This window comes from Paenirhizobium cremeum (genome assembly GCF_047553425.1).
Classification (GTDB): Bacteria; Pseudomonadota; Alphaproteobacteria; order Rhizobiales; family Rhizobiaceae; genus Allorhizobium; species Allorhizobium cremeum.
In genome coordinates, this window is sequence record NZ_CP180217.1 from 3,870,001 (window position 1) to 3,982,311 (window position 112,311).

The window sequence follows — 112,311 nt, forward strand, 5'->3', positions numbered from 1 at the left end:
TTTCTGGCGGACGATCTGGTGGATGGTTTGCTAACCGCACATCCCTGGATTTGATCTCGAGAAGCTGGTCTTAAGGTATGGCCCGGATGTCGCTCGGCGTGACATCTTATTGAGGGACCATACCGAACACGTCGATGGCATCATGAATGATGCGGTTGTAAAAGGTAACCGCATCTCTGGTCCGGCAAACTCAGGTTTGCCCGGATAGTCAGATTTGGAACCCCTTCGAGCGCAAGCGAGAAGGAAAGGTCTTCCAGATCCAGTAAGTGATGAGCATTGGCAATGAGAACGATTAAGTGTCGTAAGGGCATTTGGTGGATGCCTTGGCATGCACAGGCGAAGAAGGACGTGATACGCTGCGATAAGCCGTGGGGAGCTGCGAATGAGCTTTGATCCATGGATCTCCGAATGGGGCAACCCACCTTAGATACTTGGAAAATCCAAACTGAGTTGAGGCTCGGCTTGGGTTTCCAAGTATTGAGATAAGGTATCTGCACCTGAATAAAATAGGGTGTAAGAAGCGAACGCAGGGAACTGAAACATCTAAGTACCTGCAGGAAAGGACATCAACCGAGACTCCGCAAGTAGTGGCGAGCGAACGCGGACCAGGCCAGTGGCAATGCTGAATAAAGTCGAACCTTCTGGAAAGTTGGGCCATAGCGGGTGACAGCCCCGTAGACGTAGAACAGGCATTGTCCTTGAGTAAGGCGGGACACGTGAAATCCTGTCTGAACATGGGGAGACCACTCTCCAAGCCTAAGTACTCGTGCATGACCGATAGCGAACAAGTACCGTGAGGGAAAGGTGAAAAGCACCCCGACAAGGGGAGTGAAATAGAACCTGAAACCGGATGCCTACAAGCAGTTGGAGGCCGCAAGGCTGACAGCGTACCTTTTGTATAATGGGTCAACGACTTAGTGTAGCGAGCAAGCTTAAGCCGGTAGGTGTAGGCGTAGCGAAAGCGAGTCTGAACAGGGCGTTCAGTTCGTTGCATTAGACCCGAAACCGAGTGATCTAGCCATGAGCAGGTTGAAGGTTGGGTAACACCAACTGGAGGACCGAACCCGCATCTGTTGCAATAGATTGGGATGACTTGTGGCTAGGGGTGAAAGGCCAATCAAACTCGGAGATAGCTGGTTCTCCGCGAAATCTATTTAGGTAGAGCGTCGACCGAATACCCTCGGGGGTAGAGCACTGGATGGGCTATGGGGACTCACCGTCTTACTGATCCTAACCAAACTCCGAATACCGAGGAGTACTAGTCGGCAGACACACGGCGGGTGCTAACGTCCGTCGTGAAAAGGGCAACAACCCTGACCTCCAGCTAAGGTCCCCAAGTCATGGCTAAGTGGGAAAGGATGTGAGGATCCCAAAACAACCAGGATGTTGGCTTAGAAGCAGCCATCATTTAAAGAAAGCGTAACAGCTCACTGGTCTAAATAAGGGTCTTTGCGCCGAAAATGTAACGGGGCTAAAGCCATGCACCGAAGCTGAGGATTCCCGCAAGGGAGTGGTAGCGGAGCGTTCCGTAAGCCTGTGAAGGGATACCTGTGAGGGGTCCTGGAGGTATCGGAAGTGCGAATGTTGACATGAGTAACGATAAAGGGAGTGAGAGACTCCCTCGCCGAAAGACCAAGGGTTCCTGCTTAAAGTTAATCTGAGCAGGGTTAGCCGGCCCCTAAGACGAGGCGGACACGCGTAGTCGATGGGAACCACGTTAATATTCGTGGGCCTGGTGGTAGTGACGGATCGCTTAACTTGTTCTGGTTTATTGGATTACCAGGGCGGGGACGCGGTTCCAGGAAATAGCTCCACCTTATAGACCGTACCCGAAACCGACACAGGTGGTCAGGTAGAGTATACCAAGGCGCTTGAGAGAACTATGCTGAAGGAACTCGGCAAATTGCACGCGTAACTTCGGAAGAAGCGTGACCCCTTTTGACGCAAGTCAGATGGGGTGGCACAGACCAGGGGGTAGCGACTGTTTATCAAAAACACAGGGCTCTGCGAAGTCGCAAGACGACGTATAGGGTCTGACGCCTGCCCGGTGCTGGAAGGTTAAGAGGAGAGGTGCAAGCTTTGAATCGAAGCCCCAGTAAACGGCGGCCGTAACTATAACGGTCCTAAGGTAGCGAAATTCCTTGTCGGGTAAGTTCCGACCTGCACGAATGGCGTAACGACTTCCCCGCTGTCTCCAGCATAGACTCAGTGAAATTGAATTCCCCGTGAAGATGCGGGGTTCCTGCGGTTAGACGGAAAGACCCCGTGCACCTTTACTATAGCTTTACACTGGCATTCGTGTCGGCATGTGTAGGATAGGTGGTAGGCTTTGAAGCTCGGACGCCAGTTTGAGTGGAGCCATCCTTGAAATACCACCCTTATCGTCATGGATGTCTAACCGCGGTCCGTTATCCGGATCCGGGACAGTGTATGGTGGGTAGTTTGACTGGGGCGGTCGCCTCCGAAAGAGTAACGGAGGCGCGCGATGGTGGGCTCAGAGCGGTCGGAAATCGCTCGTCGAGTGCAATGGCATAAGCCCGCCTGACTGCGAGACTGACAAGTCGAGCAGAGACGAAAGTCGGTCATAGTGATCCGGTGGTCCCGCGTGGAAGGGCCATCGCTCAACGGATAAAAGGTACGCCGGGGATAACAGGCTGATGACCCCCAAGAGTCCATATCGACGGGGTTGTTTGGCACCTCGATGTCGGCTCATCGCATCCTGGGGCTGGAGCAGGTCCCAAGGGTTTGGCTGTTCGCCAATTAAAGCGGTACGTGAGCTGGGTTCAGAACGTCGTGAGACAGTTCGGTCCCTATCTGCCGTGGGTGTAGGAATATTGACAGGATCTGTCCCTAGTACGAGAGGACCGGGATGGACATATCTCTGGTGGACCTGTTGTCGTGCCAACGGCATAGCAGGGTAGCTATATATGGAAGGGATAACCGCTGAAGGCATCTAAGCGGGAAACCCACCTGAAAACGAGTATTCCCTATCAGAGCCGTGGAAGACGACCACGTTGATAGGCCGGGTGTGGAAGCGCAGCAATGTGTGAAGCTTACCGGTACTAATAGCTCGATTGGCTTGATCGTTCTCATTGGTAATGCTCATCGAACTTTGTTCGATGATGCCATCTTCTTGTCCTGGTGCGCAAAAGCGCTCCGGACGGGCCGGCCAACAATGCCGACGCGCTTCAGCGCTGTATGGCTGCCTTGCTTGACATCGAGTTTGGCAGCGCTACAGAATGCCAGTTCGTCGCCAAGAGTTTGGTGCGCCGTCTGCAGCGTAGCGATCGAAGATCGCGGCAGCGCAAAGACAGAAGATCAAGACGTGTTTAAAAAGAAAACAGGCGAAGGCCTGCCAGCTTCTCAAATGTTGCGCTTCGCTGACCTGGTGGTTATTGCGGGGCGGCTGCACCCGTTCCCATTCCGAACACGGCCGTGAAACGCCCCTGCGCCAATGGTACTTCGTCTCAAGACGCGGGAGAGTAGGTCGCTGCCAGGTCTGCAAAACGCAACATGCCCATGCACTGGACATGACATGTCCAAAAAGCCGCAAGGGAAAAGGATCAAGACCGTCTTCTCGACACAAAAAAGGGCCTCAAGCCCATAACGAGGCCGCATCCAACGCGGCCTTTTTGCTTTCTCGTCATCATGACGAAAAAAACCGTCAAACCAATCCGTTTGACAAACTCCGCAAGCCAAGCAGGCTTGCACATACGAACAGGCCAAAATCGGCCAGTTCTCTCGGTGACGCGGGGTGGAGCAGCCCGGTAGCTCGTCAGGCTCATAACCTGAAGGCCGCAGGTTCAAATCCTGCCCCCGCAACCACCGATCCCTGTGATCCCAAGAGCCCCCACCGCGGGGCCTTTTGCGTTTCTGAACGCCATACACACTCTGAGTGACGGGGATCATCTACATCCGGGCCTTCGATGGCTTCGGCGGTCTCCCTAAACGACAAATGCTTCGCTTTTACGCGCATGTCATCGGAGACCGATGCATGGCGTTCTCTTATTCACTCCGGTAGAGCATCGTCCGCGTCGCCGAGCTTCCCGTCTGCTTTCTCCTTCAGGGTATCGGCCTGTTCTTCCAGCCGCCTGATCAGTCTTCTGAGTTCCCTGTCGTCGAGATTCTCTATTCCGACAAAGGAATTCTTCGCATGGCTGCTCAGGATGAGTTCGTCGAGTTTGGCCTGCAATGCTCGTCCATCTCGGTTCTGCGAATTTTGAAGAACGAAGACCATCAGGAAGGTTATGATGGTGGTCGCGGTGTTGACGATGAGCTGCCAGGTTTCCGAATAGTCGAAGATTGGCCCGCTGATTGCCCACACGACGATAAGAGCCGCAGCGGTGGTAAACACGATCGGCTTGCCGGTCCATTCGGCGATGACGCCGGCAAAACTCTCGAAGATCCCTTGCTTGTTCCTTCTTTTTGACATCGCCCAATCTCCGGCTTGAACCATTGTTGAACGCAGGAGCGGTCGGAAAGGTCCCGCGTGCGCGGATGCCCGATCAGGGAGGAGGCTCAGTATCGCTTTCTCATTCCTCGAAAACGGGGACTTCCTCCCGTATCTCCTCTGAAGTACCCAATCCTTTCGTTCTTGAAACGGCTTAGCCATCCGCCGGGCGTTTTCATGAGCCCGAGCTTACTTCAAAAATGGATTATTTGAATGCTGCGCGGTCAACGGCAAATGCTTGCTATCTTCACGGCTCGATCGTTCCGATCCGCTTGTGACACGAGAAATGAAGAGGTGCTGCTTTGTGACTTTCTGGAGGCTTCGATGGCCGCGCTGGCAGGCGCCAACCTCGTGTCGAGCCGGTTCCTCCAGGGAAAGGAATGCCTATGGGCAATAGGAATTCCTTCCCCGAAGAGTAGCGGCAGCCGCCTCGTGGCAACAGACCAGCGATTTCAGCCAGCCTGCAAGCCCGCAGCGACGTCTTCGTCCTACCGTCCACCAGAAAGAGCGTTTACCGATTCGACCCGGCAGCCGAGCAAAACGGTCAGCTAATCGATGTGTGGAGGGGACGCCGCCGAGATCGAATGGCCGTTCCATAGGGATCGACGGCGCAGCGAGGAAGGTAAGGGGAAGCTATCCGGCCGTGGTGATCAGCAGGTTGTAACGTCGGCTATCCATCATTTCCTGCTTCAGGATGACCCTGTCCAATCCGTACATGATGTATTTTTCCCGCCCGGCTCCCATGACATTCTCGATCTCCGCCAGATCGGCGGTATCGACCTCCGGCCGGACATGCCGGACGAGCTGCATGGATTGATTGAACATTTCACCGAGATGGGAAGGGTCCAAGAGGTTGTACTTGATCCTTATGAAGCTGACCCGCCGCCCCGCCCCCCTGATCTGCAGGAAGATCGAGTTCGACGTGTCCGCAAAGGCGGTGGTTGCCGTGCATTCCCAGGCACCCCCGCTCGCCGGTGTAAAGACGGGATCGGCAGAGGGGCTGATCGATTTCAGGCCGAGGCAGGTTTCTTCGGGAGTGCGGTCAGGTGCCATCGGTAAAATGCGCACCGCATCAGAGGCCGCAAACGAGCGGGCGAGGATGGCCGGTCGGGCGGAAGAGCTCTTCGCCCGGCCTGTTTTCACAACGGTCGTCTCCTGCCTTGGGGCAAGATCGATGTTCAGCATGGCGGCGATCCTCATGAGGTTGCGTCCGCCATTGGCGAGCAGGACGGTTGCCGTAACTGGAATCGTGAAGACAAGGAAGAAAACCAGGAACGGTGTCCAGGCCGGTTTCCGTGGTTTGCTCGGGCTATGCGCCAATGGTTCAGGCGTCATTCTGGGAACCGCTCGATTGTCTGCCGGCCAAACTCCGGTCGGGCGATGCATGACCTTGCCCAAGGCGCATGCCGTGAGCCTTGTTTCATGACGGATGGAGCAGGGAGGGCACGCCCTCCGCAATCTTAAGCACCGAAAGCTTACCAGAAAGATACGCCCCTGTGTCGATGCCAATGCGCGAAGGTCCGAAATCCGGTTCCGAAACGGGAGAGTGACCGTGGATGACGGTGAGCGGCAACTGCGGTCCGGTGGCGAGGAAAGGCTCGCGGATCCAGAGCATGTCCTCGTCGGTCTGCTCTTGCAGGGGAACGCCCGGGCGAACCCCTGCATGTACGAAGAGATAAGGGCCGACACGCAGGCTGATGGGCAAAATCTCGATCAGGGACAAATGCCGTGCGGGAATAGCCTGCGAGAGGACACGGGCCACCTCTTCCGGCCGGCCCCGGCCCCGCGTCAGCAACTCGTCGATATCGATGCCGTAGGAAAGCATTGTCTGGCGGCCGCCGAAGTCTAGCCAGTCCAGATGGTTCATCGGATCCCTGGCGAAGGCGGCGAAGATCGAATCGTGATTGCCGCACAGCGGCAGCCTGCGCATCCGCTTGTCTTGATTGGGGCCGCTCAGATGATTGAGAACGCCGGCGGATTGTGGCCCCCGGTCGACGTAATCGCCGAGATAGATGACGAGACCCGGCGTTTCACTTGCGAGTATGTCCTCGCGAATGCGCTCTTCCGCGGAAAGAAGTTCGTCGAGGCAGCCATGCACGTCCCCTATCGCATAAAGCGTGTAGGGCGGTAGGGCCTCGCCGAGGTCGATGCGCCGACGGCGGATGGCTGGCGCTTCCTCCTTCGGCGGAGTTCCGAAGAGTGATCTCCAGATACTAAGCATTCACTCAGAAATCCCTGTTTGACCGAACCCTGCGACGCGTCCCGTTAAATCCGGCATATCGCAGTGGAACCTCCTGCACCGCGGAGATGGCAATTCCGCGGACATGGAAACGAAGCGAGCCGATTCCGCCGTCGTAAGGTCGAAGACGCGAAAGGAAAGCTCTGACAGAGGATGCAGGCTTCGGCAACCCGGCACGGCGCAGGAAGATGCGTGCATCGGCCGTCGTGTGGAAAGGCCATCCGGTAAATGCGCAATGAATCGAACCGGAAACAGACCGACCTCGGCTTTTCGCGAGGATCGGTCCGGTCGCGTCAGCCTCGAGATCTTGGCGTCATCATGCCGTATGCTCTGTGTAGGAAGGGTCAGGCGAGCATCTCGAGAATCGAGTTGCGCACGTAACCGCGCAGTCTCTCCGCGCTTGCGGCAACGTCATCGGATGGCTTGGCCGGATCGAGCTTCCGGTTGAGGAGGCTTTCGAGTTCCTGCTTGTTTTCGGCCACGTAGATGCCCTCGCGCCGGCGAAGCTGGGAAACGGTCGCAAGTTGATGATCGTTGCGATGTTCGCCCAGGGACGATAGCCGCGGCATCAGCACGATCGGCTTGGCATATTTGTAGGCTTTCAGCACCGTGCCGATCCCGGCATGGGAAACGATGACCGAGCAAGCCTTCAGCCTGCTGTCGAAATCCGACGCCTCGACCGTCGAACTCCACTCCATGTTTTTCGGAACATAGGTGCCGACTCCGGTCTGGGCGAAGACATCGTGCTCGAGTGAAGGCGCGAGCTCATCGATCATGCGGATCAGCCGGTCGAAGGGAAGTTGGGTGCCGACGGTGACGACGATCATAGCAGCGCTCCATGATAGCTCGGACCTGTCGTATCGCTCAGATGCTCCCATTGCGTCAGCCATTTGTCGGAAAGATAGCGGGCTATTTTCCCGGACATGGATAGCTTTTCAACATTCGCGAAACTGTCGATCCAAATCGTCTTGGCACCGATGAGCTTGCCGAAGGCAATGCAGATGATTCCCGGGGCCGCGCCGGTGGAAATGATTACCTTGGGACGACGGGAAAAGACGATGCGCGCGCATTGGCTGATACAGGTGAGGGTAAGGAGTGGACGATTGCGGTTGCAATCGGCAACCACATGACCGTCAATTTTTCCCGCCTGCTTGAGCAGTTCTGCCTTTGTGGTCACGAAGACCGGCGACATGTCTTCGAAGGCTTCCGATACGAGCAGCAATTGCTGCCAGTGACCTCCGCTGGATGCGACCGCAAGAATGGTGTTCTTCATGCTCGTAACCCATGATTGGTTGATGTTGAAATCCCGGAAGGACACACTTGGCATCCTGCAAGGAGCCGGCGTGCAAAAACCCGCATGACAGGATGACGACCGGGGTGCACAGATAGGCGAGCGACGCTCTGGATGGAGATACGCGATAAGCCCTCCGAAACTGTTGCTCGAATCAATCGCAAAAGATCGGCCTTTTTGGGGTTATTGAAATCGGTGCGATCATTCATCGGGAAACCCACCGCGTCGCGGAAAACCGCAGCCGACCAGCCTTTCGCGCTGAACGGCTTGGGCCCCGCGGCGTTTTGCGGTTGCGGCATGTCGATGGTAACCCTCATCGTCCACTCTTTACAAAGCGAGTTACTCTCACGGCGCGTGAAGCGACCGTTTACCGTCAGGCTTTCCGAATTTTATACTAACTTTTGTTTCTCATGGATTGGGGCTTGTCAATATGTTGCGTTGCAATATCATCTTTCATGTGAGTGCCGAAATCAGGATGTCGATAAGGTAATTTATTGATTTTACTGATTTTTATTGGATGTGATGCCGAATTGGCCGTTGCGTGAATGCTCACGATAATAGTGTTGCAATCCCAAAAAAGGACGTTGGCGCAGGTTGTGTCCGGACTATATTTGCTGCGTCGCAGTTGATCGGGGGCTGTGCGAAAAAGAGGCAGGCGCGGCATGGAAACGGTGCGGAGTTTCCTCAGGGGTGCCATGCGAAAGGCGGTCACAATGCACCGCTTCGAGATGGAAGAAGATGTCGGGTTTTTGTTTGGCAGAACCGGCTGAATAATGGAATGCGGCGGATATATTCGGGGCGAGTGAATGCGAACAAGTGAAAGACGTCTTGCTGCGGAACCGGATAGGAAAACGGTATCGAGATCGCGGTTCACGTTTTTCCTGACAGGCGTTTTCTGGTTCAGCATCGCTGTCTGCCTCTTGAACTATGGCGCCAACGATCCGATTACCGTCGCCATGGCGACGGGGTTCGTCTATATCCTTCTTCTCTTGACGGCGATCTCGACCGGTATTTCCGAAAATGTCCGTTTGCCGTTGTCGATCTGCTTTTTCGTGCTCCTGGCAATTCTAGCGTGGGTGTTGTTTCAGATCGCGCCATTGCCGGAAGGTTGGCCGATCCATCCCGCCTGGCTCGAAGTCCGCAAGTTGAACCCGGAGATATCAGGAAGTATCTCGGTGACGCCTGGCGACGATCTCGGCGCCTATCTCAAAATTGCTCTGCCGTTCGGGGCCTTCATGCTGTCGCTGCTCCTCTTTGGAACGGATCGGCTCGCCGAACGTGCATTGAGGCTCTATGGCATCGTTGGAGGTGTCGTCGCAATCTTTTCGATCATCCAGTTCGTCTTCTGGCCGAAGACACTGCTCTTTGTCGAAAAGGCCGCTTATCTGGACAGCCTTACCGGCTTCTTCGTCAATCGTAATACCGCCGCCACGTTCTTCGGGATCGTCTCCCTTCTGTTGTTTGCTCTGTTGTGGCGCTCGACCAAGGACGTGCAATTCCGGCGTCTCTTCGCTGCCCTTCTTCAACCCGGGCAACAGTGGCACAAAGGCAGCGTATCAGGATGGTCGAACCTGATCTATGCCCTGCTGTTTGTGATGACCCTCCTCGCATTGGTCATGACCAAGTCGCGTGCGGGCGTTGGCGCGACCTTTGTCAGCCTATCCTTGCTGGGTATTCTGTTGGGGGCGACCCGCTACAGCCGCATGGGTACAGCAGGATTTACCCGTCGACCGGAAGGACGGTTGCTGAGGCGTCTGTGGCTCTTTGCTGGCCTGCCTTTGGTGTTTCTGGCCATTCTTGGGGTGATCGGCGGAAATGTTGTGTTGCGCGCCGATGTTCGCGGCGCGGAGGATCCGCGATTCTGCGCTCTGCCAGGGATCGCCGCGAGCGTGAGGGATCATTTCCCATGGGGGGGCGGTCTTGCCTCCTTCCAGGAGATATTTCCCGCCTATCGCAATCCTTCATGCGGTGTGTTCGGTGTCTGGGACAAGGCACACAATGTCTATCTTGAAGGCACGCTTGGCCTCGGAATCATGTTTCCGATCGCTTTGGTCATTGTCGTTGCAAGTCTGGTTTATATATTCGTTCGAGGAATCCGCGAGCGTCGCGAATACAGGTTTGCGGGATGTCTTGGACTGGCGACGCTACTGCTCGTCGCCCTGCATTCTGCGGTGGATTTTTCGCTGCAGATTCCGGGCTTTGCCCTGGCGTTTTCTCTGATGCTCGCGCCGCTTGTGACCATATCTCTCGGCAAATCCCAGAGCACAGTTCCGCATTCCGCGTCCTCGCGTCGCGGGATGCGACGAAAGCGGAGTGCGTCCGGCGCTGCAAATCCGCCCGTTGCGGAACCTAGCCTTTTGCGAGGGGGCTGATGTGGCGCGTGTAATACCAGCCGGGTGAGTCGGCGTTGATCAGATTCTCGTACATGGAACGCGGAGCGACCAGAGACTTTGTTTCGCCGGTGCGAAGTTGAATATAAAGCAGGTGAGACCGGTCGTCATAAGACGCCGAAGCAATGAGGCGTGACTTGACTTCTGTCTTTTCCATCGACACTCCCATTTCGCCAAAAAAAGGGGTTCGTTTTCGCTAGGGTGCAAAGCACCCCCGGCTTTCCTCCAGAAGCAGCATCAGTCTCCATGGTTTACGATAGGTTGTCAATTGTCGGCGGCACCCTGCTCGTGCCTTACCTTCATGAAACTATTGAAGATACGATTCCACCCGAAAAGCGGGCGATTGGCTTTTCGGTAGGCTGCGTTATTTCGCTCCCGCAAGCCCTATCATATAGTTGTTCTTGCTCCAGTCGAAAGCAGACGCTGTGGTGCGCAATTGCGTCGTCAAGCCAGGGTCGCTAACGGAAAAATGTTGGCTGAGGGGCAGCATCCATTCCGACATCGCCCTTTCCTTCATCTGCTCCATTCCTGTCCGTTTCGCGATCAGTTCCGGCTGCTCGAAAGCGGCGACCGAAAATCGCGCGGCGGCCGCAAGACGTTGTTCAGACACATCGGAGAGCGCCCGGTTGTTCTTATCGGCCAGCACCACCAGGATTGTCAGCGCCTTCATGGCGAAGCTCTGGTAGCTGAGAGCCCTGCCGCCGCGCGCGAGTTCCATTGGAAAGCTGCCGTCGGTGTCGCTTTCCGCAAGGCCTGTCTGCAGGGCATTCATGGCCCAGTCGAATTTGCGTTCATCCTGCGTAAGCGCTGCCGCAAGCCCGACAGCCGAAGCTCCCCAATACCGGGTATTGGCATTTCGATCGAGCCATTGGTCTTTCTTGGGGCGAGGCGGGGAAGGGGGCGTAAATTCGGAGACGATCGCGTCGCCGAGTTGATCGAGCCAGCCTTCTACCAGCTTCCGCTGGTCTGTTGTCGGTGCACCCAGCTGGAAAGCGACCGCATAGGCATCGGTGAAGGTCTTCATATTGAATACTGTAATCAGGATTGCCTGTCTGCGCCCCTTTGGATCGTTGTCGTCGAGATTGCCGAGCAGCGCATGCGCTTTGGCCCAAACCGCAAGTTGGCGCATAATGCAGGGACCGATTCGCCCACGGTCGCCAGGGGAATTTATGGCACGCCGGATCATGAGTTTTAGAGACGCCGCGGCATCGTCGATCGGTTTGTTGCGTTTGACATAGGCCGCCATCGCTTCCTTATCCACGACGGACTGGGTCGGTCCGGGCTTGTAGAAGGTACCGATATTCGACATGTCCACCATCGGCGGAACAGGTTTGCTGCAGACGAAGGGTTCGTCGTACCGTTCGGACGTGGGAGGGATTTCAGAGAGCACGAGCGGATAGCGTAAGTCGCCGGCATGGGAAGGGATAGCCGTCGACCAGAGGGACAGCCCGATCGCGCATGCCGCAAACCTCCGCAGGAACCTGCCAAACTTCGAAGAGGCTGTTTTCACTCGATTCGCCCTTTTGCTTGACGTGGAAAGACCTTGGACTTCCGGATCGTTTCGTCGGCAGCATAGTGTCGAAACGAGACATTATCTTGTCAAGCAATGAAGAGAGCGCCTCTTTGCTGCATATCAGGAAGGACGCTGATGACCCGCGTTTTCCGCGTCCTCTTGTTCGTTGGCCCGCTCATGAGGGCTCCAACCCGATCCTGCCCAGAATTGGACGAGGCTCCGAAAGCGGTCACTTACGACCGATATCATACCACTGGCGCGGGTTTTCACCCGACTGGATTTTGAGCAGACGCAAGTCGGTTTTGCGCCATTCCTTGATGGTGTTGGTCCGATTGTCGAGGATGAGATCGCCATCCGACGTCGCAACCGCAAGCACGGCATGGCCTTCGCCGTCGAAGGTTCGTGCAACCACGAGGCGCAATGCCTGGGCCGGCCAACCGGCGTCAATGAGGTGGCGACGCTTGGTCAGGGCGAAATCTTCGCAGTCCCCGGCCGCTCCCCCGATTTTCCATTCGTCGTTGCCGGCCTCGTCGCTTTGCGGTCGCATCGACCGGTTTGTCACCCGATTGATGCGCTGCAACTCCAGTTTCTTCGCGGGGGTGAGGTCAACGATATCGTTTCCCCGATTTCCGGCCTGACAATCGTCAGGATTCTGCACGCAGAAACGGACATGGGCGTAGGGCGCCAGCGTCGGTCGGCTGACAGCTATAAGCTGTATTGCCCGGTTTCGACCCAAGTCTTTCGTCAGGCCGCCGAGTGGAACTGCGTAAGAGTAAGATGCAAAACCGGCAGAAATTATCACTGCGAGTCCGACGGACAGCGCTTTGCTATAAAACATGTTCTTCCCCGTCTCTTTTACACTTGTTCAGTGCCCTTCATTGGGGAGACATTACAGAAATTGAATTTAATCCGGCTTAAGTCGATTGATGGCATTTTACGTTTTTTGCAGTTCCTAAGTGGACTCAATGCTGCACTGCGTATAAAGTCCCACCCAAATGGGGTACTGTGAGCATCCGCACCGTTCGGCGCTGCGGTGCAACGGTAATGTCTTCGCATTGCAGACGCGAAAAATGCATGTTTCTTGAGTGAGGGGATTGAACTTGAAGCTTTTCGCCGCCGGCCTGCTTTTGTCTACGTCAGTTGTTGCTCTTACAGGATGTACGGCCACGTCAAGCTCTGGTCCAACTGGCCGGGCAGTGGAAGAAAAGGCAACGGTCAAGGTGACCGATGCATCGTCCAAGCGGTCTGTCGGTATCGACTACGCCTTGGTGGATATAAATAAGGCTCTGCTTGCCTATGCTTCCGATACGACGACGGAAGCGGGTTTGGGTAGCCTTGGCAATTCGCGAGGTGGTCCGCCGAGCCTTCCGCTCGGAGCGGGCGACATCGTTCAGGTCGCAGTCTTCGAATCCCAGGCGGGCGGCCTCTTCATTCCTGCGGATGCGGGCAGCCGTCCCGGTAACTATGTAACCTTGCCCGAACAGACCATCGGGCGCGATGGCACGATCAGCGTACCTTATGCCGGCCGTGTCCGCGCTGCCGGTCGTCAGGTCGAGGATGTTCAGGCGGAAGTCGAGGACTTGCTGTCCAGCAAGGCGATCGAGCCGCAGGTCGTGATTACCAAGGTCAGCAGCAAGTCGGCTCAGGTGGCCGTTTTGGGTGATGTCAACGACCCGATGAAGGTTCAGCTTACTGATGCGGGCGAGCGTGTTCTCGATGCGATCTCCGAGGCCGGCGGTCTGAGTACGCCGAATGCGGAAACCTACGTCACCGTGCAGCGCCGCGGTCGTACCGCCCGCATACGTTTCGACAAACTTCTCGCGAACCCGGCCGAAAACATCTACGTCGCGCCCGGCGACACCATTATTGCCGAGCGCGAGCGCCGGACCTTCCTGGCCTTCGGTGCGACCGGCACGAACGGCAGGTTCGATTTCGAGGAAGAGAACCTGACGCTCGGCGAAGGCCTGGGCAAGGCGGGCGGCCTATTGGATTCCCGCGCGAATCCGGCACAGGTCCTGCTTTATCGTCAGGCGCCTCGCAAGCTGCTCGTCAATCTTGGTGTTGACGTTTCAAGATTCAAGGGTGACGAGATCCCGGTTGTCTTCAGGGCGGATCTGCGTGATCCGGCGGCGCTCTTCGCCGTCCAGAAGTTCCCGATGCAGGACAAGGACGTTCTCTACATCTCGAACTCCGACTCGGTTGAAATCATCAAGTTCCTCAACCTTGTCAATTCGATCTCCTCGACAGCTTCCGGCGTAAGTTCGGACGTAGTTTCGACAAGAGACGCGATTGAAGACCTCTAAGATGACAAAATTGCAGGATTAACTGAAAAAGAGTTTTGCTGTTGCTCGATGATGTTCCTGAAATATAAGAACAGCGCGAGCAAAAATAAGGAGCAAAGACGTGATGGACATGAAGACTGGCAAGTTTCTACTTTTCGCATTGGCGGGTGCCTGTGCAGTTCCCGTCACTGCTGGTGTCTCCTTCGCACAAGAGGCGTCGCAGCCGGCACCCCTTGGGGTCAGGCAGGGAGGTCCCTTGTCTCAGGCCGAAGTTCAGGCCTTCCTGAACGCGCCGCAATCCCTGCTGGTCGACACGATTTCGCCGGCCTCGCTGTCGCTGCAGGTTCGCGGTCTCGCGATTTCCAGTGAGGAAACGCTCGCGCCGCTGCTGGCACTGGTGTCCTCGGCCAACAACGAACAGATCGGCAGCATTGCCGCCGGTCTTGCGCGGGCTGTCCGCGTTTTGAGCGCGAGTACCGATCCGACTGACCTCGCCTATGCGGCGCGCATCCAGGAGGAGGCCGCAAAGGTCACGAATACGATTTTCCAGGCGGCGTTCGCCGGTGCGACCGGTGAAGTCGAGACTGCGGCGCTTGGAGTGGGGGCTGCGGGTGGTGACGACGGTGGCGCGGGAGCTCTGGGAGGCACTGGCGGTGGCGCAGGTGGCACCGGCGGTGGCACGGGTGCAGCCGCAACGCCGACATCGCAGGCGGGCGGGACATCGTTCTCGGGCGCATCCGGTGGCTTTTTTGCAAGTTCGGGAGGGGGCGGAACCACGACGACCGTCGTGAGCCCGAGCGGACTTTAAGTAATTCCGTCCAACAACTGGTCGAGGCGAGATCGTGCAGCTTTTGAACCGTGAACTATACGGTGAGTCAGTCGTCAACGGATCTCCGCGAGAGCATGATTCGGAAGTTATCGATGTCGAGGCCGTGTTTTCCATCGTGCGGCGACAATGGATTGTCGTCGCAGCCTGCATGGCGGCCGGGCTTCTTTTGGGCATCGTTTATCTGCTTTCGGCAGTGCCGCTCTATACCTCCCAGGTCAGCGTACTGATCGACCGCAACAACAAGCAGTTTGCCGATCAGCTCACCCTGGGCGGCGGCGTTATGGACGATGAGGGTTCCGTTCTCAGCCAGGTCGAGCTTCTGAAGTCACAGACCATTGCCCTTTCGGTGGTCGACAAGCTGAAGCTGGTCGACGACCCGCAGTTCAACGCGTCGTTCAAGTCTTTGTATAAGACGCTGTACCGGACGGTGGTCGGTATCGTGAACGTGTCCGAGTGGTTCTCTTCCGATGAGAAAGGCGCGGATGTCGATCTGGAACAGCGCAAGCTCGATGCCGCAGCCGGCGTCCGAAGCAATATAGCCGTGACACGCGTCGGCAGATCCTATGTGCTGACCGTCGAATATGTTTCGCCTTTCCCGGATCTTTCCGCCAGGGTCGCCAATGCAATCGGCGAGGCCTATCTCGAAGACAGCCTGAACTCAAAGTACGACGCAACGCGGCGGGCAAGCAACTGGCTTCTCGAGCGTATCGCGGAGCTTCGCCAGCAGGCCCTTGATACAGACCTTGCGGTCCAGAAATTCAAGAGTGCCAACGGCCTCGTGACGGCAGGCAATCAGCTGGTTTCCGATCAACAGCTCGCCGAGCTGAACAGCGCTCTGATTGTTGCACAGTCGGATGTCGCCAAGTCCCAGGCAAAGCTTCAGCGTATTGAGGAGATCATCGCCTCGGGCCAGACCGACGCCATCGTGACCGATGTGCTGGACAGCAGCATTTCCAACGAATTGCGGACGAAATACCTCAATGCCTCCAAGCTCGAGGCGCAGATTTCCGCCAAGCTCGGACCTCGCCACGTCCAGGCCGTCAGGCTGCGGGCGGAAATGGAGGAATATAAGCGGCTGATGTTTGATGAGCTCAATCGTATCGCGCAGAGTTATCGAAGCGAGGTTGAAGTTGCTCAGGCCCGCGAGAAGACCCTGGCGGCGAGTGTGGCTGACGCCACGGGGGTCAGTGCGAGCGCGAACGAAACCATGGTTCAGTTGCGCGAACTCGAGCGCGAAGCCGAGACCTATCGCAATCTCTATCAGACATTCCTGCAGCGCTACCAGGAAGCCGTACAGCAGCAGTCGTTCCCGCTGACGGATGCCCGAATCATCACGCGTGCTGCGGTTGCCACCCGACCGAGCCATCCGAAAAAGATCGTGGTGCTGGCAGGTTTTCTGGCTCTGGGCCTTTTTGCAGGCGCCAGTATCGGTGCCGTCAGGGAGTTCAGGGATCGCTTCTTCCGGGTTGGCGATCAGATTCGCTCGACGCTTGGTCTGGAATTCCTGGGTACCGCGCCGCTGATGGCGAACGACGACAACTCCCGCTACCTGTCCGAGCCGGGCAACGATCCGCGGGCGGTGGCGAAGTTCGGTCCGATTTACGACTATGTCGTGGATCATCCGCTGTCTTCCTTTGCGGAGACCCTTCGCAACAGCAAGATCGCCGTCGATCTGGCCTGCGCTGCAAAGAAGACGAAAGTCATCGGCATCGTTTCGACGCTGCCGGGCGAAGGCAAGTCCACGATTGCCGTCAATTTCGCCGAGCTTCTCGCGGCTCAGGGAGCGAGAACCACACTGATCGATGCCGACTTGCGTAACCCGGGCGCAACCCGGGCTCTCGCGCAGCATGCACAGAGCGGCATTCTCGAGGCTATCCTCGGCAGTCAGGATCTCGACCGTCTTTGCCTGGTGAATCCGCGAACCGGATTGCGGTTCCTGCCTGCCGTCATCAAGCAGCGTGTGCCGCATTCATCGGAGCTTCTGAATTCTCCCGGCATGAAGGCCATTCTTTCGCGGCTTTCGGAGAGCAACGATTACATCATCGTGGATCTGCCGCCGCTCGCGCCGGTCGTCGATGCACGCGCCTTCGCAGGCATGGTCGATGCATTCCTTCTGGTGGTGGAATGGGGCAAGGTCAGCAGGCGCCTTGTCCGCCAGTCCGTGGAAGCCGATAGCTACCTGTTCAACAAGTGCGTGGGCGTCATCCTCAACAAGGTCGACCAGGGCAAGCAGAAGCTCTATCAGAAATACGGTTCCTCGGAGTATTACTACCGCTCGTACTCTAAGTATTACAATGAGAATATATAGGCGTCTCCGGATAAACGACGCCATAGGCCTTCTTCTGATTTGTGTAGCCCTGGCGGTGATGCTTATCGCATTCATGAACTTGCGCCAGCGGCTTTACTTCACGGAAATCGGCCGCGTTGCGGGTCGCGTCGAAAGCGGAATTCCGGTCGGCGAAGACCGTATTTCACGCGCCGGGAGCATAGCGGATGCCGTGGGCGGGCAGGGCGTGTGCCTGTCTGATGTCGTAAAGTCGGGTTTGACCGTTGAACTGAGACGGCTCGATGGGATCGACCAGATAAGGGACTTTCCGCAATGGGTGGAAATCGCAAACCGCACGGATGCATATCTGCTGCACGCTGTGTCATGTCTTCCGACCAATGGCAATTTCTGGCTGCGTATGGCCATGGTGCGGCAGGCCATCGCCGAAGTTCCGACCTCGCTTGAACATTTCATGCGGTTGTCACAGCTTTATGCGCCCGCGGAAGCGGATGTCCTGCGTGCCCGTCTTCTGTTGCTCGGCCGTCTTTCCCCCATCGGTCTTTCGGCGCTTGCCCCAATCTGGAAGGCCGACGTGAAGGTGGCTTGCAGCCAACGCTTTTCCTGGAGTGTCAAAGGTCTCCCGCCCGCGCGACCGGAAGTCCGCTCCTACCTCGCCGAAATCGCTGGCGATGCAGATGGTTCCAGGCTTCCCTGGTGCCGGCCATAAAGCGGCACGCTGGCCGGTTCGAGTATCCAGCAAGAACGTAAATCGGGTTTGCCTTAGGAATAGCGCAAAATCAAACAGATAGAATATCGAAGTGGTCCCGCTTTCCTGGGGTGGCGCTTCCAGAAGGCCGCCGCGCTGAGCGCGTGATTAGCCGGCCGCTTCGAGCTGGGGAAGAAGGTTTCGAAGGTCACTTCCGTCAACCACGCATTCCACCTCACGGGTGGCCGCCTCCGGCATGACGACGCGACATTCCACATGCGGGCTGCGCAGGGCATTGTCGAGGGCCTTGAATGCTTTGAGGCCACAGGCTTGCCGCAAGCCTTCGCCGGTTACGCAGATCCTGCCGCGCTCGACCGGCGTCACACCCGCGAGCCGGAAATCCGATCCGTCATAACGGAATGTGCTGTTATCGATTACATGGAGCCGTCGTGTCGCCTGGAGTTTCAGCGGATAGGGGTCGGTCGCCGGTGCGATGCGCTCATATGTTTGGGCCGACCGATCGATACGGACCGGAACTTGCGTCCAGACCACTTCGGAACGTATGTCGAGCCGACGGTTCGACGATGTCTCTTGCGCCCATCCGGAAGAGAGGGCAATTCCCGCAGTCACCAGCAGGATCGCTGCTGCGAGTCTGGCAAGGAGATCAAGCAAGGCAAGCATTGTAATATCCCGACGACGATAATGGCATCGATACAATGCGGCCGGTTCATACGCGGTTCCGAAGATCGCTCTAATTTAAGTGATCCGGCACATTACACGACGGCGTTGGCTGCGCGCGAATACAGCCATTCTTGGCCCAATCGAACTGAAGCATTTCCCGTATTGTCGGTTACTTACGATGACAGCCCGCGGTAACGCAAGGATAAGGGACCCTCAAGCGAGCCGGCGGCCTTAGATGGACCCTGACGGCAAAGGAAGCGCTCAGTCGCTTTCCCGGCGGTGAGATGACTCCGTCTTACTCGCAATCCTCGGACCAGGTTCGCTGCTCGCCCCGGAACGTACAGGGGCTGTTGCCCTGTCTTGTATTCTGGCGATAGTAATCCCGTCTTGCCCGCTGAGAATCCTTGCCTGCGCAACGGTCGGGCATGCGCTGGCAATCGATATAGTTCTTGTCGCTGACGCGCGGATTACGCGGTTCGGCAGCTTGGGTCGGAACCGCCGCAGAAACGACGAGAGCGGTTGAAAGAACAAGCGGTAAAAGCTTCATCGGCCCCCCCTGACATCCCTGTTCTTCTTTATATGGGAGGTCAACGCGGCATTTCCATGATGTTTCTTGTTCCCCGCCGGTCGGTTCTTCATGGAAGATATCCCCTTCGAAACGGCTGGGAGGGGGTGCCTGAGCGATCGTGTCGCTTACGGAGCGGAGGAAGATCTAAAAAAGCGTGCGCTGAAGAGCTGCGCGGATATCGCCGGTCATCAAATTTCCCACGAAATTAATGGAATTTGAACGATATGAAACGTTTAAGAAAACTGCGCGATGACGGAAATTTGGCCAAGATGGAGCAAAACTGCGGCAGAATCTCTCTTTACATCGTTTTTTTTACCGATAAGAAAAAGGCCAGAGCGCCTGCCGGGCGCGACTGGTCTGCGAAGAACAGTTGTCAAATCGCGACCAGGTCCGGCCCGGCGAGGCTTCCGCCTTCGTGGGCGTTGCCACGAACAGAACGGCGCTGCGCAGATATTGGGGTGCGTTGCGTCAGACAGAAACCGGTGGAACCGGCGCGGCCGGATTTCGCCAATGGGAGAACATCAATGAAATTGAAGATTGGCTTTGCTGCGGCTCTGCTCGCGGCCACATTCCTTTCTACCGCCGCCAGCGGCAAGACCTTCGTGTACTGCTCCGAAGGCTCGCCGGAAGGCTTCGACCCGGGTCTCTACACCGCCGGCACGACCTTTGATGCCTCGGCTCATCCGGTCTACAGCCGTCTGCTCGAATTCGAGCCGGGCACGACCAATCCGGTTGCCGGCCTCGCAGAAAGCTGGACCGTTTCCGAGGACGGCAAGGAATACGTCTTCAAGCTGCGTCCTGGCGTGAAGTTCCAGACCACCGATTTTTTCACTCCGACCCGCGAACTGAACGCCGACGACGTCGTTTTCTCGATCGAGCGCCAGATCAAGGCTGACCATCCTTGGCACCAGTACGTCCCGGGCACGTCCTGGGAATATGCTGCCGGCATGGGCTTCCCGGAACTCATCAAGTCCGTCGAGAAGGTCGATGACCTCACGGTCAAGTTCGTCCTCAACCGTGCTGAAGCTCCGTTCCTCGCCAACGTCGCCATGCCGTTCGCTTCGATCATGTCGAAGGAATATGCCGACAAGCTCGACGCCGAAGGCAAGAAGGAACAGTTGAACCAGATGCCGGTCGGCACTGGCCCGTTCATCTTCGTCGGCTACCAGCAGGATGCCGTCATCCGCTACAAGAAGAACGCCGACTACTGGGGCGGCGCTCCGAAGATCGACGATCTCGTCTTCGCAATCACCACCGACGCTGCCGTTCGCTATCAGAAGCTGAAGGCCGGTGAATGCCACCTGATGCCGTTCCCGAACGCAGCCGACGTTGAATCCATGAAGGCCGATCCGAACCTAAAGGTTATGGAACAGGAAGGCCTGAACGTTGCCTACCTCGCCTACAACACCACGCAGCCGCCCTTCGACAAGGTCGAAGTCCGCAAGGCGCTGAACAAGGCGATCAACAAGAAGGCAATCGTCGACGCCGTGTTCCAGGGCATGGCCACCCCGGCGAAGAACCCGATCCCGCCGACCATGTGGTCCTATAACGACAAGATCGAAGACGACACCTACGACCTCGATGCAGCCAAGAAGATGCTTGAGGAAGCCGGCGTCAAGGATCTGTCGATGAAGATCTGGGCCATGCCGGTGTCGCGTCCCTACATGCTGAACGCCCGCCGCGCGGCCGAAATCATGCAGGACGACTTCGCCAAGATCGGCGTCAAGGTCGAGATCGTCTCTTATGAATGGGCTGAATATCTCGACCGTTCCAAGGCCAAGGATCGCGATGGCGCGGCCATGCTCGGCTGGACCGGCGACAATGGTGACCCGGACAACTTCCTCGACACCCTGCTCGGCTGCGAAGCCGTCGGCGGCAATAACCGCGCCCAGTGGTGCAACCCGGAGTTCGACGCCCTCGTGAAGAAGGCCAAGGTCACCTCGGACAAGGCTGAGCGCACCAAGCTCTACGAAGAGGCTCAGGTCATCTTCAAGCGCGAAGCGCCGTGGGCAACGCTTGACCACTCCCTGTCCGTCGTTCCGATGCGCAAGGATGTCTCCGGCTTCGTCCAGAGCCCGCTCGGCGACTTCACCTTCGAAAACGTCGACATCGCCGAGTAATCGTCAGGATTGAACGGATCACCGCGGAAGCCACGCGCTTCCGCGGTGATTGCATGACAGCCCGGCGGTTGTTACCGTCGAGCCGGAGCTTCCGGAACGCAGTTGCTGCTTCCCGAGCAAGATCGGCCAGAGATCGGCCGACGATTACAGACCTCCAAGAAAAACATAAGCGGGTCCCTCATGTTTGGCTTTCTCCTGCGGCGGCTTGCCGTCCTCATCCCGACATTCATCGGGGTATCGATCATAGCCTTCGCCTTCATCCGGCTGCTTCCGGGCGATCCGGTCGCTCTGCTGTCCGGCGAACGTGTCATGTCGCCCGAGCGGCATGCTCAGATCAGCGCCCAGCTCGGCCTCGACCGGCCCCTGGTCACCCAGTATCTCGACTATCTGGACGGTGTGCTGACCGGTGATTTCGGCTCCTCCATCGTCTCCAAGTCTCCGATCCTCGACCAGTTCATGTCGCTGTTTCCGGCAACGGTCGAGCTCTCCTTCTGCGCTATCATCATCGCGATCGTCCTCGGCATACCGGCTGGCGTCATCGCAGCGATCAAGCGGGGTTCGGTTTTCGACCAGTCGATGATGGGTGTGGCCCTCGTCGGCTATTCCATGCCGATTTTCTGGTGGGGCCTGCTGCTCATCATCCTGTTCTCCGGAATATTGCAATGGACCCCGGTGTCGGGCCGCATCTCGCTGATGTATTTCTTCCCCCCGGTAACGGGTTTCATGCTGATCGACTCGCTGTTGTCGGGCCAGAAGGGTGCTTTTTCGTCCGCGCTCAGCCATCTGGTCCTGCCGTCGATCGTGCTAGCCACCATCCCGCTCGCCGTCATCGCCCGCCAAACGCGCTCGGCCATGCTCGAAGTGCTCTCGGAAGACTATATCCGCACGGCTCGCGCCAAGGGTCTTTCGCCCTTCCGGGTCATCGGCCTGCACGCCCTGCGGAACGCAATGATCCCGGTCATCACCACGATCGGCCTGCAGATCGGCGTCATGCTCGCCGGCGCCATCCTGACCGAGACGATCTTCTCCTGGCCGGGCATCGGCAAGTGGATGGTCGATAGCGTCTTCCGTCGCGATTATCCGGTGATCCAGGGCGGCCTTCTTCTGATCGCCGGCATCATCATGGTCGTCAATCTCATTGTTGATCTGCTTTACGGCCTGATCAACCCGCGTATCCGCCACTAAGAGGTGAAAAACTCCATGGCTGAGACAACTCAAGGCCAGACGGTCTCAAGCGCGGCGATGCGCCGCCAGATGCTGGCCGAATTCTGGTTCTATTTCTCCGAAAATCGCGGGGCGGTGATCGGGCTCGTCGTCTTCATCGCGCTCGTGCTGGTCGCGATCCTTGCGCCGCTGGTCGCGCCCCATTCCCCGTTCGAACAGTATCGCGACGCGATTCTCCTTCCGCCGTCGTGGGTCGAAGGCGGCAACACCGCCTATTTGCTCGGTACGGATCCTGTCGGTCGCGATATTCTTTCCCGCCTGATCTACGGTGCCCAATATTCGCTCTTCATCGGTGTCTTCGTCACCACGCTGTCGCTGACCGGGGGCATTCTCGTCGGCCTGATCGCCGGCTACTACCGCGGCTGGATCGATACCGTCATCATGCGCCTGATGGACATCATCCTGGCCTTCCCGTCGCTGCTTCTCGCGCTGGTGCTGGTCGCGATCCTCGGACCGAGCCTGACCAACGGCATGATCGCCATCGCGCTCACCCTTCAGCCGCATTTCGTGCGCCTCACCCGTGCGGCAGTCATGGCGGAGAAGACCCGCGACTACGTGACCGCCGCCCGCCTTGCGGGCGCCGGCCCTTTCCGGCTGATGTTCCGCACCATCCTGCCGAACTGTACCGCGCCGCTGATCGTTCAGGCGACGCTGTCCTTCTCCAACGCGATCCTCGATGCCGCTGCCCTCGGCTTTCTCGGCATGGGCGCTCAGCCGCCGGCTCCGGAATGGGGAACCATGCTCGCTGAAGCCCGCGAATTCATCCTGCGTGCCTGGTGGGTGGTCACCTTCCCCGGTCTTGCCATCCTCATCACCGTTCTCGCCATCAACCTGATGGGCGACGGTCTGCGCGATGCGCTCGATCCGAAACTGAAGAGGTCCTGACATGGCGCTTCTCGATATTCAGAACCTGACCGTCGAATTCGAAACGGCCTCTGGCTGGTTCAAGGCGGTCGATGGCGTATCGCTTTCGGTGAAAGCCGGCGAGGTGCTGGCGATTGTCGGAGAATCAGGCTCCGGCAAGTCGGTCTCGATGCTCGCCGTCATGGGCCTTCTACCCTGGACGGCGAAGATTACCGCCGACAGCATGCTCTTTCAGGGCAAGGACATCATGCGCATTTCGCCCGCCGAACGGCGCAAGCTGATCGGCAAAGACATCGCCATGATCTTCCAGGAACCGGTGGCAAGCCTCAATCCCTGCTTCACCGTGGGTTTCCAGATCGAGGAAGTTCTGCGCATTCATATGGGCCTCGGCAAGACCGCCCGTCGCGAGCGCGCCATCGAGCTTTTCCGGCTGGTCGGCTTGCCCGATCCGGCCGAGCGGCTCAATCACTTCCCGCACCAGATGTCCGGTGGCCAGTGCCAGCGCGTAATGATCGCCATGGCGATCGCCTGCGATCCGAAGCTTCTGATCGCCGACGAGCCGACCACCGCGCTCGACGTGACCATCCAGAAACAGATCCTCGACCTCCTGATGGACCTGCAGGCAAAGAACGGCATGGGCCTCATCATGATTACCCATGACATGGGTGTCGTGGCCGAAACCGCCGACCGTGTGATCGTGCAGTACAAGGGCCGCAAGATGGAAGAGGCCGACGTGCTCTCGCTCTTCGAAGCGCCGAAGAACGCCTATACGCGCGCTCTTCTTTCCGCCTTGCCGGAAAACGCGACCGGGGATCGTCTGACGACCGTTTCCGACTTCCTCGCAGGTTCGGCAGCAGGAGAAAACGCATGAGCGATACGACCGCGACACAACCGCCGATGCTCGAGATCCGCAATATCAAGCGCGATTACCACGTGCCGACCGGCCTCTTCAAACCGGAGAAGGTCGTGCATGCCGTCAAGGGCGTGTCCTTCAAGCTGGAAACCGGCAAGACGCTTGCCATCGTCGGCGAAAGCGGCTGCGGCAAGTCCACGCTCGCCCGCATCCTGACCTTCATCGACGAGCCAACATCGGGCGAACTCCTGATCGAGGGAAAGCCGGTCGACACCCGTCCGGGTCATCTTACGGCGGAAATGCGCCAGAAGGTGCAGATCGTCTTCCAGAACCCCTATGGATCGCTCAACCCACGCCAGAAGATCGGCGACGTTCTCGGCGAGCCGCTGGCGATCAACACGAACATGGCCGCTGCCGAACGTCGCGAGCGGGCGACGGAAATGCTGGTGAAAGTCGGCCTTGGACCGGAACACTACAATCGCTATCCGCACATGTTCTCCGGCGGCCAGCGTCAGCGTATCGCCATTGCCCGCGCGCTGATGCTGAATCCGAAGCTGCTTGTGCTGGACGAGCCGGTTTCCGCCCTCGACCTTTCGGTACAGGCACAGGTGCTGAACCTCCTCGCGGATCTCCAGGACGAGTTCGGCCTGACCTATGTCTTCATCAGCCACGATCTCTCGGTTGTGCGCTACATCGCGGACGAGGTGATGGTGATGTATTACGGCGAGGCAGTCGAATATGGCAGCCGCGACGAAGTCTTCTCAGATCCGAAGCACGACTATACCCGAACATTGTTTGCCGCGACGCCGCGCGCCGACGTCGAATCGATTCGCGCCCGCATTGCTGCAAAGAAGGCGGGAGCAAAGGTGGTCTGATCGGGTCTCCGCACGATAGCGGCGTAGACTACAGGCCGGCGCGAAAGCGCCGGCCTTTTTCTTGGCCAGCGCTTATGCCGTAGAGCCCGTAATCACTGATGAGCCTATTGCTGGATTTTCGTTTTCCCGTAGGATGAAGAAAAACGAAAAAGAAAAGCGAAAGGGAGGGATCGTCATGTTGCTTACCCCGCGTCAGGCGGAAATCGTAGCGCTCGCCAAGGAACAGGGCCGCGTTCTGGTCGATGAACTCGCCACCCGTTTTTCCGTCACGCCCCAGACGATCCGCAAGGATTTGAATGACCTCTGCGACGGTCGGGCGCTGACGCGCATTCATGGCGGCGCGATCTTCCCGAGTGGCAACGAAAACGTCAAATACGAGGCGCGGCGGTCGATTGCCGCTTCCGAAAAACAGGCGATCGGCAGGGCCGCAGCCGCCCTCATTCCCGACAACTCCTCGCTTTTCATCAATATCGGTACGACGACGGAAGCCGTGGGCGAAGCGCTCACCGACCACCGAGAACTCATGGTCATCACCAATAACATCAACGTTGCCAATCGCTTGAGGGTGTTCCCCTCGATCGAGGTGGTGATTGCCGGTGGTGTTGTCCGTGGCTCCGACGGCGGCATCGTCGGTGAGGCGGCGGTCGATTTCATTCGGCAGTTCAAGGTGGATTTCGCCGTCATCGGCGTGTCGGCAATCGATGGAGACGGCGCGCTTCTTGATTTCGACTTTCGCGAGGTAAAGGTGGCCCAGGCCATCATGGCCAATGCCCGTCATGTCATATTGGTGAGCGATTCCAGCAAGTTCGAGCGTACTGCTCCGGTGCGCATCGGCCATCTTTCACAGGTCCATACCTTCATCACCGATCGCTGTCCACTGGATGCCATACGGACGATCTGCGTCGAAAACGGCGTTAATCTCATCGAGACCGCACCATGAAGTACGCCCCCGCAAGGGATCGATAAATCTTCGTTTGACATTCGATTTGATTTCGAATTAGATAAACACACTTTCGCATTTGCAAAAATTTGTGCAATGCGAAATAGGGTGGGGAAAAGAATGTCAGGCGATACGGTTTTCGATCTTTTTGTGATCGGTGGCGGCATCAACGGTTGCGGCATTGCCCGCGATGCTGTTGGTCGTGGCTACTCCGTGGCACTCGCCGAAATGAACGATTTCGCCTCCGGCACCTCGTCAGGCGCGACCAAGCTCATCCATGGCGGCCTTCGTTATCTCGAATACTACGAATTTCGGCTGGTGCGCGAGGCGCTTATGGAGCGTGAGGTGCTTTGGGCAATGGCGCCGCATATCATCTGGCCCATGCGCTTCGTCCTGCCTTTCCAGAAGGGCGGCATTCGCCCCGCATGGCTCATCCGGCTCGGACTTTTCCTTTACGATCATCTGGGTGGACGCAAGCTTCTGCCGCCCACGAAGACGCTCGATCTTCGGCGCGATGTCGCCGGCAAGCCGCTGAAGCCGCTGTTTTCGCGTGCTTTCGAATATTCCGACGGCTGGGTCGATGACGCGCGCATGGTCGTGTTGAATGCCCGCGACGCTGCTGATCGCGGTGCCACTATCCTCAGCCGTTCAAAGGTCGTGTCGGCGCGCCGGGACGGCGACGTCTGGGTGGTCGATGTCCGCAACGAACAGACCGGAGCCGTGACGACCTTTCGGTCCCGCATGCTGGTCAATGCCGCGGGTCCCTGGGTGGATCAGGTGCTGGCCGGCGCTTTCGGGCGCAACAACGTGCACAATGTCCGTCTCGTGCAGGGCAGCCATATCGTGGTGCGCAAGAAGTTCTCCGACTCGCGCGCCTATTTTTTTCAGAATCCGGATAACCGCATCATCTTCGCGATCCCTTATGAAAAGGAATTCACGCTGATCGGCACGACGGATCGCGACTATTCGGGCGATCCTAAAAGTGTGAAGATCAGCGATGAAGAGGTCACCTATCTGTGCAATGCGGCAAGCGAGTATTTTGCCGAACCGGTGCGCCCCGAGGATATCGTCTGGACTTATTCGGCGGTGCGCCCGCTTTATGACGACGGCGCCTCCAAGGCCCAGGAGGCGACCCGCGATTATGTGTTGAAGCTGGATGGAGACCGGGCCGGCCCGCCCCTGCTCAATGTCTTCGGCGGCAAGCTGACGACCTATCGGCGACTGGCCGAGCATGCGCTGGAAAAGATCGGCGAGGCCATCGGCGTGAAGGGTTCTTCCTGGACAGCCGGAAGCCGGCTTCCGGGTGGTGATTTCGGGCCGACTGGCTACGAGGCGGAAGTTGCCAAGCTTGCGAAGCACGCCCCTTTCCTGTCACGACCGCACGCCGAGCGGCTCGTCCGCTGTTACGGGACGCTGGCGAATTCAATTATCGGCCACGCATCGCGGCCCGAGGATCTGGGTAGGTTTTTTGGCGGCACGCTCTACGAAGCGGAAGTTCGCTGGCTGATCGATAGGGAATGGGCGCGCACGGCAGACGATGTGTTGTGGCGGCGTACAAAGCAGGGATTGTTCCTGACGGCCGTGGAGGCCGCGGAACTTGAGGAATATATGGCAGGCGTTGTCGTTCACTGACGCGCCCGGCCGGACTTGTTCATATCTATCGCCGACGGTTGGAGGAGGCCCGAGGAAAAAATGCTCGAATTGCGCAATGTGTCGAAGATGGCGGGCGGCGAATTTCATATTCGCCCGACCGATCTGACGTTACGGCGGGGTACGCTGAACGTCCTGCTCGGGCCGACGCTCTCCGGCAAGACCTCGCTGATGCGCCTCATGGCCGGCCTCGACAAGCCGACCGAGGGCGCGATCCATTTCGACGGCGAGGACGTGACCGGCGTCCCGGTGCAGAAGCGCAACGTTGCCATGGTCTATCAGCAGTTCATCAACTATCCGGCGCTGACCGTCTATGAAAACGTTGCCTCGCCGATGCGGATTGCCGGAAAGGACCACGCGACCATTGATCGCGAAGTGCGCAAGGCGGCCGACCTCCTCAAGCTCACGCCCTATCTTGATCGTACGCCGCTCAATCTTTCCGGCGGCCAGCAGCAGCGTACGGCGCTGGCGCGGGCGATCGTCAAGAAGGCCAATCTGGTCCTGCTCGACGAGCCGCTGGCAAACCTTGATTACAAACTGCGCGAGGAACTGCGCGAAGAACTGCCCAAGATTTTCGCCGAATCCGGCGCGATCTTCGTCTACGCCACCACGGAACCCTCCGAGGCGCTGCTGCTTGGCGGCAATACGGCCACGCTCAGCGAAGGCCGCATAACCCAGTTCGGTCCGACGATCGAGGTCTATCGCCATCCAGTCGATCTCCTTACGGCAAAAACCTTCGCCGATCCGCCGCTGAACACCATTCAGGCCATCAAGGCCGACGGCGTCTTTCGCGTCGGCGAACAGGCCGCGCTTCCGGTGTCGCCGCATTTGCTCGGCGTTGCGAACGGTCCGGTTACGATTGCATTCCAGCCGCACCATCTGGCGCTGCGCCGCCAGCATGACGCTGTCGCCAGAGTGAGCGCCCGTACCCTGATCTCCGAGATAGCCGGCTCGGAAAGCTTCATTCACCTCGAATTCGCTGGCGCCCGCTGGGTCATGCTCGCTCATGGCATCCATGACATCGAGCCGGATCGGGAAATCGAGGTCTATGTCGATGCGCGCCATCTGATGGCGTTCGATGGCGAGGGTCGCGCGCTTGGCGCGCCGGCCTCCGAGGCGGTGTGAGGAGGTACGGGATCATGGCACGCATCAATCTCCAGCACATCCGTCACGCTTACAGCGCCAAGGCGCAGGCTGCCGGCGACTACGCTCTCAAGGAAGTGCATCACGAATGGGCCGATGGCGGCGCCTATGCGCTGCTTGGTCCCTCCGGCTGCGGCAAGACCACTTTGCTCAACATCATTTCCGGGCTGCTTTATCCTTCTGAAGGACATATCGAATTCGATGGGGTCGATGTTACAAGGCTCTCGACCGAGCAGCGCAACATTGCGCAGGTTTTCCAGTTCCCGGTCGTCTACGACACGATGACGGTGTTCGACAATCTCGCCTTTCCCTTGCGCAACCGGCATGTGCCGGAAGCCGAGGTTCAGCATCGTGTTGCGGAGATCCTCGAAATGATCGACCTCGGCGGCATGGCGAAGCGCCGGGCGCAAGGCCTGACCGCCGACCAGAAGCAGAAGATTTCCCTGGGCCGCGGCCTCGTGCGGGCAGACGTCAATGCGATCCTCTTCGACGAACCGCTGACGGTGATCGACCCGCATATGAAATGGGTACTGCGGTCGCAACTGAAGCGGCTGCACCGCCAGTCCGGTTTCACCATGGTCTATGTCACGCATGACCAGACCGAGGCGCTCACCTTCGCCGACAAGGTGGTGGTGATGTATGACGGGCAGATCGTGCAGATCGGCACGCCGGCCGAACTCTTCGAAAAGCCGAGCCACACATTCGTCGGCTATTTCATCGGCTCTCCGGGCATGAACGTCATGCCGGTCGCCGTAGAGGGCTCTTCTGCCCGTATTGGCGATCAATCCATTCCGCTAGCCGGCTCGCCCAAGGTCGGCGCCGCCGGCAAGGTAGAGCTCGGTATCCGGCCTGAATTCGTCCGTCTCGGACGCGAAGGCATGCCGGTTCAGGTCAGCAAGGTCGAGGACATCGGCCGCCAGAAGATCGTTCGCGCCACATTCTGCGGCCAGCCGTTGTCGATCGTCCTTGCCGAGGATGACGAAGTGCCCGCGGAGGCGCGCATTACTTTCGATCCGAAGGCGATTGGCATTTACGCCGATTCCTGGCGCGTGGGCATGGAGGGCTGATCTGTGGAAAAGACCTGGAATAACAAGGCCTGGTTCATGGTGCTGCCGGTTCTGGTTCTGGTGGCCTTCTCGGCGGTGATCCCGCTGATGACGGTGGTGAACTATTCGGTGCAGGATACGTTCGGAAACAACGAATTCTTCTGGGCCGGCACGGACTGGTTCAAGGAAATCCTCGAATCCGACCGTTTCTGGGATGCGCTGGTGCGCAACCTGATCTTTTCCATGGTGATCCTGGCGATCGAGGTTCCGCTCGGCATCCTGATTGCGCTCAACATGCCGAAGAAGGGGCTTGGCGTTCCCGTCTGCCTCGTACTGATGGCGCTGCCGCTGCTCATTCCGTGGAACGTCGTCGGCACCATCTGGCAGGTATTCGGCCGCGTCGATATCGGCCTTCTCGGCCACACGCTGACAGCTCTCGGCGTCAGCTATAACTATACGCAGGATCCGGTCGCCGCGTGGATCACTGTCATCGTCATGGATGTGTGGCACTGGACAAGCCTCGTCGTGCTGCTCTGCTATGCCGGTCTCGTGTCGATCCCGGATGCCTATTATCAGGCGGCCAAGATCGATGGTGCATCCCGCTGGTCGGTATTCCGTTACATCCAGTTGCCGAAGATGAAGCGTGTGCTTCTGATCGCGGTGCTGCTGCGCTTCATGGACAGCTTCATGATCTATACCGAACCATTCGTCGTCACCGGCGGCGGCCCCGGCAACTCCACGACCTTCCTGTCGATCGACCTGGTCAAGATGGCGGTCGGCCAGTTCGACCTCGGCCCGGCGGCTGCCATGTCGATCATCTACTTCCTGATTATCCTGGCCCTGTCCTGGATTTTCTACACCGTCATGACCAACAGCGATGCAGCGGAAAAGTGAGGGAGGCAGGACCATGAACCACGATACGCGCGGCAGGCTCTCCTTTCTCGTTCCGACGATCTACATCGTCTTCCTGATCCTGCCGATCTACTGGCTGGTCAACATGAGCTTCAAGGAAAATACCGAGATCCTCGGCGCCTTGTCGCTATGGCCCAGCAATCCGACACTCAGGAACTATGCGGTGATCTTCACCGATCCCTCCTGGTACAAGGGCTACATCAACTCGATCATCTACGTGGTGATGAACACCGTGATCTCGGTCACCGCGGCGCTGCCGGCGGCCTATGCCTTCTCGCGCTACCGGTTCCTTGGCGACAAGCACCTGTTCTTCTGGCTGCTGACCAACCGCATGGCGCCGCCTGCCGTCTTCGCGCTACCCTTCTTCCAGCTCTATTCGGCCTTCGGCCTGATCGACACCCACATTGCGGTGGCCATCGCTCACTGCCTGTTCAACGTGCCGCTCGCCGTCTGGATCCTCGAGGGCTTCATGTCCGGTGTACCGAAGGAAATCGACGAGACCGCCTATATCGACGGTTATTCCTTCCCGAAATTCTTCGTGAAGATCTTCATGCCGCTGATTGCCTCCGGCATCGGTGTCGCCGCCTTCTTCTGCTTCATGTTCTCGTGGGTCGAATTGCTGATCGCCCGCACGCTGACGACGACGGATGCCAAGCCGATTGCCGCGATCATGACCCGCACGGTTTCGGCCTCGGGCATGGACTGGGGCGTGCTGGCCGCCGCGGGTGTTCTCACGATCATTCCCGGCGCGCTCGTCATCTATTTTGTCCGTAACTACATCGCCAAGGGCTTCGCCCTGGGCCGCGTCTGAGTAAGTAAGGGAGGCTCTGATGAACTTTTCCTGGATGGCCTGGACGTTGCCGACAGCGCTGTTCTTCGGCGGCATCTTTGCCCTGATTGCGCTGATGGCGGTGTGGGAATATTTCGCGCCGGGCGGCAATCCGCGCATCGGCATCCTGCGCTTCGAAACGACCCGCGGCGACCGGCTTTTCGTTTCGCTGCTCGGTTCGGCATTCATTCATCTTGCCTGGCTGGGACTTGGCGGTCCCAACCTCTGGTGGGCTCTCGCCTTGTCAGTGGTCTACGCCGTTGGCGTATTCCGCTTCGTGTGAGGCAGAAAGGACGGATGGCGGGAGGACCGGCATCCACGACGAAAGAAACTGCAATCGCAAACCCTTGGGAGGACAATCATGCGACGGCATCTTTTGACGACGACGGCAGCCATGCTGCTGGCACTTACCGGCACGGCTTTCGCCGGCATGGAGGAGGCAAAACAGTTCCTGGACAAGGAAGTGGGGGACCTTTCGGCCCTCTCCCGCGCCGATCAGGAAAAGGAAATGCAGTGGTTCATCGACGCTGCCAAACCTTTTGCCGGTATGGAAATCAAGGTGGTTTCGGAAACCATCACCACCCATGAATATGAATCGAAGGTTCTGGCACCCGCCTTCACCGCGATCACCGGTATCAAGATCACCCACGATCTCATCGGCGAAGGCGATGTGATCGAGAAACTGCAGACACAGATGCAGTCGGGTGAAAACATTTATGACGCCTATGTCAACGATAGCGATCTCATCGGCACTCATTGGCGCTACCAGCAGGCCCGCTCGCTGACCGACTGGATGGCCAACGAAGGCAAGGACGTCACCAATCCCGGCCTCGACATCGATGACTTCATCGGCAAGTCCTTCACCACCGCTCCGGATGGCAAGCTTTACCAGCTTCCCGACCAGCAGTTCGCCAACCTTTACTGGTTCCGTTACGACTGGTTCAACGATCCGAAGAACAAGGAGGACTTCAAGGCGAAGTATGGCTACGACCTCGGCGTTCCCGTCAACTGGTCGGCTTACGAGGATATCGCCGAATTCTTCACCGGCCGCGAGATCGACGGCAAGAAGGTCTATGGCCACATGGACTACGGCAAGAAGGACCCGTCGCTCGGCTGGCGCTTCACCGACGCCTGGCTCTCCATGGCCGGCAACGGCGACAAGGGTATTCCGAACGGAAAGCCGGTGGATGAATGGGGCATCAAGGTCGACGAGAATTCTCGGCCGGTCGGCTCCTGCGTCGCCCGTGGCGGCGATACCAACGGCCCGGCAGCCGTCTATTCAATCCAGAAGTATCTTGATTGGCTGAAGGCCTATGCTCCGGCTTCCGCCGCCGGCATGACCTTCTCGGAATCCGGTCCGGTGCCGTCGCAGGGTGAGATTGCCCAGCAGATGTTCACCTACACGGCATTTACGGCTGACTTCGTCAAGGATGGCCTGCCGGTCGTCAATTCGGACGGCACGCCGAAGTGGCGTTTCGCTCCGTCTCCGCATGGCGTCTACTGGAAGGACGGCATGAAGCTCGGCTATCAGGACGCCGGTTCCTGGACGCTGATGAAGTCGACGCCCGACGACCGCGCCAAGGCCGCATGGCTCTACGCCCAGTTCGTCACCTCGAAGACGGTCGACGTCAAGAAGAGCCATGTCGGCCTGACCTTCATCCGTCAGTCGACGCTGGATCACCAGTCCTTCACCGATCGCGCGCCGAAGCTCGGCGGTCTGATCGAGTTCTACCGTTCGCCGGCTCGCCTGCAGTGGTCGCCGACGGGCACGAACATTCCTGACTATCCGAAGCTCGCTCAGCTCTGGTGGCAAGCAATCGGCGATGCCTCTTCAGGTGCGAAGACCGCTCAGGAAGCCATGGACTCGCTGTGCGCCGAGCAGGAAAAGGTCCTTTCCCGCCTCGAACGTTCCGGCGTTCAGGGCGATATGGGTCCGAAGCTCGCCGAAGAGCATGATATCGAGTACTGGAACAAGGATGCCGTCGCGAAGGGCAATCTTGCGCCGCAGCTGAAGATCGAGAACGAGAAGGAAAAGCCCGTCACCGTCAACTATGACGAACTCGTCGCCAGCTGGAAGAAGTAAATCCTAGTAGAAATCGGGAGAAGGACCGGGGCGCGGACCAAGTGCCCCGGTCACCTGTGTTTCGGGAATGACGACGGTTTCCCGAAAATATGGAGGGATCTTGCGTCCTTGACGGCGCGGGACAAAGAGTAGAGGCAGGGCAGGCATCCTGTTTTCACCTGCCATGCGAAAGGGAGCGAGACAGTCCATGGGTGGTTACATCCTCGCCATCGATCAGGGAACCACATCCAGCCGCGCCGTTGTCTTCGATGGAGACATGACGATTGCGGGCGTTGGCCAGCAGGAATTCACGCAGCATTTCCCGTCTTCCGGCTGGGTGGAACACGATGCCGAGGAAATCTGGAGAAGCGTTCTCGCAACCGTTCGAACCGCACTTACCAAGGCAAGCGTATCCGCCGCCGACATCACAGCGATCGGCATCACCAACCAGCGCGAGACCACGGTCGTGTGGGACCGCAAGACCGGCGAGCCGCTGCACCGCGCGATCGTCTGGCAGGATCGCCGCACGGCCCGTTTCTGCGAGGAGTTGAAGGAAAAAGGCCTCGAACCGAAGTTCACCGCAAAGACCGGCCTGCTGCTTGATCCCTATTTTTCCGGCACAAAGCTTTCCTGGCTCTTGACCAATGTCGAGGGATTGCGCGCCCGCGCCGAGGCCGGCGAGGTTTGCTTCGGCACAGTGGATAGCTGGCTCATCTACAAGCTGACGGGCGGCAAGGTGCATGTTACCGACGCCACGAACGCGTCCCGCACGCTTCTTTACAATATCGGCGAGAACCGCTGGGACGACGAACTTCTGTCGATTCTCGATGTTCCCGCCGCCATGCTCCCGGAAGTCAAGGATTGCGCCGCCGATTTCGGCGTGACCGATCCGGCGGTCTTCGGCGTTGCCATCCCCATTCTGGGTGTCGCGGGCGACCAGCAGGCCGCCGTGATCGGCAATGCCTGCTTCGAGCCCGGCATGATGAAGTCCACCTATGGCACCGGCTGCTTCGCGCTGCTCAACACCGGCACCGACCGGGTCGCCTCGTCGAACCGCCTGCTGACTACCATCGCCTACCGGCTGGACGGGGTCACGACCTATGCGTTGGAAGGCTCGATCTTTATCGCCGGTGCGGCGGTGCAGTGGTTGCGCGATGAACTCGGTTTCATCGGCGTTTCATCCGAAGTGGGCGCGCTGGCCATGAAGGCGGACCCTAACCAGCGCGTCTACCTCGTGCCTGCCTTCACCGGCCTTGGCGCCCCCTACTGGGATGCTGAAGCGCGCGGCGCGATCTTTGGCCTGACGCGCAGCACCGGGCCGGAGGAATTCGCCCGCGCAGCCCTGGAAAGCGTCGCTTACCAGACCCACGACCTGCTGGAGGCGATGAAGAAGGACTGGAACGGTGCAGCCGACAAGACCGTGCTGCGCGTCGATGGCGGCATGGTTGCCTCCGACTGGACCATGCAGCGGCTCGCTGACATTCTGGCAAGCCCGGTCGACCGGCCGGTGATCCTTGAAACGACGGTCCTCGGCGCCGCATGGCTCGCGGGCTCCCGCGCTGGCATCTGGCCGGATCGCAAGGGCTTTGCCGAACGCTGGCGTCGCGATCATCGTTTCGAGCCTGCCATGCCGCAGGCCGAGCGTATTGCGGCTATTGCCGGTTGGCACGACAGCGTGTCGCGCTGCCTGACCAAGCGGCGTTGACGCTCAGCTTGCCCTGTCGATCATGCCGACCAGCGTTTCCAGCCGGTCGGCCTCGCGCGGCAGCTTGTCCTGCCGCAGCCGTGCGATGCGGGGGAACCGCATCGCGACACCCGACTTATGCCGGCCGGATCGAGAAATGCCTTCGAAGGCCACTTCCACGACGAAGCCGTGATCCGGTTCAGCGCGAAGCGCCCGCACCGGGCCGAACCGATCGACGGTGTTGTTACGCACATAGCGGTCGAGGACTTCGAGTTCCGCATCGGTAAAGCCGAAATAGGCCTTTCCGACGGGAACGAGCACGTCGCCCTGCTCCGGATCGGCGGTCCAGACCCCGAAAGTGAAATCGGAATAATAGCTCGAACGTTTGCCGTGGCCGCGCTGCGCATACATCAGCACGGCGTCGACATTCATCGGGTCGCGCTTCCATTTGAACCACGGCCCCTTTATGCGCCCGGCCTGATAGCTGCTGTCCAACCGCTTTATCATCACGCCCTCGATCACAGGATCGGGTGGATCGCCACGCAAACGGTCGAGCTCTTCCCATGAGGAAAACGGCACCAGCGGTGAGAGATCGAAACGCGTTGGTGCGGCATTCTCGATTGTGCGGGCGAGCCGTTCCCGCCGGATGAGAAATGTCTCGGCGCGAATGTCGGTATCGCGATCGAAGAGCATATCATAGGCCCGGATGAAGGCCGGGTAGTCGCGGATCATCTTGCTGGAAACGGTCTTGCGGTTCAGCCGCTGCTGCAGGTCGGAAAATGTCCGGGTCGTCTCGTTCGAGCGGAGCGTTCCACCGATCAACAGTTCGCCGTCGATCACGCCCTCGAACTCGGCGGCGTCCAGCACATCCGGAAAGGCGGCGGAGATGTCGTCGCCCGAGCGGGAGTAGAGCTTTCGCCTTCCGCCGAAATGAGAAAGCTGCACACGGATGCCATCCCATTTCCACTCGGCGGCAAAGTCCTTGGGGTCCAGTCCTTCCAGATCGCGGTCGCCAACGGGATTGGAGAGCATCACCGAGTGAAAGATCGCCGGCGTTGCAAGAACCGGCTTGTCGCCGCGATCTTCCAGCCAGGCGAACAGGTTCTCGTAGGGCGGCTCGAGCCCGTGCCAGAGCGTTTCTATCTCGCTCACGTCCTTCCGGCCGAATTGCGCAAGCGCCTGCTTGGCAAGGCGGGCCGATACCCCGATCCTTAAGCCACCGGTCACCAGCTTCAGAAAGGCGAAACGGCCGGATGTGTCGAGTGCGTCGAGCAGCCCCCGGACGACACTGCGCGTGTCGCTGCGGCTGGCGGTCTGCAGGGCATGGATCACCTCGGAAAGCCGTGGCTGGCTTGTGAGCGAACGCTGGGTGACCCGGTCGCCGTCCCATACCAGCGAGATGGTTTCGGCGAGGTCCCCGACGTAATCGTAGGAATAGCGGAATAGCTCCTCATCCATCCGCTCCAGTACCAGCTCGCGCAGGAGAGCCGGCTTCACATTAGCAAGGTCGAGCGTACCGGCGAGAACGGCGAGCCCGTAACCCCTGTCGGGATCGGGGGTATCGCGGAAATAGTCGGTGAGCAGCGTCAGCTTGCCGTTGCGCGCGGGCGTCAGCACGAGGCGGTCGAGCAGGTCGGAGAAGGCTTTCATGACGCCGTCAGTCTCCCTCGTCCTCATAGCCGACAAGATGCAGCGGCCGGGCCGCGATGCCGTTCAGCTCGCACCAGCGCACCAGCGCCTCCTCGCGCCCGTGCGTTACCCAGACTTGCTGAGGCGCAATTTCCCGGATGGTGGTAGTGAGTTCCGGCCAGTCGCAGTGATCCGATATGACGAGCGGAAGCTCGACGCCAAGCTGCTTGGCGCGCTGGCGGATCATCATCCAGCCGGATGCGAAGATCGACAACGGATCGTTGAAGCGTCGCGCCCACCGGTCGTTGAAGGCGGATGGCGGACCGATGACGACCTTGCCGCGAAACCTGTCCGCGGCCACCGTATCGTCGGTCGCCGGCCTGAGTTCGCCAAGCGGAATGTCTTCGTCTGCATAATATTCGCAAAGGCGGGAGCGCGCGCCATGGATATAGATCGGTTCGTCATATCCCGCGCGACGAATGAGCGAGATTACTCGCTGCGCCTTGCCCAGCGCATAGGCGCCAACCAGATGGCTGCGATCCGGAAATTGGGACAGGGAAGTGATGAGCTTGCCGATCTCCCTGTCAGGATCGGGATGATGAAAGACCGGAAGTGCGAAGGTCGCCTCCGTGATGAAGACGTCGCAGGCGACAGGCTCGAACGGCGCGCAGGTGGGATCGATGCCGCGCTTGTAATCGCCCGAGACGACGATCCGCGTTCCTTGCCTCTCGATTGCGATCTGGGCTGATCCCAGCACATGGCCTGCGGGATGAAAGCTGACGGCGACCCCGTTCAGGTCGAGGGGGCATCCCAATGCAATCGCCTGTTCGCTGTCACAGAAATCCGGCCCGAGGCGAATGCGCATGATGTCGAGCGTCTGGCGGGTAGCGAGCACTTTTCCGTGGCCGGGCCTGGCATGGTCGGAGTGAGCATGCGTAATCAATGCCCGCGAGACCGGGCGGACCGGATCGACGTGAAAATCGCCTAGCGGGCAATAGAGGCCTTCCGGCGTCGGATGGAGCAGGGCTTCCGGCTTTATCATCCAGCTTCAAATAGGGTGGCGACATCCATCCCGCCAGTGCGGTTCTTCGGCAGAGCACATCTTGGCGCGAGGCATTCGGACGGGACATCTCGCTTTATCCGAGTTGCCTCTGAGCAGGCCTCACCAGGTCATAAAACGAAGGCGGGGCCTGCATCCTGCAATACAGGCCCCATCGATGAGTTCATCTCTTTATGGTTGCCTCAGAACAGAGCTGACTCGAAGAGATCTTCGTCATCATCCGCTGCCGAGGCGGCGGCAACCGGCGCGGCGGTGGCTGCCGGCAGCGGAAGAACGGCCGCGTGAATCTCGCGTTCGGCCGCCATGGTATAGCTGCGATAGATCTGGCTGCCGATTGCCTCGATTGCATGGCTGAGATCCGAGAGATCCGGCGGGACACCCCGGGCAGCCTCGGCCACTTCGTCGGAGCAACGTGCGAGAATGTCGCCGAGTTCCGCCTTGTAATCGAGCTGGACCATCGCCTTTTCCATGCGCTCGGCGGCGTCGCGGCCATCCTCGCCAAGACGGGCAAGATCCTTTTCCATGCTGTCGCCCGCGTCATGGATGCGGCAGGCCGCAGACTGCAGGCGTTGTCCGAGGTTGACGTCGCCGTCCAGGCCGTCCGTTCCCTCCGCCATGTCTGCAGCAGCCTCCTGAAGCGCATGCAGCGCCGTCAGGATGGTTTCCGCCGTCTCGTCCATCTGGCCGGCGAAATTGCGCAACTCGGCCGTCACGACATTGATCGCGCGGCCTTCCTCGCCGATGCGGCTGCAGCGCAGATTGGTGTTCAGCGCCATATACTGGATGTCGGTGCGGACCACGCGGACGATCTCGATTCCGGAAACCAGTTCGCCGACCAGTTCGGCGGTGCTGCGGCTGAGATCGGTGGCTTCGAGCGAGGCCGCCTCCACGGTCGTCACGATCTTTCGGGCTGCCGCAACATTCTGTTCCAGCTGCCGGATTGCTCGGCTGTTGCCGCTTTCGCCATTGCCGGCCATCAGGTCGCGCAGCGAGAGCATCTCGCCGATATCACCGCGGAAGCTTCCCATCGTGTTGACGATCTTTGTCGTGTCGCGGTCGAAATCTGCACTCGTCTGTTCGAGCTGACGGGCGACCAGACAGGTGATGGCGATCGAAAGCCGGTTCTTTTGATCTTGCGAAAGCGAGCGCCCTTCGCCCGTTTCGAGATAGTCGTCAAGGATAGCGAAGGCCGATTGGCAATGCTCGATGCGCTGGCGGGAAATGTCGCCGATCTGCATAGCGGAAAGCACCGTCGCAAGCTTCGTCTGAACGCCGCCGGCAAGCTTGCGCACCCGCTGGGCGGTGGCGCCAAGCGTGCGATGCTGCTCGGTCAGGAGCTCGCTGCTTTCGGCAAGATCCTTGACGATGCCGGGAACCACGGTCTCGAACTGATGCAGGATTTCCCGACCGCGGGCCGCCGCCGGGTCGAGACGCTTGCCGAGCTGGTCGAGCGTTTCGGCAAACTTGTCGACCTGGCTTGCGCCATACTGGATGCGCTCGATGATTTCCTCTGCAAAGCCGGCAAAATCCGCGATACCGGCGCCGGTGATCTTGGCGGTAATCGCGAAGGTACGCAGGTAGCGCAACGTTTCGCGCATCGTTACGACCTTGTCGCGCAACCCTTTTTCGATCGAGGAAATGGTGGCGAGCGCCGACTGCCGCCGGCTTTCCCGCTCTGGCAGCGCCGAAAGCTCCGTCATGGTCGCCTTGAGTTCGCGGCCCGTCGCTTCGGCGTTGTCGCCGTCAAGCGCGCCTGTCACGGCATCCAGCGTCGCCGCCAGCTTGTCGATGGATTCCAGGACCGAGAGCAGGATTGTGCCGCCTTCGAGAAAACGTTTCTCGATGGCCGTGCGCGCCTGTTCGAGATCGGCGGAAATCACGCCGTTTCCGGATGTCGTGAGATCATGGCTAAGTCTGGCGTGCTGCATGCTGTCTAATCCCCGCCCGTTTCAGGTCTTCTTGGCGCATTTGGAAATCTTGCGCTTTTTTGAAAGTCGAATTTGGCTATTCGCTAGAGTAGTCGCTTTTTGACATTTGCGGCCATGCTGCATGAAGAAGCTTAAGCCATCCACAACGCGCGGATAGAATTCCAGCCATTGGTAAAGTTGGACTTTTCGATTTTGGTAAAATTCTAGCGAATATCGGGGAGTTAAAAGTCGTCGTAACCTGTTTACGACACATTAACCGTCCGATGAGAGCTTTTTTTCGACGCAGTAGAACTGCTGACAGGTTCGGGGGAACAATGTCGACCGGTGTGGCAATACTAAAGTTGGATGGTCCTTGTACCATCCGAAACGCGACGGTTCTTCACAAGGAATTGCTCGATTTTATCGGAGAGAACGAAAGCATCTCTCTGGATATAGCCGGGGACACCGATTTCGACGCCAGTTTCGTTCAGTTGATTGAATCGGCTCGGCGCTATGCCACCGGCCGCGGCAAGTCCCTGACACTCAATCACCCCGCGAGCGGCAGACTTCTCGACGTGCTTCAACGTGTCGGCCTGGTCGACGCTTCCAAATCCGCAACATCCGATTTCTGGCTCAATGGAGGAGACCTTCGATGAGCGCCAAGATTCTTACGGTGGATGATTCCGCCAGCGTTCGCCTTACCACCCGTATCGCACTGACCAATGCCGGCTATCAGGTGACTGAAGCCGTCGACGGCACCGATGGCCTTGCCAAGGTGAATGGCGGTCAGTTCGACCTCATCATCACCGATCTCAATATGCCGAACATGGACGGGCTGACCATGATCCGGGAACTGCGCAAGGTTCCCGCGAACACCGGCATTCCGATCATCTTCCTGACGACCGAATCGGACGGAGACATCAAGCAGCAGGCAAAGGCGGCGGGCGCGACCGGCTGGCTGACCAAGCCTTTCGATCCTGAAAATCTTGTGAAAGTCGCTAAGAAGGTTCTCGGCAGATGACGGACGTCGATCCAATCGCAGTCTTCCTGACGGAAGCGACTGAATTGCTTGAACAGGTCGAGGCGGGTTTGCTCGACCTCACCAGCCGATTGGACGACAAGGACCAGATTGACGCCGTCTTTCGTGGTCTCCACACCCTCAAGGGCTCCGGCGCGATGTTCGGCTTCGATGCGCTGGCCGCCTTCACCCATCATTGCGAAACCGCATTCGACCGCGTGCGCAAGGGCGATGTGCCCGCCACCCAGGAACTGGTCGCCGCCGTTCTCGCGGCTCAGGATCATATGCGGGCGCTGCTTGAATCGCCGAACGGTGATCACGAGGAAAAGAGCGCCGAACTTCTCGCCGTGCTGCAGGCCGCGGTCGCCGGTTCGGGCGGCGCGGTTTCCGCTCAGCCCGCAGCCGTCGCGGCTCAGCCGGTTCAGCAAGAACCAAAGGGCGGTTCCTGGCGCATCCGTTTCAGCCTGCCGCGCGACTCCATGGCGAACGGCACCAATCCGCTCGGCCTGCTCGATGAATTGCGCGATCTCGGCGATTGCCGCATCGTCGCCGATGTCAGCAAGGTTCCTTCCCTGGACGCGCTTGTTCCGACGGAAATTCACCTTGCCTGGGATATCCATCTTGTCACCGACGCCGGACGCGACGCGATCGAGGATGTTTTCATCTTCGTCATGGACGAGATGGAACTGTCGATCGAGCGACTGCAGGACGAGGCTGCAAAGCCCGAGGCGGTAAAGACGGCGGCGCCAGCCGCGCCGGTGCCGGCGGTTACGGAAGTTCCGCAGACCCAGGCGAAGACGAACGAGACTGTAGCGCCCGCTGCCGACAGCAGGCCACAGCAACAGCAGGCCAAGGCGGCGGAGAACGTGCGTGTTCCAGCCGAACGGCTCGATGAACTGATGGACAGGGTCGGCGAACTGGTGATCGCCCAGTCGCGCCTGTCGCAGCTGGCTGACGCGACGATGGAAATCCAGCTGCGCGCGGTCTCCGAAGATATCGAGCGCCTTTCGGGCGAATTGCGCGATACGATGATGGTTCTGCGCATGATGCCGGTCGCAAGCCTCTTCGGCCGCTTCCGCCGCCTCGTGCACGACCTTTCCCGCGAGACGGGCAAGAAGATCGAGCTCATCACCGAAGGCGAAACGACCGAGGTCGACAAGACCGTCATCGATCGCCTCGCCGATCCTCTGGTGCATCTGGTGCGCAACTCCATCGACCATGGTCTGGAACTGCCGCAGGACCGCCGTGGCGCCGGCAAGGATGAGACAGGCCGCATCATACTCTCGGCCCATCAATCGGGCGGGGAGGTCATCATCACCATCAAGGACGATGGTCGCGGCATCGATCGGGCCCGCGTCCGGGCCAAGGCGGAATCTTCCGGTCTGGTTCAGCCCGGCGCCACGCTGACGGATCAGGAATTGTTGCAGATGATCTTCCAGCCCGGTTTCTCCACGGCTGCGACGATCACCAATCTGTCCGGCCGCGGCGTTGGTATGGACGTCGTCAAGAAGACGGTGGAGGCTCTTCGCGGCACCATCGATGTCACCAGCACGCCGGGTGAAGGCTCCGAAATATCGCTGCGCATTCCACTAACGCTGGCGATCATTGACGGCCTGCTGGTGCGGGTCGGCAATGCACCTTATGTCATTCCGCTTTCGGCGGTCGAGGAATGCCTCGAGCTCTCCGTTGAGGACGACATGCGCTCGCGCGGCCGCAGCTTCATTTCTCTTCGGGAAAGCCTCGTGCCCTTCATCCGGTTACGCGAACTCTTCCATACCGGCACGACGCCGGATCCCTTCCAGAAGATCGTCGTCATCTCCACCGGCACCGAACGGGTCGGGCTGGTTGTCGACCAAATCATCGGTGACCACCAGACGGTCATCAAGTCGCTGTCGAAGCTGCATCACGACGTCGCGACCTTCTCCGGCGCCACGATCCTTGGCGATGGCAGCGTCGCCCTTATCCTGGACGTCACCCACCTGGTGGCGTCGGGTCAACATCAGGAGGCGCAGTTGCGCGCGGCAGGATGAGCGAAGCACTGAAGATGGTAAGGACCGATTATTGGGGCGAGGCCAACGAGGCGGAGGTCCTGACCTTCGAACTGGCCGGCGAGACCTTTGCCTTCGACGCCGTCATCGTTCAGGAAATTCTCGATCTCCTGCCGGAAACGGCGGTGCCGGGCAGTCGGCCATTCGTCGGCAGCGTCATCAATTTCCGTGGTAAGGTCATACCGCTCGCGGACATAAGGCTGGCCTTTGGCATGGAAGCCACCCAGCCGACGATCGATAGCCGGATCATCGTGATCGAGCTGGATATCGAGGGCGAACTGACCCTGGTCGGCGTCCGGACCGATAAGGTGAATGAAGTCACCACACTCAATCGTGCCGCAAGCGAGCCGCCGCCGAGCGTCGGCATGCGCTGGCGTCCTGACTTCATCCACTGCCTGGTGAAGAGGGACAGCGATTTTATCATTTTGCCTAATCTCGAAGCGATCTTTTCCCAGAAGGTCGACCGCTCCCATTTTCATATCGCTAATTTGTCCTCGTGACCCAAGGAATTCCGCGTCATGCGCTTCACCATTAAACTGAAACTCGCACTGGCTTTTTCCGCAGTCGTGCTCCTTCTTGTCGGTGTAACTCTCTACGCCGTAAATAGTCTTGCAAGCATGGACCATGCGCTCGCAGCGGTTATCAATGGTCCAGCCACGCAGCTCCAATATGCTATGCAGGTCAACATCGAACAGGCCGAGCAAGTGCGTGCGCAGCGCAATGCTCTTCTGCGTACGACGATGGAACAATCGGAAGCCGATTACCGCAGTGCCGAGCAGCGGACGCAGAACCTCGCGAACGCCATCGAGAAAGGCCTTCCAAACGCCAGCGAGGAAGGGCGCCCGATGTGGCTTGAGCTGCAGACCGCGACCAAGGCTCTCGGCGAAGTGACGAAGGAGATCGAGCAGATCCACAAAGCCCAGGGACGTGATTCGGCTCTTTCCTACGCGAGCGTGGAACTGAACAAGGTTTCGCTGCCGCTGCGCGAAGTTGCCATCAAGCTGCAGGCTCTGTCCATTGCCAAGATGGAGGAGGCGAAAGTCGAAGCTGAGCAAAGCTATCAGGAGACGCGCACCCTCCTGCTGACCGTTGCCGGCGTTGCTTTCGCGATCGCTGTCGCTGCCGCGGTCTGGCTGTCGCTGACGATTAGCCGTGGCCTTTCGCGGGCCGTGACCGCCGTCCGCAGCGTTGCCGAGGGCGATCTGACGAGAACAGCGCAGGTAACCACTCGCGACGAGGTGGGTGAGCTTCTCTCCTATGTCAACGAAATGGTCGAGCGGCTTCGTGGTGTTGTTGCGGACGCGCTTTCTGCGTCTGACAACGTGTCGTCGGGCAGCCAGGAACTGTCGGCGAGCTCGGAACAGCTCTCGCAGGGTGCGACGGAACAGGCGGCTTCGGCGGAAGAAGCCTCTGCTTCGATGGAGCAGATGGCGGCCAACATCAAGCAGAACGCCGACAATGCGGCCCAGACGGAAAAGATCGCCCGCCAGTCTGCCAAGGATGCCGAAGCGAGCGGCGATGCGGTGAACCGGGCGGTGGCCGCAATGCGCACGATCGCCGAGAAGATCTCGATCGTGCAGGAAATCGCCCGTCAGACCGATCTTCTGGCGCTCAACGCTGCGGTCGAGGCAGCGCGCGCCGGCGAACACGGCAAGGGCTTTGCGGTCGTTGCTTCGGAAGTGCGCAAGCTTGCCGAACGCTCCCAGTCTGCGGCAGCCGAAATCAGCGCGATGTCTGGCGAGACGGTGCAGTCTGCCCAGGATGCGGGCGAGATGTTGAACCGTCTGGTTCCGGATATCCGCAAGACGGCGGAACTGGTTGCCGAGATTTCGGCCGCCTGCCGCGAGCAGGATATCGGCGCCTCGCAGATCAACGAGGCGATCCAGCAGCTCGACAAGGTGACGCAGCAGAATGCCGGCGCCTCGGAGGAAATGTCGGCGACATCTGAAGAACTCGCCGCACAGGCGGAGGAACTCCAGACATCCATCGCTTTCTTCAAGGTGGATAACATGGCCTCCCGCATGGATCAGCGTTCGGTTGTCCAGCGGGCCGTGCCGGCTTCCGCTTCGGCGGCGCGCGCGCCGCAGCGCAAGCCGCAAAAGGCGGCCGGAATGAACGTCGCGGCCCAACAGGCCCGCGCCAAGGGCTTTGCCCTCGATATGACCATGGGCGGGCCGGATGCCGGCGACGCGGATTTCAGGGAAAGCGCATAGGTTTTCCCGGCGGAAGTATTTAGCGGGCGTCCCCTGTCGGGGCGTCCCCTTTCAGGGCCCTGCGTGTGAATGCGCTGGTGTCAATGATTGCCGGTAATCGGCGAATGCAGGCGTGAATGTTTCGCCTCCCTGCTTTCGTTGCCGGTGGTCAAAGCAACATCACGAAACTGGGCATGTGTTTGCATGCCCATTCACCAATGTGGGGTAGGGAAATGCGATTTACGATCAAACTGAAACTGGCTCTGGCCTTTGGCTTCATGGTGCTGATGCTGCTGGTGGCATCGTCCTACGGGATCATGAGCCTCGCCGATTCCAAGTCGAATATGGACGAGGTGATCGAGGGAACCGTGGTGCGTCTGGACAAGATCCAGCAGCTCAATGCGATTTCGCTGACCATCGTTCGTGCCCAGAAGAACATGATTCTGGCGGCGACGCCGGAAGAGGTGAAGAAATACATTGATCTCAGCCTGGAGGAACAAGCGACCTTCAACCAGATGTTCGAGGAAATGGCGTCGACTGCAAGTGCAGCGACCCGCGATTACTGGCAGCAGTTGCGTGTTGCCATCGATAAATTCGAGGCGAGCGACAGGCGAATTCACCAGCTGGTGAGCGTCGGCAACACCGCGGAAGCTTCGCGCATGTCCGCCAATGAGGGCCGCGATGCCGCGAACGAGCTGACGAAGAAGCTCGAAGAAGGCGTGCAGATGAACCGCGATCGCCTGCAGGAGGCCAAGGCCAGCGCAGATGCGGAATATCAGTCGACACGCATGCTGCTTGTGTCCCTTTCCGTGATCGCCGTCATCATCGCCTCCGTCACGGCCTTCTGGATCGCACTTGGAATCAGCGCTGGCCTGCGCAAGATCACCCACGTCGCCGAAGCCGTCGCAATCGGCGATCTCAACCAGAGTGTCGAGATCAAGACTAATGACGAGATCAAGGATCTGGTCGATACCATCAACCGCATGACCGGCAACCTGAAGGAAATGGCGGGTGTCGCCGATCAGATCTCCAACGGCGACCTGACCGTTACGCCGAAGCCGCAATCCGAAAAGGACATGCTGGGCTTTGCGCTTCTGCGCATGGTCGAGCGGCTTCGTGGTGTTGTTGCGGACGCGCTTTCTGCGTCTGACAACGTGTCGTCGGGCAGCCAGGAACTGTCGGCGAGCTCGGAACAGCTCTCGCAGGGTGCGACGGAACAGGCGGCTTCGGCGGAAGAAGCCTCTGCTTCGATGGAGCAGATGGCGGCCAACATCAAGCAGAACGCCGACAATGCGGCCCAGACGGAAAAGATCGCCCGCCAGTCTGCCAAGGATGCCGAAGCGAGCGGCGATGCGGTGAACCGGGCGGTGGCCGCAATGCGCACGATCGCCGAGAAGATCTCGATCGTGCAGGAAATCGCCCGTCAGACCGATCTTCTGGCGCTCAACGCTGCGGTCGAGGCAGCGCGCGCCGGCGAACACGGCAAGGGCTTTGCGGTCGTTGCTTCGGAAGTGCGCAAGCTTGCCGAACGCTCCCAGTCTGCGGCAGCCGAAATCAGCGCGATGTCTGGCGAGACGGTGCAGTCTGCCCAGGATGCGGGCGAGATGTTGAACCGTCTGGTTCCGGATATCCGCAAGACGGCGGAACTGGTTGCCGAGATTTCGGCCGCCTGCCGCGAGCAGGATATCGGCGCCTCGCAGATCAACGAGGCGATCCAGCAGCTCGACAAGGTGACGCAGCAGAATGCCGGCGCCTCGGAGGAAATGTCGGCGACATCTGAAGAACTCGCCGCACAGGCGGAGGAACTCCAGACATCCATCGCTTTCTTCAAGGTGGATGGTGCTTCGACCCGCACCACGCAGAAATCCGCAGCTCCGCGTACGCCGGCCTCCGCCGCATCGAAGCCTGCAGCTCAGCGTGCCCCGCAGAAGCAGGCTTTCCAGGGGGGGATGAACGTCGCGGCCCAGCAGGCTCGCGCCAAGGGCTTTGCCCTCGATCTGACCATGGGCGGGCCGGACGCCGATGATGCGGACTTCAGGGAAAGTGCTTGAGCATGGCACCGATCCAGTCCGAATCCCAGTTCGTCACTTTTGCGCTCGGCGAGGAAATCTTCGCCGTGCCGGTCGAAGTGGTGCGCGAGATCCTCGACCATGAGGAAGTCTTCAAGATACCGAACGGTCCCGAATACTTGATGGGCCTCCGCGATGTGCGGGGGCAGGGCGTTCCCACCATCGATCTTCGGCTGAAGCTTGGCCTGCCGAAGACGGTGCCGACGCCGAACACCCGGGTTCTCGTGCTCGACATTCCGTTCGAGGATCGTTCGCTGACGCTTGGCATGGTCGCCGATCGCGTCTTCGAGGTCACGCCCTTCCGGCGTGACCAGATCGAGAAGGCTCCCGAGATCGGGGTCGCCTGGAAGTCGGATTACATCGCGGGCGTTGTTCGTCGTCCCGAGGGCTTCGTCGTCATCATCGACCTCACCCATCTCCTGTCGAGCAGCGATACGGCTCTGCTGTCATCCAGGCAGGCGGCGTAACCCGGCGGAGACGCGGCATTGGCACTGGTGAACTACACGGACGCGCCGAGCGACGATCATATCAGCAAGCGTAATTTCGATCGCTTGGCGCGCTTCATTTATGACTATAGCGGCATCAAGATGCCCATGACGAAACGAACCATGCTCGAGGGCCGCCTGCGCAGACGCCTCAGGGCCACGGGCATATCGAGCTTCGATGGGTACTGTGACTACATCTTCAATCACGACGGCCTCCAGCATGAAGCTGTCTATCTGATCGATGCGGTCACCACCAACAAGACGGACTTCTTCCGGGAGCCGAACCACTTCCAGTTCCTCAGGGATCGCCTGCTTCCGGCGTTGCAGGCTGCGGGAACCACCCGGCTCCGGGTCTGGAGCGCGGCGTGTTCGACGGGAGCGGAACCCTACACTCTTGCCATGGTTCTCGAAGACTTCCTGACCCGGGCGGGGTCTCCCGACTATAGCATTCTTGCCACCGATCTCAGCACAGATGTCTTGGCCACGGCGCTTTCGGGCGTTTACCATGCTGATATGGTCGCTCCCGTTCCCATGGCCCTTCGGCAGCGCTTCGTCATGGAGCATGTCGAGAAGGGGCGCCAAGAGGTGCGCATTCATCCCCGGCTGCGTTCGAAGATCGGCTTCGGGCGGTTGAACCTGATGGACCCGCAATACAGCGTAGGCGACCCGATGCACGTCATCTTCTGCCGGAATGTCCTGATCTATTTCGACAAGCCGACGCAGCAGAAGGTTTTGTCGCGTCTGTGCGACAGCCTTGTGCTCGGCGGACACCTCTTCATCGGCCATTCCGAGACCGTTTCCGGTTTCGAACTGCCGTTGAAACAGGTCGCCAACACTGTATTCCAACGCATTTGAGGCAGCATGGGAAAAAAAGTCCGCGTCCTCATCATCGATGACTCCGCCAGCGTCCGGCAGACCCTGACGCGAATATTCGAGTCCGATCCGGACATCGAGGTGATCGGCGCTGCCTCCGACCCGTTCATGGCGGCCCGAAAGCTTCAGGAGGACGTGCCCGACGTCATCACGCTCGATGTCGAAATGCCGCGTATGGACGGCATCACCTTCCTGCGCAAGCTGATGGCGCAGCACCCCATTCCCGTCGTCATGTGCTCGTCGCTGACGGAGAAAGGCTCGGAAACCCTCCTCCAGGCCCTCGAGGCCGGCGCGGTGGACGTCATTCTCAAGCCGAAGATCGGGGCTGCGGATCACCTGGCCGAAACCGGCATGCGCATCTGCGAGGTGGTGAAGAGCGCGGCCCATGCGCGCCTGCCGGCAACACGTCGCCGTTTCAGCGGCTCGGCCTCCGCAAGCGGCCCGGCCCAGAAGCTGACGGCCGATGCCGTGTTGCCGCCGCCGACCGGCAAGGCGATGGCAAAAACCACGGAAATGGTGGTCTGCATCGGCGCGTCAACCGGGGGGACGGAAGCGCTTCGGGATCTTCTGGAGCGCCTGCCAGCCAACGCGCCGGGCATTGTCGTCGTCCAGCACATGCCCGAAAAGTTCACCGCCGCCTTCGCCCGCCGTCTCGACAGCCTTTGCGAGGTCGCCGTGAAGGAGGCCGTTGACGGCGATCCGGTGCTCCGGGGCCATGTGCTGATTGCGCCCGGCGACAAGCACATGCTTCTCGAACGGCAGGGCGCGCGTTACCACGTGTCGGTACGGACCGGGCCGCTTGTCTCCCGCCACCGGCCCTCCGTTGACGTTCTCTTCCGCTCCGCGGCACGCTCTGCCGGATCGAACGCCATGGGCGTCATCATGACCGGGATGGGCGATGACGGCGCCCGTGGAATGGAGGAGATGCATCAGGTCGGCGCCTTCAACATCGCCCAGGACGAGGCAAGCTCCATCGTTTTCGGCATGCCAAAGGAAGCGATTGCCAGAGGCGGTGTCGACCGCGTGGTGCCGCTGGACCAGATCGCCCGCGAGATCCTTGCTGCAGACGCAAGGCGTTAAGGGGCTGGATCTCGTCTGTCCCGTTGAGATTTTGTTAACCATGTTTGGCAAGGATAGGCGAGGGACACCATGCGCCGGTGTCTCTTCCGAGCGATGAGCGGCTCATCAGCACTCCAGGGTTTCGAGCATGGCTGTGATCACTTTCGCCAATACCAAGGGTGGCGCCGGCAAGACCACGGCCGTTCTCCTGCTGGCGACGGAGTTGGAGCGCAAGGGCTATCGGGTGACCATCCTCGACGCCGATCCGCAGTACTGGATCCATCGCTGGTTCGAGGCCTCCCGCGGCCGTACGGGCATCAACGTCGTGTCCTATGTCACGATGGCTTCGCTGCAGCGTCACATTGAGGAAAGCCGTTCCCGCTCCGATTTCGTACTGATCGACCTGCCGGGTGCGCGCAGCCCGCTTCTTGCCAAGACGGTCGGTTTTTCCGACCATGTCATGATCCCGATCCAGGGATGCGCCATGGATGCCCAGGGCGGCGCCCATGTGATCGAACTCCTGCAATACCTTGAGGAGAAGGGTAATATCTTCATTCCCTTCTCTGTGGTTCTCACCCGCGTGAATTCCATGGTCACCACCCGCGCCATGCAGGTGGTGAAGGCGCTTTTGGCCGAACGCCGAGTCCATGTCCTTGACACGCCGATCATCGAGCGTTCGGCCTTCCGCGATATATTCGATTGTGGCGGCACGCTCTATTCAGCCGATCCGGGTCGGGTCAGCAATCTGGCGAAGGCGCGTGAAAACGCCGCCGCCTTCGCCAATGAGGTCATCGAATCGCTTGAGACGCGCGTCCGCTTCCAGATTCCTGAACCGGGAGCCGCGGCTTCCATCCGCACCGCCGCCTGAGCGACCGTTAGCCGGATAATGAATTTCGATCAAGCAATCCGCTGCCAACCGCCAAGCAGTCCGAGACCCTTTTCGAGAAGGGCCTGGGCCGCATCCTCATCGGCGGCCTCCACATAGCAACGCATTTCCGGCGCATTTCCCGACGGGCGGAAATGGATGATGCTGTCGTCGCCGAGCGTTACCCGCAAACCGTCGATATCGCTTGTCGATTTCACCGTGCCGAGGGAGGTGAGGAAGTCGGAAAGACAGTCCGGCGAGCTGCGCAGATATGCCATTAGCGCCGCGCTGCGCTCGGTCGCGTAGTTTTCCAGCCGGTCGGCAAGTGCAATAGGCAGGCTGAAGGTTCTGGCGACGGCCGAAAGCGTCTGTGGATTCTCTGCGGCAATCCCGAGAATCGCCAGCGCCGGCAGGAAGCTGTCGCGCGTGGGCAGCGCCTTTAATGTCGTCGATCCGATCGAGAAGTCTGAACCCAGCATCAGGCCGCCATTGGCTTCGAAACCGATGACCTTGCTTTCACCGGAGGCAAGCGCTTCGTCCATTGCCGCGATCACGAATGGCGAACCGACACGCGTGCGCACAACCTTGAAGTCGCCGGCGGTCTCTATGCCCGAATTGGAGGTCACCGGCGTTGCAACGACGTTTGCGCCAAGGAAGCGTGCGGCGACGAGACCCAGCAGATCGCCGCGTAGCGGCAGGCCGTGTTCGTCGGTAACGAGCGGGCGGTCCCCGTCGCCGTCGGTGGAGATGATGGCATCGAGCGAGAGCTCGTCGCTCCAACCCGCCAGCAGCCGGATCGTCTCGTCCGAGACGGCCTCGGTATCGACAGGAATGAACTGTTCCGAACGACCCAGCGGAAAGACCGTTGCGCCATAATGTTCGAATACCTTGACCATCATGTCGCGGGCGACGGTGCTGTGCTGGTACACCCCGATGCGTTTGCCCTTGAGTGACCCGGCAGGAAGAATAGCCATGTTGCGGTCGAGAAAGAGCCGGCTGGCTTTTTCCTCGTGATCTTCCGCCACTCCGGCCTCGACGCGATTGGCAACCTCGTCCCCGGCGAGCAGTGCGGCCGCTTCGGTAATGGCGGCCTCGTCCGTCTTGGCGATTTCACCGTCCGGCCGATAGAACTTGATGCCGTTGCGATCGGCCGGAATGTGCGAACCGGTAATCATGATGCCGGCCGCGCCGATCGACTGGCCGTAAAGTGCCAGCGCAGGCGTCGGGATCGTTCCGCAGTCGATCGGTTTCAGGCCGGCGCGGATCAGCGCGCCCATGACCGTCGAGGCGATTTCCGGACTGGACTGGCGAAAATCGCGCGCCACCACCACGGGGCTGCCGGGAGATGCAAGCCCCCCCGAAAGCAGGAAGCGGGCAAAGGCCGTGGAATAGAGAGCGGATACACTGCCGACGAGTTCCGAGGAAAGACCACGCAACCCGCTCGTCCCAAATTTTGCTGCCATGCCGCCTGCTCCCTTGCCGCTGATCCCGAGCTATATAGAGCGCTCATCCAACACGCTCAAGCGAAGATGGAGAGACCGCCCGGCAACGGGATCGGAGAGCTTCCGCTGCCGATTGTCGCGATAGGCAAGCCATTCGGGGAGCGCCGCGAGAAACGCACCGAGCTGATTATCCAGTCGGCCTGTCGGCGAGATCCGACGGGATGGCAAAAGGGGCCGGCAGCAACGCGGAAGGCCTCAATGTCTATGAGCCAGACAGTCCCTCGCGGGAAAAGGCTGCAAAGTCATCGCCTTTCATCATGTGGATCTGGGTGATGCCCAGGCGTTCGTAGAAGGCCTGGGCCTGTAGGTTGTCGAAATCGACAGAAAGGCGCAGATATCGGGCTCCCCGTTCGAAGCCGCGTGCCGCAGCTGCCTGCAGCAGCCTTTCGCCGATCCGCATGCCGCGAAAATCTTCCTCGACATAGAGATCCTGGACGTAAATCCCGGCTTCGCCGCGAAAGGTGGAAAAGCTACCAAAGGTGAGGCACATGCCGGCGAAGCAGCCGTCGACCTCGGCGATCAGTCCGTCAAAGGCCGGCCGCTCGCCGAAACCATGGGCAAGCAGGTCCGCAGGCGTGCTCTCGACCTTATTTTCTCTCCCGGTATGGCGAGCCAGGGCCAGAATGCCCGCATGCAGCAGCTCGGCGTCTGCCGAGAGCGCGTTGCGGATCTTCACGGACTTCGAATCAGGCATGGTCGGCTCCTCAGGGCGATGATGCCGCAGAACATCTTCCACCCGTGACCGTTTTTCAAACGGAGTGACCATGGGACTGAAGGAATATAGCGGTGAGTCGCAAGGGCAGAAACGAAAAGAGCCTGGCGCGGGAGGAGGTGCGCCAGGCTCTTGAACTTGATCGGCAATTGGGAGGAGGAGGAGTATTGCCGATCCTATCTAACGGCGCTGGGAGGAGGAGTGCGCCGTTCGATGATTTGAATATAGCTTGATTGCGCGGAATGAATAGTACCGTTGCTGCAATGCACCAATGCGATTTATGCATAGCTTTGCGGTTCAAAATTGACCGTGAGCGCTTTGGAGTGGGAATTAAAGCGCTGCGACAGGCGGACGCAGGCCCAAATTGCCGCATCTGCAGGCAATTCCAGGTCGTTCCACCGCCATCGGACGCTGGAAATGCATGAATCCGGGACGGACGGAGTGGTTCGTCGCGGGCGGAAGCCTACCGTCATTTTTCCCGGTGCACCTGAAAACCGGCCCAGGACTGGCTGACGGGCATGATTTCGAGGCTGTTGATGTTGATGTGCGGCGGTTGAGAGGCCACCCAGTGGATCGTATTGGCGATGTCCTCCGGCTGGATTGCGTGCGCGCCGCCATAAAGTGCTTCATAGGCTGCCTGGTTGCCGCCGGTGCGAACCAGCGTGAACTCGCTTTCGCAAAGACCGGGCTCGATCGAGGTGATACGAACGCCCTTGCCGTGCAGGTCGGAGCGAAGACCGAGCGAGAACTGGCGCAGGAATGCCTTGGTGCCGGCATAGACATTGCCGCCGGAATAGGGCCAGTGGGCGGCGACCGAGGAAAGGTTGACGATCATGCCGCGCCGCTCGATCAGCGTCGGCAGCAGATGATGGGTGATCGCCAGAAGCCCGGTGATGTTGGTGTTGACCATCGTTTTCCAGTCAGCGAACGGAACCTCGGGTGCAGGCGCCGTGCCAAGCGCCAGGCCGGCATTGTTGACGAGCACGTCTATGCCGGAAAACGCGGCGGGAAGCCCGGCCAGCGCCTCGCGCATGGCGGTTTCGTCGGTAATGTCGAAGACAAGGCCGTGAAAGGCGTCGCCGAGTTTCGCTCCGAGATCGTCCAGTCGCTGCGCGCGGCGACCGGTGCCGATGACTTTCCAGCCCTCGGCGACGAAGCGGCGTGCCGTGGCTGCGCCAAATCCGGCCGTTGCGCCGGTAATGAGGATTGTGCCGCTCATCTCAACATCCTTTCTTGCGATGGTCGTTGCTTGGTTTTAGGGCGCTGGCGGCGGCAGGCAAGCGACCGGTGCTCATTGAGCATGGCAGGGGCATGTTTTTTCATTTGCGTGTTGCCGGATGACGGGGAAACTCTGCACTGCCGGCGGGCGAATCGAGGAACATTGCAAAGACCTCTGGAGAACGGTTGATGAAGCCGAATATTCTTTTGATTACGGCCGACCAGTGGCGCGGCGACTGTCTGTCGGCGACGGGGCATCCCGTAGTCAGAACACCGAATGTGGACGCCCTTGCCGGTGAAGGCGTGCTGTTTCGCCGCCACTATGCCGGCGCGGCCCCCTGTTCGCCGGCTCGCGCATCGCTCTATACGGGCCTCTATCAGATGAATCACCGGGTTTGTCGCAACGGCTCGCCGCTTGATGCCCGCTTCGACAACATCGCGCTGGCTGCGCGGCGGGCGGGCTATGACCCGACCGTGTTCGGATACACCGATGTTTCGCCGGATCCACGACCGCTCGATCCGAATGACCCTGTGCTGACCTCCTATGAAGGGGTCCTTCCGGGCTTCACCGTCGGGCAGATCCTGTTGGAGCATGAGCGCCACTGGCTAAGTTGGCTGCGGGCGAGAGGACGCCGGGATGCCTTCGATCGCAATGTCCACCGGACCGCGTCGCCGGGCGACTGTCGCGTCGGAAATGATCCCCCCGCCTATTCGAAAGAGGAAACCCAGACGGCTTTCCTGGCGGAAGCTTTTCTGAACTGGCGTGAAACGCAGGATCGCCCCTGGTTTGCCCATATTTCGTTCCTTCGTCCGCACCCCCCTTTCTGTGTCCCGGAACCCTATAACAGCATGTTTGCGGCGGGCGATGGACCCGCCTATGCCCGCGCCGACCGCCGTGCCGACGAAGCGATGATCCATCCATTCATGCGCTATGCCATGGACGGCCTGCAGAAATCGAGCTTCGTCCATGGCGCGACGGGGCCTCTGAGCGAGTGGCGGGACGAGGATTTCGACAGGATCCGCGCCATTTATTTCGGCATGATCGCCGAAGTCGATGCCCAACTCGGACGTATTTTCGATGCACTGCGCGACCAAGGCGACTGGGAGAGGACCATAATCGTCTTCACCTCCGATCACGGCGAGATGATAGGCGACCATTGGGCGCTGGGAAAAGGCGGCTATCACGACGGCAGCTATCATATCCCACTGGTGATCCGCGATCCCGCTGCCGCCGCGTCGGCTGGCCGGCAGGTCGAAGCCTTCACCTCTGCCGCCGATATTCTGCCGACGCTTTGCGACAGGCTTGGGCTCACGCCGCGCAACCATCAGGACGGCGCCTCGCTGATGCCCTTCCTGGGCGGTGGCGTGCCGGAGCTCTGGCGGGATGCCGCCTTCTTCGAATTCGATTTCCGCGAGATCGTGACCGCAGGGGCGGAAAGGCATTTCAGCCTGCCGTCGAACCTCTGCAATCTCGCCGTCGTCCGCGACAGGGCGTTCAAATATGTCCACTTCGCCGGTCTGCCGTCGCTTCTGTTCGATCTCCAGCGGGATCCGATGGAACTGCACAATGTTGCGGAAGAGCCGGACTACGCCGGAACGCGGTTGCACTATGCGGAAAAATTGCTGGCGCTGCGCGCCGGGCATTTGGACCAGACGCTCGCCTATACCGCATTGACGGAAAACGGCCCCGTCAGCCGACCGCAATTGTGATGCACGGAGCGGGTCTCGAAAACGGTAGTGCTCGGGCCTGCTTTGGGCTATAGCCGGGCGCGAAGACATGGCCGCGATCTGGAGAATATTGGATGGCATCGACGATTCGCTATCACGAGGGTGACATTTCCGCAGAAGATGCTGCGCGTTACACTGGCGCAATCGCCATCGATACCGAGACGCTCGGCCTGGTGCCGCGCCGCGACCGGCTCTGCGTCGTTCAGCTTTCCTCGGGTGACGGCACTGCGGATGTCATCCGGATTGCTGCCGGCCAGAAAGAAGCGCCAAACCTTGTGGCCATGCTCGCCGACCCCTCTCGGCAGAAGATCTTCCATTACGGCCGTTTCGATATCGCCGTCCTGTTCCATACCTTCGGTGTCACCACCGCGCCGGTTTTCTGCACCAAGATTGCCTCCCGTCTGAGCCGGACCTACACGGACCGGCACGGACTTAAGGATAATCTGAAGGAGATGCTGGAGATCGATATCTCCAAGGCCCAGCAGTCATCGGACTGGGCGGCTGAAATGCTCTCTCCGGCGCAGCTCGAATACGCCGCTTCTGATGTTCTTTACCTGCATGCCCTGCGCGACAAGCTGACGGAACGTCTGAAGCGCGATGGCCGTATGGCCCATGCCGAAGCCTGTTTCGAATTTCTGCCGACCCGCGCCAAGCTTGACCTGCTCGGCTGGGAAGAAACGGACATTTTCGCCCACAGCTGACGGTTCTCTCTGTCCTTCGCCAGCTACCGTTTCAGCCGAAGGGACGGAGGGCGATCAGGTGTCGCCGTCCCCCCGCGTTTTGGCCGTTCCTGTCTCAGGCTTCCTGCGCACGCCCACCCGGATGAGAACCTCCCGCGGAATCCGGTAGCGGCGCACGGCATCCGCCTGGCTGCGGAAGCCCGATATCTCTCTCTGGATGAAGAAGGCCCAGACCAGTTCGGCAGCCTGGTCGATGAGTTCCTCGCAGCGTTGCTCCGACGCGCCCTCGGCCCGCGCCGTCGCCAGCGCTTCGAGCGCCGCTTCCAGCTTCCTGCCGATCCGGCCGAGCGCATCCGCCTTTTCGGCCGCAAGTTCCAGATCCAGCGCCGATAATATGCCGGCGCCAGTGGACGAGAAGAATGAGGGCGGACGAAAGCTCACGCAAGCCTCGATGATATGGCAGCTGACTGAAGATGGCGTTTGTCGCGCTCTCAGGCAAGAGAACTCCATGTTCGCCAATCAGTGTTTTTTAATCCCTCGGGTGCATTATGGTGGTCAATCAGGACATCCTCCTGCCGGACTTTCCGATCGTCGGAAGGACGGTCGACCAAGCGGTATGAATGCGACCATGATGGAAGCACCGAAGGCTTCTTTGCCAGGTGTCATGCGGGCCTCTGACAGTCTCGAACATGAACGATCCGCGCCGGCAACGGTCCCTGTTGCGGCAGACATGCTCAGAAAATGGCTGGAACAGCCCGCTGAGATCGCCGTCTTCACGGAAGAGCTTGGCGCATGGGGCGAGACACCGGCTCTGCCCACGGACGACCGATCCCGCCGGTCGAGGGGAAGCTGGCTTGATGCCGTTGCCGGGCTGGTGGCTGAATCGGAGAATGCGGCGGGAGAAGCGATCCTCTCGCTCAAAGCCGACGACAACGGCCTTTACGGTCTCTTCAGGGATGTTCGCGTCAGAGAAGACTAAGGCCGTTCCGTTTTCGCCGGAAAGGAACCACGGTCCTCTGCTAGCGCCACTGAGCGCCGGCGGCGGCGGCAAGCTCGCGGATTTCGCCGAAAGCCAGGTCGCGTAGCAGCTTTCCGTCTTCCCAAACCGGTTGCAGCAGGTTCGGTCTTTGTCCGAGTTCGCCGAGAGGGACGGCAAAGATATCGCCTTCCTCCTGCACGACGGCCTGCCGGCCGAGTGTAGGCGGCTTTTCCTGCGGATTGCCGGGCCTGCGTCCGATATCACGCCAGACGCCGCCCTCATCCAGCAGCGCGCTTGCGCGCATGGTGAAGGAGAGCGTGTCGCGGCTCACCTTCTGCAGGAGCGAGGAACCCATGCCGAAGGAGATGTTCTCCGAGGAAAAGCCCATGCCCTCCAGCCGCCCGAGGATCATCTGAATGTCCTGCAGAGAGACGCCATCCGACTGGATAACCCGAACATTGTTGTCCAGAACCTTGAAACCCTTACCGTTCAGATGCGTGCCGAAGGCATAGGCGAGCTGTGCGACGACCTGCACAGGCGTATCGATCGGATCGCCGCTGTCTGAGCGGACGATCAGGGTCGCGTTGGCGGCGCGAATCCTCGTCTGCAGTTTCTTGCCGAGTATATCGGCCACTGCATTGTTGAGATCGAAGCTGTCCGCCACGATCGAATAGGCACCGAACCGGGCGAAGCGCTCGATCATGTTCGAATAGGCTTCTGCCTCGCGGGTCTGTCCCCAGGCGGTGACCGTCGTGTGCTCGGATGCGGGAACGGATCTGCCGGCCATCAGCGCGCCATAGTAACGACGGGCATGCAGAACGCCGGGTAGCGAATCGGTGCTGCTGAAATGCACCAGATGGGCGGCTCCGCCGAGGCCTGTCTGCTCGAGGCTGGCCGTTCCTCTTGCGCCGAAATCGCTGATGCTGGCGGAGATCAGTTCCTCGGCCCGGTCCGACGTCCGTTCCAGGAAAGGCCGGATCGCCTGCTTGATCCGCCACGCCATGGTCGCCACGGTCGAGGGATACCAGACGGCCCTCAGCAGCGCGGTCTCCATGTAGGAGGTCAGCCAGGGCAACTCCGGATCGGTATTGGCGATCTGGACCACAGGCACGTCGCGACGCACGACAAGCCCTTCCTGCAGGGCCTCGATCCTCAGCGGCAGGTAGCCGCCATGGGCGCTGACGATATGGGTCCAGCCGGCCCTGTCGAAGGGTTGTCCGTGCAGCGTGGCGACTTCCTCGGCCTCATCGATATCGGCACGGGTAATCGGCCGGGAAAGATATTCCTTGAGGAACATCTGCAGCCCGAAGAACACCACTTCAGGCCGGAAGGAGTTGCCGCGGGTGGTGACATAGGCGCTGATGGCGCGGGTGCCGGCGGGATATTGGAGGAAGTGCCCCAGCTTGTAGCTGTCGGTATCGAGGATGGGATTTCGGTTATTCGGCATTCAGCACCCATCGGTTGGCCTCGACATTGCGCATGCGGCGGCCCGGCAGTTCGTATTGGCAAAGATGTACGCGAGCCTTTTCGAAGCGGCAAGACGCGAAGGTGGCATTTATGGTTAGCGAATTGTTTACACCTCACGGGCATCATGGCGGCAAATAGACTGGCGATCGCCCTTGCTCGAAATCCGCCGGCAGGATGGCTTGGCGGAAAAGGGTTGCCGCATGCGCGGTTCCGAATTGCCGATGTTCCCTGCAATCTTTGCATGAAGAGGAGTTCCCATGCTGCCTCCGGCTCAGGCAATTTCGAATTCCGGAACATCCTATCCTGATTCCAGGAAGCAGCAGGAGGCGGTGATCGACGTCGCGCCGCGCCAGACCGCAAGCACGCCGCCCGCTGTGCAGGTTCTCGAACAGAACGCCGCGATCGCCGGCCGGCTCAACATGCTGCTGCTGTCCGGCCAGGAGCGCATGTCGCAGAATCTTGCGTCTCTGATCGATCTTCTCGGGCGTGCCCTGAAAGTCGAGCGCAACGACGGCGAAAGCTTGAGCGGCTATGCCGCGCGCCTGGTTCAGACCCTGACCAACCTGCCGCAGGAGGAACGCCAGTCTGTCCAGCGCCAACTCACTCAGCTGTTCGTTGGTTTGCAGCTTCGCACCCTGATGGAGGCTTTCCGCAACCCGGTTGGACCCGAGGCGGCCATGCTGTCCATTTATCTGGAGCTCTATCGCAACAAGGACCGCGATCTTGCCGCCCGATCGGCCGTGACCTCCTATCGGCAGAATGCCGGCGAGCAGAAGCCGGTCGCCGGCATGGCGTCCCCTTCGAACCGTACGCTATCTCAAATACAGAAACCTTCCGCATCCGCAACGACCAGCCAGCCTGCCGAATGGTCGGAGGAAGCCCCGGAAGACGATATCGTTCGGCCGGTCACCAGGGATGCTGGTACGAGATCAGGGCCGGATTTCGGTAGCGGCGACGACTTGTTGCGGACCGGGGCAAGGTCGGCCGTTTCCGCAGAAAACCCTGTTCTCTCCCGAAGCGCTGCAGCAGGCTCGCCAGAGGCGAGGGTGGAGAATCCGGATAGCAGCGTGGATGACATCCGGACCCTGCAGGAGCGGCTTCGCCAGAACTTCGAGTTCGGCGATGAACCGGAGCCTTCGCCCGGCCTCTCGCGCACGGTCTCCGTTCCGACACCCGAGGTCCGGACGGCCGCCCATGCCACGCGCATGATGTTGTCCAACGGGAACGCCGTTCAAGCCGGCGCCGACATTCAGGCACCGATCGCGGAGCCGGAAACGACGGCCGCGCCGGAAGGATTGCAGGAAACCATCGAGGATGCCGCCGATCAGGCGCTCAATACGCTCAAGAGCTGGAAGGACGCAGTGGTCCGGGCGCTCGCGGGTCCGGCGGATCTGTTGCCGCAGGCGGCGGAAACCGACGGCGAAGCATCGGCGCCGACCGCAGCCTATGCGTCGTCCACGGAAATGCCGGCAGAGCAGCCGCCCATCGATAAGGCCCGCTTGTCAGGCATGACGAAGAGCGAGGCCATGCAGCCGGCTGCCTCGGCATTCGAGGACGAAGCGCCGGGCGCCCCCACCACCGCAGACATTCGGCACCCCGCATGGGCGGAAGGCGAGGTTTCCCCGCGCGCGACGGCGGATATCGACCAGCCGGTCTTGCGCCAGGCTATGCTGCTTCGCGAGGGTGTACCCTTGCCGATGGTCAGCTACCTGATGGCGCAGGACGAATATGTCGAGGACGAGAAGGAACTCAGACGCCGCTATGAAGACGAAGACGGCGGGGATGACTTCGCCGGCGGCGATGACGGGGGCGGAAAGGATCAGGCCGGCGAAGAGCAGGCGAATGCCGCGGAAGAAGCCCCGGCGGAACAGCATCCGCTTGCTGCCGAAGGGGAGGTAGATGGCCGTACGCCACTGCTCACCGCCGACGTGTCCGATGGCCTGCCCGCAGCGGATCTCTATCAGCGAATGGCCGATTGGGCCTGAGTTTCCCGGGAAATCCGATCAAAAGAAAAGCCCGCCGGTCATGCGACCAGCGGGCTTTTTGATGCGATTGAAACCTGGCCTTATTCGGCGTTGCGGTTCTTGAGCGCGGCACCGAGGATGTCGCCGAGAGAAGCGCCGCTATCGGAGGAACCGAACTGAGCGACGGCTTCCTTCTCTTCAGCGATTTCCAGAGCCTTGATCGACAGCATGACCTTACGATCCTTCTTGGAGAAGTTGGTCACGCGGGCATCGACGATCTGGCCGACCGAGAAACGTTCCGGACGCTGTTCGTCGCGGTCGCGGGAAAGATCGGCACGACGGATGAAGGAAGTGATGTCCTCGTGGTTGACGAGCTTCACTTCGATACCGCCGTCGTTGATTCCGATGACTTCGCAGGAAACGACTGCGTTCTTGCGCAGGTCGCCGGAAGCGGCAGCTTCGCCGACCGAATCGCGGCCAAGCTGCTTGATGCCGAGCGAGATGCGTTCCTTCTCGACGTCGACATCGAGAACGACAGCCTTGACCACGTCACCCTTGTTGTACTCCTCGATGACCTGTTCGCCCGGACGGTTCCAGTCGAGGTCGGAGAGGTGAACCATGCCGTCGACATCGCCTTCGAGGCCGATGAACAGGCCGAATTCGGTCTTGTTCTTGACTTCGCCTTCGACTTCGGTGCCGGCCGGGTGGCTATAGGCGAATGCCTGCCACGGGTTTTCCAGCGTCTGCTTGAGGCCGAGCGAGATACGGCGCTTGGACGGATCGACTTCCAGAACGACGACGTCGACTTCCTGGCTCGTGGACAGGATCTTGCCGGGGTGTACGTTCTTCTTGGTCCAGGACATTTCCGAGATGTGGATCAGGCCTTCGATGCCCGGCTCCAGCTCGACGAATGCACCGTAGTCGGTGATGTTCGTGACGGTGCCGGAAATCTTCTTGCCGACCGGATACTTGGCGGCAATGCCATCCCACGGATCCGACTCGAGCTGCTTCATGCCGAGCGAGATGCGGTGAGTTTCCTGGTTGATTCGGATGATCTGAACCTTGACCTGCTGGCCGATGGACAGGATTTCCGACGGATGGTTGACGCGGCGCCATGCCATGTCGGTTACGTGCAGCAGGCCGTCGATACCGCCGAGGTCGACGAACGCACCGTAATCGGTGATGTTCTTGACGACACCGTCAACAACCTGGCCTTCTTCGAGGTTCTGAACGATTTCAGAACGCTGCTCGGCACGGGACTCTTCGAGAACCGTACGGCGCGAAACGACGATGTTGCCGCGGCGCTTGTCCATCTTGAGGATTTCGAAGGGCTGCGGGTTGTGCATGAGAGGGGTGACGTCGCGGATCGGACGGATGTCGACCTGCGAACGCGGCAGGAAGGCAACGGCGCCGTCGAGATCGACGGTGAAGCCACCCTTGACCTGGTTGAAGATGACGCCTTCGACGCGCTCGCCAGCTTCGAACTTGGCTTCGAGCTTGATCCAGCTTTCTTCGCGGCGAGCCTTCTCGCGCGACAGAACGGCTTCGCCGAGAGCGTTTTCGATGCGCTCGACATAGACCTCGACTTCGTCGCCGACCTTCAGCGAACCGTCCTTGGCCCGAGCGCCGAATTCCTTGAGCGCGATGCGGCCTTCGACCTTGAGACCGACGTCAACGATGGCGACGTCCTTCTCGATGGCCGTGATGATGCCCTTGGTGACATAGCCTTCTGCCAGATCGGTCTTGGCAAACGACTCTTCGAGCATTGCTGCGAAATCATCGCGCGTAGGGGTAGAAACAGACATGAAATCTCCTAATCGCATCCAGTCGGGACGCGGTATGCGCCGGGGGTTCGAGTTGCACATGGCCAGAAAGATCGTCCGCCCTTCATTTAAGGGCTGTCCGGCGCGAGGACGTTCGTTTCGGCTGGTCTTTGCGAAAACCGGCTGGCCGGGTTCCGTATCGATTATGTCTTCAAGGCAGCATCGATAAAGGTTCGGGCAGCCTGAAACGCCGCCTCTATACTCATTTCCGACGTATCAAGCAAGTGCGCATCGTCGGCTGGCTTCAGCGGGCTGTCCGCGCGGCCCATGTCACGCTCGTCGCGCTTGCGCACATCGGCAAAGACCGCGTCGAAACTGGCGCTGCCGCCGCCAGCCAGGATCTCGTCGTAACGGCGTCTGGCGCGAACTTCCGGCGAAGCAGTGACATAGAGTTTTACCGGTGCTGCCGGGCAGACAACGGTGCCGATGTCGCGGCCGTCGAGCACGGTGCCGGGCGTCTTTGCCGCAAATTTGCGCTGCGCCTCGACGAGCGCCCGCCTGACCTTCGGCATGACGGCGATCTTCGAGGCGGCCTCGCCGATCTCGTGTTGCGAAAGCACCGAGCGGTCGAGACCGGCAAGATCGATCGCAAGCGCCGTCTGCTCGGCCACGGTCTCGTCATCGAGCGGCTGACCGGCGTCGAGAAGCGCCTTGGCGACGGCGCGGTAGGTAAGACCCGTGTCCAGATGATGGAAGCCGTAATGCGCGGCGATCAGCCGGGACAACGTTCCCTTGCCGGCTGCCGCCGGCCCATCGATGGCGATCGTGAAGGAGGTGCTCACGCAGCTTTGCCTTCGCGGGTTTCGATCTTTGCGCCGAGCCCCGTCATCAGGTCCATGAATTCCGGAAAGCTTGTGGCAATCATGGTCGCGTCGTCGACGGTTACCGGATGCTCGGCAACGAGACCCATGATAAGGAAACTCATGGCGATGCGGTGGTCGAGATGGGTCTCCACCGCTGCACCGGATGCATTGCCGATACCCCTGCCGTCCGGACGGCCGCGAACGACGAGCGTGGCTTCGCCCTCGTCACAATCGACGCCGTTGAGCTTCAGGCCGGCGGCGACGGCGGAAAGACGATCGGATTCCTTGACCCTCAGTTCTTCCAGGCCGAGCATGGTCGTCGTCCCCTCGGCAAAGGCGGCGGCCACAGCGAGCACCGGATATTCGTCGATCATCGATGGCGCGCGGTCCTCCGGCACGGTGACACCCTTCAGGCTGGACGAACGCACGCGAAGATCCGCGACATCCTCGCCGCCGGCAAGCCGTGGATTGAGGATTTCGATATCCGCGCCCATTTCCTGCAGCGTCAGGATGAGGCCGGTGCGCGTCGGGTTCATCAACACATTCAGGATGGTGATGTCGGAACCCGGAACCAGCAGCGCCGCAACGAGCGGGAATGCCGTGGAGGACGGATCGCCCGGTACGTCGATTACTTGGCCGGTGAGCTTGCCCCGGCCTTCGATGCGGATGGTGCGCACGCCGTCGGAAGCCGTCTCGACCGTCAGGTTGGCGCCAAAACCCTGCAGCATCTTTTCCGTATGGTCGCGGGTCATGATCGGTTCGATCACGGTGGTGATACCGGGTGTGTTGAGGCCGGCGAGCAGCACGGCGGATTTCACCTGCGCCGAAGCCATCGGTACGCGGTAGGTGATCGGGGCTGGTGTTTTCGGCCCGTGCAACGTCACCGGCAGGCGGTCGCCTTCGGCGGCTTTGACCTGCACGCCCATTTCGCGCAGCGGATTGAGGACGCGGCCCATCGGGCGCTTGGTAAGGGAGGCGTCGCCGATAAAGGTGCTGTCGAAATCATAGACGCCGACCAGCCCCATGGTGAGGCGGCAGCCGGTGCCGGCATTGCCGAAGTCGAGCGGCGCTTCCGGTGCAAGCAGGCAGCCATTGCCGACGCCGTCGATGATCCAGGTGTCGCCGTCCTTGACGATCCTGGCGCCCATCGCCTGCATGGCCTTGCCTGTGTTGATGACGTCCTCGCCCTCGAGCAGCCCGGTGATGCGCGTCTGGCCGGAGGCAAGGCCGCCGAACATGAAGGAACGATGGGAAATGGACTTGTCGCCGGGAATGCGGATGGTGCCGGAGAGGGCGGGTGATTTCCGCGAGGTGGCCGGTTTGGGCAGGGCTCCATGCGCCATGAACGTGTTTCCTCCGATCGGATATTCCTTGCCGCGCGAACCATGTCCGGGGATGCTGCCGGTTGCCATGGGCGCCGATTTCCGCGCTCGTTAGCATAAAGCGATTTGATGGTCATCCCTCGGCCCGCAAAAAGCCCTGACAATGCGGCGTGAAGTTTGCCTTTGACAGAACGGGTTGCAACGATTAAGGGAGCCCGCTAGCAATTTGACCGGTCAGGGACCGGATGAACGGCGCGTGCCGGCATATTCCTCAAGACATCACGAGGCTTCGACAGTGGCGAAAGCAGAACTTGGCACCAAGCGGACCGACCCGGATACGGGCAAGAAATTCTACGATCTGAACAAGGATCCGATCGTATCGCCCTATACGGGCAAGAGCTGGCCGCTCTCTTATTTCGAAGAAACGTCCGTCGCTTCCATCATGGAAAAGGCTGAAGAGGAGGATGTCGCGGAGGTCGATACCGAAAACACGGAAATCGAACTCGTGGCTCTCGAAGACGCCGACGAAAACGGCGGTGGCGACGATCTGCCGGATATCGGCGACGATGACGTCGAACTCGGCGACGATGATGACGACACCTTCCTCGAAGCCGACGAAGACGATGACGACGACGACATGAGCGGCATCATCGGCGTCACCGGCGACGACGACGAAGTCTGATTTTTCAGGGACTTGGACCCGGAAATGCAAAAACTTTCCGGGTCCGCGATTTTTCGGCTTGCTATCTCCGAAAACCGGAAGTAATAAGCCGCCACCCGCCGGACAGCGCGCCCGGCAGGTTCCCGGAACCGGCGTTGCCGGACCCATGGTTTGGGGCTATAGCTCAGCTGGGAGAGCGCTTGCATGGCATGCAAGAGGTCAGCGGTTCGATCCCGCTTAGCTCCACCAAATTTCTCCTCCGACAATCTGCTGTTGTCTTCCAGGCGAACGACTTGATCGCCTGTACCGAGCGATTTGCCTCATTCCATTGTTTGTCCCTGTCGGGTCTTAATGGTTCCCATACCCAAATGCGCTAATGAATCCGTTCAAGGCGCGTTGTAGCGGACGGGGCGGGGACAGGGGCATGAGTTTTACGGAAACGACACGGACGTCATGGTTCGCGCGCCTGAAGAATGCGCTGATCGGCTTTCTGGTCGGCATCGTTGTCGTGGTTGCATCGATCTGGACGCTTTTCTGGAATGAAGGCAGGTCGATCAAGACCTACCGCGCGCTCGGCGAGGGCGCGAGCATTGTCGTTCCGGTGAGCGCAGATGAGATCGCGCCTTCGAACGAAGGCAAACTGGTTCATATCTCCGGCGAGGTGAAGGCTGGCGGCATCGCTTCGGACCCCGAGTTTGCAATCGCGGCCGATGGTGCGCTGGCGGTTCGCCGCGAGGTCGAGATGTATCAGTGGATCCAATCGAGCGAATCGACCACGGAGAAGAAGCTGGGTGGCAGTGAAGAGACTGTCACCACCTACAAATATCAGAAGGAATGGCGCGAGGGGCGCCAGAACTCCGCCGACTTCCGTCAGCCGGAAGGGCATGAGAACCCCCGATTGCCGGTGGAAAGCGCAGGCTTCAGCGTTGAAACCGCGACGGTCGGGGTTTTTACCGTGTCCGGTGAGGACATCGCATATCTCGGCAGCCAGAGCGACCTGAAGGTCACGGAAAACGATGCCGTCAATGTCGGCAAGGCGCTGTCGCGGCCCGTCCATCTCGATCGGGGCGGTTTCTACGTTGGGGCGGATGCCTCTGCTCCGGTGATCGGCGATGTCCGGATACGTTACACGCGTGCCGATCTCGACGAAGCGAGCCTTGTCGCCCAGCAGATGGGTGGCGCGCTGATACCATACCGGACGACCAATGGTCGCGAACTCTTCCTGAGCGCTGCCGGCAGGATTGACGCGGTTCGGATGTTTGCCGACGCTCAAGCGGAAAATACCCTGGTCACCTGGCTTGTGCGTCTGGGCGGAATGATCGGGCTTTTTGTCGGCTTTTCCTTGATTCTGTCTATCCTCGGCGTGATTGCAGACGTCATCCCGTTCTTCGGCACGCTGGTTGGTTTCGGCACCGGATTGGTCGCGCTCGTTCTAACCGTTCTGATTGGCCCGCTCGTGATTGCGATCGGCTGGTTCGCCTATCGCCCTCTTCTGTCCTGCGGGCTTCTGTCGGCGGGTGCTTTGGTCGCCTTCGCGGTCATCTGGATTCGCCGCCGCAGACCCGCGACGCTGGCCGTCGGCCGTGGGCGCGCGGTATAGCGTGCGGCCCCGTCAGCAGAACAATTCTCCGCGACCCCTGCTTTCGGTCTGGTCGATCTGGAACCAGTCGGCGATGCGCTCGATCTCGAACATGGCTTCCCTGTCGCGAAGCTGGACGCGCAGCTTGTCGCCTGCAAGACCGAGCGGCTCGCCGATGTAGATCCGGTTGTTTCCCGCGTCGTCGATAATGTCGATTGCGAAGCGCATGCGGCCTCCGAATTCAGTCTTTTATGTCCGTATCTATGTATATAAGAGGCCTAGGGTCATTGCCTTGAGCGAAGCTGTCTTCGCTCGGCGGGATGCCGAGCATTGTGGGTAAGGCCCGTCGCCTGTATGTCAGGTCGATCCTTGAGGAGACCCGATGTTTGTTATTTCCAAGTTGTTCTGGATGCTCGCCCAGCCGCTGTCTCTCGCCTGTTTCGCCATTCTTGCTGCGGTCCTTGCCCAGTTCTTCCGTCTTCGTCGAACCGGGCTGGTGCTCAGCCTTGCGGCGGGTATTGTCCTTTTCGTGGTGCTGTTCACCAGCGCCGGCTCCTTTGCGTTGCAGGGGCTCGAAGCCCGCTTTCCCCGACCGCTGAAGGATCCGGATGCGCTTTCCTGCATGATCGTGCTGGGTGGCGCCTTCGAAACGGAGGTGACGACAAGCCGTGGAGGGATAGACCTCAACCAGGCAGCCGACCGGTTCGTCGATGCGCTGCGGCTCGCCATCCGTTATCCGCAGGCGAAGATCCTGGTTTCCGGCGGTGACGGTTCGTTGAGCGGTGCCTATGAAGGCGACGCGGCCGCATCGCTGCGCTTCTTCTCCGCCTTCGGTATTCCCGCCGAGCGGCTGATGACCGAGAAACAGTCGCGCACCACCTACGAGAATGCGGCCTTCAGTCGCAATCTGCTCGAAACCGGCGGGCTCAGCGATTGCCTGCTCATTACGTCGGCCTTCCATATGCCGCGTTCCGTCGGTCTGTTCCGTAAGGCGGGGGTGAGCGTGACGCCCTGGCCGGTCGATTACCGCACCAGCGGTGAACAGCGATTGACGTTGGACTTCACCCAACCCACTCTCAACGCGCAGCAGACTTCCACCGCCGTGCGCGAATGGATCGGCCTTGCCGCTTATTACCTGACGGGCAGGATCGATTCCCTCTATCCAGCGCCCTGATGGGCGCGGCCCGGCTATTTCTTGGAGATGGTCAGGAATTTGGTGCCGCGCACCCGCACGGTCATCTGGCAGGGCTCGCTGTCGGTGCGCTCGCAAAAGCGCGGGTGCATCTTCAGCACGAACACCATGTTGCCGAACCGTTTGAGGAAGTCGTAGCCGTAGAGTTGCGCGGTGGCGATCATGAAGTAACCGCCCTCCTTGACCTGCAGGTAGAAATTATGGGGGCAGCCGTCCGCGGTGCAATCGGGGCCGCGCGTACCGTCGCATGACAGGTCGCCCTCATTGGCCACGGCATCGATGATGCCGTCATTGTTGATGTCGATCCGGTCGATGAATTTCGGCCCGTATTCCACCGTTCCGCATCGCTTCTTGAAGTGTTCCTTCTCGTATATTTCAGGATCGCTGATAAGCTGCTGCTGACCGAAGGAGGATGCAGGTGCGGCAAACAGGAGGGCGATTTGCAATGTGGCAAGCAACAGGTACTTCACGGCGTTCGTCCCGGCGAAATGAAAATATCGCGGCCATCCTTGCAGGGCCTGCTTGCGCGACCCTGACGTTTTCTTCTGTTCTCTAGACATCATATCGGGTTGAAAGGATTTCCATGTCGTTGCTGGGGTTTCTCGACTATGCGGGTGTGGCGGTCTTTGCGGCGACAGGCGCGCTTTCCGCCTCGCGCAAGGAGCTCGACCTGATCGGGTTCCTTTTTCTGGCCCTCGTCACAGGCATAGGCGGCGGGACGATGCGCGATGTCGTACTTGGCAGCCTTCCGGTTTTCTGGGTCGTCAATCCGGGCTACGTGCTGGTTTGCGCCTCTGTCGGCGTCCTGGTCTTCTTCACCGCCCATCTCGTTGAATCGCGTTATCGCCTGCTCGTCTGGCTGGATGCGGTTGGTCTTTCGGCCTATTGCGTCATGGGGGCGGCGAAGGGCTATGTGGCGACGGGATCGCCGACCGTCGCCGTGGTCACGGGCACGCTGACGGCTGCCTTCGGCGGCATTCTGCGCGACATCATCGCGGGCGAGCCGTCTGTCCTGCTGCGGCCGGAGATCTACGTTACCGCGGCACTAGCGGGCGCCACGGTCTTCACTGCCGCGACGGAGTTCGGGCTTGAGCTCCACACAGCATCGATTTTCGGCGCTCTGACGGCCTTTGCCATTCGCGGTGGGGCCCTGCGGTTCGGCTGGTCGCTGCCACGCCCCAATTCCCGCCCGGGCCGGCCGCCCGAGGACGTGATGAAATAGGCGGTGTCGTCCGGGAAGGACTTACTTGCTCTTGGCGCGCAGGCGGATCACAACGTCGACATGGGAAATCTCCATGCCTTCAGGCGGTTCCGGGAGATTGTCGATCGAAATGTTGTTAACCGGGATGTCGAGAACCTCGTTCTCGCCTTCGACGAAGAAGTGGTGATGGTCCGATGTATTCGTGTCGAAATAAGTCTTGGCGCTTTCGACGGCGAGAACACGAATGAGGCCCGCTTCGGTAAACTGGTGCAGCGTGTTGTAGACGGTTGCAAGCGATACCGGCACGTTGGCTGCGATCGCTTCCTCATGCAGTTCCTCGACCGTCAGGTGGCGATCGCCCTTGGCGAAAAGAAGGCTGGCGAGCGCAATACGCTGACGCGTCGGGCGCAGACCCGAGCGTCGCAGTTTTAGTTCTGTGCTTGCACCGTATTCAGCCATCGTCACCGACGAACTCCGATTCTCCACCTGTCAATTCAATGACGTTGATCAAGGATATAACTTTTAAGCCTCGGCCTTTCAATAGCGTCTGCGGCATTGCGGCATGAGAAACAGCCGCAAAACCAGCCTTTTGCGGCTTTTCTCTCTGGTCGTTGCCGAAGTCATGCTGTATGCGACGGCGAACGGGACCGGCGTCGCACAAGTGTCGACCAACTCTCATGCGATTGCATGTCGGCTATTGTGGGACTTCATTTTGTCCCTATCTTGCTCTAAGGGTCCGCCAACGTGAAGCTCAGGGGGGAAGAAGAAGAAGAGATGAAACCGAGACAATCTAGCTATAACTACGAAGAAATCCTTTCCTGCGGTCGCGGCGAGCTTTTTGGTCCCGGCAATGCCCAGCTTCCCCTTCCGCCGATGCTCATGGTTCATCGCATCACAGATATTTCCGAGACCGGTGGCGCTTTCGACAAGGGCTATATCCGGGCCGAGTACGATGTCCGCCCGGACGATTGGTATTTTCCCTGCCACTTCCAGGGCAATCCGATCATGCCTGGCTGCCTCGGCCTCGACGGCATGTGGCAATTGACCGGCTTTTTCCTTGGCTGGCTCGGGGAAGAGGGTCGTGGCATGGCGCTGTCGACCGGTGAGGTCAAGTTCAAGGGAATGGTCCGCCCGCACACCAAGCTTCTCGAATACGGCATCGACTTCAAGCGGGTCATGCGCGGTCGCCTCGTGCTCGGCACGGCCGATGGCTGGCTGAAGGCCGATGGCGAAACCATTTACCAGGCAACTGACCTTCGCGTAGGTCTGTCGAAGGATAAGACGGCCTGAAGGCAGGCTCTGTCCAATCATGATAACAAGAAGGTCTGAGAGATGAGACGGGTAGTTGTAACGGGTCTTGGCATCGTATCTTCCATCGGAAGCGATGCTGCTGAAGTGACGGAGTCGCTGCGCAACGCGAAATCCGGCATCACCTTTTCGCCGGACTTTGCCGAACACGGCTTCAAGTGCCAGGTGTGGGGCAAGCCCTCCCTTGACCCGACCGACCTCGTCGATCGTCGCGCCATGCGCTTCCTGTCACAGGGCGGCGCCTGGAATCATGTCGCCATGAAGCAGGCGATCGCCGATGCCGGCCTCGAAGAGGCCGACTATGCCCAGAACGAGCGTGTCGGCATCATCATGGGTTCGGGTGGCCCGTCCACCCGTACCATCGTCGAGGCCGCCGACATCACGCGCCAGAACAAGAGCCCGAAGCGCATCGGTCCGTTCGCTGTGCCGAAGGCCATGTCCTCCACCGCATCCGCGACGCTCGCCACCTGGTTCAAGCTCCACGGCGTCAATTATTCGATCTCCTCGGCCTGCTCCACCTCCGCCCATTGCATCGGCAACGCCGCCGAGATGATCCAGTGGGGCAAGCAGGACATGGTCTTTGCAGGCGGTCACGAAGACCTCGACTGGTCAATGTCCGACCTGTTCGACGCGATGGGCGCCATGTCCACCAAGTTCAACGAGACGCCGGGCGTTGCTTCCCGCGCCTATGACGTCAACCGCGATGGCTTCGTCATCGCCGGTGGCGCAGGCGTTCTGGTTCTGGAAGAGCTGGAGCATGCAAAGGCCCGCGGCGCCAAGATCTACGCCGAGATCGTCGGTTATGGCGCGACGTCCGATGGCTATGACATGGTCGCCCCCTCGGGCGAGGGCGCCATCCGCTGCATGCGGCAGGCGCTTGCTACGGTGAAGGGCGATGTCGACTACATCAACACCCACGGCACCTCGACCCCGGTCGGCGACAGCAAGGAAATCGGCGCCATCCGCGAAGTGTTCGGGGACAAGATCCCGCACATCCAGTCGACCAAGTCGCTGACCGGTCATTCGCTGGGTGCTGCCGGCGTACAGGAATCGATCTACGGCCTCCTGATGATGCAGGAGCGCTTCATTGGCGAAAGCGCCCATATTGCCGAGCTCGATCCGGAATTCGATGGCGTTCCGATCGTTCGCAAACGCATCGACAATGCAAGGATCGACACCGTTCTTTCGAACTCCTTCGGTTTTGGCGGCACCAACGCCACCCTGGTGTTCCAGCGTTACAATGGATGACAAGATGAGCGGTATCATGCAGGGCAAACGCGGCCTCATCATGGGGGTCGCGAACAACCATTCGATTGCCTGGGGTATCGCCCAGGCTTTGGCTGGCGCGGGCGCCGAACTCGCCTTCACCTATCAGGGCGAGGCGCTCGGCAAGCGCGTCAAGCCGCTTGCCGCCGAACTTGGCTCGGACTTCATTCTTCCGTGCGATGTCGAGGATCTGGCTTCCCTCGACGCCACCGTCGCGCAGCTGAAGGAGCGCTGGGGCAAGATCGATTTCATCGTCCACGCCATCGGCTTTTCCGACAAGAACGAGCTTAAGGGCTTCTATGCGGACACCACGCGTGACAACTTCACGCGCACCATGGTGATCTCCTGCTTCTCCTTCACCGAGATCGCCAAGCGGGCGGCCGACCTGATGGCCGATGGCGGCAGCATGCTGACACTCACTTACGGCGGTTCGATGCGGGTCATTCCCAATTACAACGTCATGGGTGTTGCCAAGGCCGCCCTGGAAGCGTCCGTCCGTTACCTCGCGGCCGATTATGGCCCGCGCGGCATTCGCGTCAACGCTATCTCGGCAGGTCCCGTTCGCACGCTTGCAGGAGCCGGCATTTCTGATGCGCGGGCCATTCTTTCGTGGAACCAGAAGAATGCACCGTTGCGGCGCACTCCGACCATCGAAGACATCGGAGGCTCGGCTCTCTATCTGCTGTCGGGCATGTCGAACGGCGTGACCGGCGAAATCCACTATGTCGACGGCGGCTACAACATCACGTCCCTGCCGACGCTCGAAGTCCTGCGCCGCGCCGACAGCGAGTAAAGCAGTTCCAGCGAAAAGGGTGCAGCGGTTTTGCCCGGAAACTGCGGGAAAATAAGAGATAGAGCTTTGAAGGCGTTCCATTCTCGCCGGAGATGCACTGTCGGACAATAAGAAAAGGCCTGACGCGAGATGTCGCGTCAGGCCTGAAAACGGAGGGTCCGCCAGCCGGGCAAGTCCCGGGCTACTCCGGTTTCGAATGACTTTCGTGCCGGATCGCGCCCGCGAGCATCGCCAGGCTGACCGCGTGCATGCGGTTGCGGGCACCGAGCTTCTGCTGTGCAGACTGAAGCAGATCCTCCACCTGGATTTCCGAGAGAACCAGAAGATTGCATATATCCAGCGGCCGTTTTCCCTCGGCCACCAGGGTAAGGCACTGTATTTCCGGCTTGCTGAGAACAGCCCCATCGCGGGGCTCATTCCCGGAGGCGTTGAGCTTTGTCATGATGTCTTGAAAACCAGAATGGAATCTTCGGTCCGGGCATATGGCAATACCGCTCCGTGCCCGCATTGTTGGCGGGTCGTATACTGGCTGAACGGGCAAAAGTAATTCGCTCTGGCCGCCAAATATTTTACCGGCCAGTCAATTTTTGATTCGAAGAACTGTTTCTGGAATTCGCCTCTTCGGGTTATTTCTTCCGAGTAACCGGATTTTGTCAAGAGGTCCTGTCCGCGGCGTGCGGAAGCACTTATCTGCCGCCTCGACTTCAGGCGCTCTTGCGTTCCCGCAGGTCTCTCGGTGTGACACCGAACCAGCGGGTCACCGACCGGGTGAAGGCGCTTGGTGCAGAATAGCCCAACCGGTAGCAGATCTCCGAAATAGGCAGGTCGCTGGTCGTCAGAAGATTATGGCTGATATCGCGACGGACATCGTCGCGCAGTTCATTGAGGCTCGTCCGGTGCTCGGCCAGCCTGCGCTGGAACGTTCGTTCCGAAAGCCCGAAATAGGGTGCGATCTCCGCCAGTGCGAAGCTCTGTTCCGAAATATGCAGGAACAGGTATTTGCGAACCTGGTCAATGAAGTCGCTGTCGAGCAGCGTCGGTTCGGGACGCATGGCCCGGCATTGCAGGTCCATCAGCTCGTGCAGGCGCTTGTCGCCCTTGGGATTGCGGGCCTCGAGGAACGCATTGCCGAAGCGAATGGAGTTCAGCCGGCACTCGAAGGTGACCTTCTTGGCGAGCAACTCTCTGAAAATATGCGGTTGCTTCGGCTTGGGGCGCTCAAGCTCGACCTCGATGATTTCATTGGCTTGCTCTGAAATGTCCCGCGCCCGCTGCATCAAAAGGCCAAGCGCCATGTCGACATACTGATCGCGTTTCACGATGACGGGAGCGAAAGTCCAGGTCAGGCGTGCGCCCCGATCATCGAACTCCAGGTCGCAGTAACTCGTATGCGTGACATACTGGGTGTGCTCCTTGACGAAGCGGACGAAATCCCGTCCCGTCGGAGCCGACATCACGCCATAGCCGAAGGGGCCAGTCGCGCCGGCGATGAAATTGCGGACGCATGTCAGCCCGAACGCATCGTCATTGGCAAGCAGCGCGCAGGCCTCCAGAAGCCTGCAGAGGCGGTCGATGCTGATGCGGCTGGTCAGTGACTGGAAGCTCTCCGGATCGATCTCCAGTGCCTTGCAGATGGGGCCTATATCGATGCCATAGCTGAGGGCATGCTTTGCGACTGCGGATGCGACGCCCGCTACCGTAGTCAGTTCGTCGGTTAGACTTTTACTCGACATTGACGGATTGGCGCCCAGCGCTAACAGATTGTCGCCTCAGGTTAAGTGACGCGGTTCATTTTGTCGAGTGAGCGTCATCACGAGCCAAAACGACAGCGATCCGGCCTGCATTGCGCCAGATCGGATCGCTGGAATCTCCGGATATTTGTCGGCAGCTGCCTCAGCGCTTGGCCCAAAGCACCTTGAAGCGGGCGTTACGGCAGGTTTCACCATGCTCGCGGAAGCTGGCAGCAAGTGTTTGCTCGTAGGGCAGGCCGCGATTGGCGACCAGGAGCAGCATGCCTCCGGCGCGCAGGCATTGGGCGGCGGTGGCGATCATCGCCTGCCCGAGGCTGGGCTCGGCCGCGTGACCCTGGTGGAAGGGCGGGTTCATGATGACGAGGTCGTACTTCTCTTTCGGCGGTTCGCGGGTGAGATCCTGCCAGAAGAAGCGGGTCGCGAGATCCGGGCAGTTTGCCTGCAGGTTCGCCTTGGCGCATTCCAGCGCCAGATGGTCGGCTTCGAAAAGGTCGATGCGCACGGTCCGGGGCGAGCGTTCCGCCAGCATCACCGACAGATAGCCCCAGCCGGCGCCGAAATCGGCGGCGTTGCCGTCGAAGTCGGCGGGCAGGCGCGATGCCAGCAGTTCGGAACCGGCGTCCACCCGGTCATGGGAAAAAATGCCGGCCACGGTCTTGAACCGGCCTTCGACAACAACGTCCGAGGGCTTCAGCGCCGCGATGAGCGCACTCGCGTCGGCGGGCACGGAGAACCACAGGGCCACGCCGTGATATTTCGGCATATGCTCGACCTCCAGGCCCAGGCTGTAGAGGCGCTTGCGCATGGGCTGCACGCCATCTTCCTTGCCGCCGGCGATGACGATCCTGCCGCCGGGTTTCACGCGTGCGAGCGCTTCTGCGGTACGCGCTTCGTTTTCGCCGCGATGCTTGCCGAAGAGGATGAGCGCCCCGTCGAAATCCTCGCCCTCAGCCTGCGGTTGGGGATCGAGACGAGCGGCTTGCAGCTTCAGGAATTCGCCACGAAAGCCCTGGACGCAGCTCAGCGAGGCGGCAAATCCGGCCGGTGGAGTAAAGCCGGCCTCGGCACCGAGAAACAGGTAACGGGTTCCTTCCGCCGGCAGTTCGAGAACGCCGGATGCGAAAGGATGGAAAAGGGTCTTCAGCGATTCCTGGCTCATGAAAATGGTCCTTCAGGCATATAAAAAAGGCGCGGAAAGGGTTCCGCGCCTTGTTGCAGAGGTGAGGGGCCGCTTATTCGGCGGCTTCGCCCTCGTCCTTCTTCTTCTCGGCGACGATTTCCTTGCCGGTCGCCTGGTCGACGGCCTTCATGGACAGGCGGACCTTGCCGCGTTCGTCGAAGCCCATCAGCTTGACCCAGACCTTGTCGCCTTCCTTGACGACATCCTGCGTCTTTGCAACGCGCTCGGAAGCGAGCTGCGAGATGTGAACCAGGCCGTCACGCGAGCCGAAGAAGTTGACGAATGCGCCGAAGTCGGCAGTCTTGACGACCGTGCCTTCATAGATGGCGCCGACTTCCGGCTCGGCCACGATGGAGTGGATCCACTTGCGGGCGGCTTCGATTTCCTTGCCCGAGGAAGAGGCGATCTTGACGGTGCCGTCGTCCTCGATGTTGATCTTGGCGCCGGTCTTCTCGACGATTTCGCGGATGACCTTGCCGCCGGAGCCGATGACTTCGCGGATCTTGTCGACCGGGATGTTCATGACTTCGATGCGCGGAGCGAACTCGCCGAGCTGGCCACGGCTTTCGGTGATGGCCTTGGCCATCTCGCCGAGGATGTGCTTGCGGCCGCCCTGGGCCTGGTCGAGCGCCACCTTCATGATCTCTTCGGTGATACCGGCGATCTTGATGTCCATCTGCAGGGAGGTGATGCCGCTTTCCGTGCCCGCGACCTTGAAGTCCATGTCGCCGAGGTGGTCCTCGTCACCGAGAATGTCGGAGAGGACGGCGAAGCGGTCGCCTTCGAGGATCAGGCCCATCGCGATGCCTGCAACCGGCTTGGCGAGTGGAACGCCGGCATCCATCAGCGCCAGCGAGGTGCCGCAGACGGTTGCCATCGAGGAGGAACCGTTGGACTCGGTGATTTCCGAGACGACGCGCAGCGTGTAGGGGAACTGTTCCGGCGTCGGCAGCATCGGGTGGATGGCGCGCCAGGCGAGCTTGCCATGACCGATTTCGCGGCGGCCCGGAGAACCCATGCGGCCCGTTTCACCGACCGAATAGGGCGGGAAGTTGTAGTGCAGCATGAAGTTTTCTTTGTACATGCCGGTGAGCGAATCGACATACTGCTCGTCCTCGCCGGTACCGAGCGTCGCAACGACCAGCGCCTGGGTTTCGCCGCGGGTAAAGAGCGCCGAGCCGTGGGTGCGCGGCAGGGTGCCGACTTCTGCGACGATCGGGCGGACCGTTTCGAGATCGCGGCCGTCGATGCGGCTCTTGGTGTCGAGGATGTTCCAGCGGACGATCTTGGCCTGCAGATGCTTGAAGACGGCACCGATTTCCTCGGCCGAATACTTGGCTTCCTCGCCTTCCGCGGGTGCGAAGTGTTCCTTGACCTTGGCCTTCACGGCGTCGACGGCGGCGTAGCGCTCGGCCTTCTGCGTGATCTTGTAGGCATCGCGCAGTTCAGCTTCGGCGATCTTCAGCATTTCGGCTTCAAGTTCGGAGTAGTCTTCCGGCTCAAATTCGCGCGGTTCCTTGGCGGCGACCTCGGCGAGCTTGATGATCGCATCGATCACCGGCTGGAAGCCGCGATGACCGAACATGACGGCGCCGAGCATGATGTCTTCCGGAAGCTCCTTGGCCTCGGATTCGACCATGAGGACGGCATCCTGCGTACCGGCGACGATGAGATCGAGCGAGCTCTCGTCCATCTCGTCGAGATGCGGGTTCAGCACGTATTCGCCGTTGATGTAGCCGACGCGGGCGCCGCCGACCGGACCCATGAAGGGAATGCCGGAAAGGGTCAGAGCAGCCGAGGTGGCGACCATGGACAGGATGTCCGGGTCGTTTTCGAGGTCATGCTGGATGACGGTGACGACCACCTGGGTGTCGTTCTTGTAGCCTTCCGGGAAGAGGGGACGGATCGGACGATCGATCAGGCGGGAAACGAGGGTTTCGTTTTCGCTCGGACGTCCCTCGCGCTTGAAATAGCCGCCTGGGATCTTGCCGGCGGCATAGGTCTTTTCCTGGTAGTTGACGGTGAGCGGGAAGAAATCCTGGCCCGGCTTCGGCGCCTTGGCGGAAACGACGGTGGCGAGAACTACGGTTTCGCCATAGGTGGCGATGACGGCGCCGTCGGCCTGGCGGGCGACCTTGCCGGTTTCGAGCTTGAGCGGGCGACCGGCCCACTCGATTTCGACGCTATGGATATCAAACATGTCTTGTCCTTCTTCCACGGGACCGCGGGCGTTGGAGCCTTTGCCCGAACGGGCATGCGCGGCCGTGGGAATGTGACTTATCACGGGCAAGACAGCGGGAAGCTTCCGTTTCGGCCATCCCCGCTCGGGGCGATGTCTCCGACATGCGGCACATGAAGCCCTCGGGCTTCTGTCCGCGACGCCAGCACAATCTGGCGAAAGCGTCCGGCAATCCTGCCCCATGACAGGTCATCGGTTGGTTCTGGCAGCGCCGGCCCATCCGGCCTGCCATGCGTTCGGTCCTGCCGGGCGTCTTGCCCTCTGCGGAACCATCGGGAGCTTCCCGAAAAGGAACCGGCGGACTTTCCCGAGGAAAGCCCGCCGGAAATTGTTAGCGGCGAATGCCCAGGCTGGAGATCAGCTTGTTGTAACGGCCTTCGTCCTTCTTCTTGAGGTAGTCAAGAAGCGAGCGGCGGCTCGACACGAGCGTCAGGAGGCCACGACGGGAGTGGTTGTCCTTCTTGTGGTCCTTGAAGTGCTCGGTGAGGTTGTTGATGCGCTCGGTCAGGATCGCAACCTGAACTTCCGGCGAACCGGTGTCGCCTTCCTTGGTTGCGTATTCCTTGATGAGTGCAGCCTTGCGCTCTGCGGTAATCGACATCGGATGTCCTTTCTATGAATAGGAGAAACGGGTCGCCTGGTGCCGGGATGTCGTCCAGCATCGGCCATGAAAAGCAGACGGCACGCCGCCCTGCTGGGCGTGCCTATAGCTCATTCGGCTCGCAAATGAAAGCCTTCTTTGATTCGCTGCCGATTCAGGTGAAAACGCGGCGCGGGCGGAATTCGCCTTCACCGATCTCACCGATCGCCACCAACTTGCCGCCGGCGGTGGCAAAGGCATCCGCCTCGCTGACCGGTGCGTTGCGACCCCGCAGCAGGATCGGATTGCCCATGCGCAGGCGGTGTGCCTGGTCTTCCGTGATGACGATATGGGGAAGCCCCGACAGTGCCTCGCCGGTATCGATGAGAAAGGCGTCGAGCGCAGCAAGCCTTTCGTCCCGGTCCTCGATCTTTTCGAGCGCAACGAGCTCGGCGAGCGGCACCATGGTTTCCTCGGCAAACGGCGCCACGAAACTGCGGCGAAGTTCCGAGATATGGCCGTAGCAGCCGAGTTCCCGACCGAAATCGCGGGCGAGCGAGCGCACATAGGTCCCCTTGCCGCATTCGACCTCGAACCAGGCCCGGTCGGTTTCGCATTTGATGAGCGTCAGCCGGAAAACTTCCACCTCGCGCGAGGGTATCTCCACGGCCTCACCATCGCGGGCAAGGTCATAAGCGCGCTCTCCGGCGATCTTGATCGCGGAGAACTGCGGCGGAACCTGTGAAATCACGCCGGTATATTTCGGCAGCAACGCACGGATGGCCTCTTCCGTCGGACGAGCCTCCGAGGATTGCGTCACTTCACCCTCGAGGTCATCCGTCGAGCGTTCTTCGCCCCAGGTGACCGTGAATTCGTAGATCTTGCGGCCGTCCATCACATAGGGAACCGTTTTGGTCGCGTCGCCGAGCGCGATCGGCAGCATGCCGGAAGCGAGCGGATCGAGCGTGCCGGCATGCCCTGCCTTCTGGGCGTTGAACAGCCACTTGATCTTGGAGACGGCTTCTGTCGAGCCGAAATCGACCGGCTTGTCGAGGATCAGCCAGCCGGAAACCGGACGGCCCTTGGGTTTGCGGGGTTTGGACATTCGAGCCCTTATTCTTGTTCGTCGTCGGTGTGGCCGAGATCGCGGCTCACTTCGGGAGAGCGCAAAAGCTCATCGATCTTCTGGTAGTTGTCGAAGCTCGTATCGTCGCGGAACCGCACTTCCGGCATGTATTTCATCTGCCTGAGCTGCGGGCCGAGTCGGCCGCGTATGTATTTCGCATGGTGGTTCAAGGCTGCGATGATTGCCTGATGGTTGGCGACGCCGAGCGGCGTCACATAGGCGGTCGCAATCTTCAGGTCCGGCGACATGCGTACTTCCGAAATCGAGATCACCGTCTTTTCGATCAGCGGATCGCGCACCTCGCCGCGCTGCAGCACCTGGGTGATCGCGGCGCGAACCTGTTCGCCGACACGCAGCATGCGCTGCGATGGTGCTGATGATGTGGGTCTTGTTGCCATTGTTCTCGCCCCAAAAAGATGCGGGCGCCGGACTTTCCATCCGGCGCCCGTTCATCGTTCCAGTCTATCCGATCAGAGGGTCCGCGTCACATGCTCGACGCGGAAGCACTCGATCGTGTCGCCGGCGCGGATGTCTTCGTAATTCTCGAAGGCCATGCCGCATTCCTGACCGACCGGCACTTCAGAGACTTCATCCTTGAAGCGCTTGAGCGTCTTGAGCTTGCCTTCGTGGATGACAACGTTGTCGCGGATAAGGCGGACACCGGCACCGCGCTCGACCTTGCCTTCCGTGACGCGGCAGCCTGCGACCTTGCCGACCTTGGTGATGTTGAAGACCTCCAGGATTTCGGCATTGCCGAGGAAGGTCTCGCGCCGTTCCGGCGACAGGAGGCCCGACATCGCCGCCTTAACGTCATCCACCAGGTCGTAGATGATGTTGTAGTAGCGGATCTCGATGCCCTGGCGTTCCGCAAGCGTGCGGGCCTGGGCGTTGGCGCGGACGTTGAAGCCGATGATCGCTGCGTTTGAGGCTTCGGCCAGCGAGATATCCGATTCCGTCACGCCACCCACGGCGGAGTGGACGATACGGGCGCGAACCTCGTCGGTGCCGAGCTTTTCGAGCGCACCGGCAATGGCTTCGATCGAACCCTGCACGTCGCCCTTGATGACCAGCGGGAATTCCTTCACGCCGGACGTCTGCAGCTGGTTCATCATCTGCTCGAGCGAGCCGCGCGAACCGGACTGGCGGGCAGCCGCCTTGTCGCGTGCGAGACGCTGGCGGTACTCCGAAATTTCGCGGGCGCGGGCCTCGTTCTCGACGACGGCGAACTTGTCGCCGGCTGCCGGCGTGCCGGAAAGACCGAGAACCTCGACCGGGGTTGCCGGACCGGCTTCCTTGACGTGATCGCCCTTATCGTTAACGAGGGCGCGAACACGGCCCCACTGGTCGCCGGCGACGATGATCTGGCCGGGCCGGAGCGTACCCTTCTGCACGAGAACGGTTGCAACGGCGCCGCGACCGCGGTCGAGCTCGGCTTCGATGACCGTACCTTCCGCCGTGCGGTTCGGATTGGCCTTGAGGTCGAGGATTTCGGCCTGCAGCAGGATGGCCTCGAGCAGCTTGTCGAGGTTGGTGCCGTTCTTCGCCGAAACCTCGACGTCGAGAACTTCACCGCCCATGGATTCGACGAACACTTCATGCTGCAGCAGTTCGGTGCGAACCTTCTGCGGATTGGCAGTCGGCTTGTCGATCTTGTTGATCGCAACGATGATCGGAACGCCGGCAGCCTTCGCGTGATTGATCGATTCGATCGTCTGCGGCATGACGCTGTCGTCGGCCGCTACCACGAGGATGGCGATGTCGGTGGCCTGCGCGCCACGTGCGCGCATCGCGGTGAATGCAGCGTGGCCGGGCGTGTCGATGAAGGTGATCTTTTGACCGTTCTGTTCGACCTGATAGGCGCCGATATGCTGCGTGATGCCGCCGGCTTCTCCGGCCACGACGTTGGCGTGGCGGATCGCGTCGAGCAGCGAGGTCTTGCCGTGGTCGACGTGACCCATGATCGTCACGACGGGCGGACGCGGCAGCATTTCGCCTTCGTCGTCGGCAACGTTGAAGATGCCTTCCTCGACGTCGGATTCGGAGACGCGCTTCACGGTATGGCCGAATTCCCCGGCGATGAGTTCTGCAAGGTCGGCGTCGATGACGTCGCCCGGCTTCATCATCTGGCCTTCCTTCATCAGGAACTTGATGACGTCGACGGCGCGTTCGGACATGCGCTGCGACAGTTCCTGAATGGTGATGGTCTCGGGCAGAACGACTTCGCGGGAAATCTTCTCGCGCGGCTCCTGCATCTGGCTGCGGCGGAATTTCTCCTGCCGGCGGCGCATGGAGGCGAGCGAACGGCCGCGCGAACCGCCTTCATCGTCATCGCTGACGGTGGTGACGGTCAGCTTGCCGCGGCGGCGGTCTTCCTCGCCCTTGGGGCGAGCCGGAACCTTTGCGGGAGCGGGAACCGCAACCTTGCCACGACCCGGCGCGCCGCGCGGTGCGCCGCGATCATCATCTTCGTCTTCGTCCTTGCGGCTGCGGACAAACGGCGGCTGGGCCGTGGTCGCAGACGGTGCGGGCCGCGCAGGCGCAGGCGCAGCCGGAGCCGCTGCGGCCGGCTGCGGCCGGGCCGGGGCCACCGGTTCAGCAGCGGGTGCCGGCGCCGGAGCGGGTTCTACGAGTTCGGGTGCCGCCGCGCGGCGGGCGGCTTCTTCAGCCTCTGCCTTGCGGCGGGCTTCTTCCTCTGCCTTGCGACGGGCTTCGTCGGCGGCGCGTTGCTTGGCTTCCTCGACCTCGCGGGCCTGCGCTTCCATCAGCGCGCGGCGACGAGCTTCCATTTCGCCGGCGGAAAGATCATGCAAAACGTTGCCGCGCGGACGTTCCTGCGCGCGCGAAGGCTGCTGCTGCGGCTGGGGGCGCGGCGGCTGATGGCTACTCGGCGCGGGCTGGTGAACACGAGGCTGCTGGGATACCGGAGAAGGAGCCGGGCGAGGAGCCTGTGCTGCCGGTGCCGGCGGAGCTTCGGGCGTACGCACGGGCGTGACCACGGGGGCCTGCTTTTCGTCTTCCGGACGGGTCGGGCGGCGCTTGCGCGTTTCGACCACGACGGCCTTGGTTCGACCGCGACCCATATCCTGGCGCACGGTACCCTGAGTCACGCCTGAGGGTTTCAGGGTGAGGGTTTTCTTACCCGATACGCTGAGTGTCTTGTCGTCTTTGTTGTCGGTCATTCCGTTCCGTTCCTTGCACAAGGACGGATGCGGTGCATCAGACCTCGTCGTTCAATTCGTATATTCCGATAAAGCGTCCGGCTAGAGCCGGTGACCGCGTCATTGCTTCGGCATGTCAACGACATCCTTTTTCTGGGACAGGCCGCCTGTGCGGTACTGTTCAAGCAGGTTTGCGCGCTTCACTACACCCTCACCCGCCTGCCCTGCAAGCGCTGCGGCATGGATAAACGCATTCTGGCCCATCAGTTCTTCCAATTCTGCCCCGGAAAGCAGATGGAAAGCGGGAATCTCCGCCTCCGTCCCCGTTCCGAGGTGCCAGGCCTTGCGGGCCTGGTCGATTTTTCTCACTCCGTCGGCGGCGGCATCCGTCGAATGGAACACCGCCAGCGCCTCGCCGGTGCGAACCGCAAGCTCGACCTTGGCGGAGCCAGTGATGAACTGGCCGGCCTTGCGCGCCAGGTTCATCATACCGGCAAGCTGGGCAACCAGCAGCCGGTCGACCGTCTGGCCGAGAGCTGCGTCCGCTTTCACATCCGCCTTGAGGGCGCGGGCGAAAAGCTTCTTCGCCACCGCCTTGTCTATTGCCTCGCGGCTTGCCGTTACCCAGCAGCCGCGTCCCGGCAACTGGTGCTTCAGGTCCGGGACGATCGTGCCGTCCGGGGCCTTGACGAAACGGATGAGCGTGTCGGTAGACCCGCTCTGCCGCGTCACGATGCACATGCGGCCGTTCACGTCGACGCCTTCGAAATCGTCTTCCTCAGGCGGATCGTCCGGCGCGCCGGCATTCGTCATTCGCCCTGTTCCGCGTCTTCGACGACTTCCTCTTCGGCGGCCTCGGCGGCGAGGTCTTCCTCGGTGATCCAGCCTGCGGCAAGGCGTGCCTGAACGACCATGTTCTCGGCTTCGGCGCGCGAAACATCGAACTTGGAGAACAGTCCTTCGAACTTCTTCGTCTCGCCGTCCTTGCGTTCGCTCCAGCCAACGAGATCGTCAGCCGCGCAGCCCGCGAAGTCCTCGATCGTCTTGATGCCGTCCTCGCCAAGGGCGACCATCATCTGCGAAGTCATGCCGTCGATCTGGCGCAGGTCGTCGGAAACGCCGAGTTCCTTGCGCTTGGCGTCCATCTCGGCCTCGATCTTTTCGAGGTATTCGCGAGCGCGCGTCTGGATTTCCCCGGCAGTATCCTCGTCGAAACCGTCGATCGAGGCGATTTCGTCGAGATCGACATAAGCGAGCTCCTCGACCTGGGCGAAGCCTTCCGAGGCGAGCACCTGGCCGACCATCTCGTCGACATCGAGCGCGTCCATGAACAGGTTGGTGCGCTCGTTGAATTCCTTCTGGCGGCGTTCGGATTCTTCCTGCTCCGTCATGATGTCGATGTCCCAGCCGGTAAGCTGCGATGCAAGGCGCACGTTCTGGCCGCGGCGGCCGATGGCCAGCGACAACTGCTCGTCGGGAACCACGACCTCGATGCGTTCGGCGTCCTCGTCGAGAACGACCTTGGAGACTTCCGCCGGCTGCAGGGCGTTGACGATGAAGGACGCCGGATCCTGGCTCCACGGAATAATATCGATCTTCTCGCCCTGCAGTTCGCCGACGACGGCCTGAACGCGGCTGCCGCGCATACCGACGCAGGCGCCGACGGGATCGATCGAGCTATCGTTCGAGATGACGGCGATCTTGGCGCGCGAGCCCGGGTCGCGGGCGACCGACTTGATCTGGATGATGCCGTCGTAGATTTCCGGAACTTCCATGGTGAAGAGCTTCACCATGAACTGCGGATGGGTGCGCGACAGGAAGATCTGCGGACCACGCTGTTCACGACGCACGTCATAGACATAGGCGCGGACGCGGTCGCCGTAGCGGAAAGCTTCGCGCGGGATCATCTCGTCGCGGCGGATAATGCCTTCGCCGCGACCGAGATCGACGATCACATTGCCGTACTCGACGCGCTTGACGGTGCCGTTGACGATCTCGCCGATACGATCCTTGAATTCGTCATACTGGCGGTCGCGCTCGGCCTCGCGTACCTTCTGCACGATGACCTGCTTGGCCGATTGCGCGGCGATGCGGCCGAAATCCATCGGCGGCAGCGGGTCGGCGATGAAGTCGCCAAGCTTGGCGTCGGGGTTGCGGTCGCGGGCGAGCTCGATCGCGATCTGCGTCGAATAATCCTCGACCTTGTCGACCACTTCGAGAAGGCGCTGCAGGCGGATTTCGCCGGTCTTGGAATTGATGTCGGCGCGGATGTTGGTCTCGGTGCCGTAACGCGAGCGGGCAGCCTTCTGGATCGCGTCGGCCATTGCGGCGAGAACGATTTCGCGGTCGATGACCTTCTCGCGGGCGACCGCATCCGCGATCTGCAAGAGCTCGAGCCGGTTAGCACTGACTGCCATTGTCTTAGGTCTCCGTCTTCCTGCCGGGGCGCTTGCCCTCGCGGCGGTTGGTCAAACGTTTATGCGTCGTTGTCTTCTTCGTTCTGGTTCGCGGCCTGCGCCTTGGCGAGCTTGTCTGCCCTCAGCGCATCGCGGATCAAATCGTCGGTCAGGATCAGCTTGGCTTCCGCTAGCGCATTGAACGGCACCGCCACCCGCGGCTGCTCGCCATAGGCGACCTGGTCGCGCTCGATGGTGAAGCCTTCCGCATCGACTTCGGTGATCTTGCCTCGGAAACGCTTGCGATTGTCGATCAGGATCGAGGTCTCGCACTTCAGCAGATGGCCGATCCAGCGCTCGAAGTCCGATCTGCGGACCATCGGGCGATCGATACCTGGTGAGGACACCTCAAGATGATAGGCCTTGTCAACCGGATCCTCGACATCGAGGACCGGCGAAATCGCCATTGAAACCTCTTCGCAGTCCTCGACGGTCATCGTTCCGTCGTTCTTCTCGGCCATGACCTGCAGCGTCAGCCCGTTCTGGTTCATGAGCCTGACGCGAACGAGCTTGTAGCCCATGGCGACGAGCACCGGTTCGATGATCTCGGCGATGCGCCGGTCAAGTCCGGTTTCGATGATAATGCGCGCTTCGCCGGTCGGCGGCGTCGGCATGCTTTCTGACAATCGTCTCACTCCTGGATGGAACCGATCGCCAACAAAAAAGAGCGGGTCCTTGCGGTCCCACTCTTCATCTGTCGATCAAGAACTTGAGCGTTATATACGCTTGCTTAAGCGGGATTGCAAGCTTTTGCCGTCAGGGGCTACAACCCGTTGCATGCTTTGCTCGCCGTTTCGTTTCCGCGGTCTGGCAAGTTTTCAGAAATCACGCTTGGGGTGACCAATAAGTTGCCCGCCCGAAAGAGGTTCATTCGTGCCCGAGCGCAGATCCTTCCTGACCCCGCTGTCGCACACGACCTATCGCAATGTCTGGTTTGCCAGCATCGCCTCCAATCTGGGAGGACTGATCCAGGGTGTTGGTGCCGCCTGGATGATGGCCCTGATTTCCAGCTCGGAAAACATGGTGGCCCTGGTGCAGGCATCCACGACCCTGCCCATCATGCTGTTTTCGCTCGTCTCCGGCGCCATCGCAGACAATTACGACCGCCGCCGTGTCATGTTAACGGCCCAGATCTTCATGTTCTGCGTTTCAGCAGCACTCGCGGCTTTCGCCTACATGGATCTCATAACGCCCTGGCTCCTGCTTGCCTTTACCTTTCTGATCGGCGCCGGCACGGCGCTCAACAATCCGTCCTGGCAGGCCTCCGTGGGCGATATGGTGCCGCGGGACGATCTGCCGGGGGCGGTCGCGCTGAACAGCATGGGGTTCAACATCACCCGTAGCGTCGGCCCCGCCATCGGCGGCATCATCGTGGCTGCAGCCGGCGCCGCCGCCGCCTTCGCCGCCAATACGTTGAGCTATTTTGCCCTCATCTTCGTGCTCTTCCGCTGGCGGCCCGATATTCCAAAGTCCACGCTCCCGCGCGAGGAACTCGGGCGTGCGATCGCGGCAGGCCTTCGTTACGTGGCGATGTCGCCAAATCTCGGAAAGGTCCTGTTTCGCGGTTTCGTCTTCGGCCTGACGGCCGTCGCGATCCTGGCGCTGCTGCCGATCGTCGCCCGCGACCTTGTCGCCGGTGGCCCGCTGACCTATGGCTTGCTGCTCGGCGCCTTTGGGGCAGGCGCCATCGGCGGGGCCTTTTCCAGTGCGAGACTTCGCGAAATCCTGTCGAGCGAGGATATCGTGCGCTGTGCCTTCGCCGGCTTCGCGCTGAGTGCAGCCGTGATCGGTGCCTCCAGCTCGGCCTTGCTGACCGGGCTCGCGCTCCTTCTGGCCGGAGCGTGCTGGGTGCTGGCGCTTTCGCTCTTCAATACGGTCGTGCAGCTCTCGACGCCACGCTGGGTGGTCGGCCGGGCTCTGTCGCTTTACCAGACCGCGACCTTCGGCGGCATGGCGACCGGCAGCTGGATCTGGGGTCTGATGGCGGAAGGGCAAGGGGTCTCCTCCGCCCTTTTCGCCTCCAGCTTCGTCATGATAGCCGGTGTTGCGATCGGCCTCTGGCTGCCCATGCCCGCCTTTGCCTCGCTCGATCTCGATCCGTTGAACCGCTTCAACGAACCGCCTCTCAGCCTCGACATTCGCCCGCGCAGCGGTCCGATCGTCATCAACATCGACTACGAGATCCGTGATGCGGACCTGCGCGAATTCCTGACCCTGATGGTGGAGCGGCGGCGCATCCGCATCCGCGACGGCGCCCGCAACTGGGCGCTGATGCGCGACCTTGAAAATCCGGATATCTGGACGGAGACCTATCACACGCCGACCTGGGTCGATTACGTGCGCCATAACCAGCGACGCACGAAAGCCGATGCGGAAAACAGCGACCGGTTACTGGCACTTCATCGAGGTGAGACGAAACCCCGGGTTCACCGGATGATCGAACGGCAGGCGATCCCGCCGGCCGATGACGTCTTCCACCAGAGCCATATCGAACCGCATTAGGCTGGTGGCGTCAGCGCAGCTTCGTCGTCAGCGAGGCATCGGGGAAGCAGGTCGGCGCCATGCCGGCCTTGGCCTGCCATTCCCCGAGGGAACGCCGGGTCTTGAACCCCGGAAGGCCGTCGACCGTCCCGACGTCGTAGCCCTTCGCCACCAGCGCCTTCTGCATGGCGAGCACGTCCGAGCGCAGCATCTTGCCGACATCGCCGAAGGGTGCCTTGAAGGCCCCGCCGCCATAGGCGATCCGGTCGGCGAGGTTGCCGATGAACAGCGCATAGAGGTCGGAATTGTTATATTCCTTGAGCACGTAGAAATTCGGGCTCACCAGGAATTCCGGCCCGTGGGTGCCGGCCGGCACCAGCATCATGGTCGGCGCGGAAAGTTCGGCCTTCGGGAAATCCTTGCCGGAAATGCGTCTGATCCCTTGAGAGGACCAGTCTGAAAGCGGTTTCGCGCGGTCGGGTCCTTCCTGCGCGCAGGTCACGCCGTTGGGGATCGAGACCTCGAAACCCCAGCTGCGTCCTGTCTGCCATCCGCTTTTCTTAAGATAGTTGGCAATAGAGGCGAGGCTGTCCGGCACGGAATTCCAGATATCGCGATGGCCGTCGCCGTCGAAGTCCACGGCATATTTCAGATAGCTCGTCGGCATGAACTGCGGTTGGCCGAGCGCGCCGGCCCACGAACCCATCATCTTGGATGCCGCGATGTCGCCGCCCTCGACGATATGCAAAGCGGAAATCAGTTCACGGCGGAAAAGATCCTTGCGGGTCGACATGAAGGCCTTGGTCGCCAGCACGTCGACCGCCGGATAGGGAAGTTTGGCGCTGCCGAAGCCCGATTCCCGTCCCCAGATTGCGACGATGATCGAACCGGGCACGCCATAGGCGGCCTCCACCTTGCGAAGCGTTGCCGCATGGCGTTCCGCAAGGCCGCGACCGGTGCCGGCGAGCCCTTGCAGGCGCTTTTCCGAGAAATAGGCGCCCGGCGAGGAAAACTCAGCCTGGCTCTGCTTCTGCTCCTTCGGCGGCGCGGTGCCCGGAGGCACGAGATCCGGCAGATCCCAGTTCAGCGTTATACCGGCAGTCGCCCGATCGAAGGTCTGGCGGGAAATGCCGGCCTTTTGTGCGTCCGGCCAGAGATCGTTCGCCAGCCAGTTACGGAAGAGCTTTTCGACCTCGGCTTTCGACGGCGCGGCGTGAGCGCTCGGCGCGGCGAAGGCAAGGGCGAGTGCCATGACGGCCATGCGCGTGAGGGGGGTAAAGACAGTCATGCCGCGTTTCCCATTTTCGGGCTGATTTCAGATCGCCGTTCTGGCGCGGAGCGCTGCCGAAAGCGTGCCCTCATCGAGATAGTCGAGTTCGCCGCCGACCGGAACGCCATGCGCAAGCCGGGTGATCTTCACGTCAAGCCCGGACAGATGGTCCGTTATATAGTGTGCTGTGGTTTGTCCCTCGACAGTGGCGTTGACCGCGATGATGACCTCGCGGATGCCGCCCTTCGCCACGCGGTCGATCAGTCCCTTGATGTTGAGATCATCAGGGCCGACGCCGTCGAGCGGGGAGAGCGTGCCACCGAGGACATGATAGGCCGCGTTCATCGCGCCCGCCCGTTCCAGTGCCCAGAGGTCGGAGACGTCCTCGACGACGATGATGACCGACTGGTCGCGCCGGTCGTCGGTACACACCGTGCAGGGATCGCTGGTATCGACATTGCCGCAATGGGAGCAGATTTTCACCTTGTCGTAGGCGTCGCCGAGCGCATGCGCCAGCGGCCCCATCAACTGATCCTTCTTCTTGATGAGATGCAGGGCCGCTCGCCTGGCCGAACGGGGCCCAAGCCCCGGCACTTTCGCCAGAAGTTGGATGAGTTTTTCGATTTCAGGGCCTGTGACTCGCTTTGCCATGCTGCGTTTCTATCTCATAACCTTTGTCAACGGAATCGCCGAAAGGACCGATGTGAATGAAAGTCCTTGCCGTCTGCCGCGGCGCCGCGGAAACGCTCGCCGGACTGAAGTACAAGAGTGGGATCAACAAGACGCCGGTGGGCGGCCCTGTGATGGTCGATGCGCAAGGCATCGTCGGTGACCGCATCTGCAATCGCCGGCACCATGGCGGTATCGATCAGGCCATCTATATCGAGGGATCGCTGACGCTCGACTGGTGGGCGGAGGAATTGGGGCGACCCTTGCCGGCGGGAACGTTCGGCGAAAATCTGGTTATCGAAGGTCTCGACAACCGGAATGTCTCTGTCGGCGATCGTTTTCTTGCCGGCGATATTGTGCTTGAGGTGACGGCGCCGCGCATCCCCTGCGCCACCTTCGCAGCGAAGATAGGCGATCCTGCCTTCGCCCGGCGTTACGCCCTTGCTGCGCGACCGGGTATTTATTGCCGCGTGATAACGGGCGGCCTGCTGGCGGCCGGCGAATTGGTCGCGTTCCAACCCTATGGCGGCTCGCGTATCTTCCTGTCCGAAGCAGTGTCCGCAATCGGCAATCGCCGGGATCAGGCAATGCGAACCCGATTGTTCGACACCCCGCTCGCTCATCGTTTCAGGGCCATGCTGGAGCGATGAAACCGCCGCCCCCGCGGCAGGAAACAGGCGCCGAATGCGTCATCGGGTCTCTGCCGTCGACGTCCTGGCGGCATTTCGCACGAGGGTTCGCGCCGCTTCGCCGGCCACCTCCATATAGCTTGGGTCGCGGTGCAGCATCACGACGGAAAAGGCGCCGTCCAGGAGAAGCATGATCTGGCGCGCCAGCGGCAGAGCTTCGCCGATACCGGCAGCCGTCAGCCGTTCCGCCATCCATCGTTCGAACTTCTTCTTGTGGGCTGCCCCGACCTTCAGCGCCGGATGGCCGGGCAGGTTGGCAAGCTCCGCGGATGTTCTGAGGAAGCCGCATCCCTTCCAGTCAGCCCGGCGGGCCGCCTTCGCGAGCGTGCCGAAGATTGCGGCCACCCGGTCGCCGGTATCTCCTTCAGCGGCTTCGAACCATCGCCGGTAACTTTCAAGATTGGGCTGGTCCCTCGATGCCAGATAGGCCGCGATCAATTCGTCCTTGCTCTGGAAGTGATAATAGAGGGAGCGTTTCGTGATGCCCGCCTCTTCGGCCACGGCATCGACGCTCACCGCACGGATCCCTTCCCGGTAGAAGAGGCGGTTGGCCGCCGCCACGATACGCTCGCGTGTCGATTGGTTTTCCATGCCGCAAAAGTATACCGACGAGTGAGTATACTCAAGCGGCCATTCCGATAGTCTTCCAAGGGAATGGAACACGGGAGGGAGCCGGAAATGGAGGAAAAGCGGATCTCGTTTACTGCTGCGGACGGCACGCCATTGCATGGATACTGGTGGGCGCCGCGGGGGCGAAGAGCGAAGGGCGTCGTCGTCGTCAATCCGGCGACGGGGGTCGCCGCGCGATATTATCATCGCTACGCCGCCTTTCTGGCCGGCCACAGTTTCGCGGTTCTGACCTACGACTACCGCGGCATCGGATTGTCGAGACCTCTCCGGCTTGCGGGCTCAGGCCACACCTGGACGCAATGGGGTGAACTGGATTTCGCCGCCGCCTTGGAGCGGGCGGTCTTTCTCGAACCGGCTCTGCCCGTGATGGTGGTCGGTCACAGCATCGGCGGCTTTCTGCCGGGTTATGCCGAAAACGCCGGCCTTGTCTCCCGAATGCTGACGGTCGGCGCCCAGTACGGTTATTGGGGAGATTATGAGCGCAAGGCCCGGCCGCGCCTCTTTCTGAAATGGCATGTGGCGATGCCGGCTCTAACGACTGTCTTCGGCTATTTCCCGGGCCGCCGCCTCGGCTGGCTGGAGGATCTGCCGGCGGGCGTCGCCTATGAATGGGCTTTCCGCGCGGCGCGTGTCGAGAAGGGACTGGACCCGCAAGATGCCCTGCATCTGAAGCAGCGTTTCGGCGCTATCACCGCACCGGTTCTGGCGATCGGCTGCAGCGACGATCCTCTGGCAACCCGGCAGGCGATCCGCCGGGCGCTTTCCTATTACGCCGGGGCGCGGTGCACCAAGGTCATGCTCGAGCCTGCGGACCTTGCCTGTGAAAGGATCGGCCATTTCGATCTATTTCACGACCGCCATGCGGCCGGCTTCTGGCTGGATACGCTTCTTTGGCTGAGAGATGGGATCAATCCCTGGCCGTCGAAGTGTTTCGAATAAGCGCTCTCAGCCAAGATGCACGGCGGGCCTACATTCGAAATCGCGTCAAGCGGTGAAGCGACGCGGCAAGGCCAATCCCCGGTCCCGGCGAAAATCCAGCCTCAGAACGGCAGCTTCATGCCGGGCGGGATCGGCAGGCCGGCGGTCATTTCCTTGGTCTTTTCCGCCATCACGGCTTCGGCCTTGTCCTTGGCGTCTTTGTGGGCGGCAACGATCAGGTCTTCGAGGATTTCGACGTCGTCTTCCTTGAACAGCGACGGATCGATCTTGACACCCCGCAGGTCGCCCTTGCCGGTCAGCGTAAGGGTCACGAGGCCGCCGCCGGACTTGCCTTCGACTTCGAGTGCGGCGATTTCCGCCTGCATCTTCTCCATCTTGGCCTGCATCTCCTTGACCTTGCCCATCATGCCCATGATGTCGCGCATGTCGAAATCTCCCTTTTCGGACTATGTCTAGAATTCGATATCGTCGCCGGGAAGGATATCGCCTTCGGCAGACTCCGCCGCTGCCGGCAGCGCCACGTCTTCGCTGTCGGCCTCATCGTCGAGACTCTTGATGACGACGTTACGGATCTTGGCTCCGGGAAACATCGCCATGATTGCCGCCACGTCGGGATCGGCCTCGGCGCTCGCAAACCGGGCCTTCTTCTCGTTGGCCTCGCTTTCGGTCAGCGTCGGCTGGCCGGGCTCGCGGCTCAGGATGACCATCCAGCGGATTTCGGTCCATTCCTCGAGCCGCCGCTGCAGGTCGCCGACCAGCGACTTCGGGGCTTCTTCCGGCAGATTGATCTCGATCCGTCCGGGTTCAAGCCGCACCAGCCGGACATAGGCGCGGATAAGCGCCTTGAGTTTCGGGTCGCGGTTCTTCGAGCAAAGATCGGCAAGATCTTCCAGCGAATTGACCGGCACCTTCGGCACAGGCGCTGCTTCGGCCGGTCGGGTCTCGACGCGAGCCATGCTCTGGGGGGCGTTCTCCGGAACAGGGACGCTCTGCAGCCGGGCCGTGGGTTGCGGCGGCATGCTGCGTGCCGTGGCGTCTATGCTCTGCTGGCCGACGGCTGCAGTGCGGTAGGCCATCGAAGCTCCGCCTCCGCCATTGCCGCCGCGCGGCGAAGCACCGCCCGGGGCCGCACCTTCTCCCCCCTCGGAAAGCTCCAGCAGGCGGCGGGCGGCATCTTCGGGTGACGGCAGGTGGGCCGCATGGGCAAGCCGGATAATGACCATCTCGGCGGCACCCGCTGGCCGCGACGAATTTTCGGCTTCCGGAATGCCCTTGAGCAGCATCTGCCACATGCGCGACAGCGTGGTGACCGCAATGCTTTCGGCAAGGCGTGCACCGCGCACCCGTTCCACCTCGCTGAGCGAAGGATCTTCGGCGGCGGAAGGGATGTATTTCAGTCGGGTCACCAGATGGGTGAAATCGGCAAGGTCCGTCAACACCACGGTCGGGTTTGCGCCCGCCTCGTACTGGCTGCCGAACTCTGCGAGTGCCGCTGCTACGTCGCCACGCACGATATGGTCGAAGAGGTCGACGATACGCGCCCGGTCCGCAAGGCCCAGCATGGCGCGCACGGCATCTGCCTGCACCACACCGCCGCCATGGGCAATCGCCTGGTCGAGCAGGGACAGGCCGTCGCGGGCCGAACCCTCGGCCGCGCGCGCGATCATCGCCAGAGCTTCGTTCTCGGCGCTGATGCCTTCCTTGGCCGCGATGGTGGAAAACAGCCCGACAAGATCCCCGGCGCTGATCCGGCGCAGATCGAAACGCTGGCAGCGGGAAAGAACCGTGATCGGCACCTTGCGGATTTCGGTGGTGGCGAAGATGAACTTCACATGCTCGGGCGGCTCTTCCAGTGTCTTCAGGAGGCCGTTGAAAGCCGCCGTCGACAGCATATGCACTTCGTCGATGATATAGACCTTGTAACGCGCCGAGACGGGGCGGTAACGCACCTGCTCGATGATCTCGCGGATGTCGTCGATACCGGTATGGGAAGCGGCATCCATCTCGATCACATCGACATGCCGGCCTTCCATGATCGCCTGGCAATGTTCGCCGGGGATCTTCAGGTCGATCGTCGGCTTGTCGATTTCGGCGGTCTTGTAATTGAGTGCGCGAGCGAGAATGCGCGCCGTCGTCGTCTTGCCGACCCCGCGAACGCCGGTCAGCATGTAGGCCTGCGCGATGCGGCCGGTCTCGAAGGCGTTGGTCAGCGTGCGGACCATCGGCTCCTGGCCGACCATCAGGTCCGTGAAATCCTTGGGGCGATACTTGCGGGCAAGAACGCGATACCCGGTTGCGGTACCGTCGGCATTCGATGCTTTAGGCTCGAACTCGCTCATCGCCCCTGCCAGCGTCTCTCGAAGACCCGATGCCCGGGCATGAATAAACCGCTTGTTTGCCAGCCAAACGAAACGGCCAAATGAAACGGAAGGTGGGAGGCTGGCACGATGACCCGTGCCGCGCTCGTTAGGGCTGCTTCCTTCCGGACCTGACCCGGTTGGCGAGTGGCTCGTCCACCACCAACCTCCCGGCTGCACATATCGGCAATTACGCAAGCAAATGCAAGCCAAGCCCGCAAAAAACTGTTATGAATAGGAAAAACGACGGGAGAGACGCCTTTGGAACCATTCACACTGGATGAGAGGCTGGCGCGCGACAGTTCGCTGGTCACCAGGCTTGGCCTTTGCGAACTGCGCCTGATCGAGGACAGGCGCTGGCCCTGGCTGGTTCTCGTGCCCCAGCGGCCCGGGATTTCCGAGGTTTTTGAACTGACGCCGCTCGATCAGGCCGTGCTCACTTTCGAGCAGAATCTGGTCGCTTCCGGCCTGAAGACGCTGACCCATGCCCACAAGATCAATGTTGCCGCCATCGGCAACGTCGTCCGCCAGTTGCATGTCCATGTGGTCGCCCGCTTCGAGAACGATCCCAACTGGCCCGGGCCTGTATGGGGTCACGGCGCGGCCGAGGCCTATACCGACGATGAACGCCGCGAGATCAAGAAGAAGCTGTTAGAAGCCATTCACTCATGAAGAATTCGATTTTTCTGAACCGTGCTCCCCACCTAGAACCCAGTGAATTGACGGCCTTTTCCAGAAACGGCCTGGATCGCCGCGCCGAGCATCGCGACGAGACTTCGCTTTCCTCCGCGCTTGCCGTGGAAGGGGCCCATATCCTTGCCTTCAGCGATGCCAAGCTGGTGCTGAAGCATGACGGGCAGGTGCTCGACCCACTGTTTGCGCCTTATGAGCTGTCCGAGCTCGATCCTGATTTCGAACGGGCCGTATTGCTCGGCTTCCAGCCCAATGGCGAGCCGCGCCTTGCGGTGCCGGTCGCCCGCAGCGCCGATGAGTTGGCGACCCGTTACAAGCCGGCGGACGCCCGCGCGCTGTTTCGCGACCAGCTCATCCGCGAGGAACTGCTTGGCGAGGCGGCCCAGGCGCTGAGCCTCATACGCTGGAACGCCGACAATCGCTTCTGCGGACGGTGCGGCGAGGAAATGGAAAGCCGCATCGGCGGCTACAAGCGCGTGTGCCCTGCATGCGGGCACGAGATCTTTCCCCGCACCGATCCTGTGGCGATCATGCTGGCGGTGGATGAGAAGCGCGACCGCTGCCTGCTTGGCCGCAATCATCGCTTTCCGGAGGGAATGTACTCCTGCCTTGCAGGCTTCGTGGAGCCCGGCGAAACCGTCGAGAACGCGGTGCGCCGGGAGACGAAGGAGGAATCCGGCATCTCGATCGGCCGTGTCCGCTACCATGCCTCCCAGCCTTGGCCGATGCCGCACCAGCTCATGATCGGCTGCTACGCCGAAGCGGTCACCTTCGATGTGGAACGCGACGAAGGCGAACTGGCGGATTGCCGTTGGTTCGATCGCAGCGAGGTCGCCGCCATCATCGAGAAGGGCCACGCGGAGGGTGTCAGCCTGCCGGTCGAAGGCACCATCGCGCGCCGGCTGATCGTCGACTGGCTGGAATGGAAGCACTGAGCGGGAGGCGTTACAGCCTTCCGCGCATGGCGTGCGCCTTGTAGACGCCGAGGATTCGCACCTTTTCCGAGAAGAAGGAAAGCTCTTCGAGCGCCCGCTTCACCGGTGCATCCTCCGGATGGCCCTCGATGTCGGCATAGAACTGGGTGGCGATGAACTTGCCGCCGATCTGGTAGCTTTCCAGCTTGGTCATGTTGACGCCGTTGGTGGCGAAGCCGCCAAGCGCCTTGTAGAGCGCGGCAGGAATGTTGCGGACGTTGAAGACGAAGGTCGTGATGAAGGTCTCGTCGTCGCTGGTGAGTCTCGGCTGGCCCTCTTCCCGTGAAAGGACGACGAAACGGGTCACGTTGTTGTCCGAATCCTCGACATTCTCGGCGACGATGTCGAGCCCGTAAAGCGCGGCGGCAAGCCGTGGAGCAAGCGCCGCCATCGTGCGGTCGCCTTTCTCCGCAACGAGTTTCGCGGCCCCCGCGGTGTCGCCGGCGACGACGGCCTTCCAGCCGTTGCTGCGGATGATCTTGCGGCACTGGCCGAGCGCGTGGATGTGGCTGTGCACCGTACGGATTTCATCCATCTTCACGCCGGGCAGCACCATGAGCTGGAACCGGATCGGCATGAAATACTCGCCGACGATATGCAGCCGGGACAGCGGCAGGAGATAGTGGATGTCGGCGACACGGCCCGCGAGCGTATTCTCGATCGGGATCATCGCCAGATCGACCTCACCGGTTTCGAGCGCTACGAAAGCGTCCTCGAAGGTCGGGCAGGGAAGCGGTTCCATGTCCGGGAACATGTCGCGGCAGGCCATGTCGGAATTGGCGCCGAAATCGCCCTGGAAGGAAATCCTGTTCGTCTTGTAGGTGGTCATGGTGAATATCCGTGAAATCAGCTTGCCCGGGCGGCGAGGAGACGCCGGGCCTTTTCGAGGTCGGCCGGGGTGTCGACCCCGAGCGGGATGGAGCGGACGACCTCGACATCGATGCGCATGCCGGCTTCCAGCGCACGCAGCTGCTCAAGGGATTCACGCTTTTCGAGCGGCGATTGCGGCAGGCTCACGAAACGCTCGAGCGCTGCGCGACGATAGGCATAAAGACCGATATGATGAAAGAGCGGCCCCTTGCCATAGGGAGCGGTGGCGCGGGTGAAGTAGAGCGCCCTGAGCCGCGTGTCGGAGACCGCCGACCCAACCACCTTGACGACGTTGGGATTGGTCTTTTCTTCCTCGTCGGAAATCTCGACGGTCAGCGTCGCGATGTCGACCTGCGGATTGTCGAGCGGGCGTAGCGCCGCCCGTATGGTCTCCGGCTCGATGGTCGGCAGGTCGCCCTGCACGTTGACCACGATTTCCGCCTCGCCTTCCGGATCGACGGCAAGCAGCGCCTCATGGATACGGTCGGAGCCCGACTGATGATCGTGCCGCGTCATCACCACTTCGAAGCCGGCGTCGGCAACGGCGTCGAAAACCCGCCGATCATCGACTGCGACGACGATTCGACCGACATGGGCTTCCCGGGCGCGCTTGGCCACCTGCACGATCATCGGCAGGCCGCAAATGTCGGCCAGAGGCTTGCCGGGCAGGCGGGTTGAAGCCATGCGCGCGGGAATGAGCACAAGGACCTTTCCCAAATCTGGATTATTCATCGCCGGCCCCTTCAAAATCAGCCAAAACAGTGTCAAAAAGTCCCAGTCTGGGGATCACAATCGTGTTGCAACTGTCAAGCAAAAGACATAGGTTCCGCGCGATTTCAAGATCATCCGGGCTGATCAGCCGGCTGCATGGGGAGCGTTGCAGATGAACTCATATGTGAACATGGGCGTGGGGGCTCTTCTGGGAACCGTATTCGTCCTGATGACGGTTTCCATCACATCGGAGGGCATTTTCCACTCCGAAAAGCCTGAAAAGGAAGGCTTTGCGATCGCTGCCGAATCGGCAGGCGAAGCCGAGGGCGGCGCGGAAACCGCAGCCGCTGTCGAAACCCCGATCGCCACGCTGCTTGCCAGCGCCGATGCAAAGGCCGGTGAAGCCGTCTTCAAGAAATGCACGAGCTGTCATGACGGGTCCAAGGGCGGACCCAACAAAGTTGGCCCCAATCTCTACGGTATCGTCGAGCGGCCGATCGCCTCTCATGAAGGTTTCGGTTATTCCGCCGCGATGAAGGATTTCTCGCAGGGCGGCTCGGTTACCTGGACCTTTGAAAACCTCAACCACTTCCTGACGGCTCCGAAGAAGTTCATCGCCGGAACGGCGATGGGCTTTGCCGGCATCAAGAAGGAAGACGAGCGCGCCAACCTGCTTGCTTATCTCCGCTCACTGTCCGACGCGCCGGTTGCTCTGCCAGCCGCGACCAACTAATCTTTCGGTCGAAGTTGCATTCTGCAAATGCCCGGTCCCGCCGGGCATTTTTCATTTGAAGCATGTCGCGCAAAACTGTTGAGCGAACCTGAAAGCTCACGATGCGCTTAGGCGGCCTGCCGCTTCCGTCGCGCTCCCTATTGCTGCAGCATATAGGCCCAGAATGTCACGCTGAGCACGCCGAGCGCGGTGGTGAGTGTGATCGAGGACGCAGCGATCGCATGGCCGACGCCGAACCGGTTGGCGATCAGCCAGGCATTGATGCCTGTCGGGACCGATGAGGTCAGCACCAGCGCTGCGGTCCAGGCAGGACTGAGACCGAGCAGATGGCAGGCACCCCAGACGGTGGCTGGCATGACAAGCAGCTTGAGGGCGGAGATGATGCCGGCAATTCGCATGTTGCCGGCAACGCCGTATTTGTTGAGCGCCATGCCGAGCGAGATCAGGGCTGCCGGCGCGGCCATGGTCGCGATCTGCGCCACCACTCCATCAAGCACGTCCGGAAGATGAAGTCCGCTGAGATGGACTGCGAGCCCTGCGACGAGGCCGATCACCAGCGGATTTCGCGCGAGGTTGCTGCCGATCTGGCGCAGCACGGCCTTGAGGCCGCGGGAGGGGCGCCCGCTCGCCATCTGTTCCGCGCGCTCCATCAGGACCGTGCCGATGACCATCATCAGCGGCAGATGCACTGCAAGCAGGATCGACAGCGGAACGAGACCTTCCGCGCCCACCGTGCGTTCGACCAGCGGCAGGCCGATGAATATGTTGTTGGCGAAGGCGGAGGATACGCCGGCCAATACGCCGACCCGTTCGTCGCGGTCGAAAAGGCGGGTGGCCACAAGATGTCCTATCGTCCACGTGACGCCTACGCCGGCAAAATAGGCGACCCAGAGTTTGAAGGGCGAGGCGCCGTGGAAATCAGCCTGCGAAATAGTCCTGAACAGCAGCACGGGAACTGCGACCTTGAAGACGAACTCGCCAAGCCCCTCTCCGATATCGGCGTTGAGTACCCTCGTCTTGACCAGAGACCAGCCGATGAGGATCAGAATGAAGATCGGAAGGACGTCATGGGCGATGGCATACATATGCTGGGAAGCTTTCGGGGGACGGAAAGGTCGAGGAGTGCGAAGGTGAACTTCTAGCGCGCCGGAAGCTGCCCCGCCAGTACGGTTTGACGAATGACAGGAATGCAGGGCTGCATGGCGAGGGCGGTGGCCGAAAAGAAAAAAGCGGGGAAAGACCCCGCTTCCGCCCGAAAGATCGGGTCTTGAACCATGCCGCCAGTACATCCGTGGTCAGCAGGGAACCGCAGTCAGGGCGATCATGCCCCGAGGTGAACGGCTGACCGATACGCGGTCACATGCCGTCTTCACTTGGAGTTCTTTTAGGAGAGCTGCATGACAGCGGGATGACGAAGGGCATATTTCTTCCAAGGCCGCCGTTTCTGCTTCCAAACGGAAGAAAAACGGGTATGACCGGATCACCGTGCAATTGGAGATCCGCATTTTATGAGCAGGTTTGATGTCCTCACCGTCGGCAACGCCATCGTCGACATTATCTCGCGCTGCGAAGATCGGTTTCTGATCGACAACGAGATTACCAAGGGGGCGATGAACCTGATCGACGCCGAACGCGCCGAGAAGCTCTATGCGTTGATGGGGCCCGCGGTGGAAGCTTCCGGTGGCAGCGCCGGCAACACGGCCGCAGGTATTGCAAGCTTCGGCGGCAAGGCGGCCTATTTCGGCAAGGTCGCCGACGACCAGCTCGGTCAGATCTTCAAGCACGACATCCGCGCCCAGGGTGTGCATTTCGAAACCGTGCCGGAAGGCACGAACCCGCCGACCGCGCGCAGCATGATCTTCGTCACGCCCGACGGCGAGCGTTCGATGAACACCTATCTCGGCGCCTGCGTGGAGCTCGGGCCGGAGCATGTCGAGCCCCAGGTCGTCGCCGATGCGAAAGTCACCTATTTCGAGGGTTATCTATGGGATCCGCCGCGCGCCAAGCAGGCCATCCTCGAATGCGCCCGCATCGCCCATGAGAACGGTCGGGAAATGTCGATGACGCTTTCCGACAGCTTTTGCGTCGACCGCTATCGCGGCGAGTTCCTCGACCTCATGCGCTCGGGCACGGTCGACATCGTCTTCTCGAACAAGCAGGAAGCCCTGTCGCTCTACGAAACGGACGATTTCGAATTGGCGCTGGAGAAGATAGCCGCCGATTGCAAGCTTGCGGCCGTGACGATGAGCGAGGAGGGTGCCATCATTCTCCGCGGCAAGGAAAGGGTTAAGGTCGAAGCCAGCAAGATCGCCGCCCTGGTCGATACCACAGGTGCTGGTGACCTGTTTGCGGCAGGCTTCCTGTTCGGCTATACGCAGGGGCGTTCCCTGGAGGATTGCGGCAAGCTCGGTTGCCTTGCCGCCGGCATCGTGATCCAGCAGATCGGTCCGCGCCCGCTGACATCGCTTGAGAAAGCCGGGCGCGAAGCGGGCCTTATTTGAAGGCTTCGCCGGGATAGGCGCCCCAGATTTCTCCCTGGTTCACCCAGCCCGTGACGCCGCCTGCCTCGACGCGGCACCAGTTGCCGTTGCACTCATCGAGCTTGACGACGACGCCGGGCTCCAGCTTGGCGACGACGGAGGCGTTCGGCAGCGAATCCTGGCGCATGGTGACATAGACATTGTCGCCATTGCCACGCATCCATGGCGCCGCGACCGCGGTCCGTTCACCGGAAAGCAGCGTCTGGCTGACCCAGCCCTCGGTTCCATCCGCATCGCGGATACGCCGCCAGTTTTCGTATTCCTGGATGATTTCGACGGGCAGGCCCGATTTGAGGTAGAGCCACGACACGGCATAGTCGGTGCTCGGCCCGATCCTGAGGTTGACGCGCTTGGCCTTCAGGCTGACGAAGCGCGGCAGTGGCAGGCCACTCGATCCCTTGGAGACGGCCTGCGCTCCGGCATGCGCCGCCAGCCCCAGGGACAGACAAGCAACAAGGAGGGCGCGGGGCAGAATTTGAATCATGGCGTTTCCGATCACTCAACGAATCCAAGGATTTCCTTGAAGATCAGGATGCAGTTGCACCGACCCCGGCACAAAACGGTCCCCGGCTTGAGAGTTTTGTTTGTCTTCGCCTGCGGGTTTGGTAGAAAATGCCCTGAACGGGGAAAGTATGCCCCGGCTTGGTTAACGACCTCTAAACAAGGCATCGAACGTTCCCATGACGAACAGGAAAAGACCCAAGGTCTACATAACCCGGAAACTGCCGGACGCCGTGGAAACGCGCATGCGCGAACTGTTCGATGCCGAACTCAACGTCGACGACAAGCCGCGTACCCAGCCGGAACTCGTTGCGGCGGTGAAGACCGCGGATGTTCTTGTCCCCACTGTAACCGACCGTATCGACGCGGCGCTGATCGAGCAGGCCGGCCCGCAGTTGAAGCTGATCGCAAGCTTCTCCAACGGCTTCGATCATATCGACGTGGATGCCGCCGCCCGCAAAGGCATCACGGTGACCAACACGCCGAACGTGTTGACGGAGGACACCGCGGACATGACCATGGCGCTGATCCTGGCTGTGCCGCGCCGGCTGGTCGAGGGCGCCCGTATCCTGACTGACAAGCCCGGCGAATGGGCCGGCTGGTCACCGACCTGGATGCTCGGCCGCCGCATCTGGGGCAAGCGCATCGGCATTATCGGCATGGGCCGTATCGGCACGGCGGTCGCGCGTCGCGCCAAGGCGTTCGGCCTGTCGATCCACTACCATAACCGCAAGCGCGTTAATCCGGCCACGGAAGACGAACTGGAGGCGACCTATTGGGACAGCCTCGACCAGATGCTGGCTCGGGTCGATATCGTCTCGGTCAACTGCCCCTCGACACCCGCGACCTTCCACCTTCTTTCGGCGCGCCGGCTCGCGCTCATGCAGCCGACGAGCTACATTGTCAACACCGCCCGTGGCGACATCATCGACGAGGATGCGCTGATTAACTGCCTGCGCCAGGGCAAGATCGCCGGCGCCGGTCTTGACGTGTTCGAGAATGAGCCGGCGGTCAATCCGAAGCTGGTCAAGCTCGCCAATGAGGGCAAGGTCGTGCTTCTACCACATACCGGCTCGGCGACAATCGAGGGCCGCATCGACATGGGCGACAAGGTCATCATCAACATCCGGACCTATTTTGACGGCCACCGTCCGCCGAACCGCGTCCTGCCCAGCCGCACCTGACATTGCCCGCCGCGCAGGCGTGCGCAGCGGTTCTGCGGCAATGACATTCAATAAAACAGGGACTTAAAGCGCGCAGCGAATCCGGAGGAACGCGAAACGCTTTAGCGGCACTCAGGCGAGCGTCTTGCGCATTTCGATCGATGTGATCCGCGTGTAGCCGGGATGGCTGTTTTCTGCAGTCTTGCGGAAGCCCCAGGCTGCAAAGCGACGGTGGTTGCCGGAAAGTTCGATACGGGTTTCCAGCCGGAGTTCTACAAGCCCGAGGGCTTCAGCCACGGTTTCGGCTTCCGCCAGCAACCGCCGCCCGACGCCCTTTCCCTGCACCTCCGGCAGCACCGCAAGCTTGCCGATATAGAGCGATCCAGGTTCAGGCCTGAAGAAGGCGCAAGCGACCAGTCGATCGTCCTGCGATGCCACAACGCCTACTTCTTCTTGCGCCTTCCTGCGCAGCAGGTCGGATGTCAGGCGATGGGCCGATGACGGCGGATCGATGGCGCCATCCATATAGGCGAAGGCCCTGAGGATCAGGTCGAGAAGTTCGTCGTATCGCTCGAAGCGGTCATCGAGGCGGTTGAGCTTGATCGTCATGTTCCCGAAGTCGCCCTGCGCCGGCGGTAGCGGATGGTGTCGAACCGGGCCGAGAGCCCGTCATAGAGCAGCAGGCGCCCGATGAGCGGCTCTCCGATACCGGTTATGAGCTTGATCGCCTCCATGGCCATCAGCGTGCCGATGACGCCGGTCAGCGCTCCGACGATGCCGGCCTCCGCACAGGAGGGGACGAGGCCCTCTGGCGGCGGTTCGGGAAAGAGGTCGCGGTAGCGTGGATTGAGGCCTCCGCCCGCCGTCGCTTCATAGGGTTTGAGCACAGTCAGCGAACCGTCAAAACGCCCGACTGCTCCCGTGACGAGCGGGATCTTGCGGGCTTCGGCAGCGTCGGCCGCTGCATAGCGGGTTTCGAAATTGTCGGAACCGTCGATCAGCAGGTCGAAGCGGCCGAGATAGGAGCCGGCGAAATCGGGTTCGAAATGCTGCTCGAAGCGCTCCACCCGGACATTGGGATTGAGGCGGAGAAGGGCGCGGGCAGCGCTTTCCGTTTTCTCCTCCCCGATCGTGCCGCTGTCATGGATCACCTGCCGCTGCAGGTTGGAGAGCGACACCCGGTCGTCGTCGACGATGCCGATGGTTCCGACGCCTGCGGCAGCGAGATATTGCAGCACCGGCGCACCGAGGCCGCCTGCGCCGATCACCATCACGCGCGCGGCCTTCAGCTTCTGCTGTCCGGCCCCGCCGATTTCCGGCAGCAGGATGTGGCGATGGTAGCGGGAGATTTCCTCGGGCGTCAGCTTGTCCATGGCGGCTTTATCGCATGATGGCACCGCTGCGAAAAGGCATGTCCGTCACGGCAACGCCGTTCCGTCGCGGATGGTGATGAACTGGGCACGGTCTCCGAGTGCCGAAAACATCGCCCGGTCGGTGCCGGTCATGAAAGCCTGGCCGCCAAGCGCATCGATCCGGTCGAACAGGGCTGCCCGCCGGTTTTCGTCCAGATGGGCGGCGATCTCGTCAAGCAGGAGGATCGGCGCATGGCCGGTCATCGTCGCGACGAGCCGCGCATGGGCAAGGATCAGGCCGACCAGCAGCGCCTTCTGTTCGCCGGTCGAGCAGCGCTCCGCGTCCATGGCCTTTTCCACATGCCGGACCAGTAGGTCGGCCCGGTGCGGCCCGTCGAGCGTGCGGCCCGCGGCGGCGTCGCGGTAACGGCCGGCCTCCAGCATTTCGGCGTAGCGGTCCTCCAGCTCGATCGCGGGAGACCCCATGTCCTCGTCGTCCATAAAACCCGTGAGCGAGAGCTCCGCCGTCGGAAAACGTCCCGAGCCGCCGCCCGGATCGTGCAGTCCGCGCAGCAGTCCCATCATTTCGCGCCGAGCCATGGTCATGGCGACGCCGAGGCCCGCCATCTGGCGCTCGATGCCGGAAAGCCAGGTCTGATCGAAACGTCCCTCGGCGAGAAGCTTGTTGCGGCTGCGCATGGCACGTTCGAAATCGCTGGCGCGGCGGCCGTGTGCCGGATCGAGCGACAGCACCAGGCGGTCGAGAAAGCGCCGGCGATCGGAGGAGGGGCCGGTAAACAGCCCATCCATTGAGGGCGTGAGCCAGAGCAGCCGCAGGTGATCGGTCAACTCGTCGACAGACTTGGCCGTCGTACCGTTGATGCGCAGCCGGCGGACCACGGTTTCCTCGTCGCTTTCGGTGCCGGTCCCGATCTCGACGTCGCCCTCCATGCCCTCTATCTCGGAAAAGATGGAAAAGCCGCCTGCAGCGCCCACGCGGACGACATCCGCCAGCACGGCGCGCCTCAGGCCGCGTCCGGGGGACAGGAAGGACACCGCCTCCATCAGGTTCGTCTTTCCCGCTCCGTTTTCTCCCGTCAGCACGACATGGCGCGCATCGAGCGTTAGCGACAATCCCGCATAATTGCGGAAGTCGGTGAGCTTCAGGCGGTGGATGAAAACTTTGTGCGTCATGGGATCCGGATCGGGTGTCGCCCTGAGCTAGGATGAAAGCCCGACAATGGCAAGGCGAGGGGAAGGTTTTCGACAGCCGCGCATGAAGCCGCTCGACCATTTTGATGCATGGACCCGAAGGGTACGCGGATGTATCCTTTCCGCCTGATCTTATGAAGGCAATGATCGATGACAACCGACCGAGATGAACTGACCCCGGAGGAAGCCCGTCGCGACCACTGGGAAATGCTGCGGTTCCTGGCGGTCAACGCTCTCTTCGGTGCGGGGCTCGGGATCGCGGTGGCGGTCGTACTGATGTGGCTCGATATCGGCGGCCTCGGCACGCATCTTGGCCGCGCCCGCAATCCGATCCTGCCGACGCTCATGATCGCCGTGCCGCTTGGGCTGACCTTCGCGGCCGCAGTGACTGCATCCGCCATCATGCTGATGCCCTACAAGAAAAAGAAGCAGCGATAATTGCTTCGCGCTTGATCCATTGACCCCGCCCGTCCGCTCCGGCATGACCAGACTAGGGGAGCTGGCGTGTCGCCGCTCCAATACCGGAGGGTTTTTCATGGTCGATCAGGAGGACCGCATCACGCGCCTTGAGGAAACCGTGGCGCACCAGTCCCGTGTCATTGAGGAACTGTCCGATCAACTGGCCGAACAATGGAAGGTCGTGGAACAGACCCGCGCCAAGCTCGACCGGCTGACCGAGCGCTTCCTCTCGCTTGAAGAGCAGAGTCTCGAAGCGCCCGCGATCACCCGGCCGCCGCATTACTGAATATTGTCAGCGCGCCGCAATCCCGCCGACGACGGCGTCTATGACGGCTCTGATCTCGTCTTCGCTGCAATCGAGCCGTCCGGTCAGCAGCCTGCTCCAGGCAAAGCCGCTCAAGATCTCGATCGTCAGATCGGAATCGATCTCCGGCCTGACCTCGCCGCGCTTCTGCGCCCGCTGTATGATCGCACCGCTTTGTCGCCATCTTTCCAGCAGATACCGGCGGAGCGCCTCGAGAGCGGCCGGGTCGCTCTGGGCTTCCGCGATCAATGACCGAAAGATCGCGCCGCCATCGTCACGCCAGAAAGCGAGCAGGCTGGTGACAAACAGCGCGAGATCGCTCCGCACATCGCCGGTGTCCGGCATATGACCGTGGTGTTTCTGCCGATGATAGACGTCGAGCAGCAAGGCAGCCTTCGATGGCCACCAGCGATAGATCGTCGGTTTACCGGCCTTGGCGCGGCGCGCGACGGCTTCGATCGAGAAGGCCGCAAGTCCCGCTTCCCTCAGGATGGCCTCTGCGGCCGAGAGGATAGCCTCCTCGCTGTCGGGGTTGCGTTGGGAGCCGATCGACGTCCGGCGGGACGAAGCGGGCGATGAAGTTTCCATGATTTCCTCCCGGATTTTTGCAAAGGATAACATGAACCGGTATTGAACGAAACGGCTCGTTCCTATATAGAACGAAACGTACCGTTCTTATGGAGGTTATCGAGTGCCCGAACCCACTGCCATCCCGAAGCCGTCGAGGCTGCGGCTCGCCTTTCTCATGCTTCTTGCGATCTACCCCTTTGTGACGGGCATTCTCTACATTCTCACGCCGCTGACCGAAGGCTGGGCGTTGTGGCAGCGGACGGCGCTGTTGGCGCCCATCATGGTGTTCTCGATCGTCTACGGCATCGCACCGTTGATACAGCGTCGTTTCGGCTGGTTCATCATGCGCCTGCCGCGCACGAAAGCGGTGTGAAACGGAACAAACAGAAAGGCCGACCCCAGGGGAGCCGGCCCTTCGTGCAAGACGGGAGCTTCGCTCAGTCGCTGAGCGTGTCGAAGAAATCCTTCATCCGTGCGAAGAAGCCTGTCGATTCCGGATTGTTCTCCTTCGACGAAAGCTGCTCGAATTCCTGAAGGAGTTCGCGCTGACGCTTCGAAAGTTTCTGCGGCGTCTCGATCTGGATCTGGATATAGAGATCCCCGGTCTGCGACGAACGCAGCACGGGCATGCCCTTGCCCTTGAGGCGGAACTGTTTACCGGCCTGCGTGCCTTCCGGAACGCTGACGCGCGACTTGGAGCCGTCGAGCGTCACCACATCGAACGTGCCGCCGAGCGCGGCCGTCGTCATCGAAATCGGTACGGAGCAATAGAGATCGGCGCCGTCCCGCTGGAAGAACTCGTGCGGTTTCACCGACAGGAAGATATAAAGATCGCCCGCCGGACCGCCCCTGAGACCGGCCTCGCCCTCGCCCTGCAGACGAATGCGTGTCCCATCCTCGATGCCGGCCGGAATGTTGACCGAAAGCGACCGTTCCTCAGTCACGCGGCCCTGGCCGTTGCACTTGGTGCAGGGATCAGAGATCGTCTGGCCGCGCCCGTGGCAGGTGGGGCAGGTGCGCTCGATCGAAAAGAAGCCCTGGGCGGCGCGGATGCGGCCCGAGCCCTGACAGGTGGCGCAGGTTGTCGGCTTGGTGCCGGGCTTGGCGCCCGTTCCCGTGCAAACGTCGCAGGTGATCGACGTCGGTACGCGAATCTGTGCTGTCTTGCCGGTAAAGGCTTCCTCGAGCGAAATCTCCATATTGTAGCGGAGGTCGGCGCCGCGTTCGCGTCCGCCGCTGGAGCGCGCCCGTCCGCCGCGACCGCCACCCATCATCTCGCCGAAAATGTCCTCGAAGATGTCGGAGAAGCCGCCGCCGGAGAAGCCGCCACCCGGATTGAAGCCACCGCCCATGCCGCCCTGCTCGAAGGCGGCATGACCGAACCGGTCATAGGCCGCACGCTTCTGTGGGTCTTTCAGGGTCTCGTAGGCTTCGTTGATTTCTTTGAATTTCTTCTCTGCTTCGCTGTCGTCGGGATTCTTGTCCGGATGATATTTCATCGCCAGCTTGCGGAAGGCGCTCTTCAGCTCCTTCTCGTCCGCTGTCCGGCTTACCCCGAGGGTTTCGTAGAAATCTGCTTTTGCCATGGTCCTACAAAGCTCTCAAAGCCTTCTCCACACTCGTGTGGCTGCCAGTCTTCTTGCCTGCCTGCTTTTCGCAGGCTGCCATGTCCTTCCGGAAGTCGGACGCGGCGGCTCGCGCATCCTCGATCAGCACCTTGCGGGCCTCGCCCTTATTCGCCAGTCCATCGGCCGCCGATACGGCGACATAGGCCAGAGAATGAGCGGCCATGTCGCAAGCGGAAACGGCCTGGCCCTCGTCGCGACGCTTCAGCGCCGCCTCGATAACCCGGCCAAGCTCACTGCCGGTTCTGGATAACTGTCGACTGTCGCCCGCGCCGATCGACTTTGCAATAGCTGCCTCGGCGGCGCTCACCTTGCGATAGACCCCTTCCAACTGGCTTGCTTCCTGAGCGGAAGCTGAGGCCACGCAAAGGGCCAATGAAAATGCGGCTGGCCCGAAGGCCAGCCCCATGACGGTGAAACGTCGCTTCGGCTGCTGCATCAGGCCGACTTCTTCGCGTCTTCGTCCTTGACTTCCTCGTAGTCGGCATCGACCACGTCGTCATCCTTGCCACCTTCGGCATCGCCGGCGCCTTCCGCCTGCTGCGCCTCATAGATGGCCTGACCGAGCTTCATGGAGACTTCCATGAGGGTCTGGGTCTTGGCCTGGATGTCGTCGGCATCCGGTTCCGAAGCCTCGATCGCAGTCTTCAGGGTGGCAATAGCGTCCTCGATAGCCTTGCGGTCGGTTTCCGAAACCTTGTCGCCATATTCCTTGAGCGACTTCTCCGTGGAGTGGATCAGGCTCTCGGCATGGTTCTTGGCTTCGACGGCTGCACGGCGCTTCTTATCCTCGGCAGCGTGCGATTCAGCATCCTTGACCATCTTTTCGATGTCGGCGTCGGAGAGACCGCCGGAGGCCTGGATGCGGATCTGCTGTTCCTTGCCGGTGCCCTTGTCCTTGGCCGAAACCTGCACGATGCCGTTGGCGTCGATATCGAAGGTCACTTCGATCTGCGGTACGCCACGCGGGGCCGGCGGCAGGCCGACGAGGTCGAACTGGCCGAGCAGCTTGTTGTCTGCTGCCATTTCGCGCTCACCCTGGCTGACGCGGATGGTCACGGCGTTCTGGTTGTCTTCGGCGGTCGAGAAGACCTGGCTCTTCTTCGTCGGGATCGTCGTGTTGCGATCGATCAGACGGGTGAAGACGCCGCCGAGCGTTTCGATGCCGAGCGACAATGGGGTCACATCGAGCAGCAGCACATCCTTGACATCGCCCTGCAGAACGCCTGCCTGGATGGCCGCGCCGAGAGCGACGACCTCATCCGGATTAACGCCCTTGTGAGGTTCCTTGCCGAACAACTGCTTGACCACTTCCTGGACCTTCGGCATGCGGCTCATGCCGCCGACGAGGACCACTTCGTCGATTTCCGAAGCCGTGACGCCGGCGTCCTTCAGCGCTGCCTTGCAGGGCGCGATGGTGCGCTGGACGAGATCGTCGACGAGGCTTTCCAGCTTGGCGCGGGTCAGCTTGAGCGTCAGGTGCTTAGGACCGGTGGCGTCCGCCGTGATGAAGGGCAGGTTGATTTCGGTCTGCTGCGAGGACGACAGTTCGATCTTGGCCTTTTCCGCAGCTTCCTTGAGGCGCTGCAGGGCGAGCTTGTCATTCTTCAGGTCGATGCCGTTGTCCTTTTTGAACTCGGCAACCAGGTATTCGACAAGACGCATGTCGAAGTCTTCACCGCCGAGGAAGGTATCGCCATTGGTCGACTTCACTTCGAAGACGCCGTCGCCGATTTCCAGGATCGAGATATCGAAGGTACCGCCGCCAAGGTCGTAGACGGCGATCGTCTTGCCGTCCTTCTTGTCGAGACCGTAGGCGAGTGCGGCAGCCGTCGGCTCGTTGATGATACGCAGGACTTCGAGACCGGCAATACGGCCGGCGTCCTTGGTGGCCTGACGCTGGGCGTCGTTGAAGTAGGCGGGAACCGTGATGACGGCCTTCTCGACCTTTTCCCCGAGATAGGATTCGGCGGTTTCCTTCATCTTCTGAAGGATCATCGCGGAGATCTGTGCCGGGGAATAACCTTTGCCCTGGGCTTCTACCCAAGCGTCGCCATTGTCGCCCTTGACGATATGGAACGGCACGAGGCCCTTGTCCTTTTCGACGGTCGGGTCGTCATAGCGACGGCCGATGAGGCGCTTGACGGCAAACAGCGTGTTGGTGGGGTTGGTGACCGCCTGGCGCTTGGCCGGCTGGCCGACGAGGCGTTCGCCGTCGTCCGTGAATGCCACCATGGAGGGCGTGGTGCGTGCGCCTTCGGAGTTTTCAATAACCTTTGCATCCTTGCCGTCCATGACGGCGACGCAGGAATTGGTCGTTCCAAGGTCGATACCGATTACTTTTGCCATGTCATTCTCTCCTTGAAGCAGGCTATCGGAACCCCGAAAAGGCATTCCGTTGACAGCCCCTCGACGTGGATGGTCTGGGATATCGCAGTCCTCGCTGCGGTTATGTCGCGTATATAAGAAGCGGTTTTTCTGACTGCAAGGCTGGAATTCCGCTGTAATCCAGTAAAAAGAACAGATTGGCAGAGCATGCGATCCGCCGTTTGCAGCCAGACGAAGGCCGGTTCGTTATCGCAGGGATAGCATCCGAGCCTTGCGCCGGGCATGCCTTTCGGCAGATGGCGATGAGCGCACCGGAATGCAAGACCGGCCGCCGCTCTCCATGTCACTGCCCCATGATGATGTCGAGAAGCGTTGTGCGGCGCCGGCCTGCGGGCACGGGCCCGCCCACCTCTCCGGGCGGCACGGGACCTTCCAGGATCGCGCCATCCGGGGGCCCCTGCGGAATGTCTTCCGGCGGAAACGGCGCCATCTCGCCGGGTGGCAAAGGTGCCGCAAGCCCGACGTCTCCCGCCGGCTGCTGCTGCGGCTGGGCCGGATAGCGTTCCTCGCCGCCGCCGGAAAAGACGTCGGAAATGATCGTGCCGATGGTCGTTTGCGGCTCCTGTTCGATGGTGGGTTCGACATAGGTGCCGCCATTGAGCGGCGCCGGCGTCAGCCCGGTATGGGCCGTCGTCATGAAGTCGTGCCACGCCTGCGCCGGCAGGCCGCCGCCAGTCACCTTCTTCATCGAGGTGCCGTCGTCATTGCCGAACCAGACGCCTGTAGTGAGATTGCTGGTATAGCCGACGAACAAAGCGTCACGGAAAGACTGGGTGGTCCCTGTCTTGCCTGCCGCCTCCCAGCCCTTGATCCTGGCCTTCCGGCCTGTGCCGTTGTCGATCACGCCCTTCATCATCCGGTTCATCACCGACACCACCCCCTCGCTCAGGACGCGGGGGGGATCGGCATAATCGTTTTCGTAAACTACCTTTCCGTCGGGCGTCGATATGCGGCGGACGATATGCGGCGTGGCCTTGTAGCCGCCATTCATGAACGGCGCATAGGCGGCTGTCAGCTCCAGAAGCGATACCTCCGACGTCCCGAGCGCGATCGAGGCGTTGGATTGCAGCTCCGATTCGATGCCGAGGCGATGGGCGAGCTTGATGACATGATCGGGACCGACCTCCATAACCAGCTGCGCGGCGATGGTATTGAGCGATTCGGCAAGCGCGCCGGCAAGCGTCACCGGCCCGCGATATTTTTCATCGTAGTTTTCCGGGGTCCAGTTGCCGATCCGGATCGGCGCATCGTTTCGCACCGAATCGGGTCTCAGGCCCATCTCCATGGCGGCCGCATAGACGAAGGGCTTGAAGGCCGAGCCCGGCTGGCGCTTGGCCTTGACGGCCCGGTTGAACTGGCTTTCGGCATAGTCCTTGCCGCCGACAAGGGCCCGGATGGCGCCGGTGCCGTCAATCGACACGAGGGCGGCCTGGGAGACGTTCAGTTTCTTTCCCTCAGCGTCGATAGTCTCGGAAATCGCCGCTTCGGCTTTCTTCTCGAGCGTCATGTCGATGGTGGTCTCGACCACGAGGTCTTCCTTGACTTCTCCGACAAGCGACTTGACCTCATCGACAACCATGTCGGCGACATATTGCCCGGCGTCGCTCCAGTAGCGCTTGGCCTGGGTGGGCGACTGCGTCATCGCCGTCTTCACTTCGTCGTCGGTGATGAACCCCTCTTCGCGCATGGCGCCGAGCACCAGCTGGGCGCGGGCTTCCGCGGCCGCCGGATCACGGGCGGGGGAAAGGCGGGAAGGGGCCTTGAGCAGACCGGCAAGCAGCGCCGCTTCGCCGAGGTTAACGTCGCGCGCCGACTTGTTGAAATAGCGCCGCGAGGCCGCCTCCACGCCATAGGCGTTTGAACCGAAATAG

105 protein-coding genes, 2 tRNA genes, 2 rRNA genes and 1 other RNA gene (2 of these 110 cut by a window edge) are annotated in these 112,311 nt (G+C 60.7%); 56 read left to right on the forward strand and 54 right to left on the reverse strand.

Annotated elements, in window-relative coordinates; all coding sequences use genetic code 11:
• The 4 genes from ACLBKR_RS18625 to ACLBKR_RS18640 form a co-directional block, all read left to right on the forward strand.
• Window positions 1–54: the final stretch of a hypothetical protein gene (locus tag ACLBKR_RS18625; RefSeq protein ID WP_113454383.1), read on the forward strand. The gene continues 183 nt to the left of window position 1, outside the view; the window shows 54 of its 237 coding nt (coding positions 184–237); the start codon falls outside the window, past its left edge; it ends in the stop codon at window positions 52–54.
• Between the two features lie 236 nt (window positions 55–290).
• A 23S ribosomal RNA gene (locus ACLBKR_RS18630) occupies window positions 291–3,087 on the forward strand.
• Window positions 3,088–3,384: 297 nt separating this feature from the next.
• Window positions 3,385–3,499, forward strand: a 5S ribosomal RNA gene (gene rrf / locus ACLBKR_RS18635).
• A 249-nt stretch (window positions 3,500–3,748) separates the two neighbouring features.
• A tRNA-Met gene (locus ACLBKR_RS18640) sits at window positions 3,749–3,825 on the forward strand.
• Between the two features lie 184 nt (window positions 3,826–4,009).
• On the opposite strand, the gene ACLBKR_RS18645 is transcribed toward ACLBKR_RS18640, so the two are convergent.
• The 7 genes from ACLBKR_RS18645 to ACLBKR_RS18675 all read right to left on the reverse strand — a co-directional run bounded on the left by ACLBKR_RS18645 (window position 4,010) and on the right by ACLBKR_RS18675 (window position 8,887).
• Window positions 4,010–4,456: a low affinity iron permease family protein gene (locus tag ACLBKR_RS18645; protein WP_112830010.1), complete on the reverse strand. Its 447-nt coding sequence runs from the start codon at window positions 4,454–4,456 to the stop codon at window positions 4,010–4,012.
• Between the two features lie 627 nt (window positions 4,457–5,083).
• Window positions 5,084–5,836, reverse strand: a complete 753-nt coding sequence (locus tag ACLBKR_RS18650) for a DUF6030 family protein (protein ID WP_414901829.1) — start codon at window positions 5,834–5,836, stop codon at window positions 5,084–5,086.
• A gap of 34 nt (window positions 5,837–5,870) precedes the next feature.
• A complete protein-coding gene (locus ACLBKR_RS18655; protein ID WP_112830008.1) occupies window positions 5,871–6,671 on the reverse strand; it encodes a metallophosphoesterase family protein in 801 nt (266 codons plus the stop codon).
• A 362-nt stretch (window positions 6,672–7,033) separates the two neighbouring features.
• Window positions 7,034–7,516, reverse strand: a complete 483-nt coding sequence (locus tag ACLBKR_RS18660; RefSeq protein ID WP_112830007.1) for a glycosyltransferase — start codon at window positions 7,514–7,516, stop codon at window positions 7,034–7,036.
• Window positions 7,513–7,962: a glucuronosyltransferase gene (locus ACLBKR_RS18665; RefSeq protein WP_112830025.1), complete on the reverse strand. Its 450-nt coding sequence runs from the start codon at window positions 7,960–7,962 to the stop codon at window positions 7,513–7,515. Before ACLBKR_RS18665 ends, ACLBKR_RS18660 begins: the two co-directional genes overlap by 4 nt.
• Window positions 7,959–8,297, reverse strand: a complete 339-nt coding sequence (locus ACLBKR_RS18670; protein WP_162708290.1) for a hypothetical protein — start codon at window positions 8,295–8,297, stop codon at window positions 7,959–7,961. The genes ACLBKR_RS18665 and ACLBKR_RS18670 overlap by 4 nt, the downstream gene beginning before the upstream one ends.
• A 77-nt stretch (window positions 8,298–8,374) precedes the next feature.
• Window positions 8,375–8,887, reverse strand: coding sequence for a hypothetical protein (locus ACLBKR_RS18675; RefSeq protein ID WP_162708289.1), 513 nt, complete (start codon window positions 8,885–8,887; stop codon window positions 8,375–8,377).
• Between the two features lie 13 nt (window positions 8,888–8,900).
• On the opposite strand from ACLBKR_RS18675, the gene ACLBKR_RS18680 reads away from it, so the two are divergent.
• Window positions 8,901–10,352, forward strand: coding sequence for an O-antigen ligase family protein (locus ACLBKR_RS18680; protein WP_162708288.1), 1,452 nt, complete (start codon window positions 8,901–8,903; stop codon window positions 10,350–10,352).
• On the opposite strand, the gene ACLBKR_RS18685 is transcribed toward ACLBKR_RS18680, so the two are convergent.
• The 3 genes from ACLBKR_RS18685 to ACLBKR_RS18695 all read right to left on the reverse strand — a co-directional run bounded on the left by ACLBKR_RS18685 (window position 10,330) and on the right by ACLBKR_RS18695 (window position 12,721).
• Window positions 10,330–10,527, reverse strand: coding sequence for a KTSC domain-containing protein (locus tag ACLBKR_RS18685; protein ID WP_162708287.1), 198 nt, complete (start codon window positions 10,525–10,527; stop codon window positions 10,330–10,332). The two genes, ACLBKR_RS18680 and ACLBKR_RS18685, sit on opposite strands and share 23 nt — an antisense overlap.
• A 207-nt stretch (window positions 10,528–10,734) precedes the next feature.
• Entirely contained in the window at window positions 10,735–11,880 is a 1,146-nt protein-coding gene (locus ACLBKR_RS18690) for an alginate lyase family protein (protein WP_414899968.1), read from the reverse strand.
• Window positions 11,881–12,112: 232 nt separating this feature from the next.
• Window positions 12,113–12,721 (reverse strand): transglutaminase-like cysteine peptidase, encoded by a 609-nt coding sequence (locus ACLBKR_RS18695; protein WP_113340511.1) that lies wholly within the window; start codon window positions 12,719–12,721, stop codon window positions 12,113–12,115.
• A 262-nt stretch (window positions 12,722–12,983) separates the two neighbouring features.
• Here ACLBKR_RS18695 and ACLBKR_RS18700 point away from each other — a divergent pair, with 262 nt between their 5' ends.
• The 4 genes from ACLBKR_RS18700 to ACLBKR_RS18715 all read left to right on the forward strand — a co-directional run bounded on the left by ACLBKR_RS18700 (window position 12,984) and on the right by ACLBKR_RS18715 (window position 17,987).
• Window positions 12,984–14,186, forward strand: coding sequence for a polysaccharide biosynthesis/export family protein (locus ACLBKR_RS18700; protein ID WP_112830002.1), 1,203 nt, complete (start codon window positions 12,984–12,986; stop codon window positions 14,184–14,186).
• A gap of 235 nt (window positions 14,187–14,421) precedes the next feature.
• A complete protein-coding gene (locus ACLBKR_RS18705) occupies window positions 14,422–14,973 on the forward strand; it encodes a hypothetical protein (protein ID WP_162748360.1) in 552 nt (183 codons plus the stop codon).
• 43 nt (window positions 14,974–15,016) lie between these two features.
• Window positions 15,017–17,302, forward strand: coding sequence for a polysaccharide biosynthesis tyrosine autokinase (locus ACLBKR_RS18710; protein ID WP_112830024.1), 2,286 nt, complete (start codon window positions 15,017–15,019; stop codon window positions 17,300–17,302).
• Between the two features lie 58 nt (window positions 17,303–17,360).
• Window positions 17,361–17,987 (forward strand): hypothetical protein, encoded by a 627-nt coding sequence (locus ACLBKR_RS18715; protein ID WP_414899971.1) that lies wholly within the window; start codon window positions 17,361–17,363, stop codon window positions 17,985–17,987.
• Between the two features lie 147 nt (window positions 17,988–18,134).
• Here the strand turns inward: ACLBKR_RS18715 and ACLBKR_RS18720 are convergent, their stop codons facing one another.
• Window positions 18,135–18,647, reverse strand: a complete 513-nt coding sequence (locus ACLBKR_RS18720; protein WP_113467475.1) for a thermonuclease family protein — start codon at window positions 18,645–18,647, stop codon at window positions 18,135–18,137.
• A 1,092-nt stretch (window positions 18,648–19,739) separates the two neighbouring features.
• On the opposite strand from ACLBKR_RS18720, the gene ACLBKR_RS18725 reads away from it, so the two are divergent.
• From ACLBKR_RS18725 to glpK, 14 genes are all read left to right on the forward strand, one after another.
• Window positions 19,740–21,335, forward strand: a complete 1,596-nt coding sequence (locus ACLBKR_RS18725; RefSeq protein ID WP_414899974.1) for an ABC transporter substrate-binding protein — start codon at window positions 19,740–19,742, stop codon at window positions 21,333–21,335.
• A 180-nt stretch (window positions 21,336–21,515) separates the two neighbouring features.
• Window positions 21,516–22,520, forward strand: a complete 1,005-nt coding sequence (locus ACLBKR_RS18730) for an ABC transporter permease subunit (RefSeq protein WP_414899976.1) — start codon at window positions 21,516–21,518, stop codon at window positions 22,518–22,520.
• A 15-nt stretch (window positions 22,521–22,535) separates the two neighbouring features.
• Window positions 22,536–23,444, forward strand: coding sequence for an ABC transporter permease subunit (locus ACLBKR_RS18735; RefSeq protein ID WP_112829995.1), 909 nt, complete (start codon window positions 22,536–22,538; stop codon window positions 23,442–23,444).
• 1 nt (window position 23,445) lies between these two features.
• On the forward strand, window positions 23,446–24,294 hold the full coding sequence (locus tag ACLBKR_RS18740; RefSeq protein ID WP_113340518.1) for an ABC transporter ATP-binding protein: 849 nt from the start codon (window positions 23,446–23,448) through the stop codon (window positions 24,292–24,294).
• The gene (locus ACLBKR_RS18745) at window positions 24,291–25,151 is read left to right on the forward strand and encodes a dipeptide ABC transporter ATP-binding protein (protein WP_113340519.1); all 861 of its coding nucleotides are present in this window, start codon (window positions 24,291–24,293) and stop codon (window positions 25,149–25,151) included. Before ACLBKR_RS18740 ends, ACLBKR_RS18745 begins: the two co-directional genes overlap by 4 nt.
• Before the next feature lie 175 nt (window positions 25,152–25,326).
• Window positions 25,327–26,091, forward strand: coding sequence for a DeoR/GlpR family DNA-binding transcription regulator (locus ACLBKR_RS18750; protein ID WP_112830023.1), 765 nt, complete (start codon window positions 25,327–25,329; stop codon window positions 26,089–26,091).
• A gap of 120 nt (window positions 26,092–26,211) precedes the next feature.
• Window positions 26,212–27,723, forward strand: coding sequence for a glycerol-3-phosphate dehydrogenase (locus ACLBKR_RS18755; protein WP_113448886.1), 1,512 nt, complete (start codon window positions 26,212–26,214; stop codon window positions 27,721–27,723).
• Between the two features lie 60 nt (window positions 27,724–27,783).
• Window positions 27,784–28,866, forward strand: a complete 1,083-nt coding sequence (locus ACLBKR_RS18760) for an ABC transporter ATP-binding protein (protein WP_113448887.1) — start codon at window positions 27,784–27,786, stop codon at window positions 28,864–28,866.
• A gap of 14 nt (window positions 28,867–28,880) precedes the next feature.
• Entirely contained in the window at window positions 28,881–29,951 is a 1,071-nt protein-coding gene (locus ACLBKR_RS18765) for an ABC transporter ATP-binding protein (protein ID WP_112829990.1), read from the forward strand.
• A 3-nt stretch (window positions 29,952–29,954) separates the two neighbouring features.
• Window positions 29,955–30,824: a carbohydrate ABC transporter permease gene (locus ACLBKR_RS18770; protein ID WP_112829989.1), complete on the forward strand. Its 870-nt coding sequence runs from the start codon at window positions 29,955–29,957 to the stop codon at window positions 30,822–30,824.
• A 13-nt stretch (window positions 30,825–30,837) separates the two neighbouring features.
• Window positions 30,838–31,653 carry a carbohydrate ABC transporter permease gene (locus ACLBKR_RS18775; RefSeq protein WP_112829988.1) on the forward strand — a complete coding sequence of 272 codons (816 nt, stop codon included), beginning with the start codon at window positions 30,838–30,840 and terminating at the stop codon, window positions 31,651–31,653.
• A gap of 19 nt (window positions 31,654–31,672) precedes the next feature.
• Entirely contained in the window at window positions 31,673–31,954 is a 282-nt protein-coding gene (locus ACLBKR_RS18780) for a DUF2160 domain-containing protein (protein WP_112829987.1), read from the forward strand.
• Between the two features lie 78 nt (window positions 31,955–32,032).
• Window positions 32,033–33,754: an ABC transporter substrate-binding protein gene (locus tag ACLBKR_RS18785; protein WP_112829986.1), complete on the forward strand. Its 1,722-nt coding sequence runs from the start codon at window positions 32,033–32,035 to the stop codon at window positions 33,752–33,754.
• A 187-nt stretch (window positions 33,755–33,941) separates the two neighbouring features.
• Window positions 33,942–35,438 carry a glycerol kinase GlpK gene (glpK, locus tag ACLBKR_RS18790; RefSeq protein WP_414899983.1) on the forward strand — a complete coding sequence of 499 codons (1,497 nt, stop codon included), beginning with the start codon at window positions 33,942–33,944 and terminating at the stop codon, window positions 35,436–35,438.
• 3 nt (window positions 35,439–35,441) lie between these two features.
• On the opposite strand, the gene ACLBKR_RS18795 is transcribed toward glpK, so the two are convergent.
• The 3 genes from ACLBKR_RS18795 to ACLBKR_RS18805 all read right to left on the reverse strand — a co-directional run bounded on the left by ACLBKR_RS18795 (window position 35,442) and on the right by ACLBKR_RS18805 (window position 40,034).
• A complete protein-coding gene (locus tag ACLBKR_RS18795; protein ID WP_414899985.1) occupies window positions 35,442–37,067 on the reverse strand; it encodes a cisplatin damage response ATP-dependent DNA ligase in 1,626 nt (541 codons plus the stop codon).
• A gap of 7 nt (window positions 37,068–37,074) precedes the next feature.
• Window positions 37,075–38,085 (reverse strand): ligase-associated DNA damage response exonuclease, encoded by a 1,011-nt coding sequence (locus ACLBKR_RS18800; RefSeq protein WP_414901831.1) that lies wholly within the window; start codon window positions 38,083–38,085, stop codon window positions 37,075–37,077.
• Between the two features lie 203 nt (window positions 38,086–38,288).
• Window positions 38,289–40,034: a methyl-accepting chemotaxis protein gene (locus tag ACLBKR_RS18805; RefSeq protein ID WP_112829983.1), complete on the reverse strand. Its 1,746-nt coding sequence runs from the start codon at window positions 40,032–40,034 to the stop codon at window positions 38,289–38,291.
• A gap of 314 nt (window positions 40,035–40,348) precedes the next feature.
• Between ACLBKR_RS18805 and ACLBKR_RS18810 the strand changes: the two genes are divergently transcribed.
• The 10 genes from ACLBKR_RS18810 (at window position 40,349) to ACLBKR_RS18855 (ending at window position 50,625) form a co-directional block, all read left to right on the forward strand.
• Window positions 40,349–40,669 carry an STAS domain-containing protein gene (locus ACLBKR_RS18810; protein WP_162708284.1) on the forward strand — a complete coding sequence of 107 codons (321 nt, stop codon included), beginning with the start codon at window positions 40,349–40,351 and terminating at the stop codon, window positions 40,667–40,669.
• Window positions 40,666–41,034, forward strand: coding sequence for a response regulator (locus ACLBKR_RS18815; RefSeq protein ID WP_099056040.1), 369 nt, complete (start codon window positions 40,666–40,668; stop codon window positions 41,032–41,034). The genes ACLBKR_RS18810 and ACLBKR_RS18815 overlap by 4 nt, the downstream gene beginning before the upstream one ends.
• Window positions 41,031–43,061, forward strand: a complete 2,031-nt coding sequence (locus ACLBKR_RS18820) for a chemotaxis protein CheA (RefSeq protein ID WP_113487742.1) — start codon at window positions 41,031–41,033, stop codon at window positions 43,059–43,061. The genes ACLBKR_RS18815 and ACLBKR_RS18820 overlap by 4 nt, the downstream gene beginning before the upstream one ends.
• The gene (locus ACLBKR_RS18825; protein ID WP_112829980.1) at window positions 43,058–43,579 is read left to right on the forward strand and encodes a chemotaxis protein CheW; all 522 of its coding nucleotides are present in this window, start codon (window positions 43,058–43,060) and stop codon (window positions 43,577–43,579) included. Before ACLBKR_RS18820 ends, ACLBKR_RS18825 begins: the two co-directional genes overlap by 4 nt.
• Window positions 43,580–43,597: 18 nt before the next feature.
• On the forward strand, window positions 43,598–45,292 hold the full coding sequence (locus tag ACLBKR_RS18830; RefSeq protein WP_414899989.1) for a methyl-accepting chemotaxis protein: 1,695 nt from the start codon (window positions 43,598–43,600) through the stop codon (window positions 45,290–45,292).
• A gap of 212 nt (window positions 45,293–45,504) precedes the next feature.
• Window positions 45,505–47,322: a methyl-accepting chemotaxis protein gene (locus tag ACLBKR_RS18835; RefSeq protein ID WP_414899991.1), complete on the forward strand. Its 1,818-nt coding sequence runs from the start codon at window positions 45,505–45,507 to the stop codon at window positions 47,320–47,322.
• Between the two features lie 2 nt (window positions 47,323–47,324).
• On the forward strand, window positions 47,325–47,807 hold the full coding sequence (locus ACLBKR_RS18840) for a chemotaxis protein CheW (protein ID WP_112829978.1): 483 nt from the start codon (window positions 47,325–47,327) through the stop codon (window positions 47,805–47,807).
• Window positions 47,808–47,825: 18 nt separating this feature from the next.
• Complete coding sequence (locus ACLBKR_RS18845; protein ID WP_414899993.1) at window positions 47,826–48,680, forward strand: CheR family methyltransferase; 855 nt, start codon at window positions 47,826–47,828, stop codon at window positions 48,678–48,680.
• 6 nt (window positions 48,681–48,686) lie between these two features.
• A complete protein-coding gene (locus ACLBKR_RS18850) occupies window positions 48,687–49,778 on the forward strand; it encodes a protein-glutamate methylesterase/protein-glutamine glutaminase (RefSeq protein WP_112829977.1) in 1,092 nt (363 codons plus the stop codon).
• 127 nt (window positions 49,779–49,905) lie between these two features.
• Window positions 49,906–50,625 carry a ParA family protein gene (locus ACLBKR_RS18855; RefSeq protein WP_113341086.1) on the forward strand — a complete coding sequence of 240 codons (720 nt, stop codon included), beginning with the start codon at window positions 49,906–49,908 and terminating at the stop codon, window positions 50,623–50,625.
• A gap of 29 nt (window positions 50,626–50,654) precedes the next feature.
• Here the strand turns inward: ACLBKR_RS18855 and ACLBKR_RS18860 are convergent, their stop codons facing one another.
• The 3 genes from ACLBKR_RS18860 to ACLBKR_RS18870 form a co-directional block, all read right to left on the reverse strand.
• Complete coding sequence (locus ACLBKR_RS18860) at window positions 50,655–52,085, reverse strand: phosphomannomutase (RefSeq protein ID WP_414899996.1); 1,431 nt, start codon at window positions 52,083–52,085, stop codon at window positions 50,655–50,657.
• Between the two features lie 241 nt (window positions 52,086–52,326).
• A complete protein-coding gene (locus ACLBKR_RS18865) occupies window positions 52,327–52,818 on the reverse strand; it encodes an N-acetyltransferase family protein (RefSeq protein WP_414899998.1) in 492 nt (163 codons plus the stop codon).
• 487 nt (window positions 52,819–53,305) lie between these two features.
• Window positions 53,306–54,055 carry an SDR family NAD(P)-dependent oxidoreductase gene (locus tag ACLBKR_RS18870; RefSeq protein ID WP_414900000.1) on the reverse strand — a complete coding sequence of 250 codons (750 nt, stop codon included), beginning with the start codon at window positions 54,053–54,055 and terminating at the stop codon, window positions 53,306–53,308.
• Window positions 54,056–54,243: 188 nt separating this feature from the next.
• Here ACLBKR_RS18870 and ACLBKR_RS18875 point away from each other — a divergent pair, with 188 nt between their 5' ends.
• Window positions 54,244–55,764 (forward strand): alkaline phosphatase family protein, encoded by a 1,521-nt coding sequence (locus ACLBKR_RS18875; RefSeq protein WP_414900002.1) that lies wholly within the window; start codon window positions 54,244–54,246, stop codon window positions 55,762–55,764.
• Between the two features lie 92 nt (window positions 55,765–55,856).
• Window positions 55,857–56,483 (forward strand): ribonuclease D, encoded by a 627-nt coding sequence (locus ACLBKR_RS18880; protein ID WP_113424336.1) that lies wholly within the window; start codon window positions 55,857–55,859, stop codon window positions 56,481–56,483.
• A 54-nt stretch (window positions 56,484–56,537) separates the two neighbouring features.
• On the opposite strand, the gene ACLBKR_RS18885 is transcribed toward ACLBKR_RS18880, so the two are convergent.
• Window positions 56,538–56,903 (reverse strand): DUF6665 family protein, encoded by a 366-nt coding sequence (locus tag ACLBKR_RS18885; protein ID WP_113447111.1) that lies wholly within the window; start codon window positions 56,901–56,903, stop codon window positions 56,538–56,540.
• A 67-nt stretch (window positions 56,904–56,970) separates the two neighbouring features.
• On the opposite strand from ACLBKR_RS18885, the gene ACLBKR_RS18890 reads away from it, so the two are divergent.
• Complete coding sequence (locus tag ACLBKR_RS18890) at window positions 56,971–57,441, forward strand: hypothetical protein (protein ID WP_162757790.1); 471 nt, start codon at window positions 56,971–56,973, stop codon at window positions 57,439–57,441.
• 40 nt (window positions 57,442–57,481) lie between these two features.
• Here the strand turns inward: ACLBKR_RS18890 and ACLBKR_RS18895 are convergent, their stop codons facing one another.
• Window positions 57,482–58,888: a nicotinate phosphoribosyltransferase gene (locus ACLBKR_RS18895; protein ID WP_113447110.1), complete on the reverse strand. Its 1,407-nt coding sequence runs from the start codon at window positions 58,886–58,888 to the stop codon at window positions 57,482–57,484.
• Between the two features lie 277 nt (window positions 58,889–59,165).
• Between ACLBKR_RS18895 and ACLBKR_RS18900 the strand changes: the two genes are divergently transcribed.
• A complete protein-coding gene (locus ACLBKR_RS18900; protein WP_113447109.1) occupies window positions 59,166–60,893 on the forward strand; it encodes a hypothetical protein in 1,728 nt (575 codons plus the stop codon).
• An 80-nt stretch (window positions 60,894–60,973) separates the two neighbouring features.
• Here ACLBKR_RS18900 and rpsA read toward each other — a convergent pair whose 3' ends face one another.
• From rpsA to aroA, 3 genes are all read right to left on the reverse strand, one after another.
• Window positions 60,974–62,677 (reverse strand): 30S ribosomal protein S1, encoded by a 1,704-nt coding sequence (gene rpsA / locus ACLBKR_RS18905; protein WP_112829967.1) that lies wholly within the window; start codon window positions 62,675–62,677, stop codon window positions 60,974–60,976.
• A gap of 161 nt (window positions 62,678–62,838) precedes the next feature.
• Window positions 62,839–63,477, reverse strand: a complete 639-nt coding sequence (gene cmk, locus ACLBKR_RS18910; RefSeq protein ID WP_113447108.1) for a (d)CMP kinase — start codon at window positions 63,475–63,477, stop codon at window positions 62,839–62,841.
• On the reverse strand, window positions 63,474–64,841 hold the full coding sequence (gene aroA / locus ACLBKR_RS18915) for a 3-phosphoshikimate 1-carboxyvinyltransferase (protein WP_113444011.1): 1,368 nt from the start codon (window positions 64,839–64,841) through the stop codon (window positions 63,474–63,476). Before aroA ends, cmk begins: the two co-directional genes overlap by 4 nt.
• 274 nt (window positions 64,842–65,115) lie before the next feature.
• Here aroA and ACLBKR_RS18920 point away from each other — a divergent pair, with 274 nt between their 5' ends.
• The 3 genes from ACLBKR_RS18920 to ACLBKR_RS18930 all read left to right on the forward strand — a co-directional run bounded on the left by ACLBKR_RS18920 (window position 65,116) and on the right by ACLBKR_RS18930 (window position 67,081).
• Entirely contained in the window at window positions 65,116–65,502 is a 387-nt protein-coding gene (locus ACLBKR_RS18920; protein WP_112829965.1) for a TIGR02300 family protein, read from the forward strand.
• Between the two features lie 152 nt (window positions 65,503–65,654).
• A tRNA-Ala gene (locus ACLBKR_RS18925) sits at window positions 65,655–65,730 on the forward strand.
• A gap of 127 nt (window positions 65,731–65,857) precedes the next feature.
• A complete protein-coding gene (locus tag ACLBKR_RS18930) occupies window positions 65,858–67,081 on the forward strand; it encodes a TMEM43 family protein (RefSeq protein WP_414900008.1) in 1,224 nt (407 codons plus the stop codon).
• Between the two features lie 12 nt (window positions 67,082–67,093).
• Here the strand turns inward: ACLBKR_RS18930 and ACLBKR_RS18935 are convergent, their stop codons facing one another.
• Window positions 67,094–67,288 carry a hypothetical protein gene (locus ACLBKR_RS18935; RefSeq protein WP_112829963.1) on the reverse strand — a complete coding sequence of 65 codons (195 nt, stop codon included), beginning with the start codon at window positions 67,286–67,288 and terminating at the stop codon, window positions 67,094–67,096.
• Window positions 67,289–67,442: 154 nt separating this feature from the next.
• On the opposite strand from ACLBKR_RS18935, the gene ACLBKR_RS18940 reads away from it, so the two are divergent.
• Complete coding sequence (locus ACLBKR_RS18940) at window positions 67,443–68,234, forward strand: YdcF family protein (protein WP_113338587.1); 792 nt, start codon at window positions 67,443–67,445, stop codon at window positions 68,232–68,234.
• A 14-nt stretch (window positions 68,235–68,248) separates the two neighbouring features.
• Here the strand turns inward: ACLBKR_RS18940 and ACLBKR_RS18945 are convergent, their stop codons facing one another.
• On the reverse strand, window positions 68,249–68,722 hold the full coding sequence (locus ACLBKR_RS18945) for a hypothetical protein (protein ID WP_113424345.1): 474 nt from the start codon (window positions 68,720–68,722) through the stop codon (window positions 68,249–68,251).
• A gap of 113 nt (window positions 68,723–68,835) precedes the next feature.
• Here ACLBKR_RS18945 and ACLBKR_RS18950 point away from each other — a divergent pair, with 113 nt between their 5' ends.
• Window positions 68,836–69,474 (forward strand): trimeric intracellular cation channel family protein, encoded by a 639-nt coding sequence (locus ACLBKR_RS18950; RefSeq protein ID WP_112829961.1) that lies wholly within the window; start codon window positions 68,836–68,838, stop codon window positions 69,472–69,474.
• 21 nt (window positions 69,475–69,495) lie between these two features.
• Here the strand turns inward: ACLBKR_RS18950 and irrA are convergent, their stop codons facing one another.
• Complete coding sequence (gene irrA / locus ACLBKR_RS18955) at window positions 69,496–69,912, reverse strand: iron response transcriptional regulator IrrA (RefSeq protein ID WP_162708292.1); 417 nt, start codon at window positions 69,910–69,912, stop codon at window positions 69,496–69,498.
• 315 nt (window positions 69,913–70,227) lie between these two features.
• Here irrA and fabA point away from each other — a divergent pair, with 315 nt between their 5' ends.
• The 3 genes from fabA to fabI are packed head-to-tail and all read left to right on the forward strand — an operon-like array spanning window position 70,228 to window position 72,820.
• Window positions 70,228–70,743: a 3-hydroxyacyl-[acyl-carrier-protein] dehydratase FabA gene (gene fabA, locus ACLBKR_RS18960; RefSeq protein WP_112829959.1), complete on the forward strand. Its 516-nt coding sequence runs from the start codon at window positions 70,228–70,230 to the stop codon at window positions 70,741–70,743.
• Between the two features lie 42 nt (window positions 70,744–70,785).
• Window positions 70,786–72,009 (forward strand): beta-ketoacyl-ACP synthase I, encoded by a 1,224-nt coding sequence (gene fabB, locus ACLBKR_RS18965; protein ID WP_113424331.1) that lies wholly within the window; start codon window positions 70,786–70,788, stop codon window positions 72,007–72,009.
• Between the two features lie 4 nt (window positions 72,010–72,013).
• On the forward strand, window positions 72,014–72,820 hold the full coding sequence (gene fabI / locus ACLBKR_RS18970; RefSeq protein WP_112830017.1) for an enoyl-ACP reductase FabI: 807 nt from the start codon (window positions 72,014–72,016) through the stop codon (window positions 72,818–72,820).
• A gap of 181 nt (window positions 72,821–73,001) precedes the next feature.
• Here fabI and ACLBKR_RS18975 read toward each other — a convergent pair whose 3' ends face one another.
• The 11 genes from ACLBKR_RS18975 to rimP form a co-directional block, all read right to left on the reverse strand.
• Complete coding sequence (locus tag ACLBKR_RS18975; RefSeq protein ID WP_113338586.1) at window positions 73,002–73,262, reverse strand: LuxR C-terminal-related transcriptional regulator; 261 nt, start codon at window positions 73,260–73,262, stop codon at window positions 73,002–73,004.
• Between the two features lie 262 nt (window positions 73,263–73,524).
• Entirely contained in the window at window positions 73,525–74,553 is a 1,029-nt protein-coding gene (locus tag ACLBKR_RS18980; protein WP_113447106.1) for an AraC family transcriptional regulator, read from the reverse strand.
• Window positions 74,554–74,713: 160 nt separating this feature from the next.
• Window positions 74,714–75,730, reverse strand: coding sequence for a class I SAM-dependent methyltransferase (locus ACLBKR_RS18985; RefSeq protein WP_113447105.1), 1,017 nt, complete (start codon window positions 75,728–75,730; stop codon window positions 74,714–74,716).
• Window positions 75,731–75,803: 73 nt separating this feature from the next.
• Window positions 75,804–77,951, reverse strand: coding sequence for a polyribonucleotide nucleotidyltransferase (gene pnp, locus ACLBKR_RS18990; RefSeq protein ID WP_112829954.1), 2,148 nt, complete (start codon window positions 77,949–77,951; stop codon window positions 75,804–75,806).
• 370 nt (window positions 77,952–78,321) lie between these two features.
• Window positions 78,322–78,591, reverse strand: coding sequence for a 30S ribosomal protein S15 (gene rpsO / locus ACLBKR_RS18995; RefSeq protein ID WP_112829953.1), 270 nt, complete (start codon window positions 78,589–78,591; stop codon window positions 78,322–78,324).
• Between the two features lie 154 nt (window positions 78,592–78,745).
• The gene (gene truB / locus ACLBKR_RS19000; protein WP_113338582.1) at window positions 78,746–79,675 is read right to left on the reverse strand and encodes a tRNA pseudouridine(55) synthase TruB; all 930 of its coding nucleotides are present in this window, start codon (window positions 79,673–79,675) and stop codon (window positions 78,746–78,748) included.
• Between the two features lie 8 nt (window positions 79,676–79,683).
• Window positions 79,684–80,094, reverse strand: coding sequence for a 30S ribosome-binding factor RbfA (gene rbfA / locus ACLBKR_RS19005; protein WP_113338581.1), 411 nt, complete (start codon window positions 80,092–80,094; stop codon window positions 79,684–79,686).
• Between the two features lie 72 nt (window positions 80,095–80,166).
• Complete coding sequence (gene infB / locus ACLBKR_RS19010; protein ID WP_113424327.1) at window positions 80,167–82,875, reverse strand: translation initiation factor IF-2; 2,709 nt, start codon at window positions 82,873–82,875, stop codon at window positions 80,167–80,169.
• Between the two features lie 99 nt (window positions 82,876–82,974).
• Window positions 82,975–83,667, reverse strand: coding sequence for an RNA-binding protein (locus ACLBKR_RS19015; protein WP_112829949.1), 693 nt, complete (start codon window positions 83,665–83,667; stop codon window positions 82,975–82,977).
• The gene (gene nusA, locus ACLBKR_RS19020; protein WP_112829948.1) at window positions 83,664–85,271 is read right to left on the reverse strand and encodes a transcription termination factor NusA; all 1,608 of its coding nucleotides are present in this window, start codon (window positions 85,269–85,271) and stop codon (window positions 83,664–83,666) included. The genes ACLBKR_RS19015 and nusA overlap by 4 nt, the downstream gene beginning before the upstream one ends.
• 59 nt (window positions 85,272–85,330) lie before the next feature.
• Window positions 85,331–85,924 (reverse strand): ribosome maturation factor RimP, encoded by a 594-nt coding sequence (gene rimP, locus ACLBKR_RS19025; RefSeq protein ID WP_112829947.1) that lies wholly within the window; start codon window positions 85,922–85,924, stop codon window positions 85,331–85,333.
• 259 nt (window positions 85,925–86,183) lie between these two features.
• Between rimP and ACLBKR_RS19030 the strand changes: the two genes are divergently transcribed.
• Window positions 86,184–87,812, forward strand: a complete 1,629-nt coding sequence (locus tag ACLBKR_RS19030) for an MFS transporter (RefSeq protein WP_112829946.1) — start codon at window positions 86,184–86,186, stop codon at window positions 87,810–87,812.
• 10 nt (window positions 87,813–87,822) lie between these two features.
• Here the strand turns inward: ACLBKR_RS19030 and ACLBKR_RS19035 are convergent, their stop codons facing one another.
• Complete coding sequence (locus ACLBKR_RS19035) at window positions 87,823–89,052, reverse strand: lytic murein transglycosylase (RefSeq protein ID WP_414901834.1); 1,230 nt, start codon at window positions 89,050–89,052, stop codon at window positions 87,823–87,825.
• A gap of 54 nt (window positions 89,053–89,106) precedes the next feature.
• Window positions 89,107–89,712, reverse strand: coding sequence for a recombination mediator RecR (recR, locus tag ACLBKR_RS19040; RefSeq protein ID WP_099056084.1), 606 nt, complete (start codon window positions 89,710–89,712; stop codon window positions 89,107–89,109).
• 56 nt (window positions 89,713–89,768) lie between these two features.
• On the opposite strand from recR, the gene ACLBKR_RS19045 reads away from it, so the two are divergent.
• Window positions 89,769–90,380 (forward strand): MOSC domain-containing protein, encoded by a 612-nt coding sequence (locus tag ACLBKR_RS19045; RefSeq protein WP_113447099.1) that lies wholly within the window; start codon window positions 89,769–89,771, stop codon window positions 90,378–90,380.
• A 39-nt stretch (window positions 90,381–90,419) separates the two neighbouring features.
• On the opposite strand, the gene ACLBKR_RS19050 is transcribed toward ACLBKR_RS19045, so the two are convergent.
• Window positions 90,420–91,010 (reverse strand): TetR/AcrR family transcriptional regulator, encoded by a 591-nt coding sequence (locus ACLBKR_RS19050; RefSeq protein ID WP_113447098.1) that lies wholly within the window; start codon window positions 91,008–91,010, stop codon window positions 90,420–90,422.
• 87 nt (window positions 91,011–91,097) lie between these two features.
• Here ACLBKR_RS19050 and ACLBKR_RS19055 point away from each other — a divergent pair, with 87 nt between their 5' ends.
• Window positions 91,098–91,988, forward strand: coding sequence for an alpha/beta fold hydrolase (locus tag ACLBKR_RS19055; RefSeq protein WP_113447097.1), 891 nt, complete (start codon window positions 91,098–91,100; stop codon window positions 91,986–91,988).
• 101 nt (window positions 91,989–92,089) lie between these two features.
• Here ACLBKR_RS19055 and ACLBKR_RS19060 read toward each other — a convergent pair whose 3' ends face one another.
• The 3 genes from ACLBKR_RS19060 to ffs form a co-directional block, all read right to left on the reverse strand.
• Complete coding sequence (locus ACLBKR_RS19060) at window positions 92,090–92,413, reverse strand: YbaB/EbfC family nucleoid-associated protein (RefSeq protein WP_112829942.1); 324 nt, start codon at window positions 92,411–92,413, stop codon at window positions 92,090–92,092.
• Between the two features lie 27 nt (window positions 92,414–92,440).
• Window positions 92,441–94,327 (reverse strand): DNA polymerase III subunit gamma/tau, encoded by a 1,887-nt coding sequence (locus ACLBKR_RS19065; RefSeq protein ID WP_113447096.1) that lies wholly within the window; start codon window positions 94,325–94,327, stop codon window positions 92,441–92,443.
• A gap of 92 nt (window positions 94,328–94,419) precedes the next feature.
• Window positions 94,420–94,516, reverse strand: an RNA gene (gene ffs, locus ACLBKR_RS19070) — signal recognition particle sRNA small type.
• 90 nt (window positions 94,517–94,606) lie between these two features.
• On the opposite strand from ffs, the gene ACLBKR_RS19075 reads away from it, so the two are divergent.
• Together ACLBKR_RS19075 and nudC are read left to right on the forward strand one after the other, a co-directional pair.
• The gene (locus ACLBKR_RS19075) at window positions 94,607–95,017 is read left to right on the forward strand and encodes an HIT family protein (protein ID WP_112829940.1); all 411 of its coding nucleotides are present in this window, start codon (window positions 94,607–94,609) and stop codon (window positions 95,015–95,017) included.
• Window positions 95,014–95,973: an NAD(+) diphosphatase gene (gene nudC / locus ACLBKR_RS19080; protein WP_113447095.1), complete on the forward strand. Its 960-nt coding sequence runs from the start codon at window positions 95,014–95,016 to the stop codon at window positions 95,971–95,973. The genes ACLBKR_RS19075 and nudC overlap by 4 nt, the downstream gene beginning before the upstream one ends.
• A gap of 10 nt (window positions 95,974–95,983) precedes the next feature.
• On the opposite strand, the gene ACLBKR_RS19085 is transcribed toward nudC, so the two are convergent.
• Window positions 95,984–96,841 (reverse strand): prephenate dehydratase, encoded by an 858-nt coding sequence (locus ACLBKR_RS19085; protein ID WP_113447094.1) that lies wholly within the window; start codon window positions 96,839–96,841, stop codon window positions 95,984–95,986.
• 17 nt (window positions 96,842–96,858) lie between these two features.
• Complete coding sequence (locus ACLBKR_RS19090; protein WP_113447093.1) at window positions 96,859–97,614, reverse strand: 3-deoxy-manno-octulosonate cytidylyltransferase; 756 nt, start codon at window positions 97,612–97,614, stop codon at window positions 96,859–96,861.
• Window positions 97,615–97,765: 151 nt separating this feature from the next.
• Here ACLBKR_RS19090 and ACLBKR_RS19095 point away from each other — a divergent pair, with 151 nt between their 5' ends.
• A complete protein-coding gene (locus ACLBKR_RS19095) occupies window positions 97,766–98,326 on the forward strand; it encodes a c-type cytochrome (RefSeq protein ID WP_113447092.1) in 561 nt (186 codons plus the stop codon).
• A gap of 137 nt (window positions 98,327–98,463) precedes the next feature.
• Here ACLBKR_RS19095 and ACLBKR_RS19100 read toward each other — a convergent pair whose 3' ends face one another.
• On the reverse strand, window positions 98,464–99,411 hold the full coding sequence (locus ACLBKR_RS19100; protein ID WP_113447091.1) for an AEC family transporter: 948 nt from the start codon (window positions 99,409–99,411) through the stop codon (window positions 98,464–98,466).
• A gap of 423 nt (window positions 99,412–99,834) precedes the next feature.
• On the opposite strand from ACLBKR_RS19100, the gene ACLBKR_RS19105 reads away from it, so the two are divergent.
• A complete protein-coding gene (locus ACLBKR_RS19105; RefSeq protein ID WP_113437316.1) occupies window positions 99,835–100,827 on the forward strand; it encodes an adenosine kinase in 993 nt (330 codons plus the stop codon).
• On the opposite strand, the gene ACLBKR_RS19110 is transcribed toward ACLBKR_RS19105, so the two are convergent.
• Window positions 100,820–101,350 carry an SH3 domain-containing protein gene (locus ACLBKR_RS19110; protein ID WP_414900023.1) on the reverse strand — a complete coding sequence of 177 codons (531 nt, stop codon included), beginning with the start codon at window positions 101,348–101,350 and terminating at the stop codon, window positions 100,820–100,822. The genes ACLBKR_RS19105 and ACLBKR_RS19110 overlap by 8 nt on opposite strands.
• Window positions 101,351–101,546: 196 nt before the next feature.
• Between ACLBKR_RS19110 and ACLBKR_RS19115 the strand changes: the two genes are divergently transcribed.
• A complete protein-coding gene (locus ACLBKR_RS19115; RefSeq protein WP_112829932.1) occupies window positions 101,547–102,551 on the forward strand; it encodes a 2-hydroxyacid dehydrogenase in 1,005 nt (334 codons plus the stop codon).
• 111 nt (window positions 102,552–102,662) lie between these two features.
• Here the strand turns inward: ACLBKR_RS19115 and ACLBKR_RS19120 are convergent, their stop codons facing one another.
• The 3 genes from ACLBKR_RS19120 to recF are packed head-to-tail and all read right to left on the reverse strand — an operon-like array spanning window position 102,663 to window position 105,076.
• Window positions 102,663–103,133, reverse strand: a complete 471-nt coding sequence (locus tag ACLBKR_RS19120) for a GNAT family N-acetyltransferase (RefSeq protein WP_414901836.1) — start codon at window positions 103,131–103,133, stop codon at window positions 102,663–102,665.
• 2 nt (window positions 103,134–103,135) lie between these two features.
• Window positions 103,136–103,903, reverse strand: a complete 768-nt coding sequence (locus ACLBKR_RS19125; protein ID WP_112829930.1) for a molybdopterin-synthase adenylyltransferase MoeB — start codon at window positions 103,901–103,903, stop codon at window positions 103,136–103,138.
• A 45-nt stretch (window positions 103,904–103,948) separates the two neighbouring features.
• Window positions 103,949–105,076: a DNA replication/repair protein RecF gene (gene recF, locus ACLBKR_RS19130; RefSeq protein ID WP_112829929.1), complete on the reverse strand. Its 1,128-nt coding sequence runs from the start codon at window positions 105,074–105,076 to the stop codon at window positions 103,949–103,951.
• Between the two features lie 168 nt (window positions 105,077–105,244).
• Here recF and ACLBKR_RS19135 point away from each other — a divergent pair, with 168 nt between their 5' ends.
• Complete coding sequence (locus ACLBKR_RS19135; protein WP_113338564.1) at window positions 105,245–105,532, forward strand: hypothetical protein; 288 nt, start codon at window positions 105,245–105,247, stop codon at window positions 105,530–105,532.
• Between the two features lie 97 nt (window positions 105,533–105,629).
• A complete protein-coding gene (locus ACLBKR_RS19140; protein ID WP_112829927.1) occupies window positions 105,630–105,839 on the forward strand; it encodes a SlyX family protein in 210 nt (69 codons plus the stop codon).
• A gap of 6 nt (window positions 105,840–105,845) precedes the next feature.
• On the opposite strand, the gene ACLBKR_RS19145 is transcribed toward ACLBKR_RS19140, so the two are convergent.
• Window positions 105,846–106,445: a TetR/AcrR family transcriptional regulator gene (locus ACLBKR_RS19145; protein WP_112829926.1), complete on the reverse strand. Its 600-nt coding sequence runs from the start codon at window positions 106,443–106,445 to the stop codon at window positions 105,846–105,848.
• 103 nt (window positions 106,446–106,548) lie between these two features.
• Here ACLBKR_RS19145 and ACLBKR_RS19150 point away from each other — a divergent pair, with 103 nt between their 5' ends.
• Window positions 106,549–106,800, forward strand: a complete 252-nt coding sequence (locus tag ACLBKR_RS19150) for a hypothetical protein (RefSeq protein WP_414900028.1) — start codon at window positions 106,549–106,551, stop codon at window positions 106,798–106,800.
• A gap of 64 nt (window positions 106,801–106,864) precedes the next feature.
• Here the strand turns inward: ACLBKR_RS19150 and dnaJ are convergent, their stop codons facing one another.
• From dnaJ to ACLBKR_RS19170, 4 genes are all read right to left on the reverse strand, one after another.
• Window positions 106,865–108,013: a molecular chaperone DnaJ gene (gene dnaJ / locus ACLBKR_RS19155; protein WP_112829925.1), complete on the reverse strand. Its 1,149-nt coding sequence runs from the start codon at window positions 108,011–108,013 to the stop codon at window positions 106,865–106,867.
• Between the two features lie 4 nt (window positions 108,014–108,017).
• Window positions 108,018–108,491 carry a hypothetical protein gene (locus tag ACLBKR_RS19160; protein WP_112829924.1) on the reverse strand — a complete coding sequence of 158 codons (474 nt, stop codon included), beginning with the start codon at window positions 108,489–108,491 and terminating at the stop codon, window positions 108,018–108,020.
• Window positions 108,491–110,401, reverse strand: coding sequence for a molecular chaperone DnaK (dnaK, locus tag ACLBKR_RS19165; protein ID WP_112829923.1), 1,911 nt, complete (start codon window positions 110,399–110,401; stop codon window positions 108,491–108,493). Before dnaK ends, ACLBKR_RS19160 begins: the two co-directional genes overlap by 1 nt.
• Before the next feature lie 322 nt (window positions 110,402–110,723).
• Window positions 110,724–112,311: the 3' portion of a PBP1A family penicillin-binding protein gene (locus ACLBKR_RS19170; protein ID WP_113486584.1), read on the reverse strand. It continues 710 nt past the right edge of the window; only the last 1,588 of its 2,298 coding nucleotides appear in the window; its start codon lies beyond the right edge, outside the window; the stop codon is at window positions 110,724–110,726.

Bases quoted from the DNA above. Each gene is read 5' to 3' on its own strand.
- ACLBKR_RS18645 (WP_112830010.1), bottom strand. From the start codon at position 4,456: ATGGTTCAAGCCGGAGATTGGGCGATGTCAAAAAGAAGGAACAAGCAA.
- ACLBKR_RS18650 (WP_414901829.1), bottom strand. From the start codon at position 5,836: ATGCATCGCCCGACCGGAGTTTGGCCGGCAGACAATCGAGCGGTTCCC.
- ACLBKR_RS18655 (WP_112830008.1), bottom strand. From the start codon at position 6,671: ATGCTTAGTATCTGGAGATCACTCTTCGGAACTCCGCCGAAGGAGGAA.
- ACLBKR_RS18660 (WP_112830007.1), bottom strand. From the start codon at position 7,516: ATGATCGTCGTCACCGTCGGCACCCAACTTCCCTTCGACCGGCTGATC.
- ACLBKR_RS18665 (WP_112830025.1), bottom strand. From the start codon at position 7,962: ATGAAGAACACCATTCTTGCGGTCGCATCCAGCGGAGGTCACTGGCAG.
- ACLBKR_RS18670 (WP_162708290.1), bottom strand. From the start codon at position 8,297: ATGAGGGTTACCATCGACATGCCGCAACCGCAAAACGCCGCGGGGCCC.
- ACLBKR_RS18675 (WP_162708289.1), bottom strand. From the start codon at position 8,887: ATGCTGAACCAGAAAACGCCTGTCAGGAAAAACGTGAACCGCGATCTC.
- ACLBKR_RS18685 (WP_162708287.1), bottom strand. From the start codon at position 10,527: ATGGAAAAGACAGAAGTCAAGTCACGCCTCATTGCTTCGGCGTCTTAT.
- ACLBKR_RS18695 (WP_113340511.1), bottom strand. From the start codon at position 12,721: ATGTTTTATAGCAAAGCGCTGTCCGTCGGACTCGCAGTGATAATTTCT.
- ACLBKR_RS18715 (WP_414899971.1), top strand. From the start codon at position 17,361: ATGCTTATCGCATTCATGAACTTGCGCCAGCGGCTTTACTTCACGGAA.
- ACLBKR_RS18720 (WP_113467475.1), bottom strand. From the start codon at position 18,647: ATGCTTGCCTTGCTTGATCTCCTTGCCAGACTCGCAGCAGCGATCCTG.
- ACLBKR_RS18725 (WP_414899974.1), top strand. From the start codon at position 19,740: ATGAAATTGAAGATTGGCTTTGCTGCGGCTCTGCTCGCGGCCACATTC.
- ACLBKR_RS18730 (WP_414899976.1), top strand. From the start codon at position 21,516: ATGTTTGGCTTTCTCCTGCGGCGGCTTGCCGTCCTCATCCCGACATTC.
- ACLBKR_RS18735 (WP_112829995.1), top strand. From the start codon at position 22,536: ATGGCTGAGACAACTCAAGGCCAGACGGTCTCAAGCGCGGCGATGCGC.
- ACLBKR_RS18740 (WP_113340518.1), top strand. From the start codon at position 23,446: ATGGCGCTTCTCGATATTCAGAACCTGACCGTCGAATTCGAAACGGCC.
- ACLBKR_RS18745 (WP_113340519.1), top strand. From the start codon at position 24,291: ATGAGCGATACGACCGCGACACAACCGCCGATGCTCGAGATCCGCAAT.
- ACLBKR_RS18750 (WP_112830023.1), top strand. From the start codon at position 25,327: ATGTTGCTTACCCCGCGTCAGGCGGAAATCGTAGCGCTCGCCAAGGAA.
- ACLBKR_RS18755 (WP_113448886.1), top strand. From the start codon at position 26,212: ATGTCAGGCGATACGGTTTTCGATCTTTTTGTGATCGGTGGCGGCATC.
- ACLBKR_RS18760 (WP_113448887.1), top strand. From the start codon at position 27,784: ATGCTCGAATTGCGCAATGTGTCGAAGATGGCGGGCGGCGAATTTCAT.
- ACLBKR_RS18765 (WP_112829990.1), top strand. From the start codon at position 28,881: ATGGCACGCATCAATCTCCAGCACATCCGTCACGCTTACAGCGCCAAG.
- ACLBKR_RS18775 (WP_112829988.1), top strand. From the start codon at position 30,838: ATGAACCACGATACGCGCGGCAGGCTCTCCTTTCTCGTTCCGACGATC.
- ACLBKR_RS18780 (WP_112829987.1), top strand. From the start codon at position 31,673: ATGAACTTTTCCTGGATGGCCTGGACGTTGCCGACAGCGCTGTTCTTC.
- ACLBKR_RS18785 (WP_112829986.1), top strand. From the start codon at position 32,033: ATGCGACGGCATCTTTTGACGACGACGGCAGCCATGCTGCTGGCACTT.
- glpK (WP_414899983.1), top strand. From the start codon at position 33,942: ATGGGTGGTTACATCCTCGCCATCGATCAGGGAACCACATCCAGCCGC.
- ACLBKR_RS18795 (WP_414899985.1), bottom strand. From the start codon at position 37,067: ATGAAAGCCTTCTCCGACCTGCTCGACCGCCTCGTGCTGACGCCCGCG.
- ACLBKR_RS18805 (WP_112829983.1), bottom strand. From the start codon at position 40,034: ATGCAGCACGCCAGACTTAGCCATGATCTCACGACATCCGGAAACGGC.
- ACLBKR_RS18810 (WP_162708284.1), top strand. From the start codon at position 40,349: ATGTCGACCGGTGTGGCAATACTAAAGTTGGATGGTCCTTGTACCATC.
- ACLBKR_RS18815 (WP_099056040.1), top strand. From the start codon at position 40,666: ATGAGCGCCAAGATTCTTACGGTGGATGATTCCGCCAGCGTTCGCCTT.
- ACLBKR_RS18820 (WP_113487742.1), top strand. From the start codon at position 41,031: ATGACGGACGTCGATCCAATCGCAGTCTTCCTGACGGAAGCGACTGAA.
- ACLBKR_RS18825 (WP_112829980.1), top strand. From the start codon at position 43,058: ATGAGCGAAGCACTGAAGATGGTAAGGACCGATTATTGGGGCGAGGCC.
- ACLBKR_RS18830 (WP_414899989.1), top strand. From the start codon at position 43,598: ATGCGCTTCACCATTAAACTGAAACTCGCACTGGCTTTTTCCGCAGTC.
- ACLBKR_RS18835 (WP_414899991.1), top strand. From the start codon at position 45,505: ATGCGATTTACGATCAAACTGAAACTGGCTCTGGCCTTTGGCTTCATG.
- ACLBKR_RS18840 (WP_112829978.1), top strand. From the start codon at position 47,325: ATGGCACCGATCCAGTCCGAATCCCAGTTCGTCACTTTTGCGCTCGGC.
- ACLBKR_RS18850 (WP_112829977.1), top strand. From the start codon at position 48,687: ATGGGAAAAAAAGTCCGCGTCCTCATCATCGATGACTCCGCCAGCGTC.
- ACLBKR_RS18855 (WP_113341086.1), top strand. From the start codon at position 49,906: ATGGCTGTGATCACTTTCGCCAATACCAAGGGTGGCGCCGGCAAGACC.
- ACLBKR_RS18860 (WP_414899996.1), bottom strand. From the start codon at position 52,085: ATGGCAGCAAAATTTGGGACGAGCGGGTTGCGTGGTCTTTCCTCGGAA.
- ACLBKR_RS18865 (WP_414899998.1), bottom strand. From the start codon at position 52,818: ATGCCTGATTCGAAGTCCGTGAAGATCCGCAACGCGCTCTCGGCAGAC.
- ACLBKR_RS18870 (WP_414900000.1), bottom strand. From the start codon at position 54,055: ATGAGCGGCACAATCCTCATTACCGGCGCAACGGCCGGATTTGGCGCA.
- ACLBKR_RS18875 (WP_414900002.1), top strand. From the start codon at position 54,244: ATGAAGCCGAATATTCTTTTGATTACGGCCGACCAGTGGCGCGGCGAC.
- ACLBKR_RS18880 (WP_113424336.1), top strand. From the start codon at position 55,857: ATGGCATCGACGATTCGCTATCACGAGGGTGACATTTCCGCAGAAGAT.
- ACLBKR_RS18890 (WP_162757790.1), top strand. From the start codon at position 56,971: ATGTTCGCCAATCAGTGTTTTTTAATCCCTCGGGTGCATTATGGTGGT.
- ACLBKR_RS18895 (WP_113447110.1), bottom strand. From the start codon at position 58,888: ATGCCGAATAACCGAAATCCCATCCTCGATACCGACAGCTACAAGCTG.
- ACLBKR_RS18900 (WP_113447109.1), top strand. From the start codon at position 59,166: ATGCTGCCTCCGGCTCAGGCAATTTCGAATTCCGGAACATCCTATCCT.
- rpsA (WP_112829967.1), bottom strand. From the start codon at position 62,677: ATGTCTGTTTCTACCCCTACGCGCGATGATTTCGCAGCAATGCTCGAA.
- aroA (WP_113444011.1), bottom strand. From the start codon at position 64,841: ATGGCGCATGGAGCCCTGCCCAAACCGGCCACCTCGCGGAAATCACCC.
- ACLBKR_RS18930 (WP_414900008.1), top strand. From the start codon at position 65,858: ATGAATCCGTTCAAGGCGCGTTGTAGCGGACGGGGCGGGGACAGGGGC.
- ACLBKR_RS18935 (WP_112829963.1), bottom strand. From the start codon at position 67,288: ATGCGCTTCGCAATCGACATTATCGACGACGCGGGAAACAACCGGATC.
- ACLBKR_RS18940 (WP_113338587.1), top strand. From the start codon at position 67,443: ATGTTTGTTATTTCCAAGTTGTTCTGGATGCTCGCCCAGCCGCTGTCT.
- ACLBKR_RS18950 (WP_112829961.1), top strand. From the start codon at position 68,836: ATGTCGTTGCTGGGGTTTCTCGACTATGCGGGTGTGGCGGTCTTTGCG.
- irrA (WP_162708292.1), bottom strand. From the start codon at position 69,912: ATGGCTGAATACGGTGCAAGCACAGAACTAAAACTGCGACGCTCGGGT.
- fabA (WP_112829959.1), top strand. From the start codon at position 70,228: ATGAAACCGAGACAATCTAGCTATAACTACGAAGAAATCCTTTCCTGC.
- fabB (WP_113424331.1), top strand. From the start codon at position 70,786: ATGAGACGGGTAGTTGTAACGGGTCTTGGCATCGTATCTTCCATCGGA.
- fabI (WP_112830017.1), top strand. From the start codon at position 72,014: ATGAGCGGTATCATGCAGGGCAAACGCGGCCTCATCATGGGGGTCGCG.
- ACLBKR_RS18975 (WP_113338586.1), bottom strand. From the start codon at position 73,262: ATGACAAAGCTCAACGCCTCCGGGAATGAGCCCCGCGATGGGGCTGTT.
- ACLBKR_RS18980 (WP_113447106.1), bottom strand. From the start codon at position 74,553: ATGTCGAGTAAAAGTCTAACCGACGAACTGACTACGGTAGCGGGCGTC.
- ACLBKR_RS18985 (WP_113447105.1), bottom strand. From the start codon at position 75,730: ATGAGCCAGGAATCGCTGAAGACCCTTTTCCATCCTTTCGCATCCGGC.
- pnp (WP_112829954.1), bottom strand. From the start codon at position 77,951: ATGTTTGATATCCATAGCGTCGAAATCGAGTGGGCCGGTCGCCCGCTC.
- rpsO (WP_112829953.1), bottom strand. From the start codon at position 78,591: ATGTCGATTACCGCAGAGCGCAAGGCTGCACTCATCAAGGAATACGCA.
- truB (WP_113338582.1), bottom strand. From the start codon at position 79,675: ATGTCCAAACCCCGCAAACCCAAGGGCCGTCCGGTTTCCGGCTGGCTG.
- rbfA (WP_113338581.1), bottom strand. From the start codon at position 80,094: ATGGCAACAAGACCCACATCATCAGCACCATCGCAGCGCATGCTGCGT.
- infB (WP_113424327.1), bottom strand. From the start codon at position 82,875: ATGACCGACAACAAAGACGACAAGACACTCAGCGTATCGGGTAAGAAA.
- ACLBKR_RS19015 (WP_112829949.1), bottom strand. From the start codon at position 83,667: ATGACGAATGCCGGCGCGCCGGACGATCCGCCTGAGGAAGACGATTTC.
- nusA (WP_112829948.1), bottom strand. From the start codon at position 85,271: ATGGCAGTCAGTGCTAACCGGCTCGAGCTCTTGCAGATCGCGGATGCG.
- rimP (WP_112829947.1), bottom strand. From the start codon at position 85,924: ATGCCGACGCCGCCGACCGGCGAAGCGCGCATTATCATCGAAACCGGA.
- ACLBKR_RS19035 (WP_414901834.1), bottom strand. From the start codon at position 89,052: ATGGCCGTCATGGCACTCGCCCTTGCCTTCGCCGCGCCGAGCGCTCAC.
- recR (WP_099056084.1), bottom strand. From the start codon at position 89,712: ATGGCAAAGCGAGTCACAGGCCCTGAAATCGAAAAACTCATCCAACTT.
- ACLBKR_RS19045 (WP_113447099.1), top strand. From the start codon at position 89,769: ATGAAAGTCCTTGCCGTCTGCCGCGGCGCCGCGGAAACGCTCGCCGGA.
- ACLBKR_RS19050 (WP_113447098.1), bottom strand. From the start codon at position 91,010: ATGGAAAACCAATCGACACGCGAGCGTATCGTGGCGGCGGCCAACCGC.
- ACLBKR_RS19055 (WP_113447097.1), top strand. From the start codon at position 91,098: ATGGAGGAAAAGCGGATCTCGTTTACTGCTGCGGACGGCACGCCATTG.
- ACLBKR_RS19060 (WP_112829942.1), bottom strand. From the start codon at position 92,413: ATGCGCGACATCATGGGCATGATGGGCAAGGTCAAGGAGATGCAGGCC.
- ACLBKR_RS19065 (WP_113447096.1), bottom strand. From the start codon at position 94,327: ATGAGCGAGTTCGAGCCTAAAGCATCGAATGCCGACGGTACCGCAACC.
- nudC (WP_113447095.1), top strand. From the start codon at position 95,014: ATGAAGAATTCGATTTTTCTGAACCGTGCTCCCCACCTAGAACCCAGT.
- ACLBKR_RS19085 (WP_113447094.1), bottom strand. From the start codon at position 96,841: ATGACCACCTACAAGACGAACAGGATTTCCTTCCAGGGCGATTTCGGC.
- ACLBKR_RS19090 (WP_113447093.1), bottom strand. From the start codon at position 97,614: ATGAATAATCCAGATTTGGGAAAGGTCCTTGTGCTCATTCCCGCGCGC.
- ACLBKR_RS19095 (WP_113447092.1), top strand. From the start codon at position 97,766: ATGAACTCATATGTGAACATGGGCGTGGGGGCTCTTCTGGGAACCGTA.
- ACLBKR_RS19100 (WP_113447091.1), bottom strand. From the start codon at position 99,411: ATGTATGCCATCGCCCATGACGTCCTTCCGATCTTCATTCTGATCCTC.
- ACLBKR_RS19105 (WP_113437316.1), top strand. From the start codon at position 99,835: ATGAGCAGGTTTGATGTCCTCACCGTCGGCAACGCCATCGTCGACATT.
- ACLBKR_RS19110 (WP_414900023.1), bottom strand. From the start codon at position 101,350: ATGATTCAAATTCTGCCCCGCGCCCTCCTTGTTGCTTGTCTGTCCCTG.
- ACLBKR_RS19115 (WP_112829932.1), top strand. From the start codon at position 101,547: ATGACGAACAGGAAAAGACCCAAGGTCTACATAACCCGGAAACTGCCG.
- ACLBKR_RS19125 (WP_112829930.1), bottom strand. From the start codon at position 103,903: ATGGACAAGCTGACGCCCGAGGAAATCTCCCGCTACCATCGCCACATC.
- recF (WP_112829929.1), bottom strand. From the start codon at position 105,076: ATGACGCACAAAGTTTTCATCCACCGCCTGAAGCTCACCGACTTCCGC.
- ACLBKR_RS19135 (WP_113338564.1), top strand. From the start codon at position 105,245: ATGACAACCGACCGAGATGAACTGACCCCGGAGGAAGCCCGTCGCGAC.
- ACLBKR_RS19140 (WP_112829927.1), top strand. From the start codon at position 105,630: ATGGTCGATCAGGAGGACCGCATCACGCGCCTTGAGGAAACCGTGGCG.
- ACLBKR_RS19145 (WP_112829926.1), bottom strand. From the start codon at position 106,445: ATGGAAACTTCATCGCCCGCTTCGTCCCGCCGGACGTCGATCGGCTCC.
- dnaJ (WP_112829925.1), bottom strand. From the start codon at position 108,013: ATGGCAAAAGCAGATTTCTACGAAACCCTCGGGGTAAGCCGGACAGCG.
- ACLBKR_RS19160 (WP_112829924.1), bottom strand. From the start codon at position 108,491: ATGCAGCAGCCGAAGCGACGTTTCACCGTCATGGGGCTGGCCTTCGGG.
- dnaK (WP_112829923.1), bottom strand. From the start codon at position 110,401: ATGGCAAAAGTAATCGGTATCGACCTTGGAACGACCAATTCCTGCGTC.